96 protein-coding genes and 5 pseudogenes (2 of these 101 running past the window's edge) are annotated in these 114,960 nt (G+C 62.0%); 55 read left to right on the top strand and 46 right to left on the bottom strand.

Features of this window, described 5'->3' with window-relative positions; genetic code table 11:
- The 3 genes and pseudogenes from PDMSB3_RS32230 to PDMSB3_RS32220 form a co-directional block, all read right to left on the bottom strand.
- Positions 1-191, bottom strand: a pseudogene (locus PDMSB3_RS32230) (hypothetical protein) (its annotated part extends 259 nt beyond the left edge of the window); the annotation flags it as partial.
- 13 nt (positions 192-204) lie between these two features.
- Positions 205-861, bottom strand: a complete 657-nt coding sequence (locus PDMSB3_RS32225) for a response regulator (RefSeq protein WP_007177946.1) — start codon at positions 859-861, stop codon at positions 205-207.
- Positions 862-863: 2 nt separating this feature from the next.
- The gene (locus tag PDMSB3_RS32220) at positions 864-2,273 is read right to left on the bottom strand and encodes a cache domain-containing protein (RefSeq protein ID WP_007177945.1); all 1,410 of its coding nucleotides are present in this window, start codon (positions 2,271-2,273) and stop codon (positions 864-866) included.
- Between the two features lie 259 nt (positions 2,274-2,532).
- Between PDMSB3_RS32220 and PDMSB3_RS32215 the strand changes: the two genes are divergently transcribed.
- Positions 2,533-2,730 carry a DUF3311 domain-containing protein gene (locus PDMSB3_RS32215; RefSeq protein WP_007177944.1) on the top strand — a complete coding sequence of 66 codons (198 nt, stop codon included), beginning with the start codon at positions 2,533-2,535 and terminating at the stop codon, positions 2,728-2,730.
- Positions 2,727-4,208, top strand: coding sequence for a monocarboxylate uptake permease MctP (gene mctP, locus PDMSB3_RS32210; protein ID WP_007177943.1), 1,482 nt, complete (start codon positions 2,727-2,729; stop codon positions 4,206-4,208). The genes PDMSB3_RS32215 and mctP overlap by 4 nt, the downstream gene beginning before the upstream one ends.
- A gap of 130 nt (positions 4,209-4,338) precedes the next feature.
- On the opposite strand, the gene PDMSB3_RS32205 is transcribed toward mctP, so the two are convergent.
- Positions 4,339-5,289, bottom strand: a complete 951-nt coding sequence (locus PDMSB3_RS32205; RefSeq protein WP_007177942.1) for a LysR family transcriptional regulator — start codon at positions 5,287-5,289, stop codon at positions 4,339-4,341.
- A 309-nt stretch (positions 5,290-5,598) separates the two neighbouring features.
- Between PDMSB3_RS32205 and PDMSB3_RS32200 the strand changes: the two genes are divergently transcribed.
- On the top strand, positions 5,599-7,056 hold the full coding sequence (locus tag PDMSB3_RS32200; protein WP_007177941.1) for a putative bifunctional diguanylate cyclase/phosphodiesterase: 1,458 nt from the start codon (positions 5,599-5,601) through the stop codon (positions 7,054-7,056).
- On the opposite strand, the gene PDMSB3_RS32195 is transcribed toward PDMSB3_RS32200, so the two are convergent.
- Positions 7,053-8,036: an aldo/keto reductase gene (locus tag PDMSB3_RS32195; protein ID WP_165189057.1), complete on the bottom strand. Its 984-nt coding sequence runs from the start codon at positions 8,034-8,036 to the stop codon at positions 7,053-7,055. The genes PDMSB3_RS32200 and PDMSB3_RS32195 overlap by 4 nt on opposite strands.
- A gap of 147 nt (positions 8,037-8,183) precedes the next feature.
- On the opposite strand from PDMSB3_RS32195, the gene PDMSB3_RS32190 reads away from it, so the two are divergent.
- Positions 8,184-9,107, top strand: coding sequence for a LysR family transcriptional regulator (locus PDMSB3_RS32190; protein WP_007177939.1), 924 nt, complete (start codon positions 8,184-8,186; stop codon positions 9,105-9,107).
- On the opposite strand, the gene PDMSB3_RS32185 is transcribed toward PDMSB3_RS32190, so the two are convergent.
- Entirely contained in the window at positions 9,088-10,320 is a 1,233-nt protein-coding gene (locus tag PDMSB3_RS32185; protein ID WP_007177938.1) for an NAD(P)/FAD-dependent oxidoreductase, read from the bottom strand. The two genes, PDMSB3_RS32190 and PDMSB3_RS32185, sit on opposite strands and share 20 nt — an antisense overlap.
- Before the next feature lie 5 nt (positions 10,321-10,325).
- Positions 10,326-11,237: a LysR family transcriptional regulator gene (locus PDMSB3_RS32180; RefSeq protein ID WP_007177937.1), complete on the bottom strand. Its 912-nt coding sequence runs from the start codon at positions 11,235-11,237 to the stop codon at positions 10,326-10,328.
- A 298-nt stretch (positions 11,238-11,535) separates the two neighbouring features.
- Between PDMSB3_RS32180 and PDMSB3_RS32175 the strand changes: the two genes are divergently transcribed.
- The 5 genes from PDMSB3_RS32175 to PDMSB3_RS32155 all read left to right on the top strand — a co-directional run bounded on the left by PDMSB3_RS32175 (position 11,536) and on the right by PDMSB3_RS32155 (position 17,060).
- Positions 11,536-12,480 carry an aromatic alcohol reductase gene (locus PDMSB3_RS32175; RefSeq protein WP_007177936.1) on the top strand — a complete coding sequence of 315 codons (945 nt, stop codon included), beginning with the start codon at positions 11,536-11,538 and terminating at the stop codon, positions 12,478-12,480.
- A 154-nt stretch (positions 12,481-12,634) separates the two neighbouring features.
- Positions 12,635-13,396 carry a DUF3348 domain-containing protein gene (locus PDMSB3_RS32170; RefSeq protein ID WP_007177935.1) on the top strand — a complete coding sequence of 254 codons (762 nt, stop codon included), beginning with the start codon at positions 12,635-12,637 and terminating at the stop codon, positions 13,394-13,396.
- 10 nt (positions 13,397-13,406) lie between these two features.
- Positions 13,407-15,764, top strand: a complete 2,358-nt coding sequence (locus tag PDMSB3_RS32165; RefSeq protein ID WP_165189055.1) for a DUF802 domain-containing protein — start codon at positions 13,407-13,409, stop codon at positions 15,762-15,764.
- A complete protein-coding gene (locus tag PDMSB3_RS32160) occupies positions 15,761-16,408 on the top strand; it encodes an OmpA family protein (RefSeq protein WP_007177933.1) in 648 nt (215 codons plus the stop codon). The genes PDMSB3_RS32165 and PDMSB3_RS32160 overlap by 4 nt, the downstream gene beginning before the upstream one ends.
- Complete coding sequence (locus PDMSB3_RS32155) at positions 16,401-17,060, top strand: DUF2894 domain-containing protein (protein ID WP_007177932.1); 660 nt, start codon at positions 16,401-16,403, stop codon at positions 17,058-17,060. The genes PDMSB3_RS32160 and PDMSB3_RS32155 overlap by 8 nt, the downstream gene beginning before the upstream one ends.
- A 63-nt stretch (positions 17,061-17,123) precedes the next feature.
- Here the strand turns inward: PDMSB3_RS32155 and PDMSB3_RS32150 are convergent, their stop codons facing one another.
- Positions 17,124-17,417, bottom strand: a complete 294-nt coding sequence (locus PDMSB3_RS32150) for a TFIIB-type zinc ribbon-containing protein (RefSeq protein ID WP_007177931.1) — start codon at positions 17,415-17,417, stop codon at positions 17,124-17,126.
- A gap of 85 nt (positions 17,418-17,502) precedes the next feature.
- Positions 17,503-18,255 (bottom strand): TerC family protein, encoded by a 753-nt coding sequence (locus tag PDMSB3_RS32145; RefSeq protein ID WP_007177930.1) that lies wholly within the window; start codon positions 18,253-18,255, stop codon positions 17,503-17,505.
- A 120-nt stretch (positions 18,256-18,375) separates the two neighbouring features.
- On the opposite strand from PDMSB3_RS32145, the gene PDMSB3_RS32140 reads away from it, so the two are divergent.
- Positions 18,376-19,257 (top strand): LysR family transcriptional regulator, encoded by an 882-nt coding sequence (locus tag PDMSB3_RS32140; RefSeq protein WP_007177929.1) that lies wholly within the window; start codon positions 18,376-18,378, stop codon positions 19,255-19,257.
- Here PDMSB3_RS32140 and PDMSB3_RS32135 read toward each other — a convergent pair.
- The gene (locus PDMSB3_RS32135; RefSeq protein WP_007177928.1) at positions 19,230-19,691 is read right to left on the bottom strand and encodes a hypothetical protein; all 462 of its coding nucleotides are present in this window, start codon (positions 19,689-19,691) and stop codon (positions 19,230-19,232) included. The two genes, PDMSB3_RS32140 and PDMSB3_RS32135, sit on opposite strands and share 28 nt — an antisense overlap.
- 239 nt (positions 19,692-19,930) lie before the next feature.
- Complete coding sequence (locus tag PDMSB3_RS32130; RefSeq protein ID WP_007177927.1) at positions 19,931-20,251, bottom strand: DUF4148 domain-containing protein; 321 nt, start codon at positions 20,249-20,251, stop codon at positions 19,931-19,933.
- Between the two features lie 415 nt (positions 20,252-20,666).
- Between PDMSB3_RS32130 and PDMSB3_RS32120 the strand changes: the two genes are divergently transcribed.
- Positions 20,667-21,416, top strand: coding sequence for a hypothetical protein (locus PDMSB3_RS32120; protein WP_007177925.1), 750 nt, complete (start codon positions 20,667-20,669; stop codon positions 21,414-21,416).
- 28 nt (positions 21,417-21,444) lie between these two features.
- Here PDMSB3_RS32120 and PDMSB3_RS32115 read toward each other — a convergent pair whose 3' ends face one another.
- From PDMSB3_RS32115 to PDMSB3_RS32105, 3 genes are all read right to left on the bottom strand, one after another.
- On the bottom strand, positions 21,445-22,611 hold the full coding sequence (locus PDMSB3_RS32115) for a porin (RefSeq protein WP_007177924.1): 1,167 nt from the start codon (positions 22,609-22,611) through the stop codon (positions 21,445-21,447).
- 542 nt (positions 22,612-23,153) lie between these two features.
- Complete coding sequence (locus PDMSB3_RS32110; protein ID WP_007177923.1) at positions 23,154-24,650, bottom strand: sensor histidine kinase; 1,497 nt, start codon at positions 24,648-24,650, stop codon at positions 23,154-23,156.
- The gene (locus PDMSB3_RS32105; RefSeq protein WP_165189053.1) at positions 24,647-25,393 is read right to left on the bottom strand and encodes a response regulator transcription factor; all 747 of its coding nucleotides are present in this window, start codon (positions 25,391-25,393) and stop codon (positions 24,647-24,649) included. Before PDMSB3_RS32105 ends, PDMSB3_RS32110 begins: the two co-directional genes overlap by 4 nt.
- A gap of 253 nt (positions 25,394-25,646) precedes the next feature.
- On the opposite strand from PDMSB3_RS32105, the gene PDMSB3_RS32100 reads away from it, so the two are divergent.
- Together PDMSB3_RS32100 and msrA are read left to right on the top strand one after the other, a co-directional pair.
- On the top strand, positions 25,647-27,515 hold the full coding sequence (locus PDMSB3_RS32100; protein ID WP_165189051.1) for a cytochrome c biogenesis protein DipZ: 1,869 nt from the start codon (positions 25,647-25,649) through the stop codon (positions 27,513-27,515).
- A gap of 53 nt (positions 27,516-27,568) precedes the next feature.
- Positions 27,569-28,309 carry a peptide-methionine (S)-S-oxide reductase MsrA gene (msrA, locus tag PDMSB3_RS32095; protein ID WP_007177920.1) on the top strand — a complete coding sequence of 247 codons (741 nt, stop codon included), beginning with the start codon at positions 27,569-27,571 and terminating at the stop codon, positions 28,307-28,309.
- Between the two features lie 1,489 nt (positions 28,310-29,798).
- On the opposite strand, the gene PDMSB3_RS38030 is transcribed toward msrA, so the two are convergent.
- Positions 29,799-29,963 (bottom strand): hypothetical protein, encoded by a 165-nt coding sequence (locus tag PDMSB3_RS38030; protein WP_232064378.1) that lies wholly within the window; start codon positions 29,961-29,963, stop codon positions 29,799-29,801.
- Between PDMSB3_RS38030 and PDMSB3_RS32090 the strand changes: the two genes are divergently transcribed.
- Complete coding sequence (locus tag PDMSB3_RS32090) at positions 29,957-31,726, top strand: hypothetical protein (protein ID WP_232064377.1); 1,770 nt, start codon at positions 29,957-29,959, stop codon at positions 31,724-31,726. The genes PDMSB3_RS38030 and PDMSB3_RS32090 overlap by 7 nt on opposite strands.
- A 176-nt stretch (positions 31,727-31,902) precedes the next feature.
- Here PDMSB3_RS32090 and PDMSB3_RS32085 read toward each other — a convergent pair whose 3' ends face one another.
- Complete coding sequence (locus PDMSB3_RS32085; protein WP_165189047.1) at positions 31,903-32,694, bottom strand: hypothetical protein; 792 nt, start codon at positions 32,692-32,694, stop codon at positions 31,903-31,905.
- A gap of 172 nt (positions 32,695-32,866) precedes the next feature.
- Here PDMSB3_RS32085 and PDMSB3_RS32080 point away from each other — a divergent pair, with 172 nt between their 5' ends.
- The gene (locus PDMSB3_RS32080; protein ID WP_007177917.1) at positions 32,867-33,541 is read left to right on the top strand and encodes an HAD family hydrolase; all 675 of its coding nucleotides are present in this window, start codon (positions 32,867-32,869) and stop codon (positions 33,539-33,541) included.
- Between the two features lie 323 nt (positions 33,542-33,864).
- Positions 33,865-34,827, top strand: coding sequence for a response regulator (locus tag PDMSB3_RS32075; RefSeq protein WP_007177916.1), 963 nt, complete (start codon positions 33,865-33,867; stop codon positions 34,825-34,827).
- A 164-nt stretch (positions 34,828-34,991) separates the two neighbouring features.
- Here the strand turns inward: PDMSB3_RS32075 and PDMSB3_RS32070 are convergent, their stop codons facing one another.
- The 5 genes from PDMSB3_RS32070 to PDMSB3_RS32050 all read right to left on the bottom strand — a co-directional run bounded on the left by PDMSB3_RS32070 (position 34,992) and on the right by PDMSB3_RS32050 (position 39,528).
- Positions 34,992-35,951: an alpha/beta hydrolase gene (locus PDMSB3_RS32070; protein WP_165189045.1), complete on the bottom strand. Its 960-nt coding sequence runs from the start codon at positions 35,949-35,951 to the stop codon at positions 34,992-34,994.
- Position 35,952: 1 nt separating this feature from the next.
- Positions 35,953-36,453 (bottom strand): thioesterase family protein, encoded by a 501-nt coding sequence (locus PDMSB3_RS32065; protein WP_165189043.1) that lies wholly within the window; start codon positions 36,451-36,453, stop codon positions 35,953-35,955.
- 97 nt (positions 36,454-36,550) lie between these two features.
- Positions 36,551-37,516 (bottom strand): L-carnitine dehydrogenase, encoded by a 966-nt coding sequence (locus PDMSB3_RS32060; protein ID WP_007177913.1) that lies wholly within the window; start codon positions 37,514-37,516, stop codon positions 36,551-36,553.
- Positions 37,517-37,603: 87 nt separating this feature from the next.
- Positions 37,604-38,533 (bottom strand): BKACE family enzyme, encoded by a 930-nt coding sequence (locus PDMSB3_RS32055; protein WP_007177912.1) that lies wholly within the window; start codon positions 38,531-38,533, stop codon positions 37,604-37,606.
- Between the two features lie 41 nt (positions 38,534-38,574).
- Positions 38,575-39,528, bottom strand: a complete 954-nt coding sequence (locus tag PDMSB3_RS32050; protein ID WP_007177911.1) for a choline ABC transporter substrate-binding protein — start codon at positions 39,526-39,528, stop codon at positions 38,575-38,577.
- A 343-nt stretch (positions 39,529-39,871) separates the two neighbouring features.
- On the opposite strand from PDMSB3_RS32050, the gene PDMSB3_RS32045 reads away from it, so the two are divergent.
- The 3 genes from PDMSB3_RS32045 to PDMSB3_RS32035 all read left to right on the top strand — a co-directional run bounded on the left by PDMSB3_RS32045 (position 39,872) and on the right by PDMSB3_RS32035 (position 42,794).
- Positions 39,872-40,864: a GlxA family transcriptional regulator gene (locus tag PDMSB3_RS32045; protein WP_007177910.1), complete on the top strand. Its 993-nt coding sequence runs from the start codon at positions 39,872-39,874 to the stop codon at positions 40,862-40,864.
- 110 nt (positions 40,865-40,974) lie between these two features.
- Positions 40,975-41,304, top strand: a complete 330-nt coding sequence (locus tag PDMSB3_RS32040) for a DUF4148 domain-containing protein (RefSeq protein ID WP_007177909.1) — start codon at positions 40,975-40,977, stop codon at positions 41,302-41,304.
- 476 nt (positions 41,305-41,780) lie between these two features.
- Positions 41,781-42,794, top strand: coding sequence for an NADP-dependent oxidoreductase (locus PDMSB3_RS32035; protein WP_165189041.1), 1,014 nt, complete (start codon positions 41,781-41,783; stop codon positions 42,792-42,794).
- A gap of 85 nt (positions 42,795-42,879) precedes the next feature.
- On the opposite strand, the gene gabD is transcribed toward PDMSB3_RS32035, so the two are convergent.
- Both gabD and PDMSB3_RS32025 read right to left on the bottom strand, forming a co-directional pair.
- Positions 42,880-44,340, bottom strand: a complete 1,461-nt coding sequence (gene gabD, locus PDMSB3_RS32030; protein ID WP_007177907.1) for an NADP-dependent succinate-semialdehyde dehydrogenase — start codon at positions 44,338-44,340, stop codon at positions 42,880-42,882.
- A 10-nt stretch (positions 44,341-44,350) separates the two neighbouring features.
- Positions 44,351-45,634, bottom strand: coding sequence for a 4-aminobutyrate--2-oxoglutarate transaminase (locus PDMSB3_RS32025; RefSeq protein WP_165189040.1), 1,284 nt, complete (start codon positions 45,632-45,634; stop codon positions 44,351-44,353).
- A gap of 123 nt (positions 45,635-45,757) precedes the next feature.
- On the opposite strand from PDMSB3_RS32025, the gene pdxR reads away from it, so the two are divergent.
- On the top strand, positions 45,758-47,263 hold the full coding sequence (gene pdxR, locus PDMSB3_RS32020) for a MocR-like pyridoxine biosynthesis transcription factor PdxR (protein ID WP_165189038.1): 1,506 nt from the start codon (positions 45,758-45,760) through the stop codon (positions 47,261-47,263).
- A 12-nt stretch (positions 47,264-47,275) separates the two neighbouring features.
- Here the strand turns inward: pdxR and PDMSB3_RS32015 are convergent, their stop codons facing one another.
- From PDMSB3_RS32015 to phnC, 4 genes are all read right to left on the bottom strand, one after another.
- Complete coding sequence (locus PDMSB3_RS32015) at positions 47,276-48,112, bottom strand: DMT family transporter (RefSeq protein WP_165189037.1); 837 nt, start codon at positions 48,110-48,112, stop codon at positions 47,276-47,278.
- Between the two features lie 322 nt (positions 48,113-48,434).
- Complete coding sequence (phnE, locus tag PDMSB3_RS32010) at positions 48,435-49,277, bottom strand: phosphonate ABC transporter, permease protein PhnE (protein WP_007177903.1); 843 nt, start codon at positions 49,275-49,277, stop codon at positions 48,435-48,437.
- Positions 49,274-50,251 carry a phosphonate ABC transporter substrate-binding protein gene (phnD, locus tag PDMSB3_RS32005; RefSeq protein WP_007177902.1) on the bottom strand — a complete coding sequence of 326 codons (978 nt, stop codon included), beginning with the start codon at positions 50,249-50,251 and terminating at the stop codon, positions 49,274-49,276. Before phnD ends, phnE begins: the two co-directional genes overlap by 4 nt.
- A 41-nt stretch (positions 50,252-50,292) precedes the next feature.
- On the bottom strand, positions 50,293-51,198 hold the full coding sequence (gene phnC, locus PDMSB3_RS32000; RefSeq protein WP_165189035.1) for a phosphonate ABC transporter ATP-binding protein: 906 nt from the start codon (positions 51,196-51,198) through the stop codon (positions 50,293-50,295).
- A gap of 292 nt (positions 51,199-51,490) precedes the next feature.
- On the opposite strand from phnC, the gene PDMSB3_RS31995 reads away from it, so the two are divergent.
- The 4 genes from PDMSB3_RS31995 to PDMSB3_RS31980 all read left to right on the top strand — a co-directional run bounded on the left by PDMSB3_RS31995 (position 51,491) and on the right by PDMSB3_RS31980 (position 59,397).
- Complete coding sequence (locus PDMSB3_RS31995; RefSeq protein ID WP_007177900.1) at positions 51,491-52,525, top strand: M14 family zinc carboxypeptidase; 1,035 nt, start codon at positions 51,491-51,493, stop codon at positions 52,523-52,525.
- Positions 52,522-53,322, top strand: a complete 801-nt coding sequence (locus tag PDMSB3_RS31990) for an alpha/beta fold hydrolase (RefSeq protein ID WP_165189033.1) — start codon at positions 52,522-52,524, stop codon at positions 53,320-53,322. Before PDMSB3_RS31995 ends, PDMSB3_RS31990 begins: the two co-directional genes overlap by 4 nt.
- Before the next feature lie 157 nt (positions 53,323-53,479).
- Complete coding sequence (locus PDMSB3_RS31985; protein ID WP_007177898.1) at positions 53,480-58,321, top strand: NAD-glutamate dehydrogenase; 4,842 nt, start codon at positions 53,480-53,482, stop codon at positions 58,319-58,321.
- Positions 58,322-58,491: 170 nt separating this feature from the next.
- On the top strand, positions 58,492-59,397 hold the full coding sequence (locus PDMSB3_RS31980; RefSeq protein ID WP_007177897.1) for a cation diffusion facilitator family transporter: 906 nt from the start codon (positions 58,492-58,494) through the stop codon (positions 59,395-59,397).
- Between the two features lie 16 nt (positions 59,398-59,413).
- Here the strand turns inward: PDMSB3_RS31980 and PDMSB3_RS31975 are convergent, their stop codons facing one another.
- Entirely contained in the window at positions 59,414-60,394 is a 981-nt protein-coding gene (locus tag PDMSB3_RS31975; protein ID WP_007177896.1) for an aldo/keto reductase, read from the bottom strand.
- A gap of 262 nt (positions 60,395-60,656) precedes the next feature.
- On the opposite strand from PDMSB3_RS31975, the gene PDMSB3_RS31970 reads away from it, so the two are divergent.
- Positions 60,657-61,730: a purine-nucleoside phosphorylase gene (locus PDMSB3_RS31970; RefSeq protein WP_165189031.1), complete on the top strand. Its 1,074-nt coding sequence runs from the start codon at positions 60,657-60,659 to the stop codon at positions 61,728-61,730.
- A gap of 221 nt (positions 61,731-61,951) precedes the next feature.
- On the opposite strand, the gene PDMSB3_RS31965 is transcribed toward PDMSB3_RS31970, so the two are convergent.
- Both PDMSB3_RS31965 and PDMSB3_RS31960 read right to left on the bottom strand, forming a co-directional pair.
- The gene (locus PDMSB3_RS31965) at positions 61,952-62,257 is read right to left on the bottom strand and encodes a DUF4148 domain-containing protein (protein WP_007177894.1); all 306 of its coding nucleotides are present in this window, start codon (positions 62,255-62,257) and stop codon (positions 61,952-61,954) included.
- Positions 62,258-62,492: 235 nt separating this feature from the next.
- Positions 62,493-63,497: a LysR family transcriptional regulator gene (locus PDMSB3_RS31960; RefSeq protein ID WP_007177893.1), complete on the bottom strand. Its 1,005-nt coding sequence runs from the start codon at positions 63,495-63,497 to the stop codon at positions 62,493-62,495.
- A gap of 183 nt (positions 63,498-63,680) precedes the next feature.
- On the opposite strand from PDMSB3_RS31960, the gene PDMSB3_RS31955 reads away from it, so the two are divergent.
- The 9 genes from PDMSB3_RS31955 to PDMSB3_RS31915 all read left to right on the top strand — a co-directional run bounded on the left by PDMSB3_RS31955 (position 63,681) and on the right by PDMSB3_RS31915 (position 76,640).
- Positions 63,681-64,535: an alpha/beta hydrolase gene (locus tag PDMSB3_RS31955; RefSeq protein ID WP_035517323.1), complete on the top strand. Its 855-nt coding sequence runs from the start codon at positions 63,681-63,683 to the stop codon at positions 64,533-64,535.
- Positions 64,536-64,580: 45 nt separating this feature from the next.
- Positions 64,581-65,843, top strand: a complete 1,263-nt coding sequence (locus PDMSB3_RS31950) for an efflux RND transporter periplasmic adaptor subunit (protein WP_007177891.1) — start codon at positions 64,581-64,583, stop codon at positions 65,841-65,843.
- Between the two features lie 56 nt (positions 65,844-65,899).
- Positions 65,900-69,085 (top strand): efflux RND transporter permease subunit, encoded by a 3,186-nt coding sequence (locus PDMSB3_RS31945; RefSeq protein ID WP_007177890.1) that lies wholly within the window; start codon positions 65,900-65,902, stop codon positions 69,083-69,085.
- Between the two features lie 13 nt (positions 69,086-69,098).
- The gene (locus tag PDMSB3_RS31940) at positions 69,099-70,712 is read left to right on the top strand and encodes an efflux transporter outer membrane subunit (protein ID WP_007177889.1); all 1,614 of its coding nucleotides are present in this window, start codon (positions 69,099-69,101) and stop codon (positions 70,710-70,712) included.
- Positions 70,713-71,091: 379 nt separating this feature from the next.
- On the top strand, positions 71,092-71,931 hold the full coding sequence (locus PDMSB3_RS31935; protein WP_007177888.1) for a MetQ/NlpA family ABC transporter substrate-binding protein: 840 nt from the start codon (positions 71,092-71,094) through the stop codon (positions 71,929-71,931).
- 135 nt (positions 71,932-72,066) lie between these two features.
- Positions 72,067-73,227, top strand: coding sequence for a methionine ABC transporter ATP-binding protein (locus tag PDMSB3_RS31930; RefSeq protein WP_165189029.1), 1,161 nt, complete (start codon positions 72,067-72,069; stop codon positions 73,225-73,227).
- Positions 73,220-73,876, top strand: coding sequence for a methionine ABC transporter permease (locus tag PDMSB3_RS31925; RefSeq protein WP_007177886.1), 657 nt, complete (start codon positions 73,220-73,222; stop codon positions 73,874-73,876). The genes PDMSB3_RS31930 and PDMSB3_RS31925 overlap by 8 nt, the downstream gene beginning before the upstream one ends.
- A gap of 173 nt (positions 73,877-74,049) precedes the next feature.
- Positions 74,050-75,252: an acyl-CoA dehydrogenase family protein gene (locus PDMSB3_RS31920; RefSeq protein ID WP_165189027.1), complete on the top strand. Its 1,203-nt coding sequence runs from the start codon at positions 74,050-74,052 to the stop codon at positions 75,250-75,252.
- A gap of 59 nt (positions 75,253-75,311) precedes the next feature.
- On the top strand, positions 75,312-76,640 hold the full coding sequence (locus tag PDMSB3_RS31915; RefSeq protein WP_007177884.1) for an Nramp family divalent metal transporter: 1,329 nt from the start codon (positions 75,312-75,314) through the stop codon (positions 76,638-76,640).
- Between the two features lie 164 nt (positions 76,641-76,804).
- Here the strand turns inward: PDMSB3_RS31915 and flhC are convergent, their stop codons facing one another.
- The 6 genes from flhC to PDMSB3_RS31885 form a co-directional block, all read right to left on the bottom strand.
- Positions 76,805-77,374 carry a flagellar transcriptional regulator FlhC gene (gene flhC / locus PDMSB3_RS31910; protein WP_007177883.1) on the bottom strand — a complete coding sequence of 190 codons (570 nt, stop codon included), beginning with the start codon at positions 77,372-77,374 and terminating at the stop codon, positions 76,805-76,807.
- Positions 77,375-77,388: 14 nt separating this feature from the next.
- Positions 77,389-77,709: a flagellar transcriptional regulator FlhD gene (gene flhD / locus PDMSB3_RS31905; RefSeq protein WP_007177882.1), complete on the bottom strand. Its 321-nt coding sequence runs from the start codon at positions 77,707-77,709 to the stop codon at positions 77,389-77,391.
- Positions 77,710-78,338: 629 nt separating this feature from the next.
- A complete protein-coding gene (locus PDMSB3_RS31900; protein ID WP_165189025.1) occupies positions 78,339-78,872 on the bottom strand; it encodes a GNAT family N-acetyltransferase in 534 nt (177 codons plus the stop codon).
- A gap of 74 nt (positions 78,873-78,946) precedes the next feature.
- Positions 78,947-79,813, bottom strand: coding sequence for a helix-turn-helix transcriptional regulator (locus tag PDMSB3_RS31895; RefSeq protein ID WP_232292840.1), 867 nt, complete (start codon positions 79,811-79,813; stop codon positions 78,947-78,949).
- A 147-nt stretch (positions 79,814-79,960) separates the two neighbouring features.
- Complete coding sequence (locus PDMSB3_RS31890; RefSeq protein WP_007177879.1) at positions 79,961-80,263, bottom strand: addiction module antidote protein; 303 nt, start codon at positions 80,261-80,263, stop codon at positions 79,961-79,963.
- Positions 80,260-80,673, bottom strand: coding sequence for a type II toxin-antitoxin system RelE/ParE family toxin (locus PDMSB3_RS31885; RefSeq protein WP_327197049.1), 414 nt, complete (start codon positions 80,671-80,673; stop codon positions 80,260-80,262). The genes PDMSB3_RS31890 and PDMSB3_RS31885 overlap by 4 nt, the downstream gene beginning before the upstream one ends.
- Positions 80,674-80,936: 263 nt before the next feature.
- On the opposite strand from PDMSB3_RS31885, the gene PDMSB3_RS31880 reads away from it, so the two are divergent.
- The 6 genes and pseudogenes from PDMSB3_RS31880 to PDMSB3_RS31855 all read left to right on the top strand — a co-directional run bounded on the left by PDMSB3_RS31880 (position 80,937) and on the right by PDMSB3_RS31855 (position 83,880).
- Positions 80,937-81,305, top strand: coding sequence for a nuclear transport factor 2 family protein (locus PDMSB3_RS31880; protein WP_165189023.1), 369 nt, complete (start codon positions 80,937-80,939; stop codon positions 81,303-81,305).
- Positions 81,306-81,329: 24 nt separating this feature from the next.
- A pseudogene (locus tag PDMSB3_RS31875) lies at positions 81,330-81,542 on the top strand (hypothetical protein); the annotation flags it as partial.
- 302 nt (positions 81,543-81,844) lie between these two features.
- Complete coding sequence (locus PDMSB3_RS31870) at positions 81,845-82,309, top strand: RbsD/FucU family protein (RefSeq protein WP_007177875.1); 465 nt, start codon at positions 81,845-81,847, stop codon at positions 82,307-82,309.
- Positions 82,310-82,470: 161 nt separating this feature from the next.
- Positions 82,471-82,878 (top strand): VOC family protein, encoded by a 408-nt coding sequence (locus PDMSB3_RS31865; protein ID WP_007177874.1) that lies wholly within the window; start codon positions 82,471-82,473, stop codon positions 82,876-82,878.
- A 207-nt stretch (positions 82,879-83,085) separates the two neighbouring features.
- The gene (locus PDMSB3_RS31860; protein ID WP_007177873.1) at positions 83,086-83,544 is read left to right on the top strand and encodes a DoxX family protein; all 459 of its coding nucleotides are present in this window, start codon (positions 83,086-83,088) and stop codon (positions 83,542-83,544) included.
- Between the two features lie 63 nt (positions 83,545-83,607).
- On the top strand, positions 83,608-83,880 hold the full coding sequence (locus PDMSB3_RS31855) for a hypothetical protein (protein WP_007177872.1): 273 nt from the start codon (positions 83,608-83,610) through the stop codon (positions 83,878-83,880).
- A gap of 135 nt (positions 83,881-84,015) precedes the next feature.
- Here PDMSB3_RS31855 and PDMSB3_RS31850 read toward each other — a convergent pair whose 3' ends face one another.
- Entirely contained in the window at positions 84,016-85,512 is a 1,497-nt protein-coding gene (locus tag PDMSB3_RS31850) for an MFS transporter (RefSeq protein ID WP_084747725.1), read from the bottom strand.
- A gap of 149 nt (positions 85,513-85,661) precedes the next feature.
- Positions 85,662-86,963, bottom strand: coding sequence for an MFS transporter (locus tag PDMSB3_RS31845; RefSeq protein WP_007177870.1), 1,302 nt, complete (start codon positions 86,961-86,963; stop codon positions 85,662-85,664).
- Positions 86,964-87,357: 394 nt separating this feature from the next.
- On the opposite strand from PDMSB3_RS31845, the pseudogene PDMSB3_RS31840 reads away from it, so the two are divergent.
- Positions 87,358-87,783: pseudogene (locus tag PDMSB3_RS31840) on the top strand (response regulator transcription factor); the annotation flags it as partial.
- Positions 87,784-88,367: 584 nt separating this feature from the next.
- Entirely contained in the window at positions 88,368-88,826 is a 459-nt protein-coding gene (locus PDMSB3_RS31835) for a hypothetical protein (RefSeq protein WP_165189021.1), read from the top strand.
- 54 nt (positions 88,827-88,880) lie between these two features.
- On the opposite strand, the gene PDMSB3_RS31830 is transcribed toward PDMSB3_RS31835, so the two are convergent.
- From PDMSB3_RS31830 to PDMSB3_RS31805, 6 genes are all read right to left on the bottom strand, one after another.
- On the bottom strand, positions 88,881-89,966 hold the full coding sequence (locus PDMSB3_RS31830; RefSeq protein WP_165189019.1) for a phage integrase central domain-containing protein: 1,086 nt from the start codon (positions 89,964-89,966) through the stop codon (positions 88,881-88,883).
- 2 nt (positions 89,967-89,968) lie between these two features.
- Positions 89,969-90,166 (bottom strand): excisionase, encoded by a 198-nt coding sequence (locus tag PDMSB3_RS31825; protein WP_165189017.1) that lies wholly within the window; start codon positions 90,164-90,166, stop codon positions 89,969-89,971.
- Between the two features lie 85 nt (positions 90,167-90,251).
- Entirely contained in the window at positions 90,252-90,539 is a 288-nt protein-coding gene (locus PDMSB3_RS31820; RefSeq protein WP_165189015.1) for a hypothetical protein, read from the bottom strand.
- A 38-nt stretch (positions 90,540-90,577) separates the two neighbouring features.
- On the bottom strand, positions 90,578-91,564 hold the full coding sequence (locus PDMSB3_RS31815; RefSeq protein WP_165189013.1) for a ParM/StbA family protein: 987 nt from the start codon (positions 91,562-91,564) through the stop codon (positions 90,578-90,580).
- 105 nt (positions 91,565-91,669) lie between these two features.
- Positions 91,670-92,431: a hypothetical protein gene (locus tag PDMSB3_RS31810; RefSeq protein ID WP_165189011.1), complete on the bottom strand. Its 762-nt coding sequence runs from the start codon at positions 92,429-92,431 to the stop codon at positions 91,670-91,672.
- A 1,730-nt stretch (positions 92,432-94,161) separates the two neighbouring features.
- A complete protein-coding gene (locus PDMSB3_RS31805; protein ID WP_165189009.1) occupies positions 94,162-95,052 on the bottom strand; it encodes a site-specific integrase in 891 nt (296 codons plus the stop codon).
- A 2,171-nt stretch (positions 95,053-97,223) separates the two neighbouring features.
- Here PDMSB3_RS31805 and PDMSB3_RS31800 point away from each other — a divergent pair.
- Positions 97,224-97,889: a reverse transcriptase domain-containing protein gene (locus PDMSB3_RS31800; RefSeq protein ID WP_327197048.1), complete on the top strand. Its 666-nt coding sequence runs from the start codon at positions 97,224-97,226 to the stop codon at positions 97,887-97,889.
- Positions 97,890-98,372: 483 nt separating this feature from the next.
- Here PDMSB3_RS31800 and PDMSB3_RS38025 read toward each other — a convergent pair.
- Positions 98,373-99,506 (bottom strand): annotated as a pseudogene (locus PDMSB3_RS38025) (recombinase family protein); the annotation flags it as partial.
- 352 nt (positions 99,507-99,858) lie between these two features.
- On the opposite strand from PDMSB3_RS38025, the pseudogene PDMSB3_RS31790 reads away from it, so the two are divergent.
- The 7 genes and pseudogenes from PDMSB3_RS31790 to PDMSB3_RS31760 all read left to right on the top strand — a co-directional run.
- A pseudogene (locus tag PDMSB3_RS31790) lies at positions 99,859-100,182 on the top strand (PDDEXK nuclease domain-containing protein); the annotation flags it as partial.
- Position 100,183: 1 nt separating this feature from the next.
- A complete protein-coding gene (locus PDMSB3_RS31785; protein ID WP_165189005.1) occupies positions 100,184-100,375 on the top strand; it encodes a hypothetical protein in 192 nt (63 codons plus the stop codon).
- Between the two features lie 623 nt (positions 100,376-100,998).
- Positions 100,999-102,066, top strand: coding sequence for a tyrosine-type recombinase/integrase (locus tag PDMSB3_RS31780; protein WP_165189003.1), 1,068 nt, complete (start codon positions 100,999-101,001; stop codon positions 102,064-102,066).
- A gap of 5 nt (positions 102,067-102,071) precedes the next feature.
- Positions 102,072-104,354 carry a tyrosine-type recombinase/integrase gene (locus PDMSB3_RS31775; RefSeq protein ID WP_165189001.1) on the top strand — a complete coding sequence of 761 codons (2,283 nt, stop codon included), beginning with the start codon at positions 102,072-102,074 and terminating at the stop codon, positions 104,352-104,354.
- A 460-nt stretch (positions 104,355-104,814) separates the two neighbouring features.
- On the top strand, positions 104,815-105,093 hold the full coding sequence (locus PDMSB3_RS31770; RefSeq protein ID WP_165188999.1) for an HU family DNA-binding protein: 279 nt from the start codon (positions 104,815-104,817) through the stop codon (positions 105,091-105,093).
- A 199-nt stretch (positions 105,094-105,292) separates the two neighbouring features.
- Positions 105,293-105,499, top strand: a complete 207-nt coding sequence (locus PDMSB3_RS31765; protein WP_165188997.1) for a hypothetical protein — start codon at positions 105,293-105,295, stop codon at positions 105,497-105,499.
- Positions 105,500-105,682: 183 nt separating this feature from the next.
- A complete protein-coding gene (locus PDMSB3_RS31760; protein WP_165189706.1) occupies positions 105,683-106,123 on the top strand; it encodes an SET domain-containing protein in 441 nt (146 codons plus the stop codon).
- Between the two features lie 738 nt (positions 106,124-106,861).
- Here the strand turns inward: PDMSB3_RS31760 and PDMSB3_RS31755 are convergent.
- Positions 106,862-108,526 carry an MFS transporter gene (locus tag PDMSB3_RS31755; RefSeq protein ID WP_165188995.1) on the bottom strand — a complete coding sequence of 555 codons (1,665 nt, stop codon included), beginning with the start codon at positions 108,524-108,526 and terminating at the stop codon, positions 106,862-106,864.
- 295 nt (positions 108,527-108,821) lie between these two features.
- On the opposite strand from PDMSB3_RS31755, the gene PDMSB3_RS31750 reads away from it, so the two are divergent.
- The 5 genes from PDMSB3_RS31750 to PDMSB3_RS31730 form a co-directional block, all read left to right on the top strand.
- Positions 108,822-110,501, top strand: coding sequence for an FAD-dependent oxidoreductase (locus PDMSB3_RS31750; protein WP_165188993.1), 1,680 nt, complete (start codon positions 108,822-108,824; stop codon positions 110,499-110,501).
- Positions 110,498-111,400: a fumarylacetoacetate hydrolase family protein gene (locus tag PDMSB3_RS31745; protein WP_165188991.1), complete on the top strand. Its 903-nt coding sequence runs from the start codon at positions 110,498-110,500 to the stop codon at positions 111,398-111,400. Before PDMSB3_RS31750 ends, PDMSB3_RS31745 begins: the two co-directional genes overlap by 4 nt.
- Positions 111,401-111,470: 70 nt before the next feature.
- A complete protein-coding gene (locus tag PDMSB3_RS31740) occupies positions 111,471-112,409 on the top strand; it encodes a cupin domain-containing protein (protein WP_165188989.1) in 939 nt (312 codons plus the stop codon).
- Positions 112,410-112,463: 54 nt separating this feature from the next.
- Complete coding sequence (locus PDMSB3_RS31735) at positions 112,464-113,606, top strand: acyl-CoA dehydrogenase family protein (RefSeq protein ID WP_165188987.1); 1,143 nt, start codon at positions 112,464-112,466, stop codon at positions 113,604-113,606.
- A 39-nt stretch (positions 113,607-113,645) separates the two neighbouring features.
- Positions 113,646-114,960: the 5' portion of an aldehyde dehydrogenase family protein gene (locus PDMSB3_RS31730; protein ID WP_165188985.1), read on the top strand. 185 nt of this gene lie beyond the right edge of the window; 1,315 of the gene's 1,500 nt are visible here — the first part of the coding sequence; the start codon lies at positions 113,646-113,648; its stop codon lies beyond the right edge, outside the window.

Genomic DNA, 114,960 nt, shown 5'->3' with positions numbered 1-114,960 from the left:
TGCACGGCGTCGGCGATCTCCACGTCGTACAGGTACGCGTTCGACAAACGGCAGCGGCCTTCCACCCAACAGCTATTGCCGCGCTCGATCCGGTAATGGCTGTCGTCGAGCCATTCCTGCTCCGTTTCGAGCGGGCCCAAAGGCACAGGACAGTCGCTAACCGCTTTGGAAATCTGAAAGAACGGATCGTGTGTTTCATCCTGATCAACTCCGGGTGTTGGGTGTGCGCCGGTTCTCGACCGCGAACTTGATCAATTCGGCCTGACCTTCAATATCGAGCTTGCGTTTCAGATTCAATCGATGCGTTTCCACTGTCCGCACGGAGAGTTCATTGCGTTGAGCGATCTGTTTGCTCGACAGGCCTTCGGCGAGCGCGTCGAGAATGTCGCGCTCGCGTGGTGTGAGCCGTTCGACCGGCGATTGCGTCGCGGAGGCCTGAATCAGACGTGCCCCCAGTCCCGCGCTGAAAAACGATTTGCCTTCCAGCACCGCGCCGATTGCCTGAATGATTTCGGTAGCAGGCGAGTCCTTGAGCACGTAGCCGCTGGCGCCCGCGCGGACCGCCTGGGTCACGTACTCGAGATTGTCGTGCATGGACAGCATGAGAACGCGAATCGCCGGAAAGCGTTCGTGAAACATGCCGGCCAGCGCGATGCCGTTCATTCCGTTCATGCCGACGTCCATCAGCACGAGATGGGGCTCCGCGCTGGCGGCGAGGGCGAGCGCTTCCTGCCCATTGCCGGCTTCGCCGACGACTTCGAGGTTGCGCACTGCTTCGAGCCGCGCGCGCAGGCCGTCGCGTACGAGCGGATGATCGTCGACGAGAATCAGGCGGGCAATAGCGGGTGAGGTGTCGTTCATTATCAGGTTTCCTGCAAGGCCGGCAATGTCGGCTCGGTCGATCCGAGCGGGACGCGCGCGGTGACGAGGGTGTGGCCGGCTTGGGAACTGAGCGACAGTGTGCCGCCCAGCGCTTCGAGCCGTTCGCGCATATTGCGTAGTCCCACGCCCGAGCGCCGGCCAACGAAGGCATGCGCCACGTCGAAGCCGCGCCCGTTGTCCGCGATGGTCAGCGTGACGGCGTCGCTCGACACTTCCAGTGTGAGTGCCGCGTTCGACGCCTGCGCGTGACGTACGATATTCGTCAGCGCCTCCTGGGCGATCCGGAACAGCACGGTATTGACCGTGTCCGGCAACACCGCCGCATGGGTGTGGGCGATCTGTGTAAAGCCGATCGCGATGCCGGACTGCTCGCTGAGTTCGCGCGTGAGTTGTTCCAGCGCGGCCGCCGCACCGAGGTCGTCCAGCATCGACGGACGCAGCGCGTGAGAAATGCGCCGCACTTCGCGCAAGGTGTCCCCGAGCCGCGTGAGGCTGGTGGTGAGCGCGGCTTCGGCCGCGGGCACGCGCACTTCGCTGCGCTCGAAGCGCGCCAGCGCGGATTCGAGCAGCAGCTTGACGGACACCATCATCTGGCTGATGCCGTCGTGCAGTTCACGCGACAGGCGCGCCCGTTCGTTTTCCTGCGACTCCACCACCTGCTGCGCAAGCCGTTTCAGTTTGGCGTCCGCGCTGCGATATTCGGTCACGTTGAGCACGAGCGCGCACAGCGCGATCACGGCGAGTCCGGCCACGGCGATCGCGTCGATCCATTTCATCGTACGATCGATGTTGGCCGCCGCGCGTTCGTCGATATGCGCGAGCGTGCTGTCCACGTCGTCGAGATAGATGCCGGTGCCGATCATCCAGCCCCAGCGTTCCAGCGGCACCACGTAGCCGAGTTTCGACGCCACCTTGCCCGTGGACGGACGATGCCACAGGTAGCGCACATAGCCGCCGCCATGCGAGGCGGCGGCGAGCAGTTGCTGGATCGTCAGCGCGCCTTGCGCATCGCGCAGCGCCCAAAGGTCGCGCCCCACGAGGTCGGGCTCGCGCGGATGCATCAGCGAACGGCCATGCATGTCATACACGAAGAAGTAGCCGTCCTTGCCGAAGTCCATTTTCTCCAGAACCTCAAGCGCGCGTGTGCGCAGCATCGCGTCGTCGCGCGCATTGTCCTGGCCGGCGTTGTAGAGCGGCGCGATCGCGGTGGTGGCAAGCTCGACGTAATGCTTGAGCTCGATTTCCTTGCTGGCCATGTACGCGGCCTGGGTGGTCGTGTGTTGCGTCTCGGCGAGCGCCGTGGCTTCCTGGCGCACACCGGTTTCAATGCTGGCGATGGCGGCCAGAAAGGGCACGATGGCCAGCAGGACAATCTTTGCTTTGAGTTTCATCGTTGAAAAAACGGCCGACGGGCTACGTAGTATTACGTATCCGACTTACGTAGTTGCGCGCTTGTAAGGACGCTTACGAAGGCGAATACTACATCCCCGCGGCGTAGTGCGCCTTGCGGGCGGTTGCGCCTGTCGTCGCGCGCTTGCGCGGCGCAAAGAGCACATTCCGGTTTTGCCGGCTAATATCAGGTAACCGGTTTCCGCGTGCCGGACCACGAGTCGCGGCGCGCGGCTTCAATAATAGACTTAGGAGAAGTTTGTGGAGACCTCCCAACCTGCCGGCCGTTCATGGCTATGGCTGATCCTGCTGATCCCGTACATCGCGTTGTTGTGGCTGCCGTTTTATAACGACACGCGTCCTTCGTTCGCCGGCTTTCCGTTCTTTTACTGGTATCAGTTCTTGTGGGTGCCGTTGACCTCGCTACTGATTTACGTCGTGTACCGAGGTGTCAAATGAACGATCTGAATCCTGTTAATCCGGTTGCGATGACCGTCTTTATCGCGTTCTTCGTTCTCGTCACGGTGATCGGCTTCTTTGCCGCGCGCTGGAAACGGGGCGATCTCACGCAGTTGCACGAGTGGGGTCTCGGCGGCCGCCAGTTCGGCACGGTCATTTCGTGGTTCCTCGTGGGCGGAGACTTCTATACCGCTTATACGGTGATTGCGGTGCCCGCGCTGGTCTATTCGGTGGGCGCGTATGGCTTCTTTGCGCTGCCGTACACGATCATCGTCTATCCGTTCGTGTTCGCGGTGATGCCGAAACTGTGGAAGATCGCTCACGCGAAAAACCACATCACGGCAGCGGACTACGTGCAGGGCGAATATGGCGGCAAGTGGTTCCCGGCAGCGGTCGCGTTGACCGGCATTATCGCGACAATGCCGTATATCGCGCTGCAACTGGTGGGCATGCAGGTGGTGATCAAGGGGCTCGGCGTGACCGGCGAAATGCCGCTGATCGTCGCCTTCGTGATTCTCGCGCTCTACACCTATGCGAGCGGCCTGCGCGCGCCGGCAATGATCGCGTTCGTGAAGGACATCATGATCTACATCGTCGTGATCGCGGCGGTGTGGCTGATTCCGGCCAGGCTCGGCGGCTACGCGCATGTGTTCGACGCGGCCGATACGTACTTCAAGGCCAAGGGCGGCGCGACCGGCATCATACTGAAGCCGACGCAATTCACCGCGTATGCATCGCTGGCATTGGGCTCCGCGCTGGCGGCGTTCATGTATCCGCATACGATGACTGCGGTGCTGTCGTCCTCGTCGGCGAATACCGTGCGCAAGAATGCGATCTTCCTGCCGGCGTATACGTTGCTGCTGGGTCTGATCGCATTACTCGGCTATATGGCGATCGCGGCCGGCGTGCATGTGAAGTCGGCTTCGGACATGGTGCCGGCGCTGTTCAACACGCTGTTCCCGTCGTGGTTCGTCGGCTTTGCAGCGGCGGCGATTGCGATCAGCGCGCTGGTGCCGGCAGCCATCATGTCGATCGGCGCAGCCAATCTGTTCACGCGCAATTTGTGGCGTCCGCTCGTTTCGCCGAATATCTCGCCTGAAGGCGAGGCTTCCACGGCGAAGATCGTTTCGCTCGTCGTGAAGTTCGGTGCGCTGCTGTTCATCGTGTTCCTGCCGACGCAGTACGCGATCGACCTGCAACTGCTGGGCGGCGTGTGGATTCTGCAGATCTTCCCGGCGATCGTGTTCTCGTTGTACACGCGTCGTTTGAACACGCCGGGTCTGTTCCTCGGCTGGCTGGTCGGGATTGTGATCGGCACCGGGCTGGCGATTTCCCAAGGCCTCAAGCCGGTGTTCGCGCTGCATTTCGGCGAGGCGGTCTATCCGGTGTATATCGGCCTGATCGCGCTGGTGGCCAATATCGTCGTGAGTTTTGTCGTGTCGGTTCTGTCGCCGCGCAGGGTGGTGGCTGCTGCCTGACGGATTGACGGCCAGGTGGAAGAACGCCGCGAACTTCGTTGTTCGCGGCGTTTTTTATTGTGGGCGCTTTTCTCCGAGGCCCAGCGCTCAACTCCGCCGGTCCCACCGGACCTGGGTTGCGCGTCGGCCGCTAAACCAGTATTTCCACCGAATGCGCTGCGCGGAGAATGTCCGGCGTTCGGACCCATGATTCGTCGCGGATCGTCTCGATCAGGCAGTCGGTAAAGCAACTCGCTGCCGCGTCCGAAGGCTGACCCGCGCGCGTGATGATCCCGACCGTCGACTCGTCGAGCTGCTCTCGCACAGGGATCGCGCATAGGCCGTCGCGGGCTGCGCATAGCTCGATGAGCGGCCACGGAAAGATGCTGACCATGTCCATGCGCTTGAGCAACGGCACGGCGACGGTCAACGAGTGAAGAAAGTGAATGCTGCGCGGAGCGGGTAAGCCGTGCCGGGCGAACATCCTGTATGGCGCCTGTCCTTCTGTTTCGGGGTCCAGTGTGACGAGCCAGTCGAGATCGAGCAGATCGGTCAGCGACCGGCTGTCCGCGCGCGGGTGATCCTGCCGCGCGACAACCGCCAGGCTCGAAGAAAACAGCGGCTGGTAATTGAATTCGTAGTTAGCCGTTCCCGGCGTTTGCCTGCCGACATAGATGTCGAGGCTGCCGTCGCGCAAACGCGGGTTGGCGATTGCGAGCAGGCCCTCGAATACTTCCAACTGGATGTCCGGCATCCTTTCGCGAAAGCGTGCAGCCGCCTCCGGGAGAAACGTCATCGCAACCCATGCCGTCACGGCGATAGAGAGGCGTCCGTGCGGATCGCCTCGCATCGCGTCGACGGCTTGATGCGCACGCGTCATTTGCGCGACGATAAGCCGCGCATGTGTCAGCAGTGCCTGCCCGCATTCCGTCAGTGTCACGCCTGATGAAGTGCGTGCGACGAGTTGCATTCGTACGGCTTCCTCCAGACATTGAAGACTTTGAGTGATGGCGGCGGGCGAGGAATTGAGCAGCTTCGCGGCCCCGCGGACGCTGCCCGCGTCGGCGATGGCGACAAGCGCACGTAACTGATGAATTTTCATTTGATTGTGTGGTTCGTGCGGCATACGGCCACGTGTTCACCTTTGCTTTACGCGTTCACTCACGCAAGCCATTTGCGCACAGACGGCGCTGGGATATCGTGACAGCACTATCACGACTTCCCGCCCCCGGGGTGTTTGTATCATGCCGTTCGCCGAAGTCTCCATGCTCCTGTTCCATCTGTCAATCCGCTATGCGTATTCGAGCTTTTCGCTCATGTACGGCGGCCGAGGCGGTCGGCACTGTTGCAATTGACCGACGCCTTTCAGGCTATTCTCCCTGCACGAAGGGTTAAGCACAGGAGTGCCAAGATGATCGACCCAGCGACCGTTGCGCGTATGAAAGCGAGTGCGCAGGATTCAGTCTCCTGCTTGCCTCACGAGGAGGCTGCACTTCCTGTGCGCTATAGTTCGAATACTGTCCGGCCGAACGCTATTCACCACTCGGGCTACGCGCTGGTACTGGATTCGCTCACCCGTTTGCACAACCGCGTCTACATTGCCGAATGCCTTCAGCAGTTGCTGAAATCGCCGCGTGCCGCACGCATTGCCGTACTGTCAGTCAATCTTGATGGCGTCGGCAGGATCAACGATATCGGTGGCTATGATCTCGGCGACAGCGTCTTGCGCGACGCCGCGAGCCGGCTCGCCGGATTGATCGGTCAACACGGTCTGCTGGGCCGGATTGGTGGCGAGGGCTTTATTATCGTCGTCGATGACCACGGCAACCCGCTTGCGCCTGGCGCATTCGCGCGGCGAATCTTCGACCTGTTCACGGCGCCGTTCGAGGTCGCCGGCGCGGAGTATTACGTGAGCGTGTCGATCGGCATTGCCCTCTCTGTCCATGAACCTCGCGACGCTTCCGCACTGATTCGCGACGCCGGCTCGGCAATGCGTCATGCAAAGCAGTACGGCCGCGGCCGCGCGCAATTTTTTACGAAAGATATGCAATGCCAGTTGCAACGCCGCTTCAGGATCGAAGCGTTATTGCGCCACGCGCGCGCCGCCGGTGAATTGAAGCTCGTTTATCAACCGATAGTCGACAGTGCTTCGGGCGAGACGGTGGGCGCCGAAGCGCTGCTGCGCTGGAGCAACAGCGAGTTGGGCGACGTCGCACCCGCCGAGTTCATCCCGGTTGCCGAAGAGGGCGGCCTGATGGAGAGCATTGGCGACTGGGTGCTGGAACAGGCCTGCGCTCAGGCCGGTCAATGGCGTTGGAGCTTCGCGCCGCATGTCGCTGTCTCCGTGAATATTTCGCCACTGCAGTTCAACGAACATCTCGTGCGGCACGTTGCCGCGTGCCTTGAACGCAGCGGGCTCGATGCATCGGCGCTGCAACTGGAAATCACTGAGCGTGTGTTGATGCCGGACGACCCGGCTGTGTCGGCAACCGTGACGGCGCTTGCGGAGCTTGGCGTCAAGCTTTCTATCGACGACTTCGGTACGGGCTATGCGTCGCTGTCGTATCTGAAGCGCTTCGCCTTGCACAACCTGAAGATCGATCGCTCTTTCATTCAGGGTCTGCCGCACGATCGCGAGTCGGTCGCGATCACGCATGCAGTGGTGACAATGGCGCACGCCCTCGGTATGACGGCGACAGCCGAGGGCGTGGAAACGCGCGAGCAGGCAACGGTTCTCTTCGAGATGGGTTGCGATATGTTGCAGGGCCACCTGTTCAGCCATCCCGCCAGTCCGGCTGACTTTGCCGACGCGTTGTCGGACGCGGACCTCGGCAATAAATGGTGCGCCGTGCCGCAAAGCAATCCTTAGCGATCCACACGCTGCTGCCATTGCGCCGGATAGCGATCGCCCACCACTTCGATAGGCCGCAGCGCGGCTTCGATCGCGCTCAGGTCGTCGGCCGACAGGTCAAGCGCAGCCGCGCCGACGTTTTCCTGCAAGCGACGCAGTTTGGTCGTCCCCGGAATCGGCACGATCCACGGCTTCTGGGCAAGTAGCCAGGCGAGCGCGATCTGCGCACGCGTGGCGCCCTTCGATTCGGCGAGCCGGCCCAGCACTTCGACGAGGCCCGCGTTGGCCTTGCGGTTTTCCTCGGAAAAGCGCGGCACGAGGTTGCGGAAGTCGGTTGCGTCGAAGGTGGTGCCCGCGTCGATCGCGCCGGTCAGAAAGCCCTTGCCGAGCGGACTGAACGGCACGAAACCGATACTCAGTTCTTCCAGGGTGGGCAGCACCTTTTGCTCAGGCTCGCGCCACCACAACGAATATTCGCTTTGCAATGCGGCCACCGGTTGCACCGCGTGCGCCCGGCGGATCGATTGCTCGCCCGCTTCGGACAAACCGAAGTGCTTCACCTTGCCCTGCCGGATCAGATCCTTGACAGTGCCCGCGACATCTTCGATCGGCACGTTCGGATCGACTCGATGCTGGTAGAACAGGTCGATGCGGTCGGTCTTGAGGCGTTTCAACGAGGCCTCGGCGACGGCGCGAATATTCTCGGGCCGGCTGTCGGTCGGCTTCTTCGTGTCGCCGTCCTGAAAGCCGAACTTGCTGGCAATCACGATGTGGTCACGGAACGGCGCCACGGCTTCGCCGACCAGTTCCTCGTTGACGAACGGCCCGTAGCACTCGGCGGTGTCGAAGAAGGTCACACCCTGCTCGAAAGCGGCCTGAATCAGTTTGATGCCGGCGGCTTTCTCCGTGGCGGGACCGTAGCCGAAGCTCAAACCCATGCAGCCGAGACCAATTGCCGACACTTCGAGACCAGCGTTGCCCAGTTTGCGTTTTTGCACGTTCTTTCTCCTTGGCGGATGCCGCGCGTGCCGCTCCGTCGGGAGGGGCGGACGCGTCGCGCGACGTTCACGGCCTCAAGCTTAGGGTGATGTGCTCCGCTCAACAATACGGCTAGAATCGCAAAGGGTTATGAGGAAAATTCATCTATGCTGCGCGCCGGTCTGTCCGAACTCACTGCTTTCATCGCGATTGCCCACCAGCGCAGCTTCAGCGCGGCCGCGCGCACGCTGGGCGTGTCGCCATCGGCGCTCAGCCATGCCATGCGTGGCCTAGAGGCGCGTCTCGACGTGCGGCTCTTCAATCGCACGACCCGCTCGGTGGCATTGACCGAAGCGGGCGAGCAACTCCTGCGGCGCGTCGGGCCGGCGATCGCCGATCTCGAAGACGCAGTGAACGAAGCGGCTTCCGCGCGCAATCGCCCGTCGGGCTCGATCCGCGTCAGCGCATCCGAATCCGCGGCGAGACCCCTGGTTCAGCACGTGTTGCCCGGTTTCCTCGCGACGTATCCGGACATTCACGTGGAATTCGTCGTGGATACGCGGCTCGTGGATATCGTGGCCGAGGGTTTCGACGCGGGCATTCGTGTCTTGCAGGACGTGCCGCGCGACATGATCGCCACGCGCTTCGGCCCGGACATGCGGTTCATCGCGGTGGCTTCACCGGATTACGTCGCGCGCCATGGAAAGCCGGAAGCGCCGCACGATCTCGCGCAGCACCGCTGTATCCGCTTCCGCTTCGAAAGCGGTGCGCTCTACCGTTGGGACCTCGAATATCGCGGCAAAAGCGCCAGTGTCGACGTCGATGGTCCCATGACGCTGGGCAATCTGAACCTGATGGTCGAGGCGGCGCTGGCCGGCATCGGCATTGCCTGGGTGTCGGACCAGTTGGCCGCGGAATATCTGGCTTCGGGCCGGCTCGTGCAGCTGCTTGCCGAATGGAGTCCTTCGTTTCCGGGACTGTGCCTCTATTACCCCGCCAATCGCCATCCGCCGACTGCGCTCAGGCTATTCGCGCAGGCAGTGCGGGAGTGGGCGAATGGCGAGCCCGCCATTAGAACCGTTCCACGCTGAACGGCCGCGGGTCCACCACGGTGGCTTCACCGGTCATCATTTCGGCGATCAGGCGGCCAGTTATCGGACCCAGCGTCAGACCATGATGGGCGTGGCCGAACGCGAACCACAAGCCGTCATGTTTTTTCGCGGGCCCGATGATCGGCATCATGTCCGGCGTGCAAGGGCGCCGGCCCATCCAGGGTTCGTCGTCCAGACGCTCGCCCAGCGGAAACAGCGTGCGGGCAATCGGCTCGACGGCGGCGAGTTGCGTCGGCGTTTTCGGCGCGTCGCGATCGGCGATTTCGGCGCCCGTCGTCAGGCGGATGCCGCGCGCCATCGGAGCCAGCACGTAGCCGTTCTCCGCGTCGAGCACCGGGTGATGCAAACAGGCCGCCCCCTGCGGCGCGTAGTGCATGTGGTATCCGCGCTTGACCGCAAGCGGCAGGTGGTAGCCCAATCGCGCAGTGGCGCGATCCGACCACGGCCCCAACGCCACGACCGCGGATGAAGCCGAGATCGTTCCCGCTTCCGTATCGACCTGCCAGCCATCGCGAAGGGTGTCCGCATCGCCGATGAAAAACCGTCCGCCCAGCGCTTCGAAGTACTTCGCGTAAGCGGTGACGAGCGCGTTCGGGTCGCTCACGGAATCGGATTCCGGATAGCGCACGCCGCCGAGAAGCGTTTTGTCGAGATCGGGTTCGAGCTGCTGCAGGCGCGCGGCGTCGAGCGTTTCGAACTCGATGTCGTATTCCCGATGCCACCGTTCGGCAACGCGTGTCTCGTCATCCCGAACCGCTTCCGTGCGAAACACTTTCATCCAGCCGATCGGGCGCAGCAGCGCGCTCGCGCCGGCGTCGGCGGCGAGCGCGCGGTGCTCGCTCACGCAATGCTCGATCAATGTAGCGTACGACTTCGCAATGGCGGCGTGTCTCGCCGGGTGAGAGTTGCGCCAGTATTGCCACAGGAACGGCGCCGTCCTGAAGATGGCGTCGGCATGGTAGCGAACGTCCGGCGACTGGTTGCGCGCGTAGCGAAGCAACGTGCCGAACCCGCGAGGAAACGCGTACGGATAAACGCCCTCGCGCTGGATCAGCCCGGCATTGCCGAACGACGTCTCATTGCCGGGCAGCTTGCGATCGACCAGCGCGACCTGGCGGCCGCGTTTCTGCAGATGCACGGCAATGCACACGCCGACAATGCCCGCCCCGAGCACAACGGTATCGAATTTCATTCTATTTACGTGCCTCGCTTGAAGTCACTTTGTTCGAAGATTTCCGCGATCCAATCGACAAACGTTCGGGTCGCGCCGCTTGCATTTCGACCATGCGGATACACGATCGAGACCGGCACCGCCGAAGATCGCGCGGTTGCCAGCACTTCTTTCAGACGTCCTGATTTCAGATAGGGCAGCGCGACGAACTCCGAGAGCTGGATGAGTCCGAGTCCTTCCAGTCCGCACTGCAGATAGGCCTCTGTTTCATTCACCGCAAAGCGGCTTTGCATGGCGATCGTGAGGTCTTCGCCCTGCACATGGAAGCGCCAGTCGAGCGGACGGCCGGTCGCGTTCGAGATGTAGTTGACGGCATGGTGATCGGTGAGCGCGCCGACGGTTGCGGGCTCGCCATGCGCTGTCAGATAACGCGGCGAAGCGCAGGTGATCCAGCTCAGCTCGCCCAGCCGCCGGGCGGTCAGGCTCGAATCCGCCAGTTCGCCGGTGCGGATCACGCAATCGATGCCGTCGTAGATCAGATCCGCGGGCCGGTCGCTCAGACCCAGCACGAGCTCGATGCCGGGAAAGCGCTGTGCGAATTCGTGCAGCCTCGGCAGGACCATTGCGCGGCCGATGACTCCCGGCATGTCGGCGCGCACACGTCCACGCGGGGAAGCGGTGTCGGCGGACAACTCGCCTTCCACGCGTGCAATCTCCGCGAGAATCGCACGGCAGGACGCGTAGTACCGCTCGCCCGCATCGGTCAGACTCAGCGTACGGGTACTGCGCCGGAGCAGTGTCGTACCCAGCTCCCGTTCGAGACTTTTGATGGTCGTGGTGACCGACGAACGAGGCAGCGAAAGCGTCTCCGCAGCCTTGCTGAAGCTCTGAGCCTCGACGATGCGTACGAAGGTCGTCATTGCTTGAAGTTTGTCCATGAACGGGGCACCTGTCCGGGTTCGCGCAGCGCCATCCACAGGCGCGTCGAGGTGGGCGTTCATCTTACATGGAGTCGTCCGCATGGCAGGTCGAAGCCGGCTGGTTCGACGCGGACGCTTTATCAATTCCGTGCGGGCGAACAATGCCGGCCACTCGCGCGCCTAGACTCCGGAACGTCCGGCTGACTCCTGCGTTCGGCGTTCTGCGTGACGCCACTGCGCAGCGTCTTGCCGGTGACGGCGGATCGCGCGGGCGAACGCCACTCACACTGTTCCGAACTTCGAAAAGGCTCCGCCCATGTCGCACACTCAATCCATTCTCGTTCTCGGCGCCGGTGAACTCGGCATGGCCGTCTTGCGCAGTCTCGCGCGCCGGACCGCATCGGCGCCTGGCGTGTCGGTCGCGGTTCTGTTGCGCCCTTCGACCCTGCAATCGCACGATGCCGCCAGGCAAAAGGAGCTGGCCGAACTGCGCGCGCTTGCCATCGAACTCGTGCCGGGCGACCTGGCCGCGCAGTCCGAGGCTTCGCTTGCCGCGCTGTTCCGGCGCTTCGACACGGTCATCTCCTGCACCGGGTTTGTCGGCGGCAAGGGCGTGCAGCTCAAGATCGCCCGTGCTGCGCTCGAGGCTGGCGTCGCGCGTTATTTCCCGTGGCAATTCGGCGTGGACTATGACGTCATCGGCCGGGGCAGCGCGCAGGATCTGTTCGACGAACAGCTCGACGTCCGCGACCTGCTGCGCGCGCAAGACCGGACCGAATGGGTGATCGTGTCGACCGGCATGTTCACGACTTTTCTGTTCGAGCCGTCCTTCGGCGTGGTCGACCTGGAACGGAACACCGTGCATGCGCTCGGCAGTTGGGACAACGCGGTGACGGTCACCACGGCCGACGACATCGGCATGCTGACCGCGGAGATCGTGTTCGCAGAACCACGCATTGCCAACGAGGTGGTGTTCGTCGCCGGCGACACGGTGAGCTATCGCCAGGTGGCCGATTGCGTCGATGCAATGCTTGGGCGGAAGACCCGCCGCGTCGAATGGAGCGTGCCGCATTTGAAAACCGAACTGGCCGATGAGCCCGACAGTTCGCTCAGAAAGTACCGCGTGGTGTTCGCCGAGGGCGCGGGCGTGTCGTGGAGCGTGGATCGCACGTTCAACGCGCGGCGCGGCCTGGCCGTGTGCAGCATGGAGCAATGGATGCGCGAGCACCTTCTGACGAGCGAAGGCGTGTCGCCTCAATAATTGTTGCGCAACCGGTCGGAGCAGCGGGCTGGAAAGGCCGCCGGACGGGGCATTCGCGACATTGAAACGCCTCTCGCGCGCGGCCCGCGGAGCGGGCGGCAACCGCCGCGGTCCCGTCAGCGTGTAAACTGCTGACTTTTTTGCCTCCGGTGGTATGTTGCAAACCCCCCAGCGCACTGCGCTCAGCGGCCCGGCGCTCATTCGCTTACTGGCGCGCCTGGCGGATGTCGATGTTCCCGAATCCCGGCAATCGCTTTCGGACCGGCTCAGCCAATGGCTCGGCTGGACCGACGCCATCGCGCTGTCCTCGGCGCTGAACGGCAATCCGCCTGCCGTTGCCGTTGCCGCTGGCGCGCGAGCCTTCGGCAGCGCCGAAGAGGCGGACTACCTCCGCGCGCGCAGCTCGTTGGCCAAAGCCATTACGGGCGATAGCGTGTTCGCAGTCGCGAGGCGGCACGGCTCCATGCACGCGTCCTCCCAGAGTGTGCCCACGGAGCCGGCAGCCGACTACGCCGTTTTTCGGCAGCGCTATCTCGCCATCCAGCAGTCGATGGAAACGGGTATCGGCAATCTGCGTGGCCGCCTGCGCGCCATGCTGGCGGCCAGAACGCCCAACATGGCGCGGCTCGCGGTGGTGGACGCGGTGATGGAGCGCGCGCTGAGCGAGCGCGAGCGCAGTCTGCTGGCCGGCGTGCCCGCGCTGCTCGCTGGGCACTTCGAGCGCTTGCGCGCCGCTGAACAGGCGGCGCTGGCCGCTGCCGAGGCCGCAAGCGAGACTGCAAGCGACGCAGCGGCGCCCACGCCCGGCGCATGGCTGAACCTGTTTCGCCAGGATATGCAGAGCGTGTTGCTTGCCGAACTGGAGATTCGTTTACAACCGGTCGAAGGGTTGCTCGCCGCCCTTCGCTCCAGCTAACTGGGACGCTATGTCCAGATATCGTATTGATCTCGTTGTGTTTCTGGCAGGTCTGGCCGCTGTGTGCTGGATCGCCGCCGGCTACCTTGGTTCGAACCCGCTGGCGCTGGCCGTCACCTTATTGATCGGCGTTTGCTACGTGGCGGGCGCGCTCGAATTGCATCGCTACCGCGAGGCCACCGGCACGCTGACGCGCGCCGTCGCGGGGCTGTCCGCGCCGCCGCCGAGCCTCGGCGCGTGGCTCGATCCTTTGCATCCCAGCTTGCGCAACGCGGTGCGCCTGCGCGTGGAGGGCGAGCGCGTGGCCTTGCCGGGGCCGGCGCTGACGCCTTACCTGGTCGGTTTGCTGGTATTGCTGGGCATGCTGGGCACGCTCCTCGGCATGGTGGCGACCTTGCGCGGCACCGGCATGGCGCTGGAAAGCGCGACCGACCTGCAGGCGATCCGCGCCTCGCTGGCCGCGCCGGTCAAGGGCTTGGGTTTTGCGTTCGGCACCTCGATTGCGGGCGTGGCGAGTTCCGCCATGCTGGGCCTGTTGTCCGCGCTATGCCGGCGCGAGCGTCTGCAGGCGGCGCAAATGCTCGACGTGAAGATCGCGACGACCTTGCGCATCTACTCGCAGACGCATCAGCGCGAAGAGGCCTTCAGGCTGCTGCAGCGTCAGACCGAGGTGATGCCCATGCTGGTCGACCGGCTGCAGACGATGATGGCGGCCATCGAACAGCAGAGCCTCGCGTTGAACGAGCGGCAGATCGCGAGTCAGGAGGCTTTTCACGGCAGGGCCGAGGCCGCCTACACGCGCCTCGCCAGTTCGGTCGAGCAGTCGTTGAAGACGAGCGTGGCCGACAGCACGCGCGCCGCCGGCGCGGCATTGCAGCCGGTCATGGAAGCCACGATGGCCGGCCTCGCGCGCGAAACGGCCGCGTTGCACGACACCGTCACGCAAGCCGTGCAGCGGCAACTGGACGGGCTGTCGAGCGGCTTCGAAGCGAGCACCACGACCGTCGCGGACATCTGGAACAAGGCGCTGGCGGAACATCAGCGTTCGAGCGAGGAACTGGCGCAGCACCTGCGCGCGTCGCTGGATCGCTTCACCGGCACTTTCGAACAACGTTCGGCCGGTTTGCTGGACGGCGTCGCCGCACGGCTGGAAAGTGCGGCGGGTGGCGTATCGCAGGCCTGGAACGAGGCGCTGTCGCGCCAGCAAAGCGTCGGCGAGAAGCTTGCGGCGAGCAACCAGCAAGCCTTGGCGGCAGCTGCCGCCACCTTCGAGCAGCACGCGGCGTCTTTGCTGCACGGCGTGGGACAGTCGCATGCGGACTTGCGGACCGAGTTGGCTTCGAAGGACGAACAGCGGCTCGCCGCGTGGACCGAAGCGCTCGGCGCGATGGCCGCGACGTTGAGCAAGGAGTGGGAGCAGGCGGGCGCGCGCACCGCGAGCCGTCAGCAGGAAATCTGCGAGACGCTGGCGCAAACCGCGCGCGATATTTCGGCCCAGACCCAGGCGCACGCGAGCAATACGATTGCCGGGATCGACCGGCTCGTGCAGGCCGCGGCGGAAGCGCCCAAGGCCGCGGCGAACCTGCAGGCGGAACTGGCCTCGCGGGATCAGCAACGGTTGGCAGCCTGGACCGAGACACTCGGTGCGATGGCTACGACGCTGAGCAAGGAGTGGGAACAGGCGGGCGCGCGCACTGCGAGCCGTCAGCAGGAAATCTGCGAGACGCTGGCGCAAACCGCGCGCGACATATCGGCCCAGACCCAGGCGCACGCCAGCAGCACGATCGCCGAGGTCGGCCAACTCGTGCAAGCCGCCTCGGAAGCGCCGAAGGCCGCCGCCGAAGTCGTCGCCGAACTGCGCCAGAAGCTCTCCGACAGCATGGTCCGCGACACCGCGATGCTGCAGGAGCGCAGCCGCCTGCTGGAAACGTTGGAAACCCTGCTCGACGCGGTCAATCATGCGTCCACGGAACAGCGCACGGCCGTCGACGCGCTCGTCGCCACCTCGGCGGATTTGCTGGAACGCGTGGGGACACGCTTCACCGACAGGATCGAACTCGAAACCGGCAAGCTGGGCTCGGTTGCCGCGCAGGTCACCGGCAGTGCCGTCGAAGTGGCGAGTCTCGGCGAAGCGTTCGGCGCCGCCGTGCAAGTGTTCGGCGAGTCGAACGACAAGCTGGTCGCGCACCTGCAGCGTATCGAAACCGCGCTCGACAAATCCCTCGCACGCAGCGACGAGCAGCTTGCTTATTACGTGGCGCAGGCGCGGGAGGTGATCGATCTGAGCGTGATGTCGCAGAAGCAGATCGTCGAAGACCTGCAGCAACTCGCCGGCCGGCGCGCGTCGGCGGGAGCTGAAGCGGCATGAGCGAGGACATCGACGGCGGCGTGGAGCAGGTCGCGCCGATCTGGCCGGTTTTCGGCGACCTGATGTCGGTGCTGCTGGGCGCTTTCGTGCTGATCCTCGTGGGCGTGATCGGCGTGCAGCTGGAGTTGTCGAGCAAACTGGAGCAGGAGGTCAAGCAGCGTCAGTTGGAAACGCAGCGCCGCAAGACGCTGGAGCAGGCGCTGGCCGGCCCGCTCGCAGCCGGGCGCGTGACGCTGGTGAATGGTCGCATCGGCATTAGCGGCAATGTGCTGTTCGCGTTGAACTCGGATCAATTGCAGCCGCAAGGCCGGGATCTGCTGAAGAGTCTGGCCGGGCCGCTGTCCGCGTATCTGCGCGCCAATGACGAAATCCTGATGGTGAGCGGTTTTACCGACGACCAGCGCTTGCGTGAAGGCAATCGTCGTTTTGCCGACAACTGGGAATTGTCCGCGCAACGCGCGCTGACGGTGACGCGCGCGTTGATCGACGACGGCGTGCCCGCGTCGTCGCTCTTTGCGGCAGCGTTCGGCTCCGGGCAGCCGGTGAGTTCGAATGCGGACGAACAGGGGCGCGCCAAAAACCGGCGCGTGGAAATCGCACCGGTCCCGCGCCCCTCGACCTCCACGGTGAAGCCTCATGAGTAACGACGAGAGCGACCCGATCAGCGCAGCCCGCGCGACGCTCGACGCCTGGCGCGAGCGCGGCGCCGATCGTCTGGAGCCTGTCCGCTTCCATTTCATCAACGCGCTGGCGCGGCGCGCGGCCGGCCATAGCGGCGAGGCGCGACGTATTCTGGATGACAGGCTGGCCGGTTTGCTGGAAGCCTATGCCAGGCAGATTGAAGGCGCGGCATCCGCGACTGCCTACGCCGACGCACGCACGCACAGCGCGGTGTCGGCAAACGAGCCTGCGCATGAAACGCTGAAGAGCCTGGTCGACTCCATCGCAAGGCAACCCGCACTCTCGACGATCGGCTTGCCGCGATCCGCCTCGTATCCAGAGTTGGCGGAGCTCGATTACTTCAGGGAAGTCTGGTCCAAAGTCCGTACCGAGAAGCAGATGCGGCAGTCGCTGGAGCAAGTGCCTGGGAATGCCGGTCCGCTCAATTCGAGCAGCCTCGTGCACCGGGCGCTCTCGCTCATGCGCGAGGTTTCGCCGGGTTATCTGAAGCAGTTTCTATCCTATGTCGACGCCTTGTCGTGGATGGAGCAGATCAACGGTGGCGCGGCGCCGGCGGGTAAGGATACGCCGCGCGCCGGCAATGCCGGCAAGAGCGCTCGCGGCAAAGCACGCTAACGTGATATGCGCCGGGATACTTCCGGCGCTTCGTTCAGCACCGTTCATCATGGCAGACGGTGCTCAGTCGAAATCGAATACGTCGAAAATCGAGCGCTTCTTCTTTTGCGTCCGGTAGCCCGTTCGATGATCGTCGTAGCCACGGTGACTGTCGTACGAGTGGTCCCGATCCCGGTGACTCTCACGGCTTGCGCGCGTGGCGGCCGGCGCGTCGAGATTCGCGGTGTCCTGCGCGATCAGCTTGTCGAGTTCGCCGCGATCGAGCCACACGCCGCGGCAGTCCGGGCAGTAGTCGATTTCAATCGAGCGGCGCTCGGTCATCAGCAGGTCGGTGGTCTTGCATACAGGGCATTTCATGGTGTCGCTCCTCAAGAGTACAAAGGCATCGAACGCTCGGTCCGGCGAGCCGCCCGATCCGGAAAAAACTATCTGCCGCTATCGATCATTGCCCGGTGCCGAGCGTGCGCTTCGATTTCGCGCGGCGTACCAGCATGTTCATCGCCTCGACGAACCCGGAGAACGCCATCGCCACATAGATGTACGTCTTCGGCACATGTGAGCCAAAACCTTCCGCAATCAGCGTCATGCCGATCACGAGCAGGAAACTCAGCGCGAGCGTGACAATGGTCGGATTGCGATCGATGAAGCGTGACAGCGGGCGCGCTGCGAACAGCATGACCAGCACTGCGCTGATCACCGCGACGAACATGATCGGCATATGGTCCGTCATGCCCACCGCCGTGATGATGCTGTCGACCGAAAACACGATATCGAGCAACAGGATCTGGCCGATCGCGCCCGCCACGGTCAACTGCACCGTGCTGCCCGTTTTGTCGCGTTCTTCTTCGGCATGGACCACGTGATGGTGAATCTCACGTGTCGCTTTCCAGACGAGAAACAGACCGCCGGAGAGCAGGATCAGATCGCGCCACGAAAACGCATGGCCGAACAGCGTGACGGCGGGCGCGGTCAACTGCGCGATCCACGCGACCGTACCGAGCAGGCCTAGCCGCAGCACGAGCGCGAGCATGATGCCAAGGCGCTGCGTGCGGGCGCGTTGGGCTTCCGGCAGCTTGTTGCTGAGGATCGAGATGAAGATCAGGTTGTCGATGCCGAGTACGATTTCCATCACGACCAGCGTGAGGAGCGCTGCCCATGCGGCAGGGTCGGTAGCGAGTGCGAGCAGGAAGTCCATAGTGTCGGTTGTCGAATGAATGTGGGTAACCTCGGAATAGCGTCATGATCGCTGTCTCTCCCGTTCGGATAAATCAGTGATACCCTGAGTAACATATCGGTTTTTTCGAACTGTCATGCCATGCTCAACTATCGTCACCTGTACTATTTCTGGATCGTCGTGAAGGAAGGCGGCTTTGCGCGCGCGGCCGAGCGGCTCGACATGGCGGTTCAGACCATCAGCGCGCAGGTGCGGGAGCTGGAAAAATCAATCGGGCGTCAATTGCTGAAACCGGCGGGGCGGGGCGTCACGATGACGGAGGCCGGCGAAACGGCATTCAATCGCGCGGAGCAGATTTTCCAACTCGGCGAGGCGCTCCTCGACGAAATGCGCGAGGCGGGCGGGGAAGGCGTGGCGCGGCTCGCCGTCGGTCTTTCCGACGGCATTTCAAAGCTCGCGGCACACGCGCTGCTGGCGCCGGTGCTCGGTACGCCGTCGCTCAGGCTGCTGTGTCACGAGGGCGAGCATGCGGAGTTGATGTCGGAGCTCGCGCTGCACCGGCTCGATCTCGTGCTCGCGTGCCAGCCGGCGCCGCACAATGCCGATCTGCGCGTCTTGAGCCAGCGCCTGGCCGGCTCGCCGGTGGATTGGTACGGCCCCACGGAGATCGTCCGCAAGTCTGCCCGCGCGGGCTTTCCGCAATGCCTCGCGGACGTGCCCCTGCTTCTGCCCACCCGGCACGCCGCGTTGCGCGCGCGGCTCGACCGGTGGTTCGAGGCGCAGGGTATCCGGCCGCGAATCGTCGGCGAGTTCGAGGACAGTGCGCTGATGGCGGTGTTCGCCGCGCGCGGTCTCGGCGTGTTTCCGCTCGCGGAACTGGGCGCGGAGGATCTCACGCTGCTGCGGGGCCTGCGCTGGCTCGGCCGCGCGGACGGCGTGATCGAGGAGATCCACGCCATCCGCTCGCGTCGTGGGCAACATCACGGGCTCGCGTCTCAGGTGGTGGCCGCCGCGCGGTTATAACTGCGCAGCACGTGTGACGGGAGACCCAGACGAGCCGCGACAGGCGTGAGATTGGGGCCCCACGCGTTCAATACCGCGGCAAGCAGCGCGATTTCGCCGTCCGCCAGATAATCGTCGGCGACCGCCACGGCCACACACAGGCGAATGACCTTGCGGCGCAGCACGGGGTCGTCGATCTCGTCGATCAAGGTCGTGAGCATGGCCGGGTCGAGATGACCCACCGGCGGCGCGAGCGAAGGCTGTGCGACCGAGTGGTCTTCGCACAACGTCTGCACGATCTGCTCGAATTGCGCAGGTGCGAGACCGAGTTCGCCGGCAATGTTCAGTCTGTCCAGCACACGTTCTTCCGAACTGCTGACGTGGCCGTCGGAGGTGAGGGCCAGCGCGACGATGCGTGCTGCGGCTTGAGGGCTGTTACGCGGATAGGTGCGCATGATGAGATCCTTTCGCGGACGATGTCCGTAGTGAAGATGAGCCCCAGTCTGCGGTATGTTGCGGATCGGATAAATCTGTTAATTGCGAAGCGAAGGTTCGGAAAAGACGAAGCTTTCCCGTAGGCGGTCAAGACCGGACATGGTCGACCTGTCGCCGATAAACGAGAGCGTCAATCGCAAAGACGATCGACGCTCAAAGGGGGAGCCCGCGATCCACGCGTTCACACACAGGATCGCCATCAATGCATTGGCATGCTCTGCATGGCAGGTTGGCCGCCCGCTAGCGCATTCATTTGGGCGGTATGCATGGCGGCCACTTTTCTTTCGGCTTCTTGAATGTCAGCGGGGTAGTCGCTTTCGTCACCGCGAGAAGGGTCGTATCCCGCCGCCTCTAACTCCTCGAGTTCATGCCGCACTTCGGCACGCGTAATCTGGTGCGTGCCGGACTCCGGCGACGCTTGCGCATAGACACCGGTTGATGTAACCAGAAAAGCCGTGCTCACGATGAGCGCTTTAGGCACGGCGCGGATCGCGAGCAGGTTCAGCGAGGGCAGTTTCATGTCGATACTCCTGAATGTACGAGCGCAATGCTTGAACTCGACATAGGTCGGCAGCAGCGCGCTCTGCACCGGTAAACCATCGGAGTGAATGTCTTATTCCCGGCGTCGATGCGTCAGCGCGCCGAAGGTGGGATGCGTGAGCAGAAAGGCGGGAATAAACGCTCGAAATCCGGAGTCTTGGAGTCATGAAGACACGAATTTGGGGTGCTCAAATGGACATTATCGACATGGCTCGTCAGTCGGGGATGGCGGTTATCCTCGACGGCAGAATTGGCCGCGAGGAATACCTTAGCGTTTGCGGTTCGCTGTCTGCTCTGCAGAAATTTGCCGACGCGGTGCGCGATAAGACGGCGAACCCTAAGCCGGGTGACGGGTACGGGAGACGGCCTGTGCGTTCTGTGTCGAGGAACTGACCGTGCCCACTTTGCTGCGCCGTTTCCAGTTCGTGTCCGGTGTCGTTCTGCTCGTCTATCTATTGCTGCATCTGGTCAATCACGCGCTGGGGATCTGGTCTCTGGATCTTGCCGGGCGAGGTCTCGTGCTGGCGCTGCGACTGTGGCACAGCATGCCGGGAACGGTGCTTCTATATGGCGCGGCCCTGCTGCATTTTTCGCTGGCGTTGCGAACCATCTACGGGCGCCGCTACTGGGCGTTGCCGCTCACCGAATGGGTTCGGCTGTGGGCAGGTCTGAGCCTTCCCCTGTTGCTGATCCGGCATGCGGTGTCCACCCGCCTTGCCGCCTCACTCTACGGCCTCGAACCGAACTATGAGCGCATTGTGATATCGCTAGTCACGAGCGGCACGCAAGGCTTGCAACTGGCACTCCTTGCACCCGGCTGGTTGCATGGTTGCCTTGGACTGTGGTTGCGTATGCGCCATCACGCTATGGCACGCCGCGCGAAACCCGTGTTGACAGGAATGCTTGTTCTGATGCCATTGTTGTCCGCCGCCGGTTTCATCCACATGAAGCAGGCGGTCATGGCAGCCAGTGTCGGGCCATTGCGGCCCGACCCGAAACTGGTTGCGCATCAACCGGCACTCGATGCATGGCGACACGACATCTTGATGCTGTACCTGTCGCTGCTGATAAGCGCATTCGTGGCCGGTCAGCTACGCAACTGGCTGGAGCGTCGGCGGCTTCGGAGGGCGGCGATCGGCGTCTGATTGCCGAGACTCCCGAAAAGCCGGGGAATCAGAAGCGATGGCGGATGCCCACGCGGAACGCCAACTGGTTGTCCGCGCCCGACCCCGACGGACCGAAGAAGCTCGTGCTGGAGCCGATCTGCGCCTGCACGTCGCCCGTTGCCGTATTGTGGCCCGAAGCGATCTGATAGATACCCAGCGCATACACGTCGGTACGTTTGCTCAGCGCGTAATCCACGCTCAGGTCGCCCTGATTCCAGTGGCCCGTATTCGCGTTGCTCAAATGCATGTACGTATAGCCCGCGCCGACCGTCAGTGCTGCGGTGAACGCGTATTTCGCGCCCGCATCGTAAGCCGTGAACGTGGTCGCCGCGCCGGTCAGCGTTTCGAAACGCGTATTGGTGTAGAGCGCCCACAGCGTGGCCGCGCCGATCGTATAGCGGCCGCCGATACCGTACGTACGCAGATCGCGCACGTTGCCCGTCGTGACGTTCGCAATCGTGGTCGAGAATGTCGGGACAGCCTGGCTCGGGAAGCGAATGTCCGTGTACGCCGCGCCGACGCTGATCGGACCGTTCGCATAGTTCGCGCCGAAGCTATATGCGCGCGACGAACCCGCGACCGGTGCCGCGCCCGTGCCGCTTGCCGGTGCGCCCGCAAAAGCGCCCGCCTGGTTCGAGAAGCCATACAATGCGCCGAAGGTAAAGCCGGAGAAGTTCGCGCTGCTGAACTTGACAGCGTTGTTGATGCGGCTGGACGTCAACTGGTCGACGTCGTTGATGTGATAAGCGTAGTTGCCCGCGACGGTCTGGCTACCATTCGAATACGTGCCGCCCAGGTAGTCTGTCGAAAACGAGTACTGGCGGCCGAACGTCAGCGCGCCGACGCCGTCTTGCGACAGTCCGACGAACGCCTGACGGCCGAACATGGCGCCGCCCTGACCCAGCGTGCCGTTGCCGCTGTTGAAGCCGTTTTCCAGCACGAACAGCGCCTTCAGGCCACCGCCCAGATCTTCCGTGCCGCGAATGCCCCAACGGCTGCCCGACGCCACGCCGTCGTCATATTTGACGAGGCGGTCGTGGCTCGTGCCGGCGCGAGCGTTGTTCACATAGCTGATGCCGGCATCGATCAGGCCGTACAGCGTGACGCTGCTTTGCGCATGCGCGTTGAGCGTTACGCTCCCAAGGACGGCGGTTGCGAGGAGAGTCTTTTTCATTTTTCCTTCTTTTTATAGGATGGCGGCGCAGCGCGTGTTGCGGGGCGGCGCGCGACCGGGGTTTGCAAACGACACCAGACATATCGGGCACCCGCGACAAGGCGGCGCGAGGTCGCGCAAGCGGAGATCGATGTCTGAAGAACGCGAATGAACGGGGGGGCGAGACAACGAACACGCTGTGCGTGATCGCCGCTGCCTGACGACGGACGCGTCGAAGCATCGGCGAATAATTTCGCAGCGTGGGCGTCGTTGAGAAAAGCGCACCGCCTTGACCGTTATGTCTTGCGGAATATATCGGTACGTTATCTGTCCGTAAACGATTTAGTGGTTATTTGTCGTCTTTATGACACACAGTAAGGTGGTGTGTGTCATGGACAGCGGGCGTTTCGTTCGCTATATCCAGGCAGATATGGCCGAAGAAGGGGGCGGGAAGCAGCGTCGAAGCAGGCGCTCGCCGACGGTCGTTCGGCTCGGTTTATGACGACTTGCTGGTCTGAGCCGTCTCGCACATGGCATCTCGCAGCGAGTTCCAGCGCGAGCCGTCACAAAGGGATGCCGGCGGCACTCGCTCTGACGACAGCCGTCGGCAACTCGAAACAGAAGGTCGTGCCCGTTCCTTCCTTATCGAGCAGGCGTATCTGGCTATGCTGCAATTGCAGCATGCGCTGGACGATCAGCAACCCGAGTCCGCCGCCCCGATGCATGCCGCCGGAGCTGAATGGGCGCTCGAACAGCCCCTCGCGCTGCTCCTGTGGAATACCGGGCCCCGTGTCGCTGAGCATGATCGACACCTTGCCGTCCTTGTGCGCGAGATCGATCTCAATCGATCCTTCGGCGGGTGTGTGGCGGATCGCGTTGTCGAGCAGGTTCGTCAGCACGCGCTCGATCATGGCCAGGTCGGCGCAGACATTCGGCAGGCGCGGCGCAATGACCGCTCGCAACTGGATGTGCCGCGCCTCGGCCGGCAACTCGAATTTCTGAAAGACGTCCTGCACCAGGTCGACCAGCGAAAATTGTTCGAACGCCGGTTGCACATTACCGTGTTCGAGCCTGGCCAGTTCGAACAACGCCTGTGCGAGCCGGCCCACCTTGACGCTTTGTGCGAGCGCGATGGCCAGATAACGTTTGCGCTCCGTTTCGCCTAGCGTGTCGGCCTTCAGCGACAGTGTTTCGAGGTAGCCGTGCAGCGAGGTCAACGGCGTGCGCAGATCGTGCGAAATGTTGGCGATCAGTTCGCGGCGCTGCTGATCCTGACGCGTCAGCGCGCGCCATTGATCGCCGATGCGGTTCGCCATCTGCGCGAACGTGGCTTCGAGGACCGCGATTTCGTCGCGCCGTCCGGCCACCGACGAGCGCGGCACACTCGGCTGGATATCGGGCTCACCTTCCGCATCGAAGCGGCGCATGGCGTCGGTGAGGCGGCGCAGCGGCCGCGTGATCAGGCCGAATGCGGTCAAACCGGCGAGCAATCCCAACAGCGCGACCAGCGCCATCGACCACAACGTCGTGCGCAGCACCGAACTGGCCGCCACGTGCGCGGCGAGCGCGTCGTGTTCTTCGCCGAGCAGGACCACGTAGATATACCCGGACGGTGCCTGCCCGCCCAGTTGCAGCGGCGCTGCGCTGAACACCTTCCTGCCGTCGAGGCTGCGCGGGTCGTCGCCGAGAATCGGCAGCGGCTCGCCCGCAATGAATCGGTGGATCGGCGTCAGATCCACCTGCGCGCGCTTCACGTGTCCGGCGGGCGCGTCGTCGCCTTGAATGCGGCCTTGGTCGTCGAGCAGATACACCTCGACGCTCGGATTCACCATCATCAGTTGCCCGAACAGTTGCCGGACCGCGTCGGGCCGCAAGCCGTTGGCATCCATCAGCGTGGTGCGATGAGCGATATGGTCGGCGAGGTTGCGCGACAGACTTTGTATGACTTCTTTTTCGTGCAGATCGCTCGAACGGATTTGCAGGAACGCCGACGCACCGCAGCACGCGAGCAACAGCACGGAAAAAACGAGCGAAAGCCGCTGGGTCAGCGTCAGATTCACGATGCGTCCTTCGGTGCGCCGTTGGGCGCGGCTGTCTCGCCAGGCACAGCGAGCTTGTAGCCGCGTCCCCAGACGGTCAGGATGCGCTCGGGTTGGGCCGGATCGGCCTCGATCTTCGCGCGCAGCCGGTTGATATGCGTGTTGACGGTGTGCTCGTAGCCCTCGTGCTGATAGCCCCACACCGCATTGAGCAGGTCCATTCGCGAGAACACCTTGCCGGGGTGCTGCGCGAAGTAGTACAGCAGGTCGAATTCGCGCGGCGTGAGTTCGATCGGCTTGCCGTCGGCGGCCGCCTCGCGCGTGAGCGGATCGATTGAGAGCCCGGCAAGCCGCAGACTGCCGGCTTCGATCCGCGAATCTTTCGCGAGAGCGTCGACGCGGCGCAGCAGAGCCTTGACGCGTGCCACCAGTTCCAGCACGGAGAACGGTTTGGCGAGATAGTCGTCCGCGCCCAATTCGAGGCCGAGAATGCGGTGCACCTCGCTCGAACGCGCGCTGGTGATGATGATCGGCGTATAGCGTGTCATCGCGCGGGCGCGCCGGCAGATTTCCAGTCCGTCGACGCCTGGCAGCATCAGATCGAGAATCAGCGCATCCCAGCCGCCTTGTTCCAGCAGGCGCAGCCCTTCATTGCCGTCGGCACTGTGCACGACTTCATAGCGCTCGTCGCGCAAATGAAGGCTCAGCACGTTGGCGATGTCGACGTCGTCTTCGACGATCAGGATGCGCTTCGGATTGTCCATGGCTGGCTTCAGCGGCAGTTCGGGGCGTGGTTCAAAAGCAGGACCGGGAAAGGCGGCCATTGCGTCATTGTGCAAAATTTCCCGGCGGCGAGTTATCACATTTAATTTAACTTTCCGTGAGGACTTCGGGATCGGTGGCGCTCTAGCATGTGGGCACTTTCCGCAATATCAGGCCCTGGATGAGCTGTACGCCGGCTGCCGCCCGAGCCCGCGTGCCTACTGTAACCGACCTGCACGAACGTTCGGAATCGCCATGCTACTCATCGTTCTCGCCTATCTCGGCGGCGCTCTCACCATTCTCAGCCCGTGCATCCTGCCGGTGCTGCCGTTTGTTTTCGCGCGCGCCGATCAGCCTTTCGTGCGCAGCGGCTTGCCCTTGCTCGCCGGCATGGCGCTGACGTTCGCCGTTGTCGCGACGCTGGCCGCCGTGGGCGGCGGCTGGGTTACGCAGGCCAACCAGTATGGCCGCTGGCTGGCTATCGCGCTGCTCGCGATTTTCGGGCTGACGTTGCTGTTCCCACGCTTCGCCGATCATCTGATGCGGCCGCTCGTCAGCGCCGGCAATCGCCTGTCCGATTTCGCGCAGGCCGACGGCCAGCAGGTTCGCGCGGGTTCGTCGTTCTTGCTCGGCATTGCCACCGGCCTGCTGTGGGCACCGTGCGCCGGTCCGATTCTCGGTCTCGTGCTGACCGGCGCGGCACTGCGCGGCGCGAGCGTCGGCACCACGCTGCTGCTGGCGGCTTATGCGGCCGGCGCGGCGACGTCTCTGGCAGTGGCGCTGCTGATCGGCGGCAAGGTGTTCACGGCAATGAAGCGTTCATTGGGCGCGGGCGAGTGGATTCGCCGCGGGATCGGCGTTGCGATGCTGGGTGGCGTGGCCGCGATCGCGCTCGGTTTCGACACCGGCGTGCTCGCCCGTGTCTCGACGGTCGCGACCGGCGGTCTCGAACAGAGACTCGTCGACAAGCTTTCGCCGACAGCGGCGGCGAGCAAGTCGTCTGTTGCGGGAAACCCGTCGGACGTATCCGGCAGCGGCGCGATGAAAAGCGCCGACCCGGCGACGCAATCGACCGCTGACACCGAACCCGCCGCTGCCACGATGTCCGGCGGCGCGATGATGCGCACCGTCGCCGATGCGGCGCCGCTGCCGGTCGAAGGCGTGCTGCCCCCGTTGGACGGCGCGGTCCAATGGCTCAATTCGCCACCGCTCACATTGCAGGATCTGCGCGGCAAAGTCGTGCTGATCGATTTCTGGACTTACTCCTGCATCAACTGTCTACGTTCGCTGCCGTATGTCAAAGCGTGGGCGCAGAAATACAAGGATCAGGGGCTCGTCGTGATTGGCGTGCACGCGCCGGAATTCGCCTTCGAGCGTAATATCGACAACGTGAAGAAGGCCACGCATGACCTCGGCGTCGACTACCCCGTGGCGATCGACAACAACTACGCGATCTGGCGCGCGCTGAATAACCAGTACTGGCCCGCACACTATTTCATCGACGCCAAAGGTCAGATCCGCTATCACCATTTCGGCGAAGGCGACTATGCGGAATCCGAAAGGGTGATCCAGCAATTGCTGACCGAAGCGGGTCACGCGAATGCGTCGAAGGTTGCAATCGGTATTGCGAGCGCTGGCGCACAAGGCGTACAGGCCGCCGCGGACAACGCCGACATGCAATCGCCGGAAACCTATGTCGGTTATCAGCGGGCGGAGAACTTCGCGTCGCCGGGCGGGGAAGTCGAGGGCAAGACGCATACCTATGCGGCACCGTCGCTGCCCGGCGTCAACGAATGGGGTCTTGCCGGTTCATGGAATGTGGGCGCGGAGCACGCCACGCTCGCCGCCGCGTCGGGACGGATTGTGTATCGCTTTCATGCGCGCGACCTGCATCTGGTGCTCGGTCCGGGTAAGGACGGCAAGCCAGTGCAGTTTCGCGTGAGCCTCGACGGTGCCGCTCCCGGCGCCTCGCACGGCACAGACATCGCGCCCGATGGTAGCGGCACTGTGACCGGGCAGCGTCTGTATCAACTGGTGCGGCAAAGCGGCGAGGTTGCGGACCATACCTTCTCGATCGAATTTCTCAACCCGGGGGTGCAGGCGTTTGCCTTCACGTTCGGATAAGCCGGCACAAGCGGCCTCATTCGACACTAACCTGATCTCAAGGACTGACCATCATGCGCACGATACCCACTGGCCCAGCGTCGCTGCGGAAGCGTTTTTCCGTCACTCGGCTCACAGGCCTCGTCGTCGTTGCTTTGGGCGTCGTGGCCGCGCAGCACGTCGCGCATTCGGCTGAGGCCGCCACAAAGATTCCGGCTCCCGTGCAGGACGAGAAGGCCGCCGCGACGCACAGCGAAACGGCGGTATTCGCGGGGGGCTGCTTCTGGGGCGTGCAAGGCGTGTTCGAACACGTGCGCGGCGTGAAGCAGGTCGCCTCGGGTTATAGCGGCGGCGCGGCTTCCACGGCGCAATACGAGACCGTCAGTGAAGGGGACACGGGACACGCGGAGTCGGTGCAGATTACTTACGATCCGACGCAGATCACGTATGGGCGTTTGCTGCAGATATTCTTCTCGGTCGCGCACAATCCTACCGAACTGAACTATCAGGGCCCCGACCACGGCACGCAATATCGCTCGGCGATTTTTCCCGTGAATGCGACGCAGCGCGGCATCGCGCAATCGTATATCGCACAACTCGATAACGCACATGTGTTTTCAGCGCCGGTCGTGACGCATGTGGAGAACTTCAAGGGCTTCTATCCGGCCGAAAGCTATCACCAGAACTTCCTCGCACTGCATCCGGACTACCCGTATATCGCTGTTAACGATCTGCCGAAGGTGGCCGACCTGAAGCGCATGTTCCCGGATATTTATCGCAACGATCCCGTTTTGCTCGCTACCTCGACGCAATAGAACGTCGGTTAACGAATTCGTATTACTAATATAAATTGCACGCACGGAACGCGGACCAAAAAAAGCGTCAGTAATCGACTGACGAATCAAAGATGTGCGTTTTCCGCCTCAGCACGAGGCGGAGTTTTTCCATTCACGCCTGTTTGGAAAATCTCCGGCCGCCTCGCTTCCGGCTTTCTCGTAGTTATCACTTATCGCCTGAAAACACGGCACGTTACGCGGATGAAACGTTTATAATTCGTCTGCCAAAAACCTTCTGTAACTAATACCGGAGATCTGGCTAAACGCCATCGCTCATGTAACAGTTACGGCGATGGTTGTTGTTCGCCATTGGGCTGCTTTTGTACGTAAAGCGGGCGTGGCGGAAAGCGCTACGCTTCATATGCGACGCATCTGGTTGCAGTGCGAGCGGACGGGCTGATCGCGGACCAGTCGGATTTTTGGGTCCGAACCCGACTCGCAAGGCGAGGGCGCACCTCGATAGCTGTCGAGCCGACGAGTTCACATCAATAGCGGACTGTCAACGGTGAACGAAAAGAAGTTGGGTTAATTCTTCGTCATCCTGAATTTAGAAATTGCAACTGTTGGTGCGAAACCTGTTTGTCAAAATGAGGTGCGCCGGACTGTCAGCGAGCCTCGGCAGATGTTCCAGTCGCGTCGGCGGCATGCATGAATCCCTTGTGACGTTTTCCCGGTCAGGCGATCGGTGAAATGCTTTGCAGCGATCAGGAAGCCGATGGGAATTTTCACGCAATCGGTGCGTGCCGTCTGATTTTGGTGCGCGCTATGCCCGATCGACTGCGTAGAAATTTCATATGCAGATGTTGATAGCGATTTGTCGAGAAATCATCGTTCGATAAAATGGTAAGTATCACGTAATAAATGAATGGTTGCCCGACACGAGGGGTAGCAACGCTGATCGCGCTGTTGTTGGCGATAGTCAGCATGCGCGCGGACGGATAGTGCGATTGCCACTGAATAGCGGCACATCAAGGCTTCAGTTTCATCAGCAATGAACGCGGTCATCGCGTTCCCAGCTTCACCTCTCTCTCTGTACTCAATAACGCCAAAGCGGGACGACTGATCGATCTTGCTGAATTCTCGGGGAAAACCTGCTTTTAGCGAAACTTACGGACAATGACGAGATACTTGAAACTATTGGGAGTTGCATCAGCGACAGTGTTGGCATCGTTTGCCGCGGAAAGTGCGCAAGCTCAGGCAACCATCACGGTCTCAGGACAGCAATACAAGTTGTGCGCACAGGAGAATGGCAATTGCTCTTTCCTCGGAACGGCCTCGGTGGTGTTCGGTGCGGTTCCACCCAACGCGCCTTCGGTGATGTTGACCGCGCCGCGTACGTTCAGCAACGGCGTCGGCTGCTATGTCGGCGCGGTGTCGCAGTCAGACCCGGCGTACGGCTACGGCAAGTCATGCTGGATTAAGGCGGTCGCCGCAACACCGACCCCGACTCCTACTCCGGCTCCCGCGCCTACGCCGGCGCCTGCGCCGACGCCGACTCCAACTCCGGCTCCCACGCCGACTCCGACTCCGACTCCGACTCCGACTCCGACTCCGACTCCGACTCCGACTCCGACTCCGACCCCCACGCCCACGCCCACGCCCGCACCGGCTCCCGGCACTTCGACCATGTCATGCAGCACGCCGACGCAAACGGCCGGCGGAACCGCGAACGGCGTGATCAGCGCCGATACGCCCACCACCGACGGTCTGCGCGTGTTCCAGAACAACGCCTCGTTCAAGCTGGCGATTACGACGAACGCACCGAGCGCGGATACCGTCGTCTGGTCAGTAGCGGATTCGACTGGCGCGATCAAGACACAGGGAAGTTTTGCAGTCAAGGCAGGCGTGCAAACCAGTACGATTCCGTGTACGTCGACGTGGTCCGGCTATGGCGCACTCACCGCCACGCTGCGTTCGAACGGTGGTACGTTGCCGAGAAGCGGCACGCGCCCGGTCGGCATCGCGACCTTCGGTGTACTGCCGAATCTGGGTTCGGCACTGGGCACCGTGACGTATGCGCATCAGGATCAGCACCGCTTCGGTATGCAGGGCTTCAACGGCAACATCGCCGCGCTGCACGCTCTGGGCATTTCTTGGACGATCGACGATCGCGAGGTGTCAGCCATGGAACCCAACGGTCCGAACACCTATACGCCGAGCGTGAATGACCTCGATCCGTTCTATAAAGCCAATCCGGACCAGATGCGTATCGTGCGTCTCGACGGACTGCCGGCGTGGGATTCGAAAACCGGTCAGTTCAACGACAGCTACTACGCTCCTTCCAACATGCCTGAATTCCAGAGCTTCATGGCGAAGGTCGGTACCGATACCAGCCTGATTCGTGCCGCTAATTATCCGAACCAGCAGAAGAACTACTATCAGGTGACCTGGGAGCCGAGCCTCGGCTGGGCGGATAGCGACGCGAACTTCGTCGCCATGTACAAGGCTGCTTATCAAGGCATTCACTCGACCGATCCGAATGCGGTCGTGATGGGCACCGGCAATCCGTTTGCCGCGAATTGCGATACCTGCACGACGGGTTATCTGCAGAAGTTCGGCGCACTCGGTCTGTGGAATTACATCGACGCGGTCGCAACGCATGGCTACTGGAATGCGGGTACGTACCCGTCCCATCCGCCTGAGTTGCAGGACTCGGATCCGGATCCGGCGAACCAGGCCAACGCGCTAGACAATCAGATGACGCAGCTGCGCTCGGTCATGCAGGCAGGCAAGCCGAACATGAAGCTCTTCTTCACCGAAGCCGGCGTGAGCTACGATCCGGGCCTTAACTACGGTCCCAATGTACCTTCGCAGAACCAGTTGTTCGCGCATGCGGCGGTTGGCGTGCGGGCGCACATCATCGTGCTTGGCGGCGGCGCTCAGGTCACGACGCTGTTCTACGGTGCCGACTATCCTGGTGAAGTGGGCTACGGCTCGTTCTTCGATCTGAACGACGCACAAGGCGCGTTCGGGGCGACGAACCTTTCGCCGAAACCTGAAGCAATGGCTTTCGCGACGATGACCCGGGCTCTCGACGGCACGAATACGCTGGGCCGGATCAAGGGCGCACCGTCGGGAGTCTTCGCGTATGCGTTCCAGCAATTGGGGAACGGCAAGGTCGTGACGGCGGCGTGGACGCACAACAACGCGCAGTGGCCGGCGAGCAACGGCACGTATAGCCAGACCTATTCGACCAGCTATTCGCTGCAGGTCGACAACGCCGGCACCTCGGGCAACGTGACCAGGATCGATGGTTACGGCAATGTCAGCACGCTTGCGTACACCAACGGCCGGGTCGCGTTGACCCTCACCGAAGTGCCGCAGTACATCGTGTCGAACAACGCGACGGTTGCCAAGGCCAACGCTACTGTTCCGCTCGGTTACACGGGCCAGTAAGTAGCCCGGCAAGCAGTCCAGCCAGCGCTGAAAGCGATCGACGCGCCGCCGGTATCAATGGCGGCGCGTCGATTTTCGCATTGGCGGAATGCCGAACCATCACGATGTGTAGCGCTGACGCTGTCGCTGAAGCCGATCACATTCGACAGTACTTCATCCGGATCCGCGAGCGATCCCTACTGCTTCGCGTTCAAAACCTCAACACCCTTATCGGTAAAGAACGCAAGCCCGGCACCTAGCATGGCGTATTGGCTCCTGATAACCGGCATATCGTGCGGAACCGCATCGCGTAGCGCCGCAAGATACCTCGGCGTGAATATGCGATGCCAGTTGGCGGCAAGCTGATTCGCCGAATCTATCGTCTCGTGGCGCGCGGCGCCCCAGTTCACCCGCAGCGGAAAATGAACGAAGCGCGCGGCCTGCTTCGGATCGCCCTTCAGCGCGGCGAAATAAAAGCCCTGAGCCCGCGCCTCGAATGTCTCATCCGTTTCGTCGGTGATCATCGCGTAAAGGTGCCCCGCATTCGCATCCGCTGGTGACATCCCTTCGAGTGCGAGTTTGACCGGCAAAGTTTTTCCGCCGCCGCTCCAGGTGCCGGCAAGGCCCACGCTATTGGGAAAATCGAGTGGCTTCTCGCCATTCGATCCGTTGCCTACAAAGTGCAGATTGAAGGTGCCGTTCGCTTCCTGTAACGTCAGATTGCTGCCGGACTGTTGGCCGGTCAGTGCAATGTCCTTGAGGTAGCGATAGTAGAAGTAATGTCCCTCGCCTATGGCTTTGCCGTGCAAAACGAGCGTCATGCCGACCTTCGCTTCGCCGACGGTGCCGGAATACGTGACCCCGGTCGTGTTTTCGGTCTGCGCGAGGGCAGAGTGGTTGGCGCTCATCGAGAACGTCAACAGAGCAGCAAGCATCGCAATCGTGTGTCGCCGGGTCAGGCCATGAAGGCGCAATCGAGGTGTTTTCATGCAACGTCCCATTAGCGGAAGTCACGAGGCTAGCATGAACGGCACTGCGGGTGGATTGTCGCCCGCGTCGCGTCTGGAAGTTCGAAGCGGCGAAGCAGGAGGCCTGATCGCGCGACCGGCGGAACCCGGGACATGGCATATTGGAGGACGTGGTCATCAACAGGAGCTCACCATGCGAATCCAGACGTCTTTCCTCTTCGATCTCGACGGAACCCTGGTCGACAGCGTCTACCAGCACGTTCTGGCCTGGAAAGAAGCGCTCGACAGCGAAGGGATTCCCTTGTCGGTGTGGCGAATTCACCGCAAGATCGGCATGAGCGGCGGCCTCTTCACTCATCAGCTTCTGCGCGAGACGCACGGTGAAATCAGTGCCGAACGGGTCGAGCGTCTTCGTCATGCTCACGCCGCGGCTTATCAGCGATTGCGCGCACAGGTATGCCCGTTGCCGGGCGCGCGGGCCTTGCTCGACGCGCTGACGCAGGCCGGAACGCCGTGGGCCGTCGCGACCAGCGGCCGCATGGAGACGGCGGCGCTCAATCTGGAGGCACTGGGCGTCGATCCCGCGAAGGCCGTTGTCGTGACACGCGACGACGTCAAATATGCCAAGCCGGATCCCGATCTGTTCGTCGCCGCGGCTGGGCGCCTCGGCGTGCCCGTCGAAAATACGGTGGTGGTCGGCGACAGTATCTGGGACATGCTGGCGGCGCGGCGCTGCCGTGCGCTGGGCGTGGGCCTGCTGTCGGGCGGATACGGCACGGAGGAACTCGAACGTGCCGGTGCGCTGCGGGTCTACGACGATCCGGCCGATCTGCTGGAGCATCTGGACGAGGTGGCGTCGCGGCCGTAAAAACGGGTTGTATCTCGCGGATTTTCCCAGCACTGCCGTTGGTACTATATAGTTCAGCGGATACCGGCTCGTGGGACCAGCATGAGAGAATCTGCCCCATAAGCGGGTATGAGGCACGCCGGCGTGTTCCATATGCGAACACACGGAAAACCTGACGCGGCAAGGTGGGTGCGGGCGTCCAGGGCAATCGTCGAGGCATCGGCCGCCCCTCATATCAGGGGCCGCTTCGCCGCGACGTGGCTTACGGACTCGCCTTGTCTTACGGCTGCTGACTTGCCGCGGTCATCCTCGAGCGGCGGCGCGACGACGAACCACGTGAAAATATGAACAACTTTATCCGACCACCTGTTCTGTATCCGTCAACGGTTGTTTTCGTGGATGACAACGACGGCTACCTGGACGCCTTGCGGCGTTTCTTTCCGGATCCCGCCACCAATCTGTTTTTCACGCGGCCTCAAACCGCGCTTGCCTTCATCCGCCAGCATGCTCGCGAGAATTCGCTGGAGTTTGCGCCGGCGTCGGCCTGTGTGAGCGAGACGGGTTTCGAGCGCTACGTGGAAAGCTCGGCGGAGCGGGACATTCTGGCCCGCAGTTCCCGCTTTGCGGAAGTGGCGGCGGTGGTCGTGGATTTCGACATGCCGGGCATGAACGGCGTCGAGTTCCTTTCGTCCATCTCCAATCTGCGCTGCGCAAAGGTGCTGCTGACCGGCGTGGCGGACGAAACCGTCGCGGTCAAAGCCTTCAATGCCGGAATCGTCGATTTATATCTGCGAAAAACGGATATCGATTCCGCCAACCGGCTGGCCCATTTCCTGAAAGATGCCAAAAACAGGCATTGTTCGGAAGCGGGCTGGCTGGCGTTGGGCGAGAACGGTGTGACGTATTGCGATCCCAGAACGCGCAAAGTCATCGACGAACTGGTGGCGGCGCACAGTATCGTCGAATACTACTGGCGCCCGGAACAGGACGCCATTCTCATGTTCGACCGTGCCGGAAGCCCGAGCGTTTTCGTCGCGTGGGCCGAGAACGACTGGATCTCCCAGGGCGAAATCGTGGCGGACGAAGACGGCCCGGCCGACCTGTTGAAGCAGATGGCGGTGCGCGAGGTGATGCCGGTATTCTGGCCGAATCTGGCCTACCGTTCCGGCGTCGAATTCAGGACGCTGACACCGCAGGCCATTCCGGACTGGGATGACGTTTTCTACTGCTGGACCCCGATCGACGCGGCCGACCTAGGCCTGGATCTCGTGACATTCGCGCAATGGCGGAATGAGCGGAATCGCTGAGTTTGCCGGCACGTCGAGCCACATGCATGTGAGCCATTCCGGTTGCCTTCGTGCCCGCGACATTCATGGTGTTCGGTCGGGCTGCACGTACTGATCAGGCAGGGCGCGACGCGTCTGTTCATGCCATTGATCGTGATGCGCACGGCGCCGCGCGCGCCTCCGGGCTAGCAGTCGGCAGACGCCGGCACCGCACGGGCGGACAGAAAACGGCACACCTCCGCGTGCAACCTCTGCACGCCGGGGCTTGATTCCATAGCGCGCCAGCATCCATGCACGAGTCCTGCGCCGATCCAGAGCCGCGCTTCTGCGCCAGCCGCATTGATACGCTCGGCAAATACGCGCGCGTCGTCTCTCAACGGATCATGTTCGGCGGCGATCGCGAGCACCGGCGGCAGTCCGTCGAAGTGTGTCGCCTCGAGCGGAATCGTCCATGCCGGATAGGGTGGGTGGGCGCCCCAATACAGATCGCGGAAAGCATGAACGTCCGCCAGCTTGAGCATGGGTGCGTGCGCTTCGGTTTCGCGCGCGGGCGACTGAGGGTCGGTGCCGAGCATCGGATAAACCAGCGCCAGCCCGCGTAGGCGTTGAATGCCGTGGTCGCGCAAGCGCATCGCCACACTGGCGGCGAGCGTGGCCCCGGCGCTGTCGCCTGCCAGTTGCAGTGCGGCGTCGGCACGAAGATCGAACGGCAAGCGCCCGTTCAGCGCGGCGAGCGTGACTTCCAGACAATCCTCGTGCGCGGCGGGAGCGTGGTGTTCGGGAGCAAGCCGGTAGTCGACCGCGATCACGTCAAGACCAGTGTCCGCGGCAATGCGCGCGGTCACGATCTGATGGCTGTCCAGCGAGCCGAGCACGAAGCCGCCGCCGTGAAAGTACAGCACGGTGCCACGCGCCGCTTCGTGGTGGCTTGCGCGGTTGCTGTACAGCCGCAGTGCGATCGGATGGCCCGCGCCGGATTGGAACGCAGCGTCCTGAGTCGCGATTCCAACGGGTAGCGCGGGCGTGAACGCAGCCGCGTACCGGTCGTAAATCTCGCGCTGTTCGGGCGGCGTTAGCGAAGCCGACTGCCCCGGGTATATCGCGGCAGTTCTTTCGACGAACGCGGCAATTTCTGGCTCGAGCATGTCAAGTCCCGCCCGGTTTCGTGCCGGCGGGCAGACCGATCACGCGGCCGGCAAACGTGGCTGATGGAAGTGCGGCGTGCGCGTCGGCCAATGCGTGCACGCGCGCCGCGACATCCGGGTCGAACGCGGCGGCGCGCGGCCCGCCGGTATCCACATGCAGCAACATCTGCTCACCCGCGGCGACCGGCTCGCCGCCATCGTCGGCGAACATTTCGAGGTACAGATGCAGCCGCTTCGCATCGTGCCCGAGCACCCGCATGTCGACGCGCACCTGTGCGCCTTCCTTGATTTCATGCAGATAGTTGATATGCGCTTCGAGCGTGTAGATCGAGCGCAGGCGTTCTTTGCGCACTGCGTCCGGCAATCCGATCTGGTCGATCAGTGCGTCGGTTGCAAAGCTGAAAATCAGCATATAGAACGCGTCGCGCAAATGGCCGTTGTAATCGACCCATTCGGCTCGCACGGTATCGCGATAGTAGGGCAGGGCAGCAGGTTGCGGCATCGGCAATTCTCTCCGTCATTCGTATCAAAGGCATCGGCCACAGGCCGACGTGCCGCCCACGCTTCGGCGCAGGCGGCGCGCCTCGCGACTTATCGCATCAATCGCCAGGTTGTAAGCCGTGCCGCGTTTTCGCTTCCGCGATCGCCGCCAGCACGCTCGTGATGCAATCGTCGCGGTAACGTTCCAGCTGTTTGATCGACCGCGGGCCGATCTGTTCAGCCGTGCCGTCCACCACCCGGTCGATCAGTTCGTCCGTCAGCTTCGGCGCTATCAGTTTAGTCCAGGGCAACTCCAGCGCCGGTCCGAACTGCTGCATGAAGTGGCGCATGCCCGCGTCGCCGCCCGCCAGCGTGTAGGTGAGGAACGTGCCCATGAACGACCAGCGGATGCCCGCGCCGAAGCGGATCGCGTCGTCGATCTCGCCGGTGGTCGCCACGCCTTCGTTGACCAGATGCAGCGCCTCGCGCCACAGCGCTTCGAGCAGGCGGTCGGCGATGAAGCCGGGCACTTCCTTGCGCACGCGCAACGGCCGCATCGAAAGAGCACGATACACCTGCAGCGCGGCGTCGATGGTTGCCGGCGCGGTGTTTTCGCCGCCCACCACTTCGACGAGCGGCAGCAGGTACACCGGATTGAACGGATGGCCGACAATGCACCGCTGCGGATTCACCGCCCGTGCGTAGAAGTCGGTCGGCAAAAGACCCGACGTCGACGAAGCGATGATCGCGTCCGGCTTCGCTGCGCGGCTGATCTGCTCATGCAACGCGAGCTTCAGTTCCTCGCGTTCCGGCGCGCTTTCCTGAATGAAATCCGCCTGCCCGACACAGGCTTCGATCGTGTCGACGAAGCGCAAGCGCTCGGGCGACGCGCCCGCGGCGAGGCCCGCGCGCTGCAGCGCCGGCCAGGCGTTCGCGATGTTCTCGCGCAATTGCTTTTCCGCGCCTGGCGCCGGATCCCACGCGATGACATCGAGCCCGTGCGCGAGCGCGCGCGCCACCCAGCCGCTGCCGATCACGCCCACGCCGATTGCCGCGAATGTTTTGATATCGACGATCACTGCCATTGCTGACGTTTCCTTTGCCTGTGTGTTGTCTGATTGTTGTCTGGTTCCGAGGCGCGTTGCCATGCATGCAACGCGTCTGCTGCACGGTCACGCGTACTGTCCCGCCGCGCGCCGCTCCAGTTGACGCTCGCCGCGCGCGGGCAGGCCCAGCTTGCGGCGTCCTTCGGCGGGCGTCAGCGCGCGCGCGCCGAGCCGTTCGATGATTTCCACCGCGCGTTGCACCAGCGTGCCGTTGGTTGCGGGCACACCTTTGTCGAGCCAGATGTTGTCTTCGAGGCCGACGCGCACGTGGCCGCCGAGCAGCATGGCCTGCGCGACCATCGGCATCTGCATGCGGCCGATGCCGAAGCCGGCCCATTGCGCACCGGGCGGCAGGTTGTCGGCCATCGCTTTCATGGTGGTGGTGTCGGCGGGCGCGCCCCACGGAATGCCGAGGCAAATCTGAAACAGCGGCGGCGCGTCGAGCAAACCTTCCTTGAGTAATTGTTTGGCGAACCACAAATGGCCGGTGTCGAAGATCTCCAGTTCCGGTTTTACGCCGAGTTCCTGGATGCGCCGCGCGCCGGCTCGCAATTGCGCGGGCGTCGATACATAGATGTAGTCGCCGTCGCCGAAATTGAGCGTGCCGCAATCGAGCGTGCAGATTTCCGGCAGCAGCTCCTCGACATGCGCGAGTCGCGTCAGGCTGCCGACCAGGTCCGTGCCCGCGCCGAAGCGCATCGGGTCTTCGCCGGAACCGATCTCCAGATCGCCGCCCATGCCGGCCGTCAGATTGATGATCACGTCCGTGCCCGACGAGCGAATCCGGTCCACCACCTCGCAATACAGTTGCGGATCGCGGCTGCCGCGGCCGGTTTTCGGATCGCGCACATGGCAATGCGCAACGGTGGCGCCGGCCCTGGCGGCTTCAATGGCGGCCTCGGCGATCTGTTTCGGTGTGACGGGAATGGCCGGATGCTTGCCGACGGTATCGCCTGCTCCGGTGACCGCGCAGGTCACGATGACTTCATGATTCATGCGTGCTAATTCCTGTGGTTTGAAATGCGCGACTGCCGGGATCAAAGACCCAGATAAGCCTTGACCGCGGGCAGGCCTTCCTTGCCGTCGTAGGTCTTCACGCCGGCAAGCCATGCATCGAGTATCTGGGGGTTCTTCTTTAGATACGCCTTGGCGGCGTCGGCGGGTTTTTCCTTGTTCATGACCGATTGCATCACCACGTTTTCGAGCTGCGTCGAAAAGCGCAGGTTGCTCACGAGCTTGCCCGCGTTCGGGCAACGCGTCAGAAAGTCGGGGGACGTCAGCGTATAAACGCGTGCTTCGCCGTCGTTGGGACCGAATACGCCCTCGCTGCCGGTGAGGTATTTCATATCGATCTGGATGTTCATCGGATGAGGTTCCCAGCCCAGAAAGACCACCCATTTCTTCTCGCGGATCGCGCGATCGACCGAGACGAGCATGCCCGCTTCACTCGATTCGATCAGCTTGAAGCCGCCAAGGCCGAACTGATTGCTGGCAATCATCTTCTGGATCGCCGCGTTCGCGCTGCTGCCGGGTTCGATACCGTAGATCTTGCCGTCGAGCTGCTCGCGGTGTTTGGCGATGTCGGCGAAGGTCTTCAGTCCTGCGTCGTATTCGTAGCTCGGCACGGCGAAGGTGGCCTTGGCGCCGGTCAGGTTAGGCGGTTGCAGCACCTGGATCGATTTCGAATCGACGAACGGCGCGATCGCCTTTTCCTGCACCGGCCACCAGTAGCCGAGCGACACGTCCAGTTGTTTGCTCTTCAGGCCCGCGAACGAGATGGGCACGGAGGCGACGGTCGTCACCGGCTGATAGCCGAGCCCTTCGAACACGGTCGAAGCGAGCGCGGTGGTCGAGGTGATATCGGTCCAGCCGATATCGGCAAAATGCACCGTGCGGCAGGCGGCCGGATCCTGGGCAAAGGCCAGTGGCGCAGCGACGGCGGCCGCGAGGCACGCAAGATGGGCAAGCACGGCTTTGATGCGTAACTTCATGATGTTCCCTCTTCTGACACGTTCAACAGCGTGTTTCGAACCGGGCCGCGCCTGAGCAGATGAAAACCGGACGGAGCGGCCCCCGGACATGCGATACGGCCTGTGTGATGCCTGAACTGCACGATGACGTAACGTTAATGCCCCATATTCCGGCCAAAGCGACCGCCAGCGACCCGTTCTTGCTTCCACGCGACAATGAGGGAAAACCTGCGTTGCTTCGCCTTGCGTGCTGCAGCGGTCGAGGCGCGAATTTTGGCGTGCCTTGCCGGCTTGCGTGCTGCTTGCTACGCTCGCCGGAACCCAAGTCCGCCGCGTTTCCGTCTCCTGATCGAGTCTTTGCACGATGCCCGAAGATATGTCGTTCCTCCTGCTGCCGGGCTATTCGGCGATCGGCTTCATGTCGGCGGTGGAGCCGTTGCGCGTGGCGAACCGCTTTCAGGGCGATCTGTACCGCTGGCGCATTCTGAGTCTCGACGGCGCGCCGGTGGCCGCCAGCAACGGCATTTCCATCAATGCCGATGCGGCCATTGGCGACGTGGGCGCGGCGCAAACGCTGTTCGTCGTCGCGGGGTTCGAGCCTCTCGCCTGCTATACGCGCGCGCTGGGTGATTGTCTGAAGCGCTTCGACCGCGCGGGGGCGACGCTCGGCGGGATCGACACCGGCAGCTTCGTGCTCGCGGAAGCCGGGCTGTTGGGGAGCGCGGACAGTGTGACCGTGCACTGGGAAGCGCTGTCGGCGTTTCGCGAGCGCTATCCGTCGCTGGACGCGAGTCAGGAACTGTTCGAAATCGGCGCGCGGCGCATTACGTGTGCGGGCGGCACGGCGTCGATCGACATGATGCTCGACCTGATCGGGCGCGAGCATGGTGCCGCGCTGGCCTCGGCGGTCTCAGAGCAATTCGTGGTGAGCCGGATCCGCCAACGCTCGGATCATCAGCGCATGGAGATTGCCGCACGTTATGGCGTGCACAACCGCAAGCTGATTCAGGTAATCGGCGTGATGGAACAGCATATGGAAGAACCGCTGACGCCGGATCGGCTCGCGCAGGAGATCGGCGTGACGCGGCGGCAACTGGAGCGGCTCTTCTGCGCTTTGCTGAAGGACACGCCGACGCATTTCTACCAGCAGTTGCGTCTCGCGCGTGCGCGCGAGTTGCTGCAACAGACCGACATGTCGATTACGTCGATTTGTGTGGCGTGCGGATTCGAGTCGCCCTCGCACTTTTCGCGGACGTATCGCGCGCGCTTCGGCGCGAGCCCGAGAAGCGACCGGCAGCCTTGCATGGATCCGCGTAGAGGCGTTGAAGCGCAATTGTCCCGTTTACCGCAACAGTGAATTGGCTGATCGGGGGTTTACCCTAGATACCCTGACTCCTAGACTGTCTACATCCGCTGCAGACAAACAGGTTTGCAGCGTGGCAAAAACAATCTCTGGAGGTAGTTATCATGAAATCCCTGATCGAAGCCGCGGTTATCGCCGCCCTCATCTCCGCGCCGCTCGCCGCTTTTGCTCAATCGAATCAGCCGGTTACGCGCGCTCAAGTGCGTGCCGAACTGGTTCAGCTGGAAAAGGCCGGCTATAACCCGGCCACCGCGAGCGACACTGATTACCCGGCGGATATTCAGGCTGCCGAGGCACGTGTAGCAGCACAGAATGGCGCTGCTCAAACCAGCGGTTATGGTTCGGCTACGAATGGCTCGTCGCAGGCTGGCGTCCGTTCGGAAACGACGCATAGCTCGTACTCGGCTCCTGTCGTCAACTACAGCCACAACTGATGCGATGTCGGTACCTGTCAGTACGCAGTAGCTCGCGTCATCCGCGTGTGCAGCGGCCGACCGGAACGGCGGCCGCCGGCACACGGCGATCACGACGGCTTTCGTACTGACGGGAGTGTGGTTCCGGCTACGCCGGAAAGTATCTATCCGATAAGCGAGTCTTCCTGTTTGTCTGCGAAGTGTCCTCGCAAAACTCTCCAACATTACCTGGTACAAGTCGACACGATTAGAACGGCGTGTCGGTACTTTGTCTCTTTATCGCTGCGGCGATGAACCCGCGCGGGATCCCATACGCCGGGATTGAGCGGCGCATCAGCGCTTGGCCAACTGGCGGGAGCGATGCTCGTTCGACTGCATGCCCAACACCGTTCAAAACGAGGAACGCCGCTTGCGCGCGGTCTGCGACGGGAATTATCGAAGGCGCCTGCATCGGGCGCTTCCCGCAAGCTGATACCGCACTTTGCACGGAGGCAACCATGAGCACCATGCTCGCTTATCGAATTCATCGCTTCGGCGGCCCTGAGGTATTGCAGTCGGAAAAGATAGAGGTGCCTGAACCGGGCTCCACCAAAGTACTCGTGCGCGTGCAGACCGCAAGCGTTAACCCGGTCGACATCAAGACGCGCGCAGGCGAGTATCCGCTGATTCGCGAAGACAGGCTGCCGTACACGCTCGGCCGCGATTTTGCCGGCGTGGTCGAGCGTGTCGGCACCGGCGTCGGGGAATGGACACGCGGCGATGAGGTGTATGGCTTCGTCGGACAGGGGCAGGGCGCTTACGCGGAATTTGTCGTCGTCGATGCGCAAGCGCTCGCGCGCCGTCCCACCACCGCGGACGCGGTGACGGTCGGCGCGGTGCCGCTGGCGGCATTGACCGCATGGCAGGGGTTATTCGATCACGGCGGCCTGGAGGCGGGGCAGCGCGTGCTGATTCATGCCGGCGCGGGCGGCGTCGGCCACTTCGCGGTGCAATTCGCGCAGCGTAAGGGCGCAGAGGTTTTCGTCACCGCGTCCGGTGACGGCGTGGAATTTGTGCGCTCGCTCGGTGCCGATCACGTGATCGACTATCACGCGCAACGATTCGAAGAGGTGGCGCGCGATATGGATCTCGTTTTCGATCTTGTGGGCGGCGACACGCAGCGCCGTTCATGGGCCGTGGTCTCGCCCGGCGGTGCGTTGATCTCGACACTCAACGAGCCGTCGCAAACCGAGGCGGCCAGTCATGGCGCCCATGCGGGGCGCTACACCGCGCGGCCCGACGGCACGCAGTTGGGCAGGATCGCTTCGCTGATCGACGAGGACGAGGTGCGCGTGGAAGTGGTGGCAACCTACCCGTTCGATGAGACGGCAGACGCACTCGCCAGGCTCGCGAAAGGTCACGTGCGCGGCAAGATCGTTGTCGAGGTGTCGGAGATGCTCGGGCGGTCGCAGTCGCAGTCGCAGTCGCAGTCGCAGTCGCAGTCGCAGTCGCAGTCGCAGTCGCAAGAGTGAAAAACTCGCTACGCACTCTGCAGGTCAAATAAAACGGCCACGCCGGACATGCCGGCGTGGCCGTTTCTCGCTTCAGGCTATGCGTTCAGATCCCGCCGACGCACATGTACTTGATGACCACATAGTCGTCGATACCGTAATGCGAACCTTCGCGACCCAGGCCCGATTGCTTGACGCCGCCGAACGGCGCGACTTCGTTCGAGATGAGGCCCGTATTGATGCCGACCATGCCGTATTCGAGCGCTTCGGCCACTCGCCAGACGCGGCCGATATCGCGGCTGTAGAAGTACGACGCGAGGCCGAACTCCGTATCGTTGGCGAGGCGGATCACTTCCTCGTCCGACGAGAAGCGGAACAGCGGCGCGAGCGGCCCGAAGGTTTCGTCGCGCGCCACCTTCATGGCCGGCGTGACATCGGCGAGCACGGTCGGCTCGAAGAAGCCGTGGCCGAGCGCATGACGCTTGCCGCCGGTGACGATGCGCGCGCCTTTGGCAAGAGCGTCTTCGATGTGCGACTCGACCTTGAGCACGGCGGCTTCATTGATCAGCGGACCTTGCGTCACGCCGTCTTCGGTGCCGCGGCCTACCTTGAGCTGTTCGACGGCGACGCGCAGTTTCTCGGCGAATGCGTCGTAGACCTTGTCGTGCACATAGAAACGGTTCGTGCACACACAGGTCTGGCCGCTATTGCGATACTTCGATGCAATCGCGCCGGCCACCGCGGCATCCAGATCCGCGTCGTCGAATACGATGAAGGGTGCGTTGCCGCCGAGTTCGAGCGATACCTTCTTGACCGTGGGCGCGCACTGCGCCATCAGCAAACGGCCGACCGGCGTCGAACCGGTGAACGACAGTTTGCGCACGATCGGATTGCCCGTCATTTCCGCGCCAATGGCTTTCGGCTCGCCGGTCACGACGTTGAACACGCCGCGCGGCACGCCGGCGCGTTCGGCCAGCACGGCGAGGGCGAGCGCGGAGAGCGGCGTGGCTTCAGCCGGTTTGACGATGATCGGGCAGCCTGCCGCCAGCGCCGGACCGACTTTGCGCGTGATCATCGCCGCGGGGAAGTTCCACGGCGTGATCGCGGCACACACGCCGATCGGTTCTTTCGTCACGACGATGCGCTTGTCGTTGGCCGGCGTCGGGATCGTGTCGCCGTTCACGCGCTTGCCTTCTTCCGCGAACCATTCCAGGAACGAAGCGGCGTACTGGATTTCGCCCTTGGCTTCGGCGAGCGGTTTGCCTTGTTCCGTGGTGAGGATCTTCGCCAGATCGTCGGCGTTCTCCATCATCAGGTCGTGCCATTTGCGCAAAATCACCGCCCGCTGCTTCGCGGTGATGGCGCGCCAGGCGGGCCACGCGGCGTTGGCCGTATCGATCGCGCGGCGGGTTTCCGCCGTGCCCATGCGCGGCACCGTCGCGATGATTTCACCCGTGGCGGGGTTCTTCACTTCGAAGGTCGAGCCGTCGTCCGCGCCTTGCCATTCGCCTGCGATGTACGCGTGCGTTTTCAGAAGCGACGGGTCTTTCAAGGTCAACGTGGTCATGTGTCGTTCCTCAAGCCGTGATGGCGACGCTGTCCTTGATCACGTCTTCGAGAATCGCCAGCGCTTCGTCGAAGACCGCTTCCTGAATCGTGAGCGGGAACAGGAAGCGCACCACGTTCGAATAGACGCCGCACACCAGCAGCAGCAAGCCGCGTTCGAGCGCGCGCGTCTGTACGCGTTTGGTGAACTCCGCATCCGGCTCGGTGGTGCCTGCCTTGCAGAACTCGACCGCGACCATGCCGCCGGGGCCGCGCACGTCGGCGATCTGCGGCACGTCGCTTTGCAGTGCGATCAGCCTCGCCTTGATGCGGTCACCCAGCAGCGTGGCGCGTTCGCACAGCTTCTCTTCGTCGATGATATCGAGCACCGCATGCGCGGCGGCCACCGCCAGAGGATTGCCCGCATACGTGCCGCCGAGGCCGCCCGGCGCCGCCGCATCCATCACATCCGCGCGGCCGATCACACCCGACAGCGGCATGCCGCCGGCGAGACTCTTGGCGACCGTCATCAGATCGGGCACCACGTCGTAGTGATTCATGGCGAACAGTTTGCCGGAGCGTGCGAAACCCGTCTGGACTTCGTCGGCGATCAGCAGAATGCCGTGCTCATTGCACAGCTTGCGCAAGGCGCGCACGAATTCGGCCGGCGCCGGATAGAAACCGCCTTCGCCCTGAACCGGTTCGAAAATGATCGCGGCCACACGTTTCGGATCGATGTCGGCCTTGAACAGGAATTCGATGGCTTTCAGCGAATCGGCGGTGGTCACGCCGTGCAGCGGATTCGGGAACGGTGCGTGGAACACGTCCGACGGGAACGGACCAAAGCCGATCTTGTACGGCGCGACCTTGCCGGTCAGCGCCATGCCCATCAACGTGCGGCCGTGGAAACCGCCGGTGAAGGCGATCACGCCGGGGCGGCCGGTCGCGGCGCGGGCGATCTTGATCGCGTTTTCGACGGCTTCGGCGCCGGTCGTGAAGAACGCGGTTTTCTTCGGATGGTCGCCCGGCGCACGTTCGTTGAGCTTCTCGGCCAGTTCGACATACGACGCGTACGGCACGACCTGATACGCCGTGTGGGTGAAGTGATCGAGCTGGTCGCGAATCGCGTTGACGATCTTAGGATGACGGTGGCCCGTGTTGCACACCGCGATACCGGCCGCGAAGTCGATGAAACGGCGGCCCTCGATATCCCACAGCTCCGCGTTTTCAGCGCGCTCGGCGTAGAAATCGCACATCACTCCGACGCCGCGCGGCGTGGCTGCGTCTTTGCGGCTCTTCAGTTCGGCATTCTTCATGGTCATCTCCTTCGCTCCTCGGTTTTGCGGACGCCACGCCGACAGCGCGGCACATGCAACGACTATAATGAGATTTGGCTCTTAACTTCAGAGCCATTTCAATAAAAATATAGGAGCCAATCAATGCGCGCGAGCGTTTTGTCCGACTGGCTGGCCCAGCGCCTCGATCGCGGCAATGGCCAGCCGATCTATCGCCAGCTGCATCGGCTGTTGCAGCAGGCGATCCTGTCGCGCGAATTGCCGCCGGGCAGCAAGGTGCCGTCGTCGCGTTTACTGGCGCAGGAGTTGGGCATCGGGCGCAATACCGTGACGCAGGTGTACGAGCAACTCGTGCTCGAAGGCTATGTGAGTTCGGCCACCGGGCGTGGCACGTTCGTTGCCGACAGCGCCCCGGACGAGATCGTCGGCGTGCCCGATGCCGAGGCGCCCGATATGCGCGCAGAGTCGTCGCCGCTGCAGGCAAAGCGTGCGCTTTCCACGCGCGGTGCGCGGCTGATTGCAGGCGCGGGCGTGTCCAAGCGTCAGTGGGGCGCGTTCATGCCCGGCGTGCCGGACGTCACGAAGTTTCCGGCGCGCGTATGGAGCCGCTTGCACAACAAGTATTGGCGGCGGTTGCGCCCAGACCTGCTCACGTATGCGCCGGGCGGCGGGCTGGCTTCGCTGCGGCACGCGCTGGCCGACTATCTGCGCACCTCGCGCTCGGTGCGCTGCACGCCGGAACAGATCATCATCACGACGGGGATTCACCAGTCGGTCGACCTTGCCGTGCGCCTGCTGTCCGATCCGGGCGACGTGATCTGGACCGAAGACCCCTGTTATTGGGGCGTGCGTAGCGTGATGCACGTGTCCGGTCTGCAATCGCGACCGATCGCCGTGGACGAGGAAGGGATCAATCCTTCCGCCGACGACCTCGCCCAGCCGCCCAAGCTGATGCTCGTCACGCCTTCGCACCAATACCCGCTCGGCATGGTGATGAGTCTTGCGCGGCGCCGCATGTTGCTCGAATACGCGCGCCAGAACCAGTGCTGGATCATCGAGGACGACTACGACAGCGAATATCGCTACGGCAGCCGGCCGCTCGCCTCATTGCAGGGCCTGGACACGTCGGGGCAGGTGATTTACGTGGGCAGTTTCGGCAAGACGCTGTTTCCGGGTTTACGCATTGGTTATCTCGTCGTGCCGGAAGCGCTGGCGGAGAGTTTTGCCACCGCGAGCGCCGAGCTGTATCGCGAGGGGCAGTTGCTGCAGCAGGCGATGCTCGCGGAGTTCATTGCCGAAGGGCATTTCACGTCGCATATCCGCAGGATGCGCACGCTTTACGGACAGCGCCGCCAGACGCTGCTCGACGCCGCCGCGCACCGTTACGGCGACGCCTTGCCGGCCGTGGGCGGCGACGCCGGCCTGCATCTCGTGATGCAGTTGCCCGAAGGCAGCGACGACCGACGGGTGGCGGCTGCGGCGCTGGAGCGCAATATCGTCGTGCGGCCTTTGTCGGGGTATTACGCGCAACCGTCGCTGGCGCCGTCGGGTTTGCTGATCGGCTACGCGTGCGTGCCGGATGAGGAGATCGCGCCGGCATTCAACATGCTGGCCGATGCGATCGATGTGACGTTGCCGGAGTTTGCGTGAGGGAGGGCTGGCTCAAATCCTGATCAGCACTGCGCCTAACGTCACCAGCGCGCACGCAACAATACGCCGTGTGGTTAGTTTTTCATGCATGAACAGCCAGCCGATCAGCACCGCGAAGATCGAGCTCATCTCGCGCAGTGCGGAGACCATTGCAATCGGCAGATAGCGGTAAGCCTCGATGATCAGGCAGTAAGCGCTCAACGCGAGCACGCCCGACGCAATCCCCTTGAGCACCAGCGCACGGCCGATGAAAAGCCCCTTCGCGCCGCCGCGCCAATGCCAGGCGAACAGAAACTGCGGGATATTCCAGATCAGATAGACCCACATGATGTAGCTCAGGCCATTGCCCGCTACGCGCGCGCCGATTCCGTCGACCACCGAATACGCCGCGATGAACAGGCCGGTCAGGAGCGCGAAGGGCACGCTCTCGCCGGAAAAGCGCATGCCGCGGCGAAACGCCAGCGAGATGATGCCGATCGACACCAGCGCCACGCCGATAGCGGCCACCGGCTTGAGCGCTTCATGCGCGAAGACCAGTGCGCCAGCGAATACGAGCATCGGCGAGAGGCCACGCGCAATCGGATAGATCTGCCCAAAGTCGCCGCTTTTATAGGCGCGAATCAGCGCCAGCAGATAGCCGAATTCCAGCACGACCGATGCAAAGATATACGGCCACGCCTGCGGAGCGGGCATGGGCAGCACGACCACGCCGACCGCGCTCACGGCGAGATACGGAATCGCCATCATGCCGAGCAGCCAGACGCGATCTTCCGAAAGATGCAGAAACGCGTTCCACGTGGCGTGAAGCAGCGCAGAGAGCAGCACCAGCAAAACGACAAAGGTTTCCATCGAAGACCGGGAGGAGGGGAAGCGAAGGCCCGGGGCCGGGCCGCAAGCCCGTGATTATTCCAGCAGAACGCCGGAACGGAGCAGTGGATGACCTGATTGAAGGGGTTTTATTTGGAAAAATGCGGCGATTTGTGGCGTCAAAGAGACGCTGCCAGGACGGGCGGGCTGCGACGCATTCTGGTGGAAACGCAAATTGAAACGCGGCGCGACGGCCGACAAGAAGTCGACGAAACGCTGCTTCGCCAGACTTCGCGCCGGGCCGTCACGCCGGCGAGGTCAGGCAACGACTTCAGGCAACGACGTCGGGCAACTTCAGGCAACCTCAGGTCACGCGCTCGCGCAGCCACGCGGACGCGAGGTCGATCACCGTCACGACCACGATCACCATGATCATTACCGCGGCGGTTTGCGCATAGTTGAACGAGCGGATCGCTTCGTACAACACCACGCCGATGCCGCCCGCGCCGACCATGCCGACCACCATCGCCGAGCGCACGTTCGATTCGAAGCGATATAACGCGAACGAGATCCACAACGGCAGCACCTGGGGCAGCACGCCGTAGATGATTTCGTCGAGACTGGTGGCGCCGGTGGCGCGCACGCCTTCGGCCGGACGCGGATCGATAGCCTCGACGGCTTCGGCGAAAAGCTTCGCGAGCACGCCGGTGGTGTGCACCCACAGCGCCAGCACGCCCGCAAAAGGACCGAGTCCGACCGCTACGATGAACAGCATGGCGAAGACCATTTCATTGATCGCGCGGCACGCGTCCATCATGCGGCGCATGGGCTGGACGATCCACATCGGCGCGATGTTGTGGGCGGACATCAGTCCGCACGGCACCGCGCAGACGAGCGAGAGGGCGGTGCCCCACACCGCCACCGAGAGCGTCACGTACATCTCGTGCAGATAGCTGCGCCATTCGGTGAAGTCGGGCGGAAAGAAGTCTTTGGCGAACTGGCCCATGTTGCCGGAGTCGCTGAGCAGATCCAGCGGACGCATATCGGCGCCGTGCCATGCGCCGCCCAACACCGCAAGCACGGCGATCCAGCCGAGCAGCGACAGCCAGCTGCGTTTGCCGGCCTCCGGCGCGGGATGACGCGCCGCCTGCGCGACGAGCGCTTCGCTCGCACGCGCCGGCGACGTGAGCAGATCGACCGTGTTCATTGCTTCGATTGCGCGGTGTTCAGCGCGCTCAGCTTCGCATCGAGCGCGGCCAGCTGGGTCTTGCGGTCGTCATCGGAGAGATGCGCGTCGCTCTCGATCTTCTGCTTCTGCTGGAACAGCGCGACCTGGCGGATCGGCAACAACTGCGTATCCGACGATGCTGCAAAGCCGCCGTAACCGGTAATCGCGGCCATTACCGCTTTTTCGTGCGGATCGGTCTTCGCATAGTTCAGGAAGAAGTTGCGCAGCTTGTCCTTGGTGGCTTGCGGCAGATCCTTGCGCCACACCAGCGGGTCCGACGGAATCAGCGGCGACTTCCACAGCACGCGCACTTGCGCGAACTTGTCCGGATGCTCCTTCTTCAGTGTGTCGAGCATCTCGGTGTTGTTGGTCGCGATGTCGATCTTGTTGTTCACCACGGCCAGCAGATTGGCTTCGTGGCTCGACGGGAGCACGGCCTTGAACGAGGTGTTGACCGGCGTATTGTGTTTGGCGAACAGGTAATAGCCGGGAATCAGCGTGCCCGAGGTAGAGTTCGGATCGCCGAAACCGAGCGTGACGTCCTTCGTGTTCTTGAACACGTCGTCGAGCGTCTTGAAGCGGCTGTTCACGTTGGTGATCAGCACCGAGTAGTAACCGGCGTCGCCGTTCGCGTACTGGACCTTCGCAAACACTTCACCTTGCGAGCGGTCCACTGCCTCGATTGCGGACGCGTTGCCGAAATAGCCGACCTGCACCTTGTTAAAGCGCATGCCTTCGATAATGCCGGCGTAGTCCGTCGCGAAGAAGGCTTTGACGTTCAGCCCGGTCTGCTTGTTCATGTCCTGAATCAGGGGCTCCCAGCGTTGTTTCAGCACGGAAGACGAATCGGTCGAAATGATGCCGAGGTTGATGTCTTCGGCTTGCGCGGTGGCGACACAGGCGAAGGCAGCCGCGCCGACGGCCAGCGTGATCAATGAACGCAGGAATGTCATTGTTTGAGACCCGGTTGAGTTAGCAGAATGAATGGGCGCGCTCAGTTCGAGTGCGCCGGATTGAGAGCGAACGCGTAGCGGCCCGAGGTGGGTGCAGCGTCCTGAAGCGGCGTGTTGTCCGCCGTGTTTTTAGTTTCGGTATCGTCCGCGCCCTGGGCGGCTTCATCGATCAGTTCGCGCGCCTCGTCGCCGTAGAGCGTGTTGAGCAGCGCCGGTGTGAGCGCGGCGGAAGGGCCGTCGTAGACCACCTTGCCGCGCCGCAGCGCAATCGTGCGCGGGCAATACTGCATGGCGATCTCGACCTGATGCAGCGACACCAGAACCGTGAGCCGATGCTCGATGTTCAGCGTGCGCAGCATGTCCATCACGCGGCGCGACGATTCCGGGTCGAGCGAGGCGATCGGTTCATCGGCGAGCACGATACGCGCGCGCTGCACCAGCGCACGGGCGAGCGCGGCACGCTGCTGCTGGCCGCCGGAAAGATTGGCGGCGCGTTCGCGCGCATGTTCGCCAATGCCGACCTCGTTGAGCGCGGCGATCGACAAGGCCCGCTCGGCGCGTGGAAAACGCCCGCTGAGACGGCGCCACCAGGGCAGCCGCGCGAGCGCGCCGATCAGCACATTGGTTTCGACCGAGAGGCGGTTCACCAGATTGAATTGCTGGAACACGAAGCCGATATCGCGGCGAATGCTGCGCACTTCCCGCACTATGCGGCCGTTCTGCTGGATCGGCCGGCCCAGAATCTCGATCTGCGACGGCTGCGCATCCGAAGCCGTGAAGCCCGCGATATGTCGCAGCAGCGTCGACTTGCCCGAACCCGAGGCGCCGATCAACGCAACCATCTCGCCCGGCTCGACGCGCAGATCGATTTCGTCCAGCGCCTTGCGGCCGTTGCTGAACGTCTTGCTCAACCGTTCGATACGGATTGCTTCCCGAATTGCGTCCATAAGTACCCCTTGATGCATCCGGCCACTGCCGGCATGTGTGGGGCTCATTCTAGGAAGCGTCTGTGACGGTTGAGTGAAGGCATCGCAACGTCTAGACGACTATATCTTTTCGTGTCTTTTTTGCGTCGCCGGAAAGGCAAATCGAAGTCATTCGCCGGCATGAAAAATGTCATGCGTGTGACACGATCGGGCTCGGCTCACGCTGCTTCAGCATGATCGCTCTGCGCCAGGCTATATTGCGTCAATCGGTGTGCCGTCCCCATTAACCTTGCAATTCCTTTCGACGTTCGTCATGCAGCCTCTGAGCTTCCTTCCCGACAGTTTTGCGGAGTACGAAGATCTCAGGGCGATCCTCGATCAGGGCAGCGCGAGCTTCGCAATCCGCACCGTCTGCGAGACGACGGTGCGCGGCCGGCAATTCGCCGTTCATACCGCGAGCATCGGATCCACCGACCCGCAGGCGCCGGCAATCGGCTTTTTCGGCGGCATTCACGGGCTCGAGCGGATCGGTTCGCAACTCGTGCTCGACTACATGCGCGCGCTGCTTGCACGGCTCGAATGGGACGAACTGCTGGTGCGTCAACTGCAGTCCATTCGTCTGATCTTTATGCCGATCGTCAATCCGGGCGGCATGTGGGCGGCCACGCGCGCCAACCCGAACGGCGTCGATCTGATGCGCAACGCGCCGCAGAACGCGGACGAACGCGTGCCGCTACTGGCGGGCGGTCAGCGCGTGGGCGCCTGGCTGCCGTGGTATCGCGGCCGAGCGGGTGCGCCGATGGAACCCGAGGCCGCCGCGCTGCTGCACGTGGTCGAAACCGAACTGGCCAATCGGCCGTTGAGCATTGCGCTCGATTGTCATTCGGGCTATGGCTGGAGCGACAGCATCTGGTTTCCTTACGCGCGCACGCGCAAGCTGATGCCGCATTTGCCGGAAATGTACATGCTGAAAACCATGTTCGAACGCGCGCATCCTCATCATGGCTACGCGTTCGAACCACAGAGCCATCAATATCTGTTGCATGGCGATCTGTGGGACTTCGCGTATGATCGCGCGCCCGCTTCCAATGTCTTTCTGCCGATGACCCTGGAACTGGGTTCGTGGCTGTGGATCAAGAAGAACCCGCGGCAGTTGTTTTCGCGGCAGGGCATGTTCAATCCGGTCAAGGCGCACCGTACCGCGCGCGTGCTGCGGCGTCACGCGAACCTGCTCGACTTTCTGGCGCGCGCGGCGTTTTCGTCGCAACGCTGGCTGCCGCAAGGCAATCGTCGCGAGCAACTGCTGCAAAACGCGATCGACCATTGGTATAACCCGGAAAGCCTATGAGCACGTGGATTCTGCTGCGCGGACTCACGCGTGAAATCCGCCACTGGGGCCGCTTGCCCGGCTTGCTGCAAGGAGCGGTCAACGAAGCGCCGCACCATGTGGGCGCGCCTGCCCGTCTGCTGCTGCTCGATCTGCCGGGCAACGGCGAATTCGCGCACCTGCGCGCGCCGTCGACGGTCACGGACATGGTCGGCTTCGTGCGCAATGCCGCCTTGCAAAGCGGCATGCCGGGTCCGTATTGCGTGCTGGCCATGTCGCTCGGCGGCATGGTGGCGACGGACTGGGCGCAACGGTATCCCTACGAGATCGAACGGCTGGTGCTGATCAATACGAGCATGCGGCCGTTTAGCCTGACGCAGGAACGCTTGCGTCCTTCGGCATGGCCGGGCCTGCTGGGCGTGGCCGCGCGCTGGCGCGACGCGCCGCGCGCGGAACACGGCATTCATCGGCTGACATGCAATAACGTCGAGACACTGGGCGACGATCTCGACGCATGGAGCCGGATCCGGCGCAGCGCGCCCGTGAGCCGCGGCAATGCATTGCGGCAACTCTGGGCAGCGGCACGTTTTACCGCAGGCGCGGCGCGACCCGAATGCCCGTTGCTGATTCTTTCTTCGCGCGCCGACAAACTGGTCGACCCGGTGTGTTCGGCAAAGCTCGCGGCGGCGTGGGGCGCCTTGCACTACGAGCATTCGTGGGCCGGTCACGATCTGCCGCACGACGACCCGGTGTGGACCCGCGAGCAGGTCCGCGCATGGCTCGGCGAGGAGCATGCGGTTCCCAAAGCCGTGCTTTGAGCAGCGGGATTATTTGCGCAGGGCGCGGCGAGCGGCAGCGGGTATAACCTAAGTCCGGTCATTCGTCGCATGGTGGTCGGCAGGTGCATAATTCCCCTTCAGACGATGCATGCGAATCAAGCCATACTCGCCATTGCCGCCAGCCGGGGAGTTGATCATGCAAGCAAAGAACGAAGAAGCTGTCACGCACTTGCTGAACGATGTCGTCGAATTTGCGCGGGGGCGCCTACCCGAACCTACCTTCAAGGTCGTCGAGCCGTTTCTACGGCACTACTACGATTTCGTCGACGCCGACGATCTGCAAAGCCGCTCGATTGCCGATCTCTACGGCGCCGCGCTCGCGCACTGGCAAACGGCGCAGCGCTTCGTAGCCGGCGCCGAACGGCTGCGCGTCTATAACCCGATTCTCGAACAGCACGGCTGGCACTCCGATCACACCGTGATCGAAATCGTCAATGACGACATGCCGTTTCTGGTCGATTCGGTCTCGATGGCGGTCAACCGGCATGGCCTCGCGCTGCATTCCGTCGTGCACCCGGTGTTTCGCATCTGGCGTGCGCCCGACGGCACGATCGCGCGGGTGAGTCAGGGCGCTGAAGAAGCCACCGACACGCGTTCGCACCTGACTTCGTTCATCCACTTCGAAGTAGACCGTTGCGGCGACGCCGCAAAACTCGACGCGCTGCGCGACGATATCGCGAGGGTATTGCGCGACGTGCGGGCGGCGGTTGAAGACTGGCCGAAGATCGTCGAACTCGCGCGCGTCACGATCAAAGGCATGAAAGCCGGCGAGGGGGGACCGGAAGGTCTGGAAGCACGCGCGTTTCTCGAATGGATGGTGGCCGATCATTTCACCTTTCTCGGTCAGCGCGATTACGAACTGGTGCAGCACGATACCGGCTACGGTCTGCGCGCGGTGCCGGGCTCGGGCCTGGGCATTCTGCGCGACGCACTGCGGCCGGTAGGCGCCGCCGAGGTCACACCCCTGCCGCCGGCCGCCGTCGAGATCATTTCCGCTTCGTCGCCGATCTTTCTCACCAAGGCCAATTCGCGGGCCACCGTGCACCGGCCGGGCTATCTGGACTACGTGGGCATCAAGCTGGCCGATGCGGACGGCAAGGTAACTGGCGAGCGTCGGTTCATCGGTCTCTATACATCCACGGCGTATTTCGTGTCGGCCTCGGAGATTCCGATCGTGCGGCGCAAATGCGCGAATATCGTGCGGCGTGCCGGATTTCTGGCCAAAGGTCATCTGGCGAAGTCGCTCGTGACCGTGCTCGAAACCTATCCGCGCGACGAGCTTTTTCAGGCCGAAGAAGATCAGCTCTACGAAATCGCGCTAGGCGTGCTGCGTTTGCAGGAGCATCAGCGCACCCGTCTGTTCGTGCGGCGAGACCGCTTCGACCGGTTCGTGTCGTGCCTCGTGTTCGTGCCGCGCGACAAGTACAACACCGATCTGCGCCAGCGTATCGCGAATCTGCTGGCCGACGCGTTCAATGGCGAGAGCGTCGAGTTCACGCCGCTGCTTTCGGAGTCGACGCTGGCGCGCATTCACTTCGTCGTGCATGCGAAACCGGGCGGCATGCCCAATGTCGATACGCACGAGCTGGAAGCGCGGCTCGTGCAGGTTGCACGCCGCTGGCAGGACGATCTCGCCGATGCGTTGCTCGATGCCTTCGGCGAAGAGCAGGGCAACCGTCTGCTGCAACACTACGCAGATTCGTTCCCCGCCGGCTATCGCGACGATTATCCGGCCCGCACGGCGGTGCGCGATATCGAACTGATCGAACGCGTGCAAGGCAGCGAGCGGCTCGCCATGAACCTGTACCGCCCGATCGAATCGGGCCCGCGTGCGTTTCGCTTCAAGGTGTATCGCGCGGGTTTACCGATCGCCCTGTCGCGCAGCCTGCCTATGCTCGAACATCTCGGCGTGCGTGTCGATGAAGAGCGGCCCTATCTGATCGAAGCGTTGGGCGCGACCCCGGCATGGATTCACGATTTCGGCCTCGAACTTGCGGACGACGCGGAGTTCGATATCGAACGCGTCAAGGATCTCTTCGAAGAAGCGTTCGAGCAGGTCTGGACCGGCGCGATCGAAAGCGACGACTTCAATCGCCTTGTATTGCGCGCGCAACTGGATGCGCGCGAGGTGACGATACTGCGCGCCTATGCGAAGTATTTGCGGCAGGTGGGCTCGACCTTCAGCGACGCGTATATCGAGCGCGCAGTGACCGGCAATCCGGCGATTGCGCGCATGCTGGTCGAGCTGTTCGTGGCCCGCTTCGACCCGGTGCTGGGCGAGACGCGCGAGGCGCGCGTCGACGGCTGGCTGCGCACAATCGACAGTGCGCTCGACCAGGTGCCGAATCTCGACGAAGACCGGATACTGCGGCAATTTCTCGGCGTGATCAAAGCCACGCAACGCACCAACTATTATCGTTTCGATGCCGAAGGTCATCCCAAGCCGTATCTGTCCTTCAAGTTCAATCCCGCGCTGGTGCCCGGCTTGCCCGAACCGAAACCGATGTTCGAAATCTGGGTCTACTCGCCGCGCGTGGAAGGCGTGCACTTGCGCGGCGGACGCGTGGCGCGCGGCGGTTTGCGCTGGTCGGACCGGCGCGAGGATTTCCGCACGGAGGTGCTCGGCCTGATGAAGGCCCAGATGGTGAAGAACGTGGTGATCGTGCCGGTCGGTTCCAAAGGCGGCTTCGTCGTGAAGAATCCGCCGCCGCAAACCGAACGCGACGCGTGGATGCATGAGGGCATTGCCTGCTATCAGACCTTCCTGCGCGGCCTGCTCGATCTGACCGACAACCTCGCGGGCACGGCCGTGGTGCCGCCGCCCGACGTAGTGCGTCACGATCCCGACGACCCCTACCTGGTGGTGGCCGCTGACAAAGGCACGGCCACGTTCTCCGACTACGCGAACGCGATTTCGCAAGAATACGGTTTCTGGCTCGACGACGCTTTTGCGTCGGGCGGTTCGGTCGGTTACGACCACAAGAAAATGGCCATCACCGCGCGCGGTGCATGGGAGTCGGTCAAGCGGCACTTCCGCGAAATGGGCGTGGACACGCAGACCACGGATTTCACGGTGGTGGGCGTCGGCGATATGTCGGGCGACGTGTTTGGCAACGGCATGCTGCTGTCGCCGCATATCAGGCTGGTGGCCGCGTTCGATCATCGACATATCTTTCTCGATCCGAATCCCGATCCGGCAGTCAGTCTTGCCGAACGCGGGCGATTGTTCGTGCTCGACCGATCGAGTTGGGCCGACTACGACCCTTCGCTGATCTCGGCGGGCGGCGGCGTATTTCCGCGCAGCGCCAAGACGATTCCGCTTTCGCAGGCGGTGCAGTCGGTGCTCGGCATCAGCGCACCGGCGCTCGCGCCCGCCGAATTGATGCGTGCAATTTTGCAGGCGCCGGTCGATCTGCTCTACAACGGCGGCATCGGCACGTATGTGAAGGCGAGCCGCGAAACGCATCTGCAGGTCGGTGATCGCGCCAACGACGCGATCCGCGTCAATGGCGCGGACTTGCGTTGCAAGGTCGTGGCCGAGGGCGGCAATCTCGGTCTCACGCAACTCGGTCGCATCGAGTTCGCGCAGCGCGGCGGCCGTATCAATACCGATGCGATCGACAATTCCGCGGGCGTCGACTGCTCGGATCACGAGGTCAACATCAAGATTCTGCTGGGGCTGGTCGTTGCCGAAGGCGAGATGACGGAGAAGCAGCGCAATGCGCTGCTCGCCGAAATGACCGACGAGGTCGGTTTGCTCGTTTTGCAGGACAACTACTACCAGACTCAGGCGCTCTCGATCGCCGGCCGGTACGGTGTCGAATTGCTCGATGCGGAAGCACGCCTGATGCGCTACCTCGAACGGACCGGGCGCCTGAATCGCGTGATCGAGTTTTTGCCGACCGATGAAGAGCTCGCCGAACGGCAGGCCGCGAAACAGGGGCTCACCACGCCGGAGCGCGCGGTGCTGCTCGCGTACAGCAAGATGTGGCTATATGACGCGCTGCTCGAATCGTCGATGCCGGAAGACCCGCTCGTCGCCGACATGCTGGTCGAATATTTCCCGAAACCGTTGCGGCAGCGCTTTAGCGAGCCGATGCAGCGCCACCCGCTGCGCCGCGAAATTCTCGCGACACATCTGACCAACGCGCTGGTGAATCGGGTGGGCTGCGAGTTCGTACACCGGTTGATGGAGGAAACCGACGCCCAGCCCGGCGATATCGCGCGGGCCTGCATCATGGCCCGCGACGTGTTCGATCTCGACCACGTCTGGCGCAGTATCGACGCGCTCGACAATCGCGTTGCCGACGACGTCCAGGCGCGCATGTTCGTCGAAGTCGCGCGGCTCGTCGAGCGTTCGGCGCTGTGGTTCCTGCGGCAATTGCAATCGGGTGCGGTCAGCGACGGCGAGGTGGCCGGCCTGCTCGCGCGTTGCCGGGACGCGGCGCAACGGCTGGCGTCGCAATGGCCGGCGCTGCTGCCGGGCGCCGACCTCGAAGCGCTCTCCGAGCGGCAACGCGTGTTCGCGGACGCCGGCGTGGATAGCGAACTGGCGGTGCGGGTCGCGAGCGGCGAGATCTCGGCCGCGCTGCTCGATATCGCCGAAGTGGCTTCGACCTGCGGGCGCAGTCTCGAACTGGTGGCGGGTGTCTATTTCGCGCTCGGTACGCTGCTCAATTCCAGCTGGATCAGCGAGCGCGCCACCGCTTTGCCGGTGCCCACGCACTGGGACATGTTGGCGCGCGCCACGGCGCTGGCCGAACTCGCGCGTCTGAAGCGCGCGTTGACCACCAGCGCACTGGCCGGCGCCAACGAAGCCTCCACACCGGATGCGCTCGTCGAGGCATGGCGTCAGAAGCGCACCGCGCAACTGGAACGCTACGCCCGGCTGCTGATCGATCTGCGGGCCACAGGCGGCGCGAGCCTGTCGATGCTGCTGGTGATCGTGCGGGAGATGGCGGCGCTCGAAAGGGCTTGACGCGGCACACGGGAGCGAAGGCCGAGGCGTCGAGCGAGTTTGTCGAGTCAGGCAGGAGCACGCACGGTCCAAACGACACCGGGGTTGGACGCATGGCGCCCGGCATGGCCATAATACGGGCTGTTGCCTACCGAAAGCTCTTTGCAAACCCACGGACGCCTGCCACGACGATGAAAGAAGAATCGCCGAAAGCCATTTTCTATGCGCTCGCCGCCAACCTCGGCATTGCCCTCTGTAAGTTCGCTGCTGCCACATTTACCGGTTCCGGCTCGATGTTCGCCGAGGCCATTCATTCGACCGCCGACTGCGGCAATCAACTGCTCCTGCTATTCGGCCTGCGCGAAGCGCGCAAGCCCGCGAGCCCGTTGCATCCAATGGGCAGCGGGCGCGAGATCAATTTCTATTCGCTGCTCGTCGCGCTTTTGCTGTTCTTTGTCGGCGGCGCGTTCTCGGTGTATGAGGGCGTGCACCGTCTGTTCATGCGCGAGCCGCTGCAGTATGAGTATGTCGCGTTGGCGGTACTCGGCGTGTCCGTGGTACTCGAGGCGCTTTCCTTGTGGGGCGCCGTCAAGGAAATTCGCAAGACGCATCCCGACAAAAGCATGTGGCGCTGGTTCCGGGAGACGCGCGAATCCGAACTGCTCGTCGTGGCGGGCGAGGATATCGCGGCGCTGGCGGGTCTGGCGATGGCCTTCGTTGCCGTGTTGCTCACCATGGTGACCGGCAATACGGTCTACGACGCGCTGGGTTCCATCGGCGTCGGCCTGCTGCTGATGGTGATCGCCTGGCTGGTGGCGCGTGAAGTGAAGTCGATGATCGTCGGCGAATCGGCGGGCCCGGAAGTGCGGCGCGCTATCGAGGCCCATCTGCGCGCGCGCGCCGAGATTCGCAGCATCATCAACATGATCACGCTGCAATGGGGCCGGCATGTCGTGGTGGCCGTGCAGGCGGAGATGATCGACTACCCGAGCGGCCGCGCCATGATCGATGCGATCAACGTGATCGAGGCGGACTTGCAGGCCGCGTTTCCGCAAGTCCGCTGGGTATTTTTCGAACCGGACGTGCCGCGCGTTTAACGGGCACACGTACCGCTCAATCGAACCCGGTCACTGCATGCGGCACATACAACTCTTCCAGGCGGCCGATTTCATCCACGCTCAGTTTCAATGAGAGCGCGGCCACCGCGTCGTCGAGATGATGCAGTTTGGTCGCGCCGACGATCGGCGCGGTGATCGGCTTCTTCTGCAACACCCACGCCAGCGCCACTTGCGCGCGCGGCACGCCGCGTTCCCTAGCGATCTCGCTGACCCGTTCGACGATGCGCCGATCCGCGTCTTCCGTCTGCGCGTAGAGCGTGCGGCCGAATTCGTCGGTCTCGGAGCGTGCGCTTTCGGTGTTCCAGTCGCGTGTCAGGCGGCCACGCGCAAGCGGGCTCCACGGAATGACGCCGATACCTTCGCTCTCGCACAGCGGCAGCATTTCGCGCTCTTCCTCGCGGTAGAGCAGATTCACGTAGTTCTGCATCGTTGCGAAGCGCGTCCAGCCGTTGCGTTCGGCCACGTGCAACGCCTTGGCGAACTGCCACGCATACATGGACGATGCGCCGATATAGCGCGCCTTGCCGGCTTTCACGACATCGTGCAGCGCTTCCATGGTTTCTTCGATCGGCGTGCCGTAGTCCCAGCGATGGATCTGGTACAGATCCACGTAATCCGTGCCGAGACGCCTGAGACTGTTGTCGATCTCCGCCATGATCACCTTGCGCGAGAGCCCCGCGCCATTCGGGCCCGGATGCATGCGGCCATGCACCTTGGTGGCGAGCACGATCTCGTCGCGCATCGCAAAGTCCTTCAGTGCGCGGCCGACGATTTCCTCGCTCGTGCCGTCGGAATAGACGTTCGCGGTATCGAAGAAGTTGATGCCTTGATCGAGCGCCTGCTTGATGAAAGGCCGTGCGGCTTCGTCGCCGAGCGACCACGGATGGGGGCCGCGAGACGGCACGCCGTAGCTCATGCAGCCGAGACAAAGACGCGATACATCAAGGCCGGTACGGCCGAGTTTCACATAGTCCATCGTGGTGCTCCTGTTGTGAGTGCACAAACGCGGTGCGTCTCCCGAGGCGACTTCCTTCGGGGCGTGCTGCGGACGTTCGATTATAAGAAAACGGCGAAGAGCGCGTATTGAACCGATTTGCATAGCTTTCCGGCAGCGGCCGCAAACGTGGACCGATCGTGCATCGTGTAGTGGAAAATAATTTCTTCGCACCTATACTTCTTTCGGCTTGAAAGCAGCACTCTCTCCCAACCTGCATCACAAGCAAAAAAGGAAGATCACGATGCTGACTCGCTCACTTGGCGCCATGGCCGCCATTACACTCGCGGCATGCGCGGCCTTTTCGTCCGGACCGGCCAGTGCGGACGACAACGACGGCTTTTCGCACGACGACGGCGGCTCGCGCGGTCGGCCCGTCAAGGTGATGATCATTTCGATGTTCGGGCCGGAAGGGCAGGTGTGGCTCGACAACCTCGGGCCGTGGCGCGAGATCGCGGTGGACGGCCTGTCGCCCGATTACCCCACGGTCCATTGCAACAGGCAGGACGTGTGCGTGATGACCACCGGCATGGGGCACAGCAACGCCGCTGCGTCGATCATGGCGCTGACGTTCTCGTCGCGTTTCGATTTGCGGCATACCTATTTCATGGTTGCCGGTATTGCGGGGATCGATCCGCAGCAGGGGACGGTGGGATCCGCCGCATGGGCGAAATATCTGGTCGACTTCGGCATTCAGTGGGAGATAGACGGGCGCGAAATTCCGCCTGGCTGGACAACGGGCTACCTTGGCATCAACACCACGAGTCCCACCGCCAAGCCGCCGCTCGACTACCGTACCGAAGTGTTCCAGTTGAACACCCGGCTCGCGGATACGGCTTTCGCCCTGTCGCGTAGCGTGACACTGTCCGATAACTTGCAGGCGCAGGCCGCCCGGGCCAAGTACGCCTATGCGCCGGCCAACCGGCCGCCCACCGTCATTCAGTGCGACACGCTGGCGGGCGACACCTGGTGGTCGGGCACGCTGCTCGGGCAGCGCGCCCGCGACTGGACCAAAATCCTGACCGATGGAAAGGGTGTCTACTGCACGACGCAGCAGGAGGATAACGCCACGTACGAAGCCCTCAAGCGTGCGGCTTCAGTACATAAAGTGGATCTGAATCGCGTTGCCGTGCTGCGGGCAGGCTCCGACTTCGACCGGCCCTACGATGGGCAGACGAGCGCGGACAACCTGCTGAACTATGCGGCGCAAGGCGGCTTTACGATCGCTATCCAGAACCTGTTCCTCTCGGGCAATCCGCTCGTGCAGGATATCGCCACACATTGGGGCGAGTGGCGCGACGGCGTGCCGAGGCGCTAGGCCGCTTCGCATGAGTGCGTGCCCGCGAATCGGATCCGCGGGCACTGGCTGCTGCTTTCGACATTTAGTGTTGCGGCGCGCGGTACGGCGTCCACACTGGCGTGTCGGTATCCCAATGGTCGAGTTCAGAGGGTGTCATGATGTGCTCCTTTTTGAAGAGTGCATGAATGCGCCGCAATGACTATTTCTTTTGGAAACCGAATCATTGCAACAGGTTTGCCTTATTGTCCGTTGGCCACGCGCGTGACGTCGGCGCTCCTGCCTTCCTGCAGTGCAATGCGTGCAGCTTGCGTTTGACCGATCAGGCCTTTGTTCGGATACGTCGTGCGGTTCAACGCGGGCAGCGAGCCGTCGCGATAGGCCGCGACCAGTTCCGCCTTCACTTCTTCACGCGTTTTCGCGCTGGTGCTCGGCGTGGGTAGCGGTTCATAGGTGCCGGCGCGGCCAATGCCGCCGCTGCTTTGCGCAAACACCGGAGCGCTCGCGAGCAGCGAAAGAGCCAGGCCTGCCAAGAGATTGCGTTTCATGATTCACTCCTGTCGATTCGTTTGCAGCACGAGCGGCGCTGCGACAGGGTGAAATGTAGACTTCGAGGCAGGGCGGATAAATCGCACTTTCGCGAAATGAATTGTCGAGTTTCCAGAACAATCGCGAGAACGCTGCATTAAAACGCTGTAATTGCGGTGCTGGATAAGAAAACCGCGGCATTGGAGCCGCGGTTGGAATTCACTGTTGCAGATTCCGTACTTCAAATCGCGCTAATCACGCGACCCATTCTGTTATCACCGGCGTATCGAGCGTCGGAGCAGACTCGCGCTCTTCGAAAGTGCGCTTCGTGCAGGTTGCGTCGAGACTGCCGCGTCCGCTCAGCAACGGACAGCGGTCGAACAGCTCTGCGATCCAGTCTACGAAAACGCGGACTTTAGGCGACAGATGGCGGCTGTGCGGATAGACTGCGGAAATCGGCATCGGCAAAGGTTTCAGCTCCGGCAGGACTTCCACCAGTTGGCCCGAACGCAGATGCGGCAGCACCATGAAGAGCGCAGGCTGAATCAGGCCGAAGCCTTCCAGTCCGCAGGTCACGTAGGCGTCGGCGTCGTTCACCGAGACGATGCCCTTCATTTTTACTTCGATTTCTTTGCCATCAACCATGAAGGCCCAATCGAGCGTGCGTCCCGTGCGGCTCGAAAAGTAATTGACTGCTTTGTGATTCTCCAGGTCTTCGAGCGAAGAGGGCATGCCCGCGCGTTCGATGTAATCGGGGGCCGCGCAGGTCACGCCCTCGAACAAACCGATACGACGCGCCACCAGCGAGGAATCCTGTAGCGCGCCGACCCGCACCACGCAATCCACGCCTTCCTGCAACAGATCCACCGGCCGGTCCGTCAGGCCGAGTTGCAGGTCGATGTCCGGGTAGCGAGTGTGGAATTCACACAGCGAGGGAATCACCAGCAGGCGGCCAATCGACCCCGGCATGTCGATGCGCAGCTTGCCGTGCGGTTTTTTATTGCCGCTTTGAAAACTGGCCTCGGTTTCTTCGACGTCCGCGAGGATGCGCACGCAGCGTTCGTAGTACGCCGCGCCGTCCGGCGTGAGCGACAGACGCCGCGTGGTCCGATGCATCAGACGCGTGCCAAGGAACGCTTCGAGGTTCTGAATAATCGTGGTAACCGATGCGCGCGGCAGGTCGAGCGTCTCCGCTGCACGGGTAAAGCTGTTGGTGTCGACGACACGCGTGAACACTTGCATGGCCTGAAGCCGGTCCATTGCAGACCTCCAATAGGGGCGGGCGCACCGAGCAGGAAAAGACTCCACCGCGAATCCGCAGACAATCGCATTCGATTGTTCAGGGGCGCCGAATTGTGTTGCCGGATTATAGGCATTTATTTACGAGTCTGCTGAACCCACAATTCGCACCATTGAAGTTCTATGCGCATTGCGCGGCTCGACATGGAAGCATTTAAACCGCCGTACTCCTTTGTGCCCGCCGGCAGCGATGCGGCAGAGGCGGACAGCACGGCACTGGAAGTCACTGACGTGCAGATCGAAGGGCACGCGCAGGACATCACGTTGCGCCTATACCGGCAGGAAAAGAAAACCGCACTGCCGGTACTGCTTTATTTCCACGGTGGTGGATTTACGAAGGGATCGATCGACCAGGCCGATTACGCGTCGCGTTATTTCGCAGAACACTTACCGGCTCTGGTCGTCTCGGTCGGCTACTCGCTCGCGCCACAGTTTCCGTTTCCGGCCGCGCCCGAAGACGCGCACCGCGCGGCGCTGTGGGTGCAAACGCGGGCTCGTGCGTTCGGCGGCAACAGCAAGAAGGTGGGTGTGGCGGGTCACGATGCGGGCGGCCAACTGGCCAATTGCCTCGCTTTCATTGCGCGTGACCGCGGCGACGTGCGGATCGCGGCCCAGGCGCTGTTCGGGCCGATGCTCGATCCGAGCCTCACGCGGCTGGGCGACGAAAAGCGCCTCGGCTCGGACATCACGGCGAAAGAGTGCGCAGCATGTTACCGCGCGTACCTGCCGCAAGCGTCGCAGCGCATGCATCCGTATGCCGCGCCTCTCGAATCGTCGCGGCTCGCGGGCCTGCCGGCCACGCTGATCGTGACGGCGCAAAACGACGTGTTGCACGTGGAGGCGGAGAAATACGCCAGCAGTCTGATCGACGCCGGTGTGCTGACCCAGGTGGTCCGCTATCCGAGCGTTTCGCATGCGGCGTTGGCCGATCATGTGCCCGCCCTGCAGGAGGCGGTGCGATTTTTTCAGTGGCGCTTCGATACGCGCGCCCATCGATAAAACAGAAATAAGCAGAACTTTGATCAACGATACCGGGAGCTTCACATGACTATCCTTCCTCTTTCCCGTCGCCGTGTGGCGATTGCCGCACTTGTCGTCATCGTCGTGGCCGGGCTCGGCACGTTCGGCGCGATCCGCGTGGATGCGAGCTCGCCCGCCGCGCCGACCATCGTGCCGGAGGTCGATGTCGCCACTGTGGTGCAAAAAACGATCACGGACTGGCAGAGCTATTCGGGCCGTCTCGAAGCCGTCGAAAAGGTGGACGTGCGTTCGCAGGTGCCGGGCACCATCGTGTCCGTGAACTTCAAGGATGGCGCGCTCGTGAAGAAAGGCGACACGCTGTTCGTGATCGACCCGCGCCCGTACGCCGCCGAAGTGGATCGCGCCGAAGCGCAACTGGCCGCCGCGCAGGCGCGCACGGGTTACACGCAAAGCGATTGGGAGCGCGCGCAACGCCTGATCGCCGACAACGCGATCGCCAAGCGCGACTACGACGAGAAGCAGAACGCCGCGCGCGAAGCAAGCGCGAATCTGAAGGCCGCGCAAGCCGCTCTCGAAACCGCCCGCATCAATCTCGGCTACACGAAGATCGTCGCGCCGGTTTCGGGCCGCGTGTCGCGCGCGGAAATCACGGTGGGCAACGTCATATCGGCGGGCGCGGCTGCTGCGCCGCTGACCACGCTGGTGTCGGTTTCGCCGATCTACGCATCGTTCGACGCGGACGAACAAACGTATCTGCAATACCTGAGCCGCGCGAAAGACGGCAGCAAGGTGCCGGTGGAACTCGGTCTCGCGGACGAAAGCGGCTATTCGCGCAGCGGCGTGATCGAATCGGTGGACAACCGCCTCGACACCTCGTCGGGCACGATCCGCGTGCGCGCGCGCTTCGATAACCAGGATGGTGCACTGATTCCCGGTTTGTACGCGCGCGTGAAGGTAGGCGGCAGCGAACCGCATCCCGCGCTGTTGATCGACGACGCCGCCGTCGGTACGGATCAGGACAAGAAGTTCGTGCTGGTGGTGGATCAGGGCAATCACGTCGTGTATCGCACGATCGACGTGGGCGGCATGCAGGGCAATCTGCGCGTGGTGAAGGGTGGCCTGAAACCGAATGACCGCATCGTCGTGAACGGTATCCAGCGCGTGCGTCCGGGCGACGCGGTGCGCGCCCATATGGTGCCGATGACGACCGACCAGGATCCGAACAGCGCGCCGCTCGCGCAGACGCCGACGCCATCGCAGACGCAAACGCAGGCACAAACGCAGGCACAAACGCCGACGCGCACCAAAGCGGACAAGAATTCGTGAGCCTTGCACGCCGTGGCATGACTGCGCGGCGCACGCTCCAACGTTAAGAGCTTCCAATGAACATATCCAAATTCTTCATCGATCGGCCGATCTTTGCCGGCGTGCTATCGGTATTGATCCTGCTGGCGGGCGTGATTTCGCTCTTCAAGCTGCCGATCTCGGAGTATCCGGAAGTCGTGCCGCCTTCGGTGGTGGTGCACGCGCAATATCCGGGTGCGAATCCGAAGGTGATCGCCGAAGCGGTCGCTTCGCCGCTCGAAGAGCAGATCAACGGCGTCGAGAACATGCTGTACATGCAGTCGCAAGCGAATAGCGACGGCAATCTCACGCTCACGGTGACCTTCAAGCTCGGCACCAATCCGGACCTCGCGACGCAACTGGTGCAGAACCGCGTCAACCAGGCGCTGCCGCGTCTGCCGGAAGACGTGCAGCGTCTGGGCATTACGACGATCAAGAGTTCGCCCACGCTGACCATGGTGGTCCACCTGATCTCGCCGAACAATCGCTACGACATGACGTATCTGCGCAACTACGCGCTGCTGAACGTCAAGGACCGGCTGGCGCGGATTCAGGGCGTGGGCGAAGTGCAGTTGTGGGGTTCGGGCGATTACGCGATGCGCGTCTGGCTCGATCCGCAGAAAGTGGCGCAACGCGGTTTGACGGCGACCGAAGTGGTCAACGCGATTCGCGAGCAGAACATTCAGGTGGCGGCCGGTGTGATCGGCGCATCGCCTTCGGTGCCGGGCACACAGTTGCAGTTGTCGGTGAATGCGCGCGGCCGTCTGAGGACGGAGGGCGAATTCGGCGACATCATTGTCAAGACCGCGCCGGACGGCGGCGTGACCTATCTGCGCGATATTGCGCGGATCGAACTTGCGGCGTCGGAATACGGCTTGCGTTCGCTGCTCGACAACAAGCCGGCTGTGGCGCTCGCCATCAACCAGGCGCCGGGCGCGAACTCGCTCGCGATTTCCGATCAGGTGCGCTCCGCGATGAAGGAACTCGCGGAAGACATGCCGGCAGGCGTCGAATACAAGATCGTCTACGACCCGACGCAGTTCGTGCGCTCGAGTATCGAGGCAGTCGTGCATACGCTGCTCGAAGCGATCGCGCTGGTTGTGATCGTCGTGATCGTGTTCCTGCAAACGTGGCGCGCGTCGATCATTCCGTTGATCGCCGTGCCGGTGTCGATCGTGGGGACGTTCTCGCTGCTGCTCGCGTTCGGTTTCTCGATCAACGCATTGTCATTGTTCGGCATGGTGCTCGCCATCGGGATCGTGGTGGACGATGCGATCGTGGTGGTGGAGAACGTCGAGCGGAACATCGAAAACGGCCTGAGTGCGCGCGACGCGACGTATAAAGCGATGCAGGAAGTGAGCGGGCCGATTATCGCCATTGCGCTGACACTGGTTGCCGTGTTCGTGCCGCTCGCGTTCATGACCGGTTTGACGGGCCAGTTCTACAAGCAGTTTGCAATGACCATCGCGATTTCGACGGTGATCTCGGCGTTCAATTCGCTGACGCTGTCGCCGGCGCTGTCCGCGATGCTGTTGCGCAGTCATGGTGCGAAAGAAGACTTCGTGACGCGCGTGATGAATCGCCTGCTGGGTGGTTTCTTCAAGCGTTTCAACAAGGTGTTTCATCGCGGCTCGACGGAGTACGGCCGCGGCGTGACCGGCGTGCTGCGCCGTAAGGGCGCGATGCTCGCGGTGTACGCCATCCTGTTGGGCGCGACCGTGCTGATCTCGCGCGTGGTGCCGGGCGGTTTCGTGCCGGCGCAGGACAAGGAGTACCTGATTGCTTTCGCGCAGTTGCCGAACGGCGCGTCGCTGGATCGCACGGAGAAGGTGATTCGCGACATGAGCTCGATCGCGCTGAAGCAGCCGGGCGTGGAGAGCGCGGTGGCGTTCCCGGGTCTCTCGGTGAACGGCTTCACGAATAGCTCCAGCGCGGGCATCGTGTTCGTCACGCTCAAGCCCTTCAAGGATCGTGGCGACAAGAAACTCTCGGCCGGTGCGATTGCCGGTGCGCTGAACCAGCAATACGGTGCGATCAAGGATTCGTTCGTCGCGGTGTTCCCGCCGCCACCCGTGCTAGGTCTCGGTACGCTCGGCGGCTTCAAGATGCAGTTGGAGGATCATGGCGCGCTCGGTTACGCGGAGTTGAACAAGGCAGCAGAGGCGTTCGTGAAGAAGGCGGCACAGACGCCTGAACTCGGCCCGACCTTCTCCAGCTACCAGATCAACGTGCCGCAACTGAACGTGGATCTCGATCGCGTGAAGGCCAAGCAGCTCGGCGTGCCGGTCACGGACGTGTTCAATACGATGCAGATCTATCTGGGCTCGCTGTATGTGAACGACTTCAACCGCTTTGGCCGCGTGTATCAGGTGCGGGTGCAGGCGGACGCGCCATTCCGTCAGCGTGCCGACGACATCCTGCAACTCAAGACACGCAATGCCGCGGGCGACATGGTGCCGTTGTCGTCGCTGGTGACAGTGACGCCGACGTTCGGCCCGGAAATGGTGGTGCGTTACAACGGTTATACGGCTGCCGACATCAACGGCGGACCGGCGCCCGGCTTCTCGTCGGGTCAGGCGCAGGCCGCGGCCGAACGCGTGGCGGCGGAAGTCTTGCCGCACGGTGTGAAGCTCGAATGGACCGACCTGACGTATCAGCAGATTCTGGCCGGCAATGCAGGCTTGTGGGTGTTCCCGATCAGCGTGCTGCTCGTGTTCCTCGTGCTCGCCGCGCTGTATGAAAGCCTGACGCTGCCGCTCGCGGTGATCCTGATCGTGCCGATGAGCGTGCTGTCCGCGCTGACCGGCGTGTGGCTCACCGGTGGCGACAACAACATCTTCACGCAGATCGGTTTGATGGTGCTGGTGGGCTTGTCGGCGAAGAACGCGATCCTGATCGTCGAGTTCGCTCGCGAACTGGAGCACGACGGGCATACGCCGCTCTCCGCGGCGATCGAGGCAAGCCGCTTGCGTCTGCGGCCGATTCTGATGACGTCGATCGCTTTCATCATGGGCGTGGTGCCGCTGGTGCTGTCGAGCGGAGCCGGTTCGGAGATGCGTCATGCGATGGGTATCGCGGTGTTCTTCGGCATGCTCGGCGTCACGCTGTTCGGTCTGATGCTGACCCCTGTGTTCTATGTGGTGCTGCGTACGCTGGCGGGTGGAACCATTCACGTCGCGCAGAAGGATTCGCCGCACTACGGCGCGCCGGTGACGGACGCCTGAGGAGAAAACAATAATGAAACGCTTTGAATCTTTGAGTGGGTGGGGCCGGGCGGCTACCAGCGGTTTGCTGGTTGCATTGCTCGCTGCCTGCTCCGTCGAGCCGACTTATAAACGGCCTGAAGTGGATACGCCGGTTGCGTTCAAGGAAGCGCCTGCTGCGTCGGCGCCGTCTGCAGCGTCCGCGCCGTCGGCTGGATCGGCGCAGGACAACGGTACATGGAAGCAGGCGCAGCCCGCCGACGACGCGCATCGAGGCGAATGGTGGACGATTTTCGGCGACCCGCAACTCAACGCGCTCGAGGAGCAGGCGGCCGCCGCCAATCAGGACCTGAAGGCCGCCGCGGCGCGCGTGCAGCAGGCGCGGGCGGTGACGCAGGCGGCGAAGTCGGACTGGTTCCCGAAGCTCGACGCAGGCTTCGGCCCGACGCGCGAGCGTGCTTCGGCGGCGTCGCAATTCCAGCCAGACAGCGCGGGCGGCACGAACGGCACGATCTGGCGCGCGCAAGTGGGCGCGTCGTACGAGGCGGATCTGTTCGGTCGGGTCGGCTCGAACGTGAACGCATCGCGGGCGGACGAGCAGCAAAGCGAAGCGCTGTTCCGTTCCGTGCAACTGTCGTTGCAGGCGGACGTTGCGCAGAACTACTTCCAGTTGCGTGAGCTCGATACGGATCAGGATCTGTACCGCCGTACCGTGGCGTTGCGCGAGGACACGCTGAAGCTGGTCGAACGGCGTTTCAAGGAAGGCGATATCGGCGAGCTGGATGTCTCGCGGGCTCGCAACGAACTCGCGAGTGCGCGTGCGGACGCCGTGGGCGTGGCGCGTCAGCGCGCCGCGTCGGAACACAGCCTCGCGATTCTGCTGGGCAAGCCGCCGGCGGATTTCTCGTTTGCGGAGGCGCCGCTGGCGCCCGTGACGGTGCGGGTGCCGCCGGGTCTGCCCTCGGCTTTGCTTGAGCGGCGCCCGGATATTTCGGCAGCTGAGCGGGCGATGCAGGCGGCGAACGCGCGTGTCGGCCTTGCGAAATCGGCGTTCTTCCCGAAACTCGATATCACCGGCGCGGCCGGTTTCGAGTCGGCGACGCTCGGCGATCTGTTCATGTGGTCGAGCCGTGCGTTCATTCTCGGGCCGTTTGCCGGCACGGCGTTGACGCTGCCTTTGTTCGACGGCGGTCGCCGCAAGGCGAATCTCGCGCAGGCCCGTTCGAAGTACGACGAGGACGTTGCGCAGTATCGTCAGCAGGTGCTGGTGGCGTTCCGTGAGGTCGAAGACAACCTGGCCGATTTGCGCTTGCTCGACGATCAGATGCGCGAGCAGAACGATGCGGTTCAGGCATCGCAACGGGCGGCGCATCTGTCGCGTACGCAGTACACGGAAGGCGCGGTCAGCTATCTGGACGTGATCGACGGCGAGCGGCAGGTGCTGATTTCGCAGTTGCAGGCGAGCCATCTGTCGGGCACGCAGGCGGTGGCGACGGTTAATCTGATTCGCGCGCTGGGCGGTGGTTGGGGCGGCGTGAGTGCGCCTGATACGGCGGTAGGCGCGATTGCGCCGGCGTCGGCTTCTGTGGCTGCGGTCGCTGCGTCGGCGCCCGCTTCCGCTTCCGTGCAGCAGGTGGCGAAGCAGTAAGTTTGTCCCGCGAGGGGCGAGCGGTGGACGCCGGGGCGCGCGAAAGCGCGGCCCCGGCGTTTTGTTGCCCAAATCATTTTTCCCGCTTTCCTTTCGAAAATCCCTTCGTAGACCGCCGCATTTCCGCCCTCTATGATGAGCCGCACCTCATCTGGAGAGAGGCGATGACCTGTCCGATCTTCCGCTGTCCGCGCTGACCGATCTGCGCGTCCTGTCGCTGCCACGCGCGGCCTGAGCCGCACGTTGCGGATTTCCGTTGCCCATATGTCCGGCATGCGTGCTTACGCTTCCAAACGAAGTCCGCTTCGAAGACGCGCGCGCATGACGGTGGATCGGCTCGCCTCGAATCAACACCACGCCCCAATCCCACGAGTTCACCATGCGCATTTTTCTATCCACTGTGCGGCGCTTTTTCCACACGCCGGCTATCTCGCTCATCGGCGCTTTCGGTCTCACGCTCGCATTGCAGGTCTCGCCTGCCTCAGCGGCCGACTCGTCCACGCTGAAAATCGGCACTGCGACCAGCCCGCAAATCGAGGCGCTCAAAATCGCCGCGCGCGAAGCCAAAGAGCAGGGACTCGACGTGAAGATCATCGAGTTCACCGACTGGAACACGCCGAATGCGGCGCTCGCCAACAAGGACATCGACGTCAACTACTTCCAGCACATTCCGTTTCTCGAGAATGCGAAGAAGCAGGGCGGTTATAACTTCGTCGCGATTGCGCCCGGCACGATCATGAAGATCGGCCTGTATTCGAAGAAGATCAAACGCTTCGACGAATTGAAAGACGGCGCCACGGTCGCCATTGCCAACGATCCGGTCAACGGCGGCCGCGGTCTGTTGTTGCTGCAACGCGCCGGCTTGATCAAGCTCAAGCCGGGCGTCGACTATCGCGCGACGACGCTCGACATTATCGACAACCCGAAGCACCTGAAGATCGTGCAGCTCGAAGCATCGCAACTGGCGCGCTCGCTCGACGACGTCGATCTCGCGCAGGGCTATCCGAGTTTCATCAAGCTCGCGGGTACCACTGATCCGAATAGCGCGCTGCTGTTCGACGGCCTCGAGAACAAGAACTACGCGATCCAGTGGGTCGTGCGTCCGGAAAGCGTGAACGACCCGCGTATCCGTAAGTACATCTCGATCTATCAGCATTCGCCGGCGGTGCGCGCCGCGCTCGACAAAGCCTTCGGCAATCTTTATGCCGTTGCCTGGTAACCCGCGCGGGCATGCCTGAATCGTTCGAAGATTACGCTCCCGCGTGGAAGCCCGGCGTGCATGCCGGCGCACAGCATCGGCGCCGGTTGCAAGCGGCTGCGCCGACCACCGCGGAAGCCTGAAAGGAGCTGGATCATGGCCAATCTTTTCGACGCGCCGCAGTTCATCGAAGACGCGCCGTCTCTCGCCGTGAACGCGGATTCGCACGCAACGGCGACGCAACCCGCCGTGATATTCGACGACGTCGGCAAGGTGTTTGCCAACACGCGCGGCGTGGCAACCGCGGCGCTTGCCAACGTCACGTTGAACGTGGCGCGCGGCGAAGTGTTCGGCATTATCGGTCGCAGCGGTGCCGGCAAGTCGACGCTGCTGCGACTCGTCAACGGCCTGGAAAAGCCGAGTTCAGGTGCCGTGCGCGTGAATGGCGTGAGTGTCGGCGAACTCGACGAGCGCGGACTCGTGACTCTGCGTCGCCGTATCGGCATGGTGTTCCAGCACTTCAATCTGCTGTCCGCAAAGACGGTGAGCGAGAACATTGCGTTGCCGCTGAAAATCGCCGGCGTGCCGAAAGCGGCGATCGAGAAAAAGGTCGATGCGCTGCTGGAACTGGTGGGCTTGTCCGCCAAGCGCGATGCTTATCCGGCGAGCCTGTCCGGCGGTCAGAAACAGCGAGTCGGGATTGCACGGGCTTTGGTCACCGATCCGGACATTCTGCTTTGCGACGAAGCCACCTCCGCACTCGATCCGGAAACGACGCAAGCCATTCTCGCCTTGCTGCGCGATATCAATCAGCGCCTGAACCTGACCGTCGTATTGATCACGCATGAGATGCAGGTGATTCGCGAAGTTTGCGATACGGTTGCGGTGATCGAGCGCGGTGAAGTCGTGGAAACCGGTCCAGTGTGGCGCGTATTCGGCGATCCGCAACACGACGCGACGCGCGCGCTGTTGCGTACCCTGGTGCATGACTTGCCGACGGACCTCGCCGAGCGGGTCAAGCCGTTGCACGACATCGCGCAAGCGGATGCGCAGATTCTGCTGGACGTGCGTTTCACCGGCGTCGACGCGCGTGAGCCGGATCTCGGCGGGCTTGCTTCGGCGTTGAGTGTCGAAGGCGGGCGAGTGAGCTTCGTGCATGGCGGCATCGACCGGATTCAGGGGCATGCGCAGGGACGCCTCGTGGTGTCGGCGCAAGTCCGTGCGAATGCGGACAGCACCGTGCAAACGCAGATCGCGACATTGCTCGAACGCGCCCGCCGCTACGCCAATCATGTCGAGGTATTGGGCTATGTCTGATCTGTGGCTTTCCGAACTCGCCGACGCGGTTCGCGACACCATCGTCATGGTCGGCGTGTCCGCATTCATCGCGGCGCTGGTCGGCATTCCTCTGGCACTGGTGCTGGTCACCACGACACGTGGCGGCATCTTCGAGAAGAGGGTGGTGAACAGCACGCTCGGGGCACTCGTCAATGCGTTCCGCTCCACGCCATTCATCATTCTGCTAGTGGCATTGCTGCCGCTCACGCGTTTGCTGATCGGCACGACGATTGGCGTATGGGCCGCGATCGTGCCGCTCAGCATCGCGGCGATTCCGTTTTTCGCGCGCGTAGCCGAAGTGAGTTTGCGTGAAGTAGACCGTGGTTTGATCGAAGCCGCGCAGGCAATGGGCGCGCAACGCCGGCATATCATCTGGCATGTGCTGCTGCCGGAGGCGCTGCCGGGCATTCTCGGCGGCTTCACCATCACGGTGGTGGCGATGATCGGCTCGTCGGCGATGGCGGGCGCAGTCGGCGCCGGCGGCCTCGGCGATCTGGCCATCCGCTATGGCTACCAGCGCTTCGATACGACCGTGATGGTGACGGTGATCGTGCTGCTGATCGTGATCGTCACCGCGGTGCAGTTCGTCGGCGACCGATTCGTGCGGCGGCTCGCGCAGCGGGCGTGAGCGCCCATGATCGGGTCGTCGCCCCGGCCACGCGGCGGTTATTTGCATGAAGAATAGCCGCGCGCATTTCCGGCGCCTGCATCACCGCCTATCATGCTAGCTACAGCTTTGGGCGTCGTCGCAAGCATTCTGTTCGCGGCCGTCCGCCAAAAAACTTTTCACGTGGAAATTGCATGAACGATCCTCGTCATGCCGATGCGTTGCACACGCCTCAGGCATCCGCTGCGCCCGTGGTGCGCGATCTCGCGAGTCTGCTCGACGCGCTGCATGCCAGTGCCGCGCAGCGCGATCTCGAAGGCGGCCACGCCGCCCAGGAAAAACAATGGATCGCCGACGCGGGGCTTCTCACGCTCGCGGTGCCGCGCGAATTCGGCGGCCTCGGCGCGCGTTGGCCCGACATCTACGAGACGGTTCGCAAGATCGCGCAAGTGGACAGCGCGCTCGCGCATCTGTTGGGCTTCACCTGCCTGCAGGTGGTCAGCGTCAATGTATGGGGCAATCCTGAACAACGCGCCCGCTATCTGAGCGGCACCGTCGAAAACCGCTGGTGGTGGGGTAACGCGGTCAATCCGCTCGACACGCGGCTCATTGCCACCGCAAGCGGCGACGGCGGCTACCTGCTCGACGGCCAGAAGGGGTTCTGCTCAGGCACGCGCGGCTCGCAGATGATGACGGTCTCCGCGCAGGATCCGGTCACCGGCAAACCGGTGTTCGGCGTCGTGCCGACCACGCGCGAAGGCATCACCGTTCACGAAGACTGGAATCCGATCGGTCAGCGGCAGACCGATAGCGGCAGCGTGTCGTTCGTGCGCGTCAAGCTCGAACCGCAAGAAGTGATGGAGCGGCCCGACACGCCGCACGCGAGTTTGCGCACGCTGATCTCGCAACTGGTGCTGACCAACCTGTTCGTGGGCATCGCACAAGGCGCGCTCGACGAAGCGCGAGCCTACGTCACGCGGCACGGCAAGCCGTGGATCTATTCCGGCGTGGACAAAGCCACCGACGATCCCTACCTGATCCAGCGCTTCGGCGAGATGCGCCTGCAAGCGGTCAGCGCGGAAGCGCTGGCCACGCGCGCTGCCTGGCTGCTCGAAGACGCATGGCAGCAAGGCGCGGCGCTTTCCCCCGAAACCCGCGCGCAGGTGGCGCTCGCCACCTCGGAGGCGAAGATCGTCGCGCACCGCGCCGCGCTCGACGTCAGCGAACAGCTGTTCGACGCCTGTGGCGCCCGCGCCACGCATGCGCCGCTCGCGCTCGACCGTTTCTGGCGCAACGCTCGCGTGCATACGCTGCACGATCCGCTCGACTACCGCGTGCGCGACGTCGGCCGCTACGCGCTTACCGGCGCGTTGCCGGAGGTTTCTTTGTACACTTGAGGCGGCTCGCGGCGGCCTGTACGATGCGCCGTGTTTATCCCCTTCAAGAGACTCCCGGATTGCAGTTCAAACTACCGACTACGGCAACGGCGCCGTTTTGCCCATCCGAGGTGCAAGGCTCGGTGGCCGTCTCGCGAGACGCGCCTTTCTGGAAGAAGATTCTGCAATTCGCGGGGCCCGGCCTGCTGGTCTCGATCGGCTATATGGACCCGGGCAACTGGGCGACCGACATCGAAGCCGGCTCGCGCTATGGCTACAGCCTGCTGTTCGTTGTCATGCTGTCGAGTCTCGCGGCGATGGCGCTGCAATGCCTGAGCATGCGCCTTGGCATTGCGACCGGGCGCGATCTCGCCGAGTTGTCGAGAACACGCTATTCGCCGGCCGTGGCGCGTGTTCAGTGGCTGCTGGCGGAACTGTCGATCGTGGCCTGCGATCTGGCCGAAGTGCTCGGCGGCGCACTCGCTTTCCATCTGCTCTTCAAATGCTCGCTGACCACCGGCGTGCTGCTGACCGCGTTCGATACGTTGATCGTGCTCGGCCTGAAGGGCAAGAATTTCCGCGACCTCGAAGCGATCATGCTCGGGCTGATCGCGACCATCGGCGTTGGATACATCATCGAGTTGGCGCTGGTGCAGCCGCACTGGCCGTCGGTCGCGCAGGGGCTGATTCCGTCGTGGCAGGCTTTGAGTTCGCGCGAGCCCATGTATCTGGCAATCGGCATTCTCGGCGCAACGGTCATGCCGCATAACCTCTATCTTCATTCGTCGATCGTCCAGACGCGCGCGGTGAAGCGCGATCCCGCCAGCATCAGGTCGGCGATCGGCATGTCGCGCATCGATACGATCGTGTCGCTCGTACTGGCGCTGCTGATCAACATGGCGATCCTGATTCTCGCCGCCGCGGCGTTCCATGCCACCGGCCACAATCAGGTCACTGAAATCGAGGACGCCTACAAGCTGCTCGCGCCCGTCGTCGGCACCGGTTTCGCGGCGGTGTTGTTCGCCGTGACCTTGCTTGCCTCGGGGCAAAGCTCGACCTTTACCGGCACGGTGGCGGGGCAGGTCATCATGGAGGGTTTCCTGAAGCTGAAGATTCCGTGCTGGCAACGGCGCTTCATCACGCGGGCTCTGGCGTTGATTCCCGCGCTCATCGGCGTGCAGATGATGGGCAACGGCGCCGTCGGCAAGCTGCTGGTCGCAAGCCAGGTCGTGCTGAGCCTGCAATTGCCGTTCGCGCTTTACCCGCTGATCCGTATGACTAACGACCGTTCGTTGATGGGCGAATTCGCGAATACGTTGCTGACACGGTGCGTCGCGTGGACGCTGTTCGTGGTGATCAGCGCGGCGAACCTCTGGCTGGTGGTGCAAACGGTGGGATTGGCCGGATGATCCGGCCTCGCGCCGGCTGTCGGCGCTAACGGGACAAAAGGAGCGAAGAGGGCGAAGAGGGCGAAGAGGGCGAAAGAAAGTCCGCATGGAGCGGACTTTCTATGTGAGGCTTCGGATCGGGTCGGGCCGGACCAGCCCTCATCGAGTCAGCGTTAATCCAGTCATCAGGCGGCTTGCGCGATCTGCGCGGCTTCGAGCGCTTCCTGGCGGGCGGCCGCGGCTTTCTTCGTCTTACCGGCACGCGACGGCGGCTGGCATGCGCCGCACACCACGTTGTGCTGCAGATCGTGTTTGTGTGCCACGAACTTGCCGGTGCAACGGCAGCATTTGGTCAATTGCAGAATGTCGGCGTCGAAGAATCGCACCAGCGTCCACGCACGCGTCAGGTCCAGCACCGGTTCGGTTTCGCTGTGCTGGCAATGTTCCAGATACAGCCGATACCCTTTGGTCAGCGCGTCCAGATGCGAGCAGCGCGCTTCGTTCTTCAGGAACAGATACGTGTTGTAGAACAGCGACGCGTGAATGTTCGCCAGCCACGTCATGTACCAGTCCGCCGAGAAGGGCAGCATGCCCTTGGGCGGCGATACACCCTTGACCTCGCGATACAGGCGGATCATGCGGTCGCGCGAGAGCGTCAATTCGCTTTCGAGCACCTGCATGCGCGCGCCGAGTTCGATCAGTGCGATCGCACGGAATACTTCCTGTGCGTCTTCCGTCAGGCTACGCTTGAGCATCGCGGTCACCTCGATTAAGCGAACTGCTCAGCAGGCTGGCCTGCAAGCAGGATCGCCGCGTGAGTCGGTGCAACTGCTGTGTGTTTCGTCGTTTGCGTCAACGCCGACAACATGGAGTGGTCGTTGAAGCGGAAGAAACACAAAAGCTGATCGGAAGCGGCCAGCTTGACGATCTGCGCGAGCGACAGCCCGGCAAGCAAATCGGCCAGTTCCGATGACAATCCCAGCCGGAACATGCCGACCGGTTTGTCCTCACGCAACATACGTTGCGCGAGCATGATGTAAGACAAGTTGATCTCGCGGATTGAATCCAGCGTCTCGCTGCTACGGTCCATTTTTGTGTTTCCGAAGCCCCGAATTACGATGTCGGCATTTTTTGCCGTTATGTCTTTTGTGCCTCGCCGGAAATGATGTCCTCCGGCTACTGTCACCACCAGATACAGATGGCGACCTTTTGATACATCGCGTTACATTTCGTAACAGCTTGGGACGAATTGTATGAAGGGTAAAACAAGAAATCAATCCTTTCTCAAAAAAATGTCTCAAAAAGATACATCAATTTTCGGTAACTCTTTCATGGTGCTGTAATACATGATGCATAGCGGATTTTCCGCCCGCCCGAACTGTTGTCAGATCCATGAAAACCCTTGCAATACAGGCTTTTCACTTATTCATCTGAACAAATAATAGGAGCCGGTCACGACGAGGTAATTCCAGCTTTGGCTGGAAGGGAAATAGAAAGAGGGGTCAATATATGTAATAAGTACCGTTGCTTGACCGTACTTTGGGGACAAAGCGGAGATGTAACAGGTTGGTGCGGCCCCGGTTACAAACAAGGCCGGATTTGTAACTTCCTGCGTAACTTCTATTGAGTGGCCGAACCGGTATGCTCGACTTCGACGCCGAGCCGGACGAGCCGCTGAACGGCGGCGAGGTTCGCCGCCTTCGCTATCGGTGTCTGTATCTATTGGATAAACAGCGCCATCAGATCGGCGTCGTGAAACACGCCGTCGACATTCAGCGCGCCAACTTCACAGCCATATTTGCGAAAACCGAGCGATTCATAAAGTTTTCGGGCAGCTTCGTTGCGGCTGCCGACCAGCAACTGGATTTGCCGCAGACCGTTTATATGCGACGCCCGCGCCAGCAGTTCATTGAGCAATGCGCGCCCGACGCCGCAGCCCGCGGCTTCCGGCGCAACATACATGCCGACCACGGCGGCTTTATGGCGCTGCTTGTCGCTCGGGATTCGCAGCAGTCCGACCACGCCGATCAACGCCGTTGCCGCCGATGCGTAAGCGCCGAGCAGAAAATCGCCTTCTGCCGCACGCGAGCCCTCCAGCATCGCGTCGTGTTGTGACGCGCCTTTGGCGAGCGCCTCCTCGTAACTCTGGCCGAACGAATCCGGATGCGCCCGCAGTCCGCGCAGGCGAAGCTGGAAGTAGTCGTCGCGGTCGTCGGGACCGAGTTGGCGTATGAGCACGGCGTTGTTGTACAAATGTTCTCTCCGCTCGGTCTGGCGATTGAAAGGAGACGGACTCGACGTTGGGCAGTGCCGCGTCTACCGTCAGACTATGGGTGGCGCACTGCCTCTGCGCATCGACTCCCAGCGGATTCGCGCAATGCCGCCGCGGTTTGCTGGTCGGCTGGGAAGAACGCTTCGATGGCGAGCTCCGAAAGTGTTACGTCCACCGGCGTACCGAATACCGTGGTCGTGCTCAGAAACGACAGCACGCCGATCGGCGTGCGCAGCCGCAGCGGCACCGCAATCTGGCCGGCGGCGGTGGTGTCGTGTTCGGCCGCTTCTGCGCCCGGCGGCGCAGGATAGGCGGCCAGTTCCTCGTGCAGCGCGCTTAGAGCATCGTCGCCGCTCACGTCGATTTGCCGCTGCAGCCGAGCCAGTATGTGCTCGCGCCACGCATACCAATTAACGATCGACGCCGCGATGCCCTCCGGATGCAGGCTCAGGCGCAGCGCGTTGACCGGCGGCTTCAGCAGTTCCGGACTTGCGCCGTCGAGCAGAGGCGCGAGCGCGCCATTCGCGGCAATGATGGTCCAGTGCCGGTCGATGGCAAGCGCCGGGTAGGGCTCATGCCCCTTCAGCACCGACTCGACAGCCCCGCGTGCAGCAGCCAATTGTGGGTCCGATAGCTGCCGCTCCCGGAACAACGGCGCATAACCTGCCGCGACCAGCAGGGCATTGCGCGCCCGCAACGGCACGTCGAGCCGTTCGGCAAGATGCATGACCATTTCCCGGCTCGGCACCGCGCGACCCGATTCGACGAAGCTCAAATGCCGGGTCGAAATATCGGCTTCGGCGGCGAGCAGCAACTGACTCATTCTTCGACGCTGGCGCCATTCGCGCAGCAGATCGCCGACCGTGCGGCTGGCCGCCGGCATATGCGGCGGGACGGTTTGGGCAAGCGAGAGTGTGTTCATGCCAACGATGATAGCCAAACCGCGCCGGCGATCCATTACCTGACAGGTAATGGAAAACCCCGGAACACCCCTGACAACGAAGCAGATCCCGGCGCATTGACACGGTGCCAAAGTCGGCGGACTGGCGAACGCGACGCCAAACGCAACTCAGGCCGCCGCCACACCTTCGGGCACCGCGTTGAGTTTGACACCGAGCGCGCGCAACAGTTTGAACACCGTATCCATGCGTGGTTTGGAACCGGGCGCGAGTGTTTTATAGAGGCTTTCGCGCCCAAGTCCGGCATCTGCCGCGATCTTGGCGATGCCGCGCGCTTTGGCGATGTCGGCGATTGCGGCGAGCAGGACGTCGGCGTCGCCTTCTTCCAGTGCTGCGTTGAGATACTCGGCGATCATTTCCTCGCTATCGAGGTAGTGTGACGCGTCGAACGGTGCGGTTTTGATCTTGCTCATGACAGTTCCTCTCTGATTGCTGCCCACATTGTTTTGGCATGCTTGATATCGGCCGGCTGGGTGGACCTGTCGCCACCGCAGAGCAGCAGATAGACTACGCGTTCTTCACGCGCGAAGTAGACCCGATAACCCGGGCCGCAGTCGATTCGCATCTCTGACACACCGTCTTCCAGCAACTTCACGTCGCCGAAATGCCCGCGTTCCGCACGCCGGATTCGCACGAGTATTTTCGCCCTTGCTCTTTGATCGGAGAGCCGCGCGAGCCAGGTGTCGAACTCCTCGGTGCGGTTGACCGTGTACACAGGTGGTGAACCGATCTGCTGAGAAATGTATCCTTTCGGATACGGTCTTGCAGGTGTAAAAACCATATTGAAAAAGCGGCCCGTGTCCGTGTCTGTTGAGTGCGTCACACGCCGCGCGCCAGTGCCGCGCGGCCCCCATTTGCCACATGAGGTTAGTGGCTGCCGTCGCGGCTGATGACTCGGCCGGATGGCCTATCCGGCAAACGCCGAACGGCATACAGCAAAATGCGTTCGCACCGCTGCGCGCGCTTGCTTACCTCCCACGTAATCGACGCACTGCGTCCAAGCCGCCAATCTTCACTCCGGGCCCGCCGCATACAAACGTGTTTGCGAGACGTAGTGCTCAGTCATGCCAATGAAGGAGTCTTGAGATGAATGCGCATACCGATCTGATCGACCGTTATTTCGATGCATGGAACGAGACCGATGGCTCGCGCCGTCGCGAGTTGATCGCCGCGACATGGAGCGCCGACGCCGACTATCGCGACCCGCTGCTGTCGGGTGCTGGCCACGAAGGCATCGACGCAATGATCGGCGCGGTGCACGAGCGCTTCCCGCATCACACGTTTCGCCGTACGGGCCAGGTTGACGGCTACGCCAACCGGCTGCGCTTTTCCTGGGAACTGATCACGCCCGCCGGCGAGGCAATCGTGAAGGGGTCCGACTTCGGTGTGGTCGATCCACGCGGACTCTTGCAGGCCGTTACCGGCTTCCTCGATCAGGTGCCGGGCGGCGCCTGAACATCGTTTTTTTGGGAGACGATCATGGACGAGCTCACTGCCGCCACGTCTGCGCAAACGGCCATCATGGTTGCGCGCCTGGCGGGCGCCGTCGACTCGCTGTCCTGCTCAATCGCCGGCTTCGCGCTGCTCGCCGGTGCGCGCGCGTTTATGTTCATCGCGTTGCTCGGCTGGCGCGAGCCGGTGCTGGGCGGCGCGGGTCTCGTGCTGCTGGCGTCGGTCGGCTGGCTGCGTTGGCAGTGCGGTGCCGCCAGTACTTTGCCGGCCACGCAGAAGGTCCGGGCGACGGCCCACTCGGGCAAAAGCGCAGCGTGCCGCGGCCACGGGCGACCCTTGGCGAATGTGTGCGGCGTTGCTTGCTACAATCGTTCGCTGGAAGCGATTCGAAGCGCCGTCACGCCTTCGTCGAGCCGGGCGCCTGCCGTTTCGGGCCGACTCGAACGCGGGCGTGAGCCGGGTGCTCCGCGCATCCGGAAACCAACCTCCGAACCCGGGCGGCCAGCCGCCAATCGGACCTGATCGGACTACAAGGAGACACCGTGCTGAAGAATCTGGACCCGCTGCTCAATGCCGACATACTGCATGCACTACGCTCGATGGGCCACGGCGACGAACTCGTCATTTGCGACGCCAATTTTCCGGGCGACTCGGTCGCGCGCGAGAGCGTATCAGGCAAGCTGCTCCGCCTCGACGGCGTGAGCGCGCCGCGCGCGATTCGCGCGGTTCTCTCGGTGATGCCGCTGGATACATTCATCGAGCACCCGGCGTCGCGCATGGAGGTGGTCGGCGAACCGCACACGATTCCGGCCGTGCAGCGTGAGGCACAAACCGAAGTCAACGCAGCGGAGGGGCGCGACGTGCCGTTCGCGCCGATCGAGCGGTTCGCATTTTATGAGCGGGCGCGCAAAGCGTATTGCGTGATCGCCACCGGCGAAGCGCGCGGCTATGGTTGCTTCGTCTTTACGAAGGGCGTTCTGCTCGCCGCGGACGCGCCGCAGTCGTAATCTTGGCTGGTGCTGGTGCTGGTGCCAGCGCGACGCCATGAGCGCAACATGCCGATAGCCGCACGCGAGTATCACACGCGTGCCACCTTTGCTTCTGGCCGCTGTCGGCGGACCGTCCTGGTCCGCCGCGAGGCAACGGTCCACATCACGGTGACGAACCCATGAGCTTTTCTATAGAGAGTCTGGATCATCTCGTTCTGAACGTTGCGGACGTGGAGGTCAGCGCGGCGTGGTACGCACGCATGCTCGGCATGCAGCGCACCGAGTTCGAGTCGCGCACCGGCACGCGGGTGGCGATGACCTATGGCAATCAGAAGATCAATCTGCGTCCCGCAGCGGCCGACACCGTCGCGTGGTTCACCGGCCGCGAGCCGGTGCCCGGCAGCGCCGATCTGTGCTTCGTTACGACCACGAGCCCGGCCGAGGTCAAGGCGCATTGGCTCGCCCAAGGCGTCGAAATCGCGGCTGGCCCCGTGGAGCGCGACGGCGCGCTTGGCAAGATGACCTCGGTGTATTGCCGCGATCCGGACGGCAACCTGATCGAAGTCGCGACGTATCCTCGGGCATAAGCACGGCGGCGGCATGGATAGGGGACGCCAACCGGCGTCCCGCTCGGCGCCAGGGCGCTCTTTTCCTTCCCGTATGCGGCACGCCTCGCGCCGCCCACCTTGGCCTGAGCTTGGAAAAGGCGGGCAATGCACATATTCTCACGTGCAATGCGGGGAACTGCGGCCTCCCGGCCGGGTCTGCTGCTTATTCATTTACAGGAGCCCCTCATGTCGCGTCCCGTCGATTCCGGCGTTATCCTCATCGCGCGTATTGCCCTTGCCGTGCTGTTCCTGTGGGGCGGAGTGATGAAGTTGCTGGGCTATGCGGGCTTTGTCGGCTATCTGCATTCGAAGGGCGTGCCGTTCGTGCAGGTCGCCGCGCCGATCGCGGTCGCAGTCGAGGCGCTCGGCGGTCTGTTGTTGATCGTCGGCTTCAAGGTACGTCCGCTTGCGCTCATCATGGCCGCGTACACGGTAGCGACAGCGGTGCTGGGCCACGATTTCTGGAACGTGACCGACGCCGCCTTGCAACGCGATATGGTGATCCATTTCTGGAAGAACATCGGCATTGCCGGCGGTTTCCTGCTGCTGTTCGTGACCGGCGCGGGCGGGATCAGTATCGACGGTGCACGCCCGGGAGGAAGTTCTCTCGGCGCACGCTCGTCGCGCGGCGGACTTGGACTTTGATGCGGCCGTTCAGGTAGTCTGTGAGGGGCGCTTTCGATTCCGGCTGTAACCAGGGAGCAAATAATGATTCAAAGTTTTGAGCAAACCATTGGCGGCAAGGTCACGCAGTTGTGCGCGAGTCTCGGTGAAGGGCCTACGCCGCACCGGGTGATCATCAGTCTGGCCGATTCGGCGAAAACACTGGTGATTCTGGATGCGTCCGGAATCATTAGCACGATCAAGGCGGAAATCGAGGAGCCGGAAAAACTGGTTGCCGATGCCATCGCCAAGGCGCAGGACGAAGGCCTGATCGAGCGCGCAATCCAGACCGGCACGATTCAGGAAGCGTCGCTATAAGCCTGGCGGCGCGGCGTCGGCGGCTTTCGCGTCGTGGCCCGCTGCCCGCAACGAGCCCTCGCGCTGATAACCCTCGCCATGCGCAAGCATCGCGAGGGTCGTTTTTGTGCGCGAACGATACAGCGGGCGGCGCGCTCAGCGCGATTCGCCGATCCGTCCGCGACCGGCAACGCGAACCGCGGAGTCTGAGGGCTGCGGCTGCGGTTGCACGAAGCAACTCAGCACGCCGCCGAGCATAAGGAAAGCGACTGACATGGCGGTCGCCGCCTGCATGCCCGGGACGATTTGCGCAGCGGCCGCACCGCTCGCCAGTGCGCCGAAGACCGCCACGCCGACCGCGCCTCCGGCCTGCCGCGCCGTATTCAACACAGCGGAGGCTGTGCCGGCGCGTTTCGCATCCGTCGAAGCCAGCACGGCGGTGGTCATCGCCGGAACCGCGAGGCCCATGCCCGACGGAATCAGCAGGAACGGCAGCAGCAGGCCGATGAGCGGCGTGGCGGCGTCGACGCAATGCAGCAGGCCGTAGCCGAGACCGGCGGTGATCGCGCCGGCGATCATCGGCACCCGTACGCCGAAGCGGCCGACCACCCAGCCGCTCGCCACGTTCGACAGTAGAAAGCCGCCCGTCAACGGCAGGAAGGCAAGACCCGCCTGCAATGGCGTATAGCCGCGCACGCGCTGCAAATACAGGCTCAGCACGAACACCATGCCGTAGTAGGTCAGGTTCACGCAGATGCCGAACAGCACCGCCACGCTGAAGGAGCGCTTGCGAAAGAGCGAGAGCGGCAGCATTGGCGCCGCGATGCGCGATTCCACGGCGATAAAGGCGCTCGCTCCGATCAGCGCCAGCAGGAAACCGCCGGCCACGAACGGATGACCGAGTCCCAGCGGCCGCCATTCGATCACCGCGGCGACGAAGGCGGTCAGCGCGACGACGGCAAGACACTGGCCGGTCAGATCGATGCCACGCGGACTTGCATCAGCCGGCGCGGCCGCCGCCGGCCCCGGCCCCGGCTGCGCGCCTTGACGCGGCGCGCTCTCCGGTTGCGGAATCCATAGCAAGGTGGCCAGAAAGCCGGCGGCGCAAATCGGCAGATTGACGAGGAAGATGCTGCGCCAGCCGAACGCCGCGATTAGCAGGCCGCCGGCCACCGGTCCCGCCGCGATCGAAATCGCGCCCGCCGCGGTCCACAGTCCGACCGCGCGGGCCCGCAGTCTGGGATCGTGTCCGTATGACTGATTGAGCAGCGCCAGCGAGTTCGGCAGCATGGCGGCCGCGCCCACCCCTTGCAGGGCGCGGGCCGCAACCAGCATGGCCGCGTCGAGCGCGAGGCCGCAGGCGAGCGACGCGAGCGCGAACAGCACGATGCCGGCCGCGTACAGGCGCCGTGCGCCGAACCGGTCGCCGAGCGCGCCGGCGGACAGCATCAGCACGGCGAACGCGAGCGTGTAGGCGTCGACGACCCATTGGAGCCCCGCGACATTCGCACGGAGATCCGCGCCGATTCCCGGCAGCGCGATGTTGACGATGGTGACGTCGAGTTGCGTGACGACGAAGCCGACGCTGACCGTCGCGAGGACGCGGCCGAGGGCGGGTGAATGGGAGATGTTTGAGGAGTTCATGCGACACATCGTAGGACCGATGCAGCGCACCATGTTTCGCGGCGGCGTGAAGTGTGGATGTCGCGGAAACCGCGGACGTCGAATCCGATGCGAATAAAAACGGCGCACCGTGCGGCGCGCCGTTTTTGCCAGACAGAATGACGGACAGAAACCGCCGATCAGCGCTTTTGCGGCGAGTCCTTGATGAACAGCGTGGTCAATGCCCCGAGAATGCAGATCGCGCCGACGTACATCGGCGCGGCCATCGGATTGGACTTCATCATCAGCGACACGGCGACCGGCGTGAGGCCGCCGAAAACCGCATACGCCACGTTGTACGAGAACGAGATGCCCGAGAAACGCACAACCGGCGGGAACGCCTTGACCATCACGAACGGAATCGCGCCGATCACGCCGACGAACAGGCCGGCCACCGCGTACAGCGGCACCAGTGCCGAGGTATCGAGCGCGAGCTGCTGGAACATCACGTAGTAGGTCACGGCCAGCGCCAGGCCGCCGATGAAAATCGTGCGCCCCGCGCCAATGCGGCCGGCAATCGAGCCCGCCATCACGCAGCCGATCGTCAGGCACAGCGTCGCCACGCAGTTCGCCAGCAACGCGGTGGCCGGCGCGATATGAAACTGCTTTTGCAGCAGCGTCGGCGTCATCAGGATCACCACGACGATCGCGGCAGAGAGCATCCACGTGAGCAGCATCGAGACGATCACGGCGCGGCCGTGGTCGCGCAGCACGGCCTTGAGCGGCACTTCGGCGGCAATCGCCTTGCGCTGCTTGAGTTCGGCGAACACCGGCGTCTCATGCAGCCAGCGGCGCAGGTAGACCGAGAACATGCCGAACACGCCGCCCACCAGGAACGGAATGCGCCACGCGTACGCGGAGATTTCCGCCGGCGCGAAGTTGCGGTTCACCGCCGAGGCGATCAGCGAACCGAGCAGGATGCCCGCCGTGAGGCCGGCCGTCAGCGTGCCGCATGCATAGCCGATGTGCCGCTGCGGCACGTGTTCCGAGACGAATACCCAGGCGCCCGGCACTTCGCCGCCGACCGCCGCGCCTTGCATGACGCGGAACAACAGCAGCAGGACCGGCGCCAGCACGCCGATGCTGGTGTAGGTGGGCAGCAGGCCCATCATTAGCGTCGGCACGGACATGAGCAGCACGCTCAGCGTGAACATGCGTTTGCGGCCGAACAGATCGCCGAAATGCGCCATGATGATGCCGCCGAGCGGCCGTGCCAGATAGCCCGCGGCGAAGATGCCGAAGGTTTGCACCTGGCGCAGCCAGTCCGGCATCGCCGCCGGAAAGAATAGCTGGCCGATCGCCGGCGCGAAGAACACGAAGATGATGAAGTCGTAGAACTCCAGAGCCCCGCCGAGCGCGGCGAGACCGAGCGTCTTGTAATCGCTTCGCCCAAGAGGGCGTGGGGTGACAGCCTGCGCTCCACCCAGATTTGTCGCTTGCATTGCTGATGTCTTTATTGGATTGGGAGCCACACGTAGTGCGTGGAAACACGGCGGTCGTCGGGCGAGAAGTGTGGCAAGCGCTGGGTAGAGCACGGGACACCGGCGCGCCGGCCCGGGTAAGGCAGGCGCGATGACGACTGGGGCCAAGCGGCGATTTTACAGGATGCAAGCCGATCGCTTCAGGAAGCGTTTAATTAGACTGAAAAAGTTCCCCGGAACGTGCTTCTTTCGTGCAAATGCGTTGGCGTTTTGAGAATTGTCGCAAGCGCGGGCAGGAATGTCCGGCGGCGCTATCAGGGCTGACCGCTTCATATGTAAATTAGGATTGCTCCTATGGGATGGCGCGGGCGTGCCTCTGAGAATCGCGTCCGAGCTATCAGTTAAGAGTTATCCCATGCGCATTGCCATTCTTCAACGTGACCCGGTCATGCGTCAGTCGATCGAAAAGATCCTGACGACCGCCGGCCACATCTGCACGGCCTTCGACGACGGCCTGAGCATGTCGAGAATGCTCGCGCGTTCTACCGTGGATCTTCTGGTGCTCGATTGGCAGGGCGTACGCCTTTCCGGTGCCGAGGTTCTGCGCGCGGCGCGCGCGGTGGGCGGCGACCGTCTGCCGGTGATGTTCGCTTCGGCGGACACGGCGGAGGGGAACGTCGTGCGCGCCTTCGTCGCCGGCGCGGACGACTATGTGGCGTTGCCGCTGCGCGCAGCCGAGTTTCGCGAGCGGGTTGCCGCGCTGCTGCGGCGGGCGTATCCGGACAGGTTCAGCGCCACGAGTTTCGACGTGGGCCCGTACCATTTCGACATTTCCCGTCGCCCGCAAAGTCTTATCCAGCAAGGGTTGTTCACTACCTGTTCAAAATTTGTTCAAAACCCGTAGCACCTATTCGCTGAGTTCGGCGGTTGTCTGTAACGTCGCGAACGGCTGTTGTATCCAAGCGTTGCTGGTGAGGCGCGTGCCCCGAGTGCCACGTCGGGCACAAATGGCGCCTCGTGCACGGCAATGGTTAAAAAGACCTTTTGCATGCTAGCTAGCCGCAAACCTGATTGCACAACGCAGTCAAGTGCAGAACTTTCTCGGTCGACCCTATTTGTGAAGTTAGGGCTGCGGCGGCTTTGCCCTACGCATGGATTGGGCGCGCTGCGGCGCTATTCCGGCACCGGGTCATTCGACGGTAACGCTTGGGGAACGTTCGCGGATTACGGTGCGCGCGCACTACAGTCGTCCATGCATCCAAAGTGCCAAAGCTTCTCATCGGCACCCGTGCATTTGCGTGAGGACTGAAGATGTCATGAACCGACTGCCTAGACCGACTTATCGTGCTCGAACGTTTTTTAACTGCTACCTAAATTGAGGGCGGTTCCGATAAGCTTCCAGATCATGTGCGTCCTCGTAATCAGGTGATTTTCAATCTCGTTGAGGAGTGGGGGGCAAAAGCGAAAGGGTTAGGGGTTCAGTATGTCGCTCACGCGATTACGGCTGCGGGTGTCGCAACCTGTCTCGGCGAATCGCTGGCTGGGGGCGGCATGGAGCCGAAGACCCATCCGGACCAGGAGTATTGGCGCAAAGTAAAGAGTCCAGATGACGCGGGAATCGATCTCGCCGCGATCGCCCGCATCGAGATCGATTGCACGCTATTGCCGTGCGCTGGTGGAAACGACGGCTGTCTCCTAATCGTTCCATTTCTTGTTCAACAGGCCGGCTTTGGGGACCTTCCTCTCCGCATTTTTTCGCATCGTTACGAAGGGGGCGATATTAGCAAGCCGAAGCGCTACTTTGACTGCAGGTCAGCTAGTCCCCGCGGAGAACTGAAGAGATTATTTGCGGTGAACGGCAGCTGGGATTGGGCAGCGCCCTGAAAGCTCATCCCATGACGATCTATTTGTGCCTGACGCCAGTGCACGTTGATCTAGTCACCTTGTGCTGATCTTCACCTTCAGAGGCTCAAGGCCACGCGAATTTGCATACAAGTCAGCGATCGCGTCAGTCATATGCCCGAGTAGTGCTTTGGTGTCTACGCCGCCCTGTTCCATGTACAGTCGCTTCGTCAAACTTCGCATTTCATGAAAGGTCGGCGCGTCGTCGCCCGTAATGCCGGCAAGGTCGCGCGCTTCCTTGAACTTCGAAGTGAAGGTCTTGATCTTGATCGCCGAGCCCTTGGGCGCGTTGACGTTCGGTCGGATGTGATGGATAAGATATTTGCTGACAATGCCTGTCGAGCGGCAGCGAGCAATCACGTCGGCAAGCGACATGCCCAGTACGTCGAGCCGCAGCTCGAGTGGAATCGCGATGCGGACGCCCGTCTTGCCGCGCGTCAGGACTGCACAACCGTCTTGTTGGAAGCTGCGCTCCCAGCGGGCCACCGTGGACCGGTCTTGTCCGGAAACGAGCGCCAGCAGCATGGCGTTCTGCAGCCATAACGCTACCTGCGGTGCCTTTTCATAGATCGCCTGGAACTCCGGGAGCGTGAGCCGGCGGCGTTTCACTGTGACCTTGGCCTTGTCGGTTGCGTCGGCCGGGTTCTTGTCCATCCACCCGAGCGCCATTCCGCGGCGACACACTGCGCGCATGCGACTGCGGATGTGAACTGCCCACTGCATTTTCCCACGCCCCTCGACCTTCTCGAGCATGCCGGCGACGTGTTTCGTCGTCAGATCGGCGCACAGTACCTTTCCGATCTCGTCGCGGATCGCTGAATCCACGTACTTCCTATGGCGCACGGTCTCGGGCTTGGCCTTGCCGACGGGCATCCTGTCCAACAGGTCGCCGATTGTCTCGCGCGGAGTGTCTAGGCGCTCCGCAAGGCTCTTAGTTACCTTGCCGGCGGCTGCCTTCGCATTCGCTTCCTGCGCTTCGAAGATCGCGAGAGCGAGATCGATGCGCCCGAGAACGTACGTCTTTCCATCGCGCGGGTCGCGCCAGGTGTAATAGCCAGGGCGTGGTTCGTGCATATTGGCCGGCCAGTTGGCACGGCGCCGGATACGTGGTCGTGCTGCCATAGTTATTGTGGAATTCGTTGTGCGAGACGTGGGCGAACCGTGCCGTCCTGAAAGACCGCGTTCTGTTCGACGTAATAAGAGCGACCGATCTTGACGGGTGCGGGATAGATCTTGCCCGCGTTGATCCAAAGTCGCGCGGTGCGGATCGCCGGCGGCGGATCGAACTCGCGTTTCAGCCACTCATCCAACCTGATCTTCATTTGACCTCCCAGTGTCTGCTCGTGGTTTCGGGACCGCGTCAGCGCGAGTTTCTCTAGTTGCCGTCTAAAGGAAGCGTTGAACCAATTAATCGAATCCAAATTGCCCCAGGCTCTCCCGGACCGAATGAGGGTCGATCGGACGGTCAGCGGGGCTCGACTGGAATTGCGATGAGGGCTGGGATTTCTCCACGTCGGACGTATGTGTTAGAACCGCCTGGGCCGACTGCTTTTGAAGCAGCAGAAAGCTCTCGGCGGCTCGTTTGAGTGCGCCGGCTCTTCGGCGCCCCGCCTGAACCCGCATGAGAGCTTCCCAAAGCAATGGAAAGGTATCCGAATTGATTGTCACGGTGAGTTCAATCTTGTCGTCATCCATATTTACGTCCATGCGGGAAGTAAAAGTTTGTGGCCAGTCTACAGCGCAGCTGCTTGTCCGGCGATGAGGTAGCCTCGAGCATTCGCGTGAATCGGGTCGGGCATTAGGGTCACACGGCTGGAGTGAAACACCTTGCGCACGGCACGTTCATAGAGCGCGCTACCTCCCCCCGTAAGTAAGATCGACGAGATATCCTCGGTGCCACCCAGTCGTCCATAGATGTCGATCACGAGCGCTTCAATGTGCGGTTCGACCTTGTCTAGGTACGGACGGAGATTGATGTTGCGGCCGTGCACCCAGTAAGCTGCTGAAGATCGGAGGGAATACTCTATCCGGTCAAGGTCGGAGACCGGCATGCGGAGCTCGGCAGAGAGCATATCTGCAATCTTCTGGTACACGGCCGCCGTTCCAAATGCGAATCCAAAGCTGCGTGCATCATCGATACGGAGTCCTTTGGTCGTTAAGATATCTGTAGAGAAGTATCCAGGGTCGATCACACAATGATTAACGTGCTCGTCCCGCTCAAGGACATGCTCATTCTTTGCCGCAAGCAGCGAGCCGAACGTTTGGGGTAAGACCAGTGTGCGAGCCACTTCGATCATGCGGCCGAGTCCAAAATCAAGCGTCCCGACGAGCGTTTTCAACCGCGATGCGTGCTTTTGATACGTCTCGATCGGGGCGCCGACGACGAGGACGTCGACGCGACGAAGGCCAGTGACATGGAGGGCTGAGGCAAGCAAGGCGTCGTGGGCCTTGCTTGCCTGAAAATCGTCATTGGGGGCCGACCTTTTGTGATCGGGGATCTTCTGGTTTGGTCTGGTTGATACGCAAAACGGCGTCCCGTCGATAATCGGAAAAAGTTCATGATGATTCGCTTCATGGCTTGCACGGAAAGAGGAAAGTGCTCCGTGGGCTTCAAGTCGTACTGCGGATGGGAACATGAACTTCTTGATAGCTCCATTTTCATCGCTGGCGATTGTCTTTGTATTTCCTTTACCAACTTCGACCGCGGCTTTTGTCTTCATTATGTTTTCCTATATTGAAGAGAGTTTCATAACCTGTATCCTGGGTCCCGAGGGACGGAATGAGCGAGTTGCGGTCAACCGTGGGCCTCGGGGAAAATGCCTCAGTTATTCTCCCAGGTTCGTTTGCAATGCAACCCGTGCCCGCTCGTAGTCAATGTCCGGCGTGCTTACGCCATCCTGCAGTGCCTTGCGGACGAGTGCGTGGACCGCCTTGGTGTGGTTCACAACCTCGAGAAAGCGGCGGTCGAACGCACCGCCCTGGAAGATCCTGCGAAGGCCGCCGCCCACGCGTTCCGCATCGAGCGGCTGATTTACTTCGCCACTAATAGTGACGATCAGCGGCTCAAAGAGAAAGTCACCCTCGCCAGAGACGTCAACCTCCCCAGGCCCGTCGTACCGACGCAAAATCAGGGACTCGAGTTCGTGCGGCAGCCACCTGTCCAACGAGTTATGCGCTTCGTTGTGATAGACGGGATCCAGAAGCTGAGGATCATCGACAAGTGCGAAGGGATAAAAGCGAAGCGTAATCGACCAGTAACGCTCGCCGTCGAACGAGTAGGCCGCTTTTACATTGAGGACCACGACACCCCAGCGAGCAACACGATGAACGACCTGCCGGTGGGACAGCTTCTGAACCTGTTTTTTATAGTCGACCGTGTCTTGGACCTGTCCGGCAGCGCTGGCGGACAGGTGCTTGTAGATTGCCCCTTGTTTGATCTTCTTGTTGAGCACTTTGTTTTGTGCCATCAATTGGATGATCGGTTGGGGCAATGCGGCGCGAGTGAATCCGGCGCAAGTGAATCCGTCGGACTTGACATGCGGGTAGGCCGACTGAGCCTGGATAGCAGTGTAAGTGGATGTACCCATGGTGAGCCTCTCCATCGTTAGGCAGACAATTGAACATCGCGTGCGCAATCTCGAAGCGCACGCTACTCCCCCGCGAAAAGAAAAACGCGAGGCAAAGGCGCGCGGGCCGTAGCGGCCGCGAACTTTTGCTTCGCGTTCAAGTTCATTAGGCGTGCGAGCGACGGGGAACCGGTCGCCTGCCTGCCATGGGCTGGAGAAATTGATCTGGGTGCATTGACTGCCCTTCTGTCCATGAGGACAGTCATCGCAGAGAAGGTTGGGGCTATGCGACGTTGCGTCGCTGCACCAATTCCAATCAAGACGACGACGGCGGCTAAGTGCTGAGTCGCAGTGCTTGCGCGTTCAGTGAATGGAATTGCAAGTTGACAGGTGCTGGATGGCGGCGAGAATACCCGGCGTCAAATAAAACGCCCACGCAGCACGCGGGTGCGAGATGTCAGTTTCAGAGCCGGTGAGGCCGATTGGAATGGCTTAGCCGCGCACGAACTGCCTTGCAGGCGTTGTGAACTTCGCTCGCGCATGCCGTACGCAAGGCGTCCGACATCTGAGTTGATGGCCAAAACTAGTTCGGCTAAATTGGATGTCCAGTTTAACTTTCGCACACCAAGCAAAATGATCGCACGAGTGGAAAGCAAGCTGAAAAGTGATGCTGCCGAGCGAACGGCTGACTGCATGATCTCACAACAAGTTTCAGCAGTCAACTCAATTTAGTTATCCTTTGATTGGATCAGCATTACGCTGCGGATAGCGGTGAGAGTTTCCACGGAAGCATTCAAGTGGATGCCCAAATGGTCACTGTTTTCTCCTTGTGTTTCTGATGGCCCGAAGCTCGTCGAGGCGAGCCGAGCGACCTGTTCCGAGGACGAGCTTCGCGTCATGCATTGGGGCTGCCCCCTCGAGGGCGAGGCTGAGCACGACCTGCAGGTCACTTGTCGATAGACGCTGTGCTTCGTGAGCAAGGTCAAGGCGGCCGTCTATTTTCAGCTGCTTAACTGCCTTGCGCAAAAATGCTTGTGCCGTCTGTTCAGTCAGAGTTTGTGCCGGGATTCGAGTAATCTGTGTTTGACGATCGCTTGGTGAGCAAGCGACCTGTCTCGTCACCCAGCTCTCCTGCTCTCCTGTGAGCGAGGCCGGTAGCCCCTCACTGACGCATATAGACGGTGACGATGTCGATGCGCAGTTTGCGACAGCGAGAAGCGCTTCACCGATTTCCCGGTCGATACCCAGGCGCGTTCGGGCTTGGGCCGACGCCGATGTCCATGGGCACGTGAGGTGTCCATCAATTAACGATAATCTATGGGCCCATCCCCAGATGTGGACCACGAGCCGAACTTCCGCGCATGCGCGAAGCTCGCAGTGTGGACCACGGAAGTCCAAGTACGTTTCCACCGTTGGCCATTCTGTTGTCAGTCCTGGATTGCCACATCGGACAAAGAAGGCTCCCAGTGCTGCAAGTTGCTTCTCGAGCGCGGGCCGTCGGCGACGATCCCGTGTCGGAATTTCAACACAGCCGAATACGTCCAACAGCGCGCAGATTCGCGCAACGGGGCCAGAGGGCAGGTGACATTTCAATGCATGCTGCCTCCACACGACGAGAGCGGTGTCTCGATCGGGACCGAGTGGTAATTCCTTTTCCATGGCGCCGGTCTTCAGATAGAAATATTCATTGCCGGATGCCTGTTTGCGCGCTCGGAGGCCTGGCGGAAGGTGTCGTTTCGCCATTTGTTGTATCAGCCACCAACCAAGTAATTGAGCGTGATCGAGACGCGAAAGTGGCCTAACTCTTGTGCCAGTATCTCGAGTGCGCGCCGTGGACCAACGAGGGGAATGAGCGCAGCCAGTCTGTTCCAGGCAAAGCTGTGCCGCATACCATGCACGCCATGGCTATACCCCAGTGCCCGCTCGCTCGCGTAGCTGAAACTAGAAGAAAGTGCCTGTCCGCCACCGATATCGTAGTGACTGATATAGTCGATTTCCCGATCACGCACAGTCACAGGTGCGGGCCTCGCATATTTCTCGAGTTCACGCGCGAGTTCAATCGAGAGTGCGACTGCTCGCACGAGGCCTCCCTTACCATCTACCAGATAAAGCTCGTAATCCGTCCTTCCAACAAAACGATCATGCGACCAGTTGCGATGGACAGACGGACTCTCGCCGCATGGTCTGCGCAACGTGATGCATTCGTGAGCTCGAAATCCCCCGTCGTAACAGAGCAAGGTCGACAACCCGTTTTTCGGAGACTGATTGGTGACAATGCTGCGGACCGCACTGAACGAGTATGCACGCCCCTCGACAGTCGGGACGACGCAACTTTCAACAGACGGCAAAGCAACCGAAAAAATCTTTTGTAACGCCTGCACCGCGCGGTTGACGGATTTCTGCATGTGCAGTTCCGCATAGTCATCCAGAAATTCGAGCATCATGCCGCGGGTATGTGCTTCGTCGAGCGGAAGCTGATGGTCACGAAGCCAATGTAGGTATTCGATGTAGACGTCTCGATATGCGCGCTCGGTGCCGATCGAGCGTATCGCGCTCGCATTCAGCTCGTCGAGTTCAACTTTAGAGAGACCGTGCGCAGTGATGTTGCCGACAGCCGTTCGTGCCAAGTCACGGATTCGCATCTGCATGCCCCCAGAGCTGGAACAGATTGTGGCGACACAGGTAATTTCGGACGGTATCTTCACAGAAACTCAGACCTGACTTCTCTCTAATCTCTCGGGTCAACCTGGCAAGCGTAAATTCCCGAGGGTTCCTAGCATAGAGGCGACGCAATGTGAACGCCCTTATCTCGCCGAGGTATGGGTCGAGAGAAGAGCGTCGTTTACGCTGCCGTACACGCGGTGCAGGAAGCGCACCGTATCGCAAATCAAGTTGTGCAATCACATCATCTAGCGACACGCTTCTATCTCCTGTCAGGTTGGGCTGCACGGTGCAAAGAAGTGCCGGATTCCAGCGGGGCTGGAGGCCCGCGGCGAAGCCAGAAAACTTTGAAGCATCGAGAGACCGAAGTGGCACGTGCGCCACCTACGGAATGGGCGCACCCGTTCCTAGCCGCTGGACAGCAAAAAAGCGTACGAGGCGCGGCTGGCCTGGTAGCTGTAAGGCTCTCTGGATTTATTTTCTGTGCGAGTTCAGGCCGCACAACGGAGGCGGAATTACCGTGCGCTGACCCACGGCTTTTAGCGGGCCAATTTTGCTGATGAGGTTGGAGTGCAGCGATCGTTGAACACCTGGCGGCGCTCGACGCGAAGTTTTAGTTGATGGACGTCCTGATCGCGGCGCGATACCGGACTTCAATCACGGATTGAAGTCCGCGCCGGAACGGGCAAGTCTCTATGGTGAAGTCGGACACGGACTGGACAACCGCCTGTGGCCAATCAGACGCATTAAATAGCGCAAATGCCGCAGTGGCGGCGGGTAAGTAGCTGAAGCGTGCCCGATGTCCATCGCATTGTCAAGCGGCCTTGACCTAAGTGGTTGGGAGGAAGGCGCACCGGCGGTCGCGTAGCAGGCGAGGATTCTAACGCCGCTCATGAACGCGGCGGTTTGTTTAGCTCTCGGAGTGGCGGTCCCTCGGTCAATGCTTGACTGCTCGCCAGGCAAATGGGGAGACCAATCTACGACTTAACTCGAGGTTTGGAGCCAGTTGGCGAAATGGTATTCGTCTCAAATTTACAAGGTCGTAGTTTCGTGGCACAAAAGTCCGACTTGAGTCGTAGAAACTCTTTACGCAACGGGATGTCCCGATGATGTCCCAGAAATCTGCCGCATAACTCGTAGATCTCCTGGTGCTCGCGACGTACTGGTGGCGCCGCCGCGCTATACCGGACTAAGGGTAGCCATAGCGTCAGTCGTCCACGCCGTAGGGTGCACGGTTTGATCAGTGGCATCGACCTGAGTTGAAATGTCCCATGCTCGTGGTGGTTAGATCTCGGTCAATTTCGCCAGTAGACAATCTTGCTCGTCCGGAGGGCGAGTATAAGATGTTCCGTGAATCGGGATAAATGCTTGGAAAGCCTTATCTGGATTGGCTGAGAGGAAATTGAGGCTTCTCTGACATAGCGAGAAATTGTCTCGGAGCCGCTGGAAGTGACCTGCCTCTGCTGTCAGTTCGTCTCGCCCCTGCCCATCGCCGAAATGCGTCGCCGCGCGGATTGCCTGGAGAGGGAATCGCGCCGCCGAGCTGTTCCATGCAGTGAACATGGCGTGGCCGTATCGGTGCGAAACGACTGGGCGGAACGCCACACCCAAGGGTTCGGTCCCGCGATTGACAATCGAGTGTGGTGTGCCAAGAACGCGAGCATCAGATGACCGATGCTTGCGGTGCTTTACCAGAGATGAAGGAAGGCCCTTCGGAGTCGGCCTGCAGGGGCAGGCTCCAAACCACCACGAGCTGCGCGGGTAAAGAGTCCGCGTGGTGAGCGTCGATGGAAAAGGCAGAGTTCGACTCTGTCAGGTAAGGATCGAAGAGACGAACGCGAGTGAACCGCTGAAGACGTGTCGAAATTGTCCCAGAAGATGTCGAAACCGGAGAGCGCACTTGCTCCGGGACAAGATCGGGCGATACCTGCTGACGGCCCGATCGGCATTCGGCACATAGGCGGCGTGACTTCGATTCAGGCTTTGGTAAGGAACTTGGGAACCTGTCGTCCCGATGTGAAGGGAGAAATTCAAGTGGAAGGACTCCACAAGGATGAGAGTACCGATGCGGGGCACAGGGGCGGAGACGCCTGTAGTAGGGTTGAAGGTCCTGTAATGGGACTGGACCGAAGGGGCGTCATCGTCTGGCTTTATGATGCGGGCAACCTGCAAGGGGGGGACCTGCGTGGATAAAGCCAAGCCGTTTAGTATTTCCAAACGTGAGGTATGGGAAGCATACAAACAGGTAAAGGCCAACCGTGGGGCGGCGGGTGTGGACGAACAGTCGATGCAGGAATTCGAGGCGGATCTGAAGAATAATCTGTGCCGAGTCTGGAATCGGATGTCGTCCGGCAGTTACATGCCGCCACCGGTACTGCGGGCTGACATACCGAAAGCTGGGGGTGCGGGGACGAGGCCGTTGGGTATACCCACGATCTCTGATCGCATCGCTCAGACGGTGGTCAAGCGATATCTGGAACCGCTTGTGGAGCCTGTGTTTCACGACGATTCAAATGGATATCGCCCTGGGCGGTCTGCGCATCGGGCACTCGACGTGGCTCGGCAGCGATGCTGGAACTACGCCTGGGCGCTAGACCTCGACATCAAGAATTTCTTCGGTAGCATCGACTGGGAACTCATGATGCGAGCGGTGCGCCGCCACACGGACTGCGCATGGGTGCTGCTGTACGTCGAGCGCTGGCTCAAGGCCCCCGTGCAAATGCCAGATGGGACCGTGATGCAACCGGACAAGGGCACCCCGCAAGGCGGTGTCAGTACGCCGCCTACAATGTTGCATACTTTTCTCTCCTGCGTCTGAGTCGGTCGAATTTTCGCTGCCGCGAACCGGCGGTTGCGGATCGACACGGAACACGACGACGATCTCGTCCTTGTGGATTTCTACGCGCTTGACCAGACCCAGAACGATCTTGCGTTTCGTTTCAAGATCAATCGCATCCAGCTTTTCAGTGACGGCGGTTGCAAATTCCTCAAGCCGGTTAATAACGAGAAACAGCTCGCTTTGCATCGCGCCGTGGCGCCGCGATTCCTGGATCTGCTGTTCAATCTGTTCGAGCCGGCTCTTCAACTGCTGCATCCTTGGCTCGAAGTCGGCCTTGTCGATGATACCGTCGGAGTAGCTGTCGATCAGTCGCGATTTGCTCTTTTCGAGCTGATGCCGCTGCTTTTCCAGACTGCCGGTATCGAAGCCGCGCTTTTCGCTACGCTCCATCACGTCGAGTCGACGTTCATACTCTTCTTTCAGTCGATCTGGATGCCTGAGCAATTCCACAACCTGATGCCATACCAGCTCATCGAGGTTGTCTGTCCGTACCTGTAGGTTGTCGCAGATACGTTCGCCGCCGAACCGGTAGGCGTCGGTTCCAACGCAGCGGTAATAGGCATAATCGCGCTGATGTCCCTTGGCCGCCGACTTGCTCACTTTCTTCGCGTAGTAGGCGTAACGGCACTGTCCACAAACAGTGAGCCCCTGCAGCAGGCGAAGCGGCGCATTATCCCGGCGCTGGCATGCCAGCTTGCGGTTCTCGGCAAGCTGCTCCTGAACGATTTCGAACAGTGCTTCGCTGACGATTGCCGGCACCGGAATTTCGATCCACTGCTGCCGGTCCGCGCGTTTCGCTGAATACGGTTTCCTGGGCACGTCGGCGCTGTGGCGCTGGGCACGCACGCGCACCTGATGATCGCACACCTGCGTTTTGCCAAACGCAGCCCGCCCCATGTACGCCGGATTACGCAAGATGCCCCATACCACGCTGCGGTCCCAGTACGGCTTGCCCGATGCCGTCACGGTACCGGCCTCGCCAAGCCGACGTATCACCTCTCCGAGGCTCAGGCGCTCCAGCCCGACCCACTCGAAGATCGCTTTCACCGTGGCGGCTTGCGGCAGTTCGATGACGTACCGGGCAGGCGTCCCGTCGAGCTGTCTTCGGATATAGCGGTAGCCGTAAGGCGCCCCTGATAGCACATTGACGGTACCGCGTTTCGCACCGTGAAGCTTGCCGCGGCGGTGACGCTCTGCGATTTTTGCCCGCTCGTACTCAGCAATCATGCCCTGCATCTGCAGCAGCAGTGATTCTTCCGGCGTCGTGCCAATTGCATGATTGAGAAACACGACCTGTACGCCGCACGAGGAAAATTCCTCCATCAGCAGGGCTTGGTGTGCATATTTGCGCGCCAGGCGGTCTGGCGCGAGGATGTACAGCCGATCGACCGTCCCGAGCGCGGCGGCGTCGCGCAGGCGCTCCAATTGCGGCCTGACCAGCGTTGCACCGCTCACCCCGGCATCAACGAAGCACATGTCCTCCACAATCTGCGCCCCGTCTGCCTGAATTCGTTCTTTCAATGCAGCGATCTGGCTGTCTATCGTGCCGCGTTTGCTTTGCTGCTCGGATGACACTCGCGCGTAAAGCGCGACCATGGCAACGTTGCTCATCGTTTCCCTCGCTTCATAGCTTTCGCCGTTGCTGGCCTTGCATCCGATGCGCACCTCGTGCTTCGGGCATCAATCGGACTGAGCTGATCGTAGGCCTTCTCCAGTTGTTCGCTGGAATAGCGGTTCGGCTCGAAAGCGAGACGCACTCGCCAGTGTTTGCGTCGTCCCCATGTCATCGACTGGGCTCCCGGTTAGCGGGAGCAACGGCCTCAAGCACGAGAACCGCATTACTGGCAGGACATTCTCTGGACCATGGCGCCAGACACTCCCTCGATATGCGAAGGCCCCATCTTACCCGCGAGTTTGCTATGTTGTTGCCGGGGCTGTCAGTCCAGTGCTGCGGTGTTACGTTGTCGTCGAATTGAAAACAACGCCATTCAAGCCCGAATATGCCGGTCAACTCAATTTCTATCTCTCAGCTGTGGATGCCCAAGTCAAAGGGCCGCACGACGAGCCCACGATAGGCTTGCTACTGTGCAAGGAAAATAATCGCCTGGTCGCCGAATACGCGCTGCGCGGGATTGCAAGTCCTATGGGCGTCGCTGAGTATCAGTTGCTGCGCGATATCCCGGCGCCTCTGATGCCTAACCTGCCGTCGATTGAGCAGATTGAGGCGGAACTCCAGACGGACAAAGCCTCTGGATTATCTGATCAACCATAGCATGGACTATCAAGTCACCTACAAGCACAGCCTGCTGTCGGCGCCGGACGATTTCATCGTTCACGTCCCGTCGCAGATGGTCTGCAATGGGCCGGCCACGGAGCCTCGGGCCTTATTGCCCGAGTTCATCATCAAACTGATTCTCGAGCGGTCCCCGTCGATTGGTCGAATTCGCAACCTGAGGATTATTTGATAATCGCGCCTTGGTGGCTCGTGGCATGAGCAAACCGTCGTGATGAGCCCGGATCTTTGAATGAGGGGAAGCCAGAAGGCAGGGCACGAGCATGAGAGGGCCGAACACCTGCGGAGGGAACCGACATTGTCGCCGATGAGCATGGTTGCAAAGGGGCGGCCGCATTTCGACTTTGCATGTCCGGAGCGGTCTGCGGGCCGCCAGATCATTAAATGCAACGCAGCCAATACGACTTATCAGGATTAGAACCGGTCGTTGACGTTTGACGGAGCGACTGTCGACGGCCTAAGGCGAGCCATCGGCATCGCGCCGAAGACCGGGTTCAAGCGCCGGTGCCATGCGTAGCCGGGAAGAGGGCGCATCGTTGGTCGATCCTTTCCCGAAAAAATGAAGGGGTAGATAGTTTTAGTTATTTGGAATTGAAGTCGTGCTACGGTAGGTCAATGCATAGGCGTAGGGCATGGAAGCGCGAATTGGCGTAGGGTTATCCACGGGGCTGCCGCCCGCTTTTCTATAGCGAGAGGCGAGCAGCCCGGTGGATAACCCGGGGCGTAGGCGATTTGGCTTTTTGCACGTTGTCCGTTACTGGACGACCGTCAACCCGCTTTCCGGGAGAACGATTCATGGGTGCAGACAGCGCTTTGGTCGAACCGGATTGGGAGCGATACCCGCTGATCGCTTCAAACTGTTACGCACGCCGGTGGATAGATAGTTGCTCATCGCTCGGCCTGGCAAGAAATACGATAACGGCATACATGTACGCGGTCGAAGGCTTCCTACGGTTTGGACAGGAGCATGGCGTTGACCTGCGTGGCACATCGCACGAAGTCATCGCACGATATATCGGAGAGATGCGCACCCGGCCGAGGCGATCGCGGCCCAATGAGACTCGGACCGGCTCAGGCGGTTTCTTATCGAATGCGACATTGCAGCAGCGTATTACTGCGGTCCGTTTGCTCTTCGAGTTTCTGATCGATGAAGGACTACTCAGGACCAATCCTGTCAGCCGCGGCCGCTACACATCATCCAGTCGCTTTGGCGCGGGCAGCGAACGAGGCCTCGTCCAGAGATTTCATAAGCTACCGTGGATTCCAACGGAAGAGCAGTGGACGACCCTGCTCGCCGCGGTTCGCCAAGAACCGATGCGAAACAGGTGCATGCTGGCATTTGCTTACGATGCAGCGCTTCGCCGGGAGGAGTTGTGTCGGCTTCGCAGCAGCGACCTCGATCCAGCGCACCGATTGCTGCGCGTCCGCGCCGAGACAACCAAGGGGCGACGCGAGCGAGTCGTGCCGTATTCGGAGACGGCAGCAGAACTGCTGCGTGACTACCTTCGGCACCGGCCACCAGGGCGAGATCGGCACGCCTTGTTCCTGTCTGAGTCACCTCGCAATCATGGAGCGCCAATCACGTTGTGGACGTGGTCCAAGGTTGTCCGATCCATAGCCCTCCGCGCCGACGTTCCGGCGTTTTCTACTCATACGCTTCGACATCTGTGTCTGACCGATCTTGCTCGATCGGGCTGGCAACTGCATGAAATCGCGCGATTTGCTGGCCATCAGAGTCTGGAGACGACGCGCCAATATATTCATCTGTCTGGACAGGATCTGGCAGATCGGTTCGCAAAGACAATGCGGCAGATCCATGCGTGGCGCGTGGAAGCTTTGGCGGCTGTTACTGATGGGCAGTAACGGTCATGAACAAATCTCGTACCGCGCCCACTCAGACGCTAGCCTCCGGTGCCCGTGCTTGGGCCTGGCCATTGCGAATCCCCGCCTATGATCGCGGCGACGCTTTGACGGCTGCAGAGCAGCGAATACTGATATACGGGTTTTCAGGGGCGATGCGGACTGAACGCAAGGCAAGCGTGATACTCAACCAGTTGGCAGGGGTCGGGCGGTTGCTGACGCCGATCAACGACGCTCTTGCCGTGGTGGACGGCGAAGGCGGATGTGGCGATCGCGTCAAGGTGATACTTCTTCATCAGTGTGCTCGGCAAGAGACTTCATTCTGGGCATGGGACGACACCGTCTGGCGCGAGATGATAGGGACAAGCCAACGTTCGCTTGCGTTGGCCAACCACGTAATAACTTGCGCTGGTGGTGAGCGAGAGGCGTTGATCGCCGTCGCCTATCTACTCCAATGTCTTAACGACACTTCCTGTTTCAAGGGGTTGAAACGGGCTGCCCTGGCAGAAAAGGTTTTCGGCAAGGACCATGTTACTGCCACGTTGAAGCGGGTGACAGATATCGCGGCGAAGTGGGGTTATCGAAGTTCCAACAAACTGCTGATGAGCATGGTTGCCGAGCTCCTGCTCATGAACAGACAGCCGGACCTTGAATCCCTGACCGCCGAGCTCATCGAGGAAGCTCGTGTGCGCTGGTGCGACTCGATTCCGCGCAGTTGCCTGTTCTTCCTGCTGACACGCGCCCTGACGGGGCTAGGGATAGTCTTAGATGAGCCCAAGGTGCGCGATACCGTTGACAGGGAATTCATGCATGCGGCGGGGATCGCAAATATTGCCTCGGATTGGGTCACGATGGTGGAGCAATGGGAGGCGACCAGCACACTGACAGCACGCAGCCGCCGGCAGTTTCGAAGCAGGATTCTGAAGGCTGGTCGCTGGATGAAAGACCGGCATCCCGAGATCACCCGCGCCGATCAGTGGACGCGGGAAACGGCAGCAGAATATGTCGCCGCCGTGGACCGGATGCGTGTCGGAGACTATGTGTGGAACACTGCCGTTTTGAGCGGCAAATCTGGCAAACCGATCGCAGCGCGCTCCAAAAAAGCGCTGCTCGATTCGATGCGGTGCTTTTTCGCAGATGCTCAAGAGTGGGAATGGATACCGCGTCGCTTTGATTCGTCTCGCGCGTTCGCGACACCCCGTTCGGTGAAATCACTCATAGGGCCTTCGCCGCGCACTATTGCCGATGATCTATGGGCCAAGCTTCTCTGGGCGGGGCTGAATCTGACGTTGAGTGATCTTCCCCTGCACGGCAGCGCAGCTTCTGGCAGCGACAATCTGCATGGGAGTCGTCGCTGCACTGGCGGTTACTATCCACTCGAGATGATGCGGGCATTGAGCATCGTATGGCTCTTCGCCGGATTACGTAGCGACGAAATCGTACGACTGCGAGTTGGCTGCGCGCGGAAGGAACCGTTGGCAGGAAATCTGGGTGAGCACTGCTGGATGCTCGATGTTCCGGTACACAAGACTGGAACAGCGTTTTCCAAGCCAATCGACGCCGTCGTTGGGGAAGCAGTCCTGACTTGGGAACGAGTGCGCCCGGTCCAGCCGCTCGCCGTCGACAATAAGACTGGCGAGCAGGTTGAATTCCTGTTCTCGTATCGAGCGAAAATGATCCCGCATAACTACTTGAACCGGCATCTGATTCCCACGCTGTGCCGGAAGGCAGGCATCCCAGCCGCAGACGCACGTGGACAAATTAGCAGCCACCGCGCACGCTCGACCATTGCGAGCCAGCTCTTCAATGCCAGGGAACCGATGACCCTGTTCGAACTGCAGGCCTGGCTTGGTCATCGCTCCCCAGTCACCACGCAGCACTACGTGGCATTCACGCCCACGAAGCTGGCAAAAGCTTACTCGGAAGCGCAGTACTTCCAGCGGAACCTGAGGATGATGGAGGTGCTGATCGACCGGCAGGCTATAGATGAGCGGAGCACCGATCAGCCGTGGCGCTACTACGACCTGGGCCACGGATTGTGTTCGTATGAATTCTTTGATCAATGTCCCCACCGCATGGCCTGTGCACGGTGCGACTTCTACGTTCCGAAGGAATCGACCCGTGCCGAGCTGCTTGCATCGAAGGCCGGGATGATTCGGATGCTGCAGGAAATCCCGCTCACCGACGAGGAACGCGATGCGGTGGACGGTGACCAGGAGGCTGTCGAACGCCTTCTTCGACGCCTGGATGCGACACCGGCACCAGATGGTTCGATTCGGCCAAAGCGCTGAGTAGCCAAAATCGTTTAATTCCACATAATCAGAGCTATCTACCCCTTCATTTGCGGACATTGACCGTGGCAGGAACCGGGCGAGGTCGCCGATAGGACCTGGCGTGATGACGCGGCGCGCGTCACCCGAAGACGCGGGACCGGATTTATGACCGCAGCCGCGAAGCGCGCGGTCACGCGTAATAGAAGACGTTGAAAATGCAGAGACATGCCCGGCGGTCTGCGCCGGTCGACCCTTGGGAAAGACAGGATCTCCGGCGCAGAACCCGGGCGTTGACGTTTCGCGGTCAGCGTCCTGGACCGTGCACCGGCCAGATTCCCCCAGACGACTTCCCCCGGTGCATGCCCGGCCCGACAGGACGATGGGCCCGTGGTGGACCACATGCCGCTGCGTGCCGATTGCGCGAAGGCGCGCCAATCGGGTAGGGTGACGAGATTTCAACCACAACGAGGAAGTCACAATGAACAAGCAGGAACTGGTGGATGCAGTTGCCGCGAAGACCGGCGCGAGCAAGGCGGCCGCCGGCGAGGCGATCGATGCGTTTATCGGCGCGGTCACCGCGGCCGTCACGAAAGGTGACACCGTGCAGCTGATCGGCTTTGGATCGTTCTCGACGGGGGCGCGTGCCGCGCGCGTCGGCCGCAATCCGGCGACCGGCGCCGAAATCCAGATCGCGGCTGCGAAGACGGTGAAGTTCACGGCGGGCAAGGCGTTCAAGGATGCCGTGAACGGCGCCTGAGAGCGGACGCAGGCCATCGGCCGGATGTCTGCCGATGGCGCGGCTGCCAGCAGTAGCCGCTGGAGGTACTGGCGGCAGTGACGGCGCAGCGTGATCGGGTGGCGCCTGGACCCCGGCCAGCCGGCCTGGTAGGATCAGTGCGAGATGCCGCGACCTACTGCGGCCTTGCCTTTCGCTGCACGTCTATATAGGTAGTCGTATGGAACAGAAACGTTCGCGGACCGGGCGCGAAATCTCGTGCCCAACGATCGGCGCATTACTGCGCTACCGGACGCGCATCGTGCGCGTCATTGCGGAAGCCCGCAGGCAACGCGCGATGATCGAGTCGCTCGACACCACAGGCAGGACCTTCGTGAGCACGGTGAAGCGGGTCAGCCTGCGTGAGCTCGGCAATCAGCTTTTCTGAAGCCGGATGTCTTCGCGGGTGAGCCGTCAGTCACTGCGGGATGCCTGCGGTTCAAATACCTCGACTCTCCGTTTCTCGTATACGCGCCGACGCCCGATCGTGGCAAGCGCGTGCTCATCCATGACACTGGTTGGGGAAATTTCCTACTCGTATACTGGCGCAGACATTGGCAAAGGAAAGTGTATGAGGCGCGTAGTTGTCCGGCGGTCTCCAGTTCACGGCAAAGGCGTGTTCGCCTTGCGCGCGCTCGCGGCGGCCGAACGGGTGCTTGAATACAAGGGTGAAATCACCTCGTGGCGCAATGCGGTGCGACGTCACCAGCATGAAGGAGTCGAAGGACACACATTTCTTTTTGGCCTGTCGGATGGGCGGGTGATCGACGGCAGCCGTGGCGGCAACAGCGCGCGCTGGTTCAATCATGCGTGCGCACCCAACTGCGAGACTATCGAGGATGAAGGACGGATTTTCATCTACACACTCCGGCCAGTCGACGCAGGCGAAGAGCTTTTCATCGATTATCTGCTGGCAATTGACAACGCCGTAGACGAAGAGGCTCGCGCGCAATATGCATGTGCTTGTGCGTCTGTCGGCTGTCGTCGGTCGATGCTGGCTGTCGCGGCGTGATGGGACGCCAGGCTGGGCGGTCGCCAGTTCCCCGCTTACGATGATCGAAACGGGCTGAGACGCCTGCCTCCGTCCAGAAAAGCGCACTCCTGATATCTCCAGTTATCAGATGTAGCGATTTTGTTTCGAGGGCGTCAGTTGGAGCGTTGCCCGCCGACCCGGACGCGATGGGGGACCCGGAGAGCGGGGAAGGGAGACTGGCGTTGCCCGATACATAGGTGTTCGTGGGAGGTGACTTCTGCCAGCGAGGACGGCGCGCAGAGAGGCCAAGCGTTGGCAAGCCAGTCGGCTTCTGGGAGGTTTTCTGATGGGGGTGCCTGGGGAACGTTGCTTTGGGAGCCAGGCCAGGAAAAGCGGTTGAGAAGCGCAGAGCGAGCGGGCCCGCTTGTGGTTTCGCGGCATTAAATGCAGTTTCGAAAATAGCAGTTGAACTAAACCGCTGACGCGGTAGGGCGGTACGGCAATCTTCTTAAGCAACAGGTCAGCGATGCGTATGTACATGGTGTCAAGGAGCAACACGACGTGCTCCTCGACTCGTCGCCGCCCATCCCAGCCATGCTGGCTCAATGAGATCGGTGGGCGGGGCGTTGTGATGCTCCAGAATTCAGTACGCCTACTACCAGTAAGGCCGCGCTATCGACGACCGCGTGGCGATCGGAGGCATCGCGAAAGAGCTCGGTTACGCTTCACCTCAGACGTACCGCACGCTGTCGCCTCCGGCACCACACCGACTCATACTCAGTGCGTTAATTGATGTTCGATGGCTGGCGCGAGTTGCTCGTCGACCGAGTCGGCGTTGAAGCGATCCAGCTCTGCGCGGGCGACCGTTTCGCTCGCCACCAAGGTCCGGCTTGCCAGAAGCAACGAGCCAATCGACACCGGCAACACGGCGAGCGCACACAGAATCGCCAGACGCAGATCACCTGACGCATCGCTGATCAGGCCAACGGTATAAGGTCCGAGTCCCAGGCCAAAGATATTCGCGCCCAGCGAGAACGCGGCAAATGCAGTCCCACGCAGACGCGGAATCACCAGGTCCTGGGTGGTCGCCTGAAGCGGACCGAACCACATGGGCACGAAGAAAGTCGCGACCGCGTAGGCGCAATAGAAAACGGTGACATCTCGCGTCACATATTGAATTGCGCTGGCCGCAGTGAACATCGTTACGGTAAAGCACACGAAGTACAGGCGCCCGAGGGCATGCCGGCGTCGCGCGCAGTCGGACAGATAGCCGCTCACGCTGATTCCCGCTCCGCCGGCGATGATCGCAATGATGCCGAGATGCAGGCCCGCCTGAGCAGTTAGCCCCAATTCACGGCTGGCATATACGAACACGAACCCATTCACCGCGTTCATTGCAAAGGCGAGAAACGCCCCGGCCACGGTCAAGCAAAAAAAGGTTTTGGAACCCGTAATCAGTCGGTGAGCGGCGACGTCGCCGAGGCGCGTGGCCTGATACCAGTTCGAACACACGTAGACCGCAATCGCAATCGCAAGCCACTGGACCAGATTGCTTGTCACCGCCATGCCGAATACCGTGCCGATCCGGGCGTTTCGACTTGCGGAGAGCACATGATTGGTCGCGGACGTGGCGAACACCACAACGCAAATCGCCAGAAGAAGATACATGGCGTTACGCAGATATTCGCGGCGCGGTGCGCCCAGCGAGCGCAAGGTCAGCCAGCTCCATGGCGGCACCATGGCGCCAAGGTCGCGGATGGCATGCATGAAAGGATGGGGGTCTTTCCTGGGGGCGACGGCGTCGAGGCGGCCGCGCGCGGGTTCGCGAATGGTCAGTAGGACGATCAGCGCGAACAGGAGCCCGGGTATGCCCACGCACATGAACGACGCTTGCCATCCCGACAATCCGAGCGGTGCGGATACGCCGCCCTTTCCGTAGGCATGCTCCCACGCGGCCACGATCGATCCACCAATGGCGAGCGACGCGCCCGCTCCCACATACACGCCGACCGAATAAAGGGCGAGCACCGTACCGCGTTTGGCTCGCTCGAAGTAATCACCGAGTAGCGAGATCGCGGCGGGCGTCGCGCTGGCTTCGCCCACCCCAACCCCGATACGGGCGGCGCCGAGCTGCGCAAAGTTGCGCGACAGGCCGGACATCGCCGTCATCGCGGACCAGAACGACAGGCCGAGCGCCAATGTGCGAACGCGACTCCAGCCGTCGGCAAGCCGCGCCAGGGGAATCCCGAATACACAATAGAACAGCGCGAATGACGTGCCGTACAGCAAACCGAGTTGCGCATCCGAGATGCCCATGTCTTTCTTCAGATAGGGCGCGAGGATCGTCACGATCTGACGGTCGACATAGCTGAACGCATAGATCACGGTCAGGATGAACAGTACATACCAGCGGTACCAAGGCCTTTCGTGATTCGTATGCATATTGAAGTCTCCTGAGGTTTTGTCCTTGTCGCGCAACGGCGTGCGATGTGCCGATGCTGGTCCACAGGATAGTCACGGGCATGCCGCTCGCGCCAATACGATTTTCCGATCCTCTCAGACGAAGAACCTTGCGACGCGTGATAGGGAAATCCTCTTAATCCCTCTGCAAACAGTATTGGTCACATCAAGTAGGTGCCTTGTACATTGACTCCACATTGCAGCACGGTGAGTTCACTTTCAAAGGGCGCGACGCACAGTCAAGCCGACACGCAAAAAGATGATGGAGCTTTCGACTATGGCGCAGAAGATTGAGTTGGGGCGAACCCCGGTGGTAATCGTAGGAGCGGGGCCGGTCGGGCTGGCGCTCGCCGGTGATCTCGGGTGGCGGGGCGTGCCGTGTCTGCTGATCGAGCGTGGCGATGGCCAGGTGTTCCAGCCGAAGATGGATATGGTGGGAATCCGAACCATGGAATTCTGCCGCCGCTGGGGCATTGTCGAAGATGTCGAGAATGCCGGCTACAACCGCGACTATTCACAAGATTATGCGTGGGTGTCGCAACTGCATGGTGGCTACGAGTTCGGGCGTGAGTCGTTTCCGACAGTGCGCGATGAGCCGAAGCCGGAGCAAAGCCCGCAAAAGCGCGAACGCTGCCCGCAAAATTTCTTCGATCCGGTTCTCACGCGCTTTGCCTCGAAGACGGGCAACGTGCAGATTCGCTACTCCACTGAATATGTCTCGCACCACGAGCGTAGCGACGGCGTCACCGTGACCGTCCGAGACCTGATCACCGGTGCGGAACAGCAGATCGAATGCCAGTACCTCGTTGGCTGCGACGGCGGCGCGAGCCGCGTGAAAGAGGCGCTCGGCATCAAGATGACCGGTACGCCGGCGCTCACGTACACGACGAACGCGATTATCGAATGCGAAGGTCTCGAGCAGCTGCACGACAAAAAGCCGGGTTATCGCTACATCTTCATCGGACCGGAAGGGACGTGGAGCACCGTTGTCGCGATCAACGGGCGCAACTGGTGGCGTTTTTCCATCGTCGGTGACGCGACGATGCGCACACTGACGGAAGACGATGTGGCGGCCGCATTCCGGCGTGCGGTGGGACGCGACGATTTCGAATTCCGGATCGTGTCGCTGATGCCGTGGATTCGCCGCCAGCTGGTCGCGGACAACTACGGTACGGCTCGCGTGAAAATTGCCGGCGACGCCGCGCACCTGACTTCGCCCACCGGCGGTTTCGGCATGAACATGGGCGTGCAGGACTCGGTCGATCTCGGCTGGAAGTTGCAGGCAATGGTGGAAGGCTGGGGTGGCCCACATCTGTTAGATACCTATGAATTCGAACGCCGGCCGGTTGCGATCCGCAACGTCAACGAGGCGACCAACAATCTGAAGCTGATGCTGACGCCGCGCCAGTCGCTCAGCAAGGCCGTGTTCGAGCCGGGGCCGGAAGGCGATCAGGCCCGCCAGGTTTTCGGCGATGCCTACACGCAGATGATGAAGCGCGAGTGGTACACGATCGGTATTCATCTCGGCTTCCGTTATGAGGGATCGTCGATCGTCGTACCGGACGGCACGCCCGAGCCGGAAGATACCGTGAGCACCTATGTGCAAACGGCCCGACCGGGCCATCGTGCGCCGCACGTCTGGTTGTCCCCCGGGCATTCGACTCTTGACCTGTTCGGCCGTGAGTTCGTACTGATGCGCTTTCACAACGCGATCGATGTCGATGCGTTGAGCGCGGCGGCACAGCGCGCTGGCGTGCCGTTGCGCGTCGTCGATATCGACAATGAGCAGGCGCGTGCGTTGTATGAGTGCGCACTGGTGCTGGTCCGTCCTGATGGCCACGTGGCCTGGCGTGCCAATACTCAACCCGACGATGCCGATGCGCTCATCGATATCGTTCGCGGCGTGCAGCCGTTGGGGGTAGCGAGCCGTGTCGTCGAAGAGGTAGCCGCGCGATGAGACTCGTATCTTTCGACAACGGACGCATCGGCATCGTGCGCGAAGGCAGTGTTATCGACGTCACCGACATCGCGGGTGCAGAGCCTGGCGCATGGCCACCCGTCGGCATGGTGCGTTTTGTCGCGCAATGGGATCGGCTGCATCCCGCATTGCTGGATGCACTGCACTCCAGAACGGGTCGCGCACTGGCAGAAGTGCGTCTTGAAGCGCCGGTTCAATGGCCGAACAAGGTGATCGCGTTTCCGGCGAACTATCACGCCCACATCGACGAAATGAAAGGTGTCGGCACTGGCGTGATTTCTTCGTTCAAGGCAAGCGGGCAGGGTTTTTTCCTCAAGGCGAATTCAAGTCTCAGCGGTCCGGCCGACAGTATCGTGTTGCCGCCGCTCGCCGGGCGCGAAGTTCATCACGAGTGCGAGCTCGGCATCATTATCGGCAAGCGCGGTCGGGGTGTATTGCATGCCGACAGCCGCTCCTACGTGTTCGGCTTTACCTGCCTGCTGGATATGGTCGTTCGCGGCAAGGAAGAACGCGTGATGCGCAAATCGTACGACACGTTCTGCCCAACCGGACCATGGATCACCACCGCCGATGAAATCGCCGATTTCGACAACATCGAGATGCGTCTGCGCGTGAATGGCGAGGAGCGCCAGTCGGCGTCGACCCGGAATCTTATCGTGAATATTCCAGACATGATCGCGATGTCCTCGGCGGTGATGACGCTCGAACCTGGCGACATCATCGCGAGCGGGACGCCGGCGGGCGTCGGACCGGTCGAAGAGGGGGATGTCATCGAGATCGAGATTGACGGTGTGGGATCGATGCGCTTGCCGGTCACGCGCGGCACCGTTGGCGACCATCCGGTATGGAACAAGGAAAAGGCCGGACTGGCCGTGTAACGCCGCGATTTACCGATTGCGCCGTATCGCAAGCCGTCATTTCCCGACGGCACCCTAGCAGAGGACTGTGATGTCTGAAACCGCTACGCCGAACCAGGCGGCCCCCGATGGTTACTTCGACGCCCTGCAGGCTCGCGCGCTGTCGCCGGGCTGGGCCAAGAAAGTGCCGCAAATGTGGCAGGTGCCACGTCCCCGGTTTGTTCCCGCCGTCTGGCGTTACGCCGATGCGCGCGCCGCGCTCGACGCAGCATGCGAGTTCGTGTCGCCCGAGCAGGCCGAGCGCCGCAATCTGATCATGGTCAATCCGATTGCGGACAACATATATCCGACCTGCCGCAACCTGGTGGCCGCGTATCAACTGGTTCTTCCAGGCGAAACGGCTCGCTCCCACCGTCACTCTCCAAATGCGTTGCGGTTGATTCTCGATGCGGGCACGGACACATTCACGATCGTCAATGGCGTGCAGGTGGATGTCGCGCCGGGCGACGTGGTGCTGACGCCTTCGTGGCATTGGCACGGCCACAGTAACTTCGGCAACGAACCCGCTTTCTGGATCGATTTTCTGGACGTGCCGCTCGTGCAAAACCTGGAGTGCATGTACTTCGAGGACCATCCGCAACGCAACGAAGCGGTTACCGCGCACGAACCGGACTCGCCGCTGCGGCATAAAGGCATCGATCTCGACCGGGGCACACGAGAGAAAGGCATCGTGGATATCGCGCCGGGTGGACTCAAGACGATCGGCTTGCAGGCGCTGGGCATCGAACGGGGACAGCCGCACGCGCATGACAAGCGGATCGACAACAACCTCTTCACCGTCACGCGCGGAAGCGTGCAGGTCACCGTCGAACAACTCGGCACCGTCGAGCTCGCGCGCGGCGACATGATCGCGATTCCTTGCTGGCACGCCTTCACGATCGAGGGCCTCGCGGACTGGTCGCAACTGATTCGCGTCAGCGACGAACCGGTCATGAGCGCGCTCGGTTTTCGCGAGCTGAAATCCGCGTGATGCGCGCGGATCATCCTGGACACATTCAACAACACGCGACGCAAGGAGACCGTAGTGAAATTCAGCGAAGAGCAGGAGATGCTGCGCGACATGGTCCGCAGGGTCGCGGAAGAACAGGTTCGACCACTCGTCGCGGGAATGGAGGAGACCAAACGCTTTCCGGAAGAACTGGTCGAGGTGTTCGGCGACCTGGGCTTGCTGCAGATGTGGGTGCCGGATGAATACGGCGGCCCCGGCGGCGATCTGACATCGGTTTGCATCGCGAAAGAAGAAATCGGCAAGGTGTCGCTCGCGGCATCGACCTTGTGCGCGAACAACTCGATCGGTTTGATTCTGCCGCTGCTGCATTTCGGCAGCGAAGCGCAAAAGCAGCGCTATCTGCCGGAAGCGGCGAAGGGCCGCACGATTTCGGCGGTGGCGATCACCGAACCGGAGGCCGGTTCCGATGTTTCCGCGATTCGCACCACGGCTCGGCGCGACGGCAACTCGTATGTGGTCAACGGGCAGAAAAGCTGGATTACGTGGGCAGCTCAGGCCAATTACATGCTGCTGTTCGCGCGCACTGCCGAAGGCCGGGGTCACGATGGCATCAGTGTGTTCCTGGTGGATACGAAAACGCCTGGGCTGAAGATCGGCCGCAAGGAAGTGAAGATGGGGCGGCATGGATCGCCGACCTATCAGGTGTTTTTCGAAGACATGCGTATCGATGCCGACTGCCTGCTCGGGGAGGAAGGCAACGGCTTCAAGGCATGCATGAAGATTCTCGACCTGAACCGGCCGTCGGTGGCGGCGTCCTCACTGGGGCTCGCGCAGGCGGCCATGGACGAGTCGGTCAACTACGCGAAGGACCGCCGGCAGTTCGGCAAGCGGATCGGCGACTTTCAGGCCATTCAGTTCAAGCTGGCCGACATGGCAATGAAGATCGAAGCTGCCCGCACGCTGCTCTATACGAGCACTCAGGAAATCGATGCCGGTGATAGCAGCCGCCTGACCTTGCTGTCCTCCATCGTGAAGTGTTTCGTCACCGATATCGCCATGGAAGTCGCTCTGGAATCGGTGCAGGTACACGGTTCGTATGGTTACTCGACCGAGTATCCGGTCGAACGCTTCATGCGCGACGCGAAGCTGAACCAGATCCTGGAAGGCACGAACGAAATTCACCGCGTGATCATCGCGCGGCAACTGCTTGGCAAATGAATGACGCCATCTATTCATTGACACAGAAAGGGCACTGACATGACCTCGACGTTACATCCCGGACTCGGCGAAGCGGCACGCAGCTTTCTGTCGCGCACGCATCAACTGCTGATCGATGGTCGCATGGTGGAGTCCGACTCCGGCCGCCGCACCGACATCGTCGATCCCGGCACCGGTGCGGTGATCGCCACTGCGGCGGAAGCGTCGGCAACCGACGTCGATCGTGCGGTCCACGCCGCGCGCCGCGCGTTCGAAGGACCGTGGAGCAAAGTCACCCCGGCCGAGCGCACGCGGATGATGCTGCGCTTTGCAAGCCTGATCGAAGATCACGCGGACGAACTCGCCGAACTCGAATGTATCAACAGCGGCAAGCCGCTGCCGTTCTGCCGCAATGGCGACGTGGTGGGCATCGCTGAAATGCTGCGTTACATGGCCGGCTGGACCACCAAGATGGGCGGCGAGACGCCGAATGTTTCAATGCCGGGCGAGTGGCATGCGTACACGCTGCGCGAGCCGGTCGGCGTGGTGGGGCAGATCATCCCCTGGAATTTTCCGTTGAATATGGCGATGTGGAAGATCGCGCCGGCTCTTGCCACCGGCTGCACGATCGTCATGAAACCGTCCGAGCAGACCCCGCTGACCGCTCTGCGGCTCGGCGAACTCGCGCTAGACGCGGGGATTCCGGCTGGCGTGCTGAATATCGTGACTGGTTTCGGCAATCCGGTCGGCGCTGCGATTGCCGCTCACCCTGGTATCGACAAGGTGGCTTTCACCGGTTCGGGCGAAACCGGCCGTCGGATCGTACAGGCCGCAAGCGGGAATCTGAAGCGGGTATCGCTGGAGTTGGGCGGCAAGTCGCCGGTCATCGTATTCCCCGACGCAAATCTCGAGGCCGCAGCCGCGGGCGTGTGTTCGTCCATATTTTTCCACGCCGGGCAGATCTGCGCGGCCGGCTCGCGGCTCTATGTGCATGAACGTGTGTTCGACGAAGTGTTGGACGGCATCGCGAAACGCGCGAATGCGATGAAGATGGGGCACGGTATGGACGCGGGCACGCAGATGGGCCCGGTCATCTCGCGGCGTCAACTGGACCGGGTTGCCGGCTATATCGACCAGGGGCAGCAGGAAGGCGCGACGCTGTTCGCGGGTGGCCAAGCGAGTGGCGAGCACGGCTACTTCGTGCAACCCACCGTATTGACCGGTGTGAAGCCCGGCATGCGCGTGCATGACGAAGAAATTTTCGGGCCAGTGCTTTGCGCCATGTCTTTCAACGACGAAGATCTCGACAGTATCGCGGCCACCGCCAACGCCACCACTTATGGACTTGCCGCGAGCATCTGGACCAAGGACCTGG

The sequence above is a fragment of the Paraburkholderia dioscoreae genome, assembly GCF_902459535.1.
In the GTDB taxonomy this organism is placed as follows: domain Bacteria; phylum Pseudomonadota; class Gammaproteobacteria; order Burkholderiales; family Burkholderiaceae; genus Paraburkholderia; species Paraburkholderia dioscoreae.
Note: the sequence above shows the minus strand (reverse complement) of the source record. Positions and strands in the feature narration are given on the sequence as shown.

Excerpts from the sequence above, each read along its gene's own strand:
- PDMSB3_RS32225 (WP_007177946.1), bottom strand. The coding sequence starts at position 861 with ATGAACGACACCTCACCCGCTATTGCCCGCCTGATTCTCGTCGACGAT.
- PDMSB3_RS32220 (WP_007177945.1), bottom strand. The coding sequence starts at position 2,273 with ATGAAACTCAAAGCAAAGATTGTCCTGCTGGCCATCGTGCCCTTTCTG.
- mctP (WP_007177943.1), top strand. The coding sequence starts at position 2,727 with ATGAACGATCTGAATCCTGTTAATCCGGTTGCGATGACCGTCTTTATC.
- PDMSB3_RS32205 (WP_007177942.1), bottom strand. The coding sequence starts at position 5,289 with ATGAAAATTCATCAGTTACGTGCGCTTGTCGCCATCGCCGACGCGGGC.
- PDMSB3_RS32200 (WP_007177941.1), top strand. The coding sequence starts at position 5,599 with ATGATCGACCCAGCGACCGTTGCGCGTATGAAAGCGAGTGCGCAGGAT.
- PDMSB3_RS32190 (WP_007177939.1), top strand. The coding sequence starts at position 8,184 with ATGCTGCGCGCCGGTCTGTCCGAACTCACTGCTTTCATCGCGATTGCC.
- PDMSB3_RS32185 (WP_007177938.1), bottom strand. The coding sequence starts at position 10,320 with ATGAAATTCGATACCGTTGTGCTCGGGGCGGGCATTGTCGGCGTGTGC.
- PDMSB3_RS32180 (WP_007177937.1), bottom strand. The coding sequence starts at position 11,237 with ATGGACAAACTTCAAGCAATGACGACCTTCGTACGCATCGTCGAGGCT.
- PDMSB3_RS32175 (WP_007177936.1), top strand. The coding sequence starts at position 11,536 with ATGTCGCACACTCAATCCATTCTCGTTCTCGGCGCCGGTGAACTCGGC.
- PDMSB3_RS32170 (WP_007177935.1), top strand. The coding sequence starts at position 12,635 with ATGTTGCAAACCCCCCAGCGCACTGCGCTCAGCGGCCCGGCGCTCATT.
- PDMSB3_RS32165 (WP_165189055.1), top strand. The coding sequence starts at position 13,407 with ATGTCCAGATATCGTATTGATCTCGTTGTGTTTCTGGCAGGTCTGGCC.
- PDMSB3_RS32160 (WP_007177933.1), top strand. The coding sequence starts at position 15,761 with ATGAGCGAGGACATCGACGGCGGCGTGGAGCAGGTCGCGCCGATCTGG.
- PDMSB3_RS32155 (WP_007177932.1), top strand. The coding sequence starts at position 16,401 with ATGAGTAACGACGAGAGCGACCCGATCAGCGCAGCCCGCGCGACGCTC.
- PDMSB3_RS32150 (WP_007177931.1), bottom strand. The coding sequence starts at position 17,417 with ATGAAATGCCCTGTATGCAAGACCACCGACCTGCTGATGACCGAGCGC.
- PDMSB3_RS32145 (WP_007177930.1), bottom strand. The coding sequence starts at position 18,255 with ATGGACTTCCTGCTCGCACTCGCTACCGACCCTGCCGCATGGGCAGCG.
- PDMSB3_RS32140 (WP_007177929.1), top strand. The coding sequence starts at position 18,376 with ATGCTCAACTATCGTCACCTGTACTATTTCTGGATCGTCGTGAAGGAA.
- PDMSB3_RS32135 (WP_007177928.1), bottom strand. The coding sequence starts at position 19,691 with ATGCGCACCTATCCGCGTAACAGCCCTCAAGCCGCAGCACGCATCGTC.
- PDMSB3_RS32130 (WP_007177927.1), bottom strand. The coding sequence starts at position 20,251 with ATGAAACTGCCCTCGCTGAACCTGCTCGCGATCCGCGCCGTGCCTAAA.
- PDMSB3_RS32115 (WP_007177924.1), bottom strand. The coding sequence starts at position 22,611 with ATGAAAAAGACTCTCCTCGCAACCGCCGTCCTTGGGAGCGTAACGCTC.
- PDMSB3_RS32105 (WP_165189053.1), bottom strand. The coding sequence starts at position 25,393 with ATGGACAATCCGAAGCGCATCCTGATCGTCGAAGACGACGTCGACATC.
- PDMSB3_RS32100 (WP_165189051.1), top strand. The coding sequence starts at position 25,647 with ATGCTACTCATCGTTCTCGCCTATCTCGGCGGCGCTCTCACCATTCTC.
- msrA (WP_007177920.1), top strand. The coding sequence starts at position 27,569 with ATGCGCACGATACCCACTGGCCCAGCGTCGCTGCGGAAGCGTTTTTCC.
- PDMSB3_RS32090 (WP_232064377.1), top strand. The coding sequence starts at position 29,957 with ATGTCATGCAGCACGCCGACGCAAACGGCCGGCGGAACCGCGAACGGC.
- PDMSB3_RS38030 (WP_232064378.1), bottom strand. The coding sequence starts at position 29,963 with ATGACATGGTCGAAGTGCCGGGAGCCGGTGCGGGCGTGGGCGTGGGCG.
- PDMSB3_RS32085 (WP_165189047.1), bottom strand. The coding sequence starts at position 32,694 with ATGAAAACACCTCGATTGCGCCTTCATGGCCTGACCCGGCGACACACG.
- PDMSB3_RS32080 (WP_007177917.1), top strand. The coding sequence starts at position 32,867 with ATGCGAATCCAGACGTCTTTCCTCTTCGATCTCGACGGAACCCTGGTC.
- PDMSB3_RS32075 (WP_007177916.1), top strand. The coding sequence starts at position 33,865 with ATGAACAACTTTATCCGACCACCTGTTCTGTATCCGTCAACGGTTGTT.
- PDMSB3_RS32070 (WP_165189045.1), bottom strand. The coding sequence starts at position 35,951 with ATGCTCGAGCCAGAAATTGCCGCGTTCGTCGAAAGAACTGCCGCGATA.
- PDMSB3_RS32065 (WP_165189043.1), bottom strand. The coding sequence starts at position 36,453 with ATGCCGCAACCTGCTGCCCTGCCCTACTATCGCGATACCGTGCGAGCC.
- PDMSB3_RS32060 (WP_007177913.1), bottom strand. The coding sequence starts at position 37,516 with ATGGCAGTGATCGTCGATATCAAAACATTCGCGGCAATCGGCGTGGGC.
- PDMSB3_RS32055 (WP_007177912.1), bottom strand. The coding sequence starts at position 38,533 with ATGAATCATGAAGTCATCGTGACCTGCGCGGTCACCGGAGCAGGCGAT.
- PDMSB3_RS32050 (WP_007177911.1), bottom strand. The coding sequence starts at position 39,528 with ATGAAGTTACGCATCAAAGCCGTGCTTGCCCATCTTGCGTGCCTCGCG.
- PDMSB3_RS32045 (WP_007177910.1), top strand. The coding sequence starts at position 39,872 with ATGCCCGAAGATATGTCGTTCCTCCTGCTGCCGGGCTATTCGGCGATC.
- PDMSB3_RS32040 (WP_007177909.1), top strand. The coding sequence starts at position 40,975 with ATGAAATCCCTGATCGAAGCCGCGGTTATCGCCGCCCTCATCTCCGCG.
- PDMSB3_RS32035 (WP_165189041.1), top strand. The coding sequence starts at position 41,781 with ATGAGCACCATGCTCGCTTATCGAATTCATCGCTTCGGCGGCCCTGAG.
- gabD (WP_007177907.1), bottom strand. The coding sequence starts at position 44,340 with ATGACCACGTTGACCTTGAAAGACCCGTCGCTTCTGAAAACGCACGCG.
- PDMSB3_RS32025 (WP_165189040.1), bottom strand. The coding sequence starts at position 45,634 with ATGAAGAATGCCGAACTGAAGAGCCGCAAAGACGCAGCCACGCCGCGC.
- pdxR (WP_165189038.1), top strand. The coding sequence starts at position 45,758 with ATGCGCGCGAGCGTTTTGTCCGACTGGCTGGCCCAGCGCCTCGATCGC.
- PDMSB3_RS32015 (WP_165189037.1), bottom strand. The coding sequence starts at position 48,112 with ATGGAAACCTTTGTCGTTTTGCTGGTGCTGCTCTCTGCGCTGCTTCAC.
- phnE (WP_007177903.1), bottom strand. The coding sequence starts at position 49,277 with ATGAACACGGTCGATCTGCTCACGTCGCCGGCGCGTGCGAGCGAAGCG.
- phnD (WP_007177902.1), bottom strand. The coding sequence starts at position 50,251 with ATGACATTCCTGCGTTCATTGATCACGCTGGCCGTCGGCGCGGCTGCC.
- phnC (WP_165189035.1), bottom strand. The coding sequence starts at position 51,198 with ATGGACGCAATTCGGGAAGCAATCCGTATCGAACGGTTGAGCAAGACG.
- PDMSB3_RS31995 (WP_007177900.1), top strand. The coding sequence starts at position 51,491 with ATGCAGCCTCTGAGCTTCCTTCCCGACAGTTTTGCGGAGTACGAAGAT.
- PDMSB3_RS31990 (WP_165189033.1), top strand. The coding sequence starts at position 52,522 with ATGAGCACGTGGATTCTGCTGCGCGGACTCACGCGTGAAATCCGCCAC.
- PDMSB3_RS31985 (WP_007177898.1), top strand. The coding sequence starts at position 53,480 with ATGCAAGCAAAGAACGAAGAAGCTGTCACGCACTTGCTGAACGATGTC.
- PDMSB3_RS31980 (WP_007177897.1), top strand. The coding sequence starts at position 58,492 with ATGAAAGAAGAATCGCCGAAAGCCATTTTCTATGCGCTCGCCGCCAAC.
- PDMSB3_RS31975 (WP_007177896.1), bottom strand. The coding sequence starts at position 60,394 with ATGGACTATGTGAAACTCGGCCGTACCGGCCTTGATGTATCGCGTCTT.
- PDMSB3_RS31970 (WP_165189031.1), top strand. The coding sequence starts at position 60,657 with ATGCTGACTCGCTCACTTGGCGCCATGGCCGCCATTACACTCGCGGCA.
- PDMSB3_RS31965 (WP_007177894.1), bottom strand. The coding sequence starts at position 62,257 with ATGAAACGCAATCTCTTGGCAGGCCTGGCTCTTTCGCTGCTCGCGAGC.
- PDMSB3_RS31960 (WP_007177893.1), bottom strand. The coding sequence starts at position 63,497 with ATGGACCGGCTTCAGGCCATGCAAGTGTTCACGCGTGTCGTCGACACC.
- PDMSB3_RS31955 (WP_035517323.1), top strand. The coding sequence starts at position 63,681 with ATGGAAGCATTTAAACCGCCGTACTCCTTTGTGCCCGCCGGCAGCGAT.
- PDMSB3_RS31950 (WP_007177891.1), top strand. The coding sequence starts at position 64,581 with ATGACTATCCTTCCTCTTTCCCGTCGCCGTGTGGCGATTGCCGCACTT.
- PDMSB3_RS31945 (WP_007177890.1), top strand. The coding sequence starts at position 65,900 with ATGAACATATCCAAATTCTTCATCGATCGGCCGATCTTTGCCGGCGTG.
- PDMSB3_RS31940 (WP_007177889.1), top strand. The coding sequence starts at position 69,099 with ATGAAACGCTTTGAATCTTTGAGTGGGTGGGGCCGGGCGGCTACCAGC.
- PDMSB3_RS31935 (WP_007177888.1), top strand. The coding sequence starts at position 71,092 with ATGCGCATTTTTCTATCCACTGTGCGGCGCTTTTTCCACACGCCGGCT.
- PDMSB3_RS31930 (WP_165189029.1), top strand. The coding sequence starts at position 72,067 with ATGGCCAATCTTTTCGACGCGCCGCAGTTCATCGAAGACGCGCCGTCT.
- PDMSB3_RS31925 (WP_007177886.1), top strand. The coding sequence starts at position 73,220 with ATGTCTGATCTGTGGCTTTCCGAACTCGCCGACGCGGTTCGCGACACC.
- PDMSB3_RS31920 (WP_165189027.1), top strand. The coding sequence starts at position 74,050 with ATGAACGATCCTCGTCATGCCGATGCGTTGCACACGCCTCAGGCATCC.
- flhC (WP_007177883.1), bottom strand. The coding sequence starts at position 77,374 with ATGCTCAAGCGTAGCCTGACGGAAGACGCACAGGAAGTATTCCGTGCG.
- flhD (WP_007177882.1), bottom strand. The coding sequence starts at position 77,709 with ATGGACCGTAGCAGCGAGACGCTGGATTCAATCCGCGAGATCAACTTG.
- PDMSB3_RS31895 (WP_232292840.1), bottom strand. The coding sequence starts at position 79,813 with ATGAACACACTCTCGCTTGCCCAAACCGTCCCGCCGCATATGCCGGCG.
- PDMSB3_RS31890 (WP_007177879.1), bottom strand. The coding sequence starts at position 80,263 with ATGAGCAAGATCAAAACCGCACCGTTCGACGCGTCACACTACCTCGAT.
- PDMSB3_RS31880 (WP_165189023.1), top strand. The coding sequence starts at position 80,937 with ATGAATGCGCATACCGATCTGATCGACCGTTATTTCGATGCATGGAAC.
- PDMSB3_RS31865 (WP_007177874.1), top strand. The coding sequence starts at position 82,471 with ATGAGCTTTTCTATAGAGAGTCTGGATCATCTCGTTCTGAACGTTGCG.
- PDMSB3_RS31860 (WP_007177873.1), top strand. The coding sequence starts at position 83,086 with ATGTCGCGTCCCGTCGATTCCGGCGTTATCCTCATCGCGCGTATTGCC.
- PDMSB3_RS31855 (WP_007177872.1), top strand. The coding sequence starts at position 83,608 with ATGATTCAAAGTTTTGAGCAAACCATTGGCGGCAAGGTCACGCAGTTG.
- PDMSB3_RS31850 (WP_084747725.1), bottom strand. The coding sequence starts at position 85,512 with ATGTGTCGCATGAACTCCTCAAACATCTCCCATTCACCCGCCCTCGGC.
- PDMSB3_RS31845 (WP_007177870.1), bottom strand. The coding sequence starts at position 86,963 with ATGCAAGCGACAAATCTGGGTGGAGCGCAGGCTGTCACCCCACGCCCT.
- PDMSB3_RS31830 (WP_165189019.1), bottom strand. The coding sequence starts at position 89,966 with ATGGCAGCACGACCACGTATCCGGCGCCGTGCCAACTGGCCGGCCAAT.
- PDMSB3_RS31825 (WP_165189017.1), bottom strand. The coding sequence starts at position 90,166 with ATGAAGATCAGGTTGGATGAGTGGCTGAAACGCGAGTTCGATCCGCCG.
- PDMSB3_RS31820 (WP_165189015.1), bottom strand. The coding sequence starts at position 90,539 with ATGGATGACGACAAGATTGAACTCACCGTGACAATCAATTCGGATACC.
- PDMSB3_RS31815 (WP_165189013.1), bottom strand. The coding sequence starts at position 91,564 with ATGAAGACAAAAGCCGCGGTCGAAGTTGGTAAAGGAAATACAAAGACA.
- PDMSB3_RS31810 (WP_165189011.1), bottom strand. The coding sequence starts at position 92,431 with ATGGGTACATCCACTTACACTGCTATCCAGGCTCAGTCGGCCTACCCG.
- PDMSB3_RS31805 (WP_165189009.1), bottom strand. The coding sequence starts at position 95,052 with ATGCGAATCCGTGACTTGGCACGAACGGCTGTCGGCAACATCACTGCG.
- PDMSB3_RS31800 (WP_327197048.1), top strand. The coding sequence starts at position 97,224 with ATGATGCGGGCAACCTGCAAGGGGGGGACCTGCGTGGATAAAGCCAAG.
- PDMSB3_RS31785 (WP_165189005.1), top strand. The coding sequence starts at position 100,184 with ATGGACTATCAAGTCACCTACAAGCACAGCCTGCTGTCGGCGCCGGAC.
- PDMSB3_RS31780 (WP_165189003.1), top strand. The coding sequence starts at position 100,999 with ATGGGTGCAGACAGCGCTTTGGTCGAACCGGATTGGGAGCGATACCCG.
- PDMSB3_RS31775 (WP_165189001.1), top strand. The coding sequence starts at position 102,072 with ATGAACAAATCTCGTACCGCGCCCACTCAGACGCTAGCCTCCGGTGCC.
- PDMSB3_RS31770 (WP_165188999.1), top strand. The coding sequence starts at position 104,815 with ATGAACAAGCAGGAACTGGTGGATGCAGTTGCCGCGAAGACCGGCGCG.
- PDMSB3_RS31765 (WP_165188997.1), top strand. The coding sequence starts at position 105,293 with ATGGAACAGAAACGTTCGCGGACCGGGCGCGAAATCTCGTGCCCAACG.
- PDMSB3_RS31760 (WP_165189706.1), top strand. The coding sequence starts at position 105,683 with ATGAGGCGCGTAGTTGTCCGGCGGTCTCCAGTTCACGGCAAAGGCGTG.
- PDMSB3_RS31755 (WP_165188995.1), bottom strand. The coding sequence starts at position 108,526 with ATGCATACGAATCACGAAAGGCCTTGGTACCGCTGGTATGTACTGTTC.
- PDMSB3_RS31750 (WP_165188993.1), top strand. The coding sequence starts at position 108,822 with ATGGCGCAGAAGATTGAGTTGGGGCGAACCCCGGTGGTAATCGTAGGA.
- PDMSB3_RS31745 (WP_165188991.1), top strand. The coding sequence starts at position 110,498 with ATGAGACTCGTATCTTTCGACAACGGACGCATCGGCATCGTGCGCGAA.
- PDMSB3_RS31740 (WP_165188989.1), top strand. The coding sequence starts at position 111,471 with ATGTCTGAAACCGCTACGCCGAACCAGGCGGCCCCCGATGGTTACTTC.